Raw genomic sequence first — 115,343 nt, 5'->3', positions numbered from 1 at the left:
ACCTGCGGCAACAGACACGAATTTATCCCACGGCTCGGCGTGGATCCCTCGTGTGGTCCCCACCGAATCGTTAAACGATATGTTGTTCTGCACTGGCCCGAAATCAGTAAGACCAGCGGCAATCATCTTTTCGCGTTGCCAATTTTCTTTGAACCAACCACGCGAGTCGCCGTGTACCGGCAGTTCCCAGATTGTCAATCCAGGTATTGGCGTTGAATTTGCCGACAGTGCTTTGCCATACTCTGTCACCGACAAACACCCATCACTTCATTGCCCTAGCCGTGCATAAAATTGCTCGGTGACACCTTTAGCAGGGAGCCACCAATCGCGGTTTTTACGATACCAATCGATCGTAGACTCTAGCCCATGAGTGAAATTGTGATACTTTGGCGACCAGCCTAATTCATTGCGCAATTTAGATGAATCAATCGCGTAACGCAGGTCGTGACCGGCCCGGTCGGCTACGTGATCATATGCGTCGACAGGTTGGTCCATCAACGCAAGAACTAGCTCAACTACCGACTTGTTCTCCTTTTCCCCATCGGCGCCTATCAAGTAGGTCTCACCGAGCTTACCCTTTTCCAGGATGGCCAGGACAGCCGAGGAATGGTCATCGGCGTGGATCCAGTCTCGGATATTTTTGCCTTCCCCATAGAGCTTCGGACGGATCCCAAGGAGCACATTCGTGATCTGGCGCGGTATGAACTTCTCAACATGCTGATAAGGCCCGTAATTATTCGAGCAGTTGGAGATAGTCGCTGCTAATCCGAATGAACGTACCCACGCTCGTACCAGCAGATCACTACCAGCCTTAGTTGACGAGTACGGTGATGAAGGGTTGTAGGGTGTCGTCTCGGTAAACCGTTCGGGCTCATCGAACTCCAAGTCCCCATACACCTCGTCCGTCGAAATATGATGGAAACGCGAGCCGTACTTGCGCGCGGCCTCCAGCAAAGTGAATGTTCCAACTAAGTTGGTGTGCAAGAAGGGCCTCGGGTCACTCAAGGAGTTATCGTTGTGAGATTCGGCTGCATAGTGGACGATAGCGTCTGCATTTCGAGCCAGATCGTCGACTAGTGCCGAATCAGTTATGTCACCGTGCTCGAATCGAAACCGCCGTTCCGGCAGATTTTGCAACGACATTAGATTTCCGGCGTAAGTCAACTTATCTAAGACGACGACCTCATAGTCGGTGTTTTCAATTACATAGCGAACGAAATTAGATCCGATGAAGCCCGCGCCGCCGGTCACCAGCAGTCGCGCCATTAGACACCCCTCTCCAGCAATTCCAGCAGGTAAGCTCCGTACCCGGACTTCTTCAGCGTGACGGCACGTTTGCGCAATTCATCATCGCTTAGCAGGCGTTGCTCCCACGCAGCTTCCTCAGGCACGCCAATCTTCAAACCAGTGCGCCGCTCCATTGTTCGGACATATTCAGCGGCATCCGTCATCTGGTCGAATGTGCCCGTGTCCAACCAAGCGGTGCCGCGCGGCAAAACCTGCACCTGCAAACGTCCTTGCTCCAGGTAAGTACGATTCACGTCCGTAATCTCATACTCCCCACGCGCACTCGGCTTCAAACCTCGGGCGATTTCAATTACATTGTTGTCGTAAAAGTAAACGCCCGGAATAGCGTAATTGCTCCGCGGCTTTTCCGGCTTTTCCTCGAGTGACAATGCTGTTCCTTCGCTGTCGAACTCGACAACGCCATAGGCCGTCGGTTCAGCAACCCAATATGCGAAAATGGCCGCGCCATCGACATCCGAGAACTTGGCGAGCTGTCGCCCCATGCCTGGCCCGTAAATCAGATTATCGCCCAGGATAAGAGCGACTCGATCGGTGCCGATAAAGTCCGCTCCGATGGTGAAAGCTTGCGCAAGGCCATCGGGCGAGGGCTGGACAGCGAAGGTGATGTTGATTCCGAACTGCGAACCGTCACCTAGGAGTCGCTCGAACGCTTCGAGATCGTGCGGAGTCGTTATCACCAACACGTCTCGAATGCCCGCCAGTATCAGTGTCGATAGCGGATAATAAATCATCGGTTTGTCGTACACCGGTATGAGTTGCTTGGACACGCCCATGGTGATGGGGTGTAGACGCGTACCGGCCCCCCCGGCCAAAATTATTCCCCGCACTGCCACATATTCGCATAAACCGTCGCCCGCTGCACCGCGCCGTCCCCGAGTTGGGCATGCGCGAAGACGTTGACCAACATCACGAACGGGGGGTGAGACACTCTGGCCACCAGCGCGGTCCTGTGCTTGGCAACCAGGAAGGATTTCCCGCGGCCACAGACATCTCAGCCGGTCTACTCTGCCGCTGGTGGCGTCTGGGGGCGGTGTTTCTTTGAACAACTTGTTTGGTTGGTGTCGAGCGGGCATCGGGACTGCGAGGTATCGCGGAACTGGCACGCGGCGAGGCCGCAGACGCGCTGGCGCTGGCGCTGGCGCTGACCACGTCACCATCCGCGCCGAGTCGACACCAACGAGCACTCGGTTGTCGCGGTCACTGAAGTGATTGGCCGCTGTTCGAGCCCGTTAAAAGTTGGCTTGCATCTACCTCTGCGCTTTCCTGACGATATTTCGACACGGTTCTATGACGAGAGCAGTATCAGGCTTTGCACCAACCTGATTTGCGGTTCTTGCGACCGTCGCGGTCAGCGCCGCACCGGCGCTCACCTATGCGCACCGTCTGGGGCCGTGGCCGGGCCCGCCAGTGCCAGCCACATCGGATTCATGCCTATGCTGACCACCCACGGCAGGCCCATTCCGCCCGTCGACAGGATCGAGGCCGGGCACTTTGGGGGGCGATCTCATCGCCGTGACGACGACCTGTGAGCGATCGGCGGGTTGGTCGAGCGCCAGACGCGGATGCTGCGCCTCGCGCTGACTCCGGTTCGTTGCGGTCCGCCTTAGTGGCTTGCATGCACGATCTTTAACCGGCGCTGACGCGGTCATTACATTGAAAGGAGAACCGAGATAGCGATCCACCTCGCCACCGCTGACAGACGCGACGCACCAGTCTATTGCTGCAACTCCGGATCACCGTGGCAACGCGGCAGCGATGAGAACACGAAGAGCTGCGCCGTGACTACTTCCAAAGGGCGTCACCTCGCCAATTATTCGCTGAGGCACTGCCAACCACATTCCTCGCTGATCGTGCGTGGGGACGACTATTGTGCCGGCGTTCGCGGCGAGCATGCGCACCGACGAATGGCGACTGCACCATTCGAACTGTGCTCTGCACCCGGATCGCCTTGCTACTTTTCGCCCAGCGAATATTAGGCGCGCCCCCGCATCTCACACCCCTTGCGAGCCGCCCAGTCCCAGGCCCTCGCAACCACCAAGAAACAATAGGCCGGGGTGCTTTATGTGCTGGCCCACCCGCCACATAACCGGGCATCCCAGCTGTGTTCCTAGACGATCTCAACACGGGCCCGGCCGCAACGCATCCGCCGCCGTTAACAGCCGCAGCGCATCCGCCGCCGTGAACATTTGTCGAGCAATTAAACCGGCTGCAGTCCCATCGTCATCTACGCGCCAGGTACGCGGCGACGGCGCCGGCAGGTTGCGAATCCCGTGACTCACCAGCGATGGCGACAGAGACGAATCCCGCGGCGGGAATCCAATCGCGAGCGTGCACGCTGACACCGCGCACAGCTGGCTTGCGCACCCAACCTAAACGGGGCGTGTCGCATCACGCACCTACACGAGCAAACCGGTGCCGCGATAGACATCCATCCCGCCTAAGGTTCGGTCGGGGCCTGGCGCCTCCGTCGCTTGCCCGAGCTGTGAGTCCCGATCGAACCAAATTTCGTCATTGGCTCTTCGGACGTAGCTTTGCTGATAGGCGTTTGCGGAGCCTCTAATTCACGAGGGGAAGACGATTTAGCGGTGTACTCGCCATAATACCCATAGCTGTAGCTATATGCACCGCTACCTCGGGTGGGCGTCATCGTAAAGACTGCACCGAGCAATGGAGCGCCGACGCTCTCCAGACTTCCCACAGCGTGCGACAGGTGCTCACGTTTGGTGTGGCCGTATCGAGCCATGATCAGCACGCCATCGGCGCCCGCAGCTAAAATCGCAGCGTCAGTAATTGCAAGCAATGGGGTGGAGTCGACGATTACGTAGTCGTACTTCGCCCGTAATTCATTTAGCAACTTCCTAGCCGACTGCGACCCCAGCAATTCACTCGGGTTGGGCGGGATAGCCCCGGACGTAAGAACTGTTAGCCCTGGAAACCTTGTCTGTTGCAGCGCGTCGTCGAGCGATACCGCTCCACTTAGAACCGTGCTGAACCCGACTGTACCAACCAGGTCAAGATATCTATGCAGCGACGGACGTCGAAGATCGCCGTCGACAAGAACCACGGTTTTCTCGGTTTCGGCCAGCGACAGCGCTGTATTTATAGCTGTCGTCGACTTGCCTTCGCTAGGCATGGAGCTCGTGACCAAGATCACCCGCGGTGGGTTATCGACTGCGAGGAATTGTAAGTTCGTGCGAAGCTTTCGAAACGCCTCAGCAATCCCAGTTGTTTCCTTATCAAACGCTATAGACGCCTGTTTGCGCCGTTCTTTGTCCAGAGGAATGGTACCTACCAACCCCGTTTTTGTTATTGTCTCCAGCTGCTCCGTCGTCTTGACCGTGTTGTCAAGCAAATCACGGAGCAATGCTAAGCCTACTCCTAAAACGATCCCAAGAGCGAAACCAATCGCAATATTCCGGGCCGGCCGCGGGACTACTGGGCTACTTGGAATCGATGCCCTCTGCTCAACTACTACGCGCGAATCCGGTAACGTTCCGTCGTCGGGTGTCTCTAACTCCCGGACCATTACAACGAACTCATCCGACATCGTATTAGCGATATCCCGCGCCTTGATAGGCGAAGCATCAAGTACGTCAACGTTGATGAGGACCGTGTCGCGCTTAACCGTTGCTCTTACGCGCTCTTGTAGTTCACCTGCGCTCATATCCAGTTGAAGCTTATCGATAGTTCGCTGCGCAATAGTCTGACCTGTGAGCAATTCGGCGTACGAAACCACTCGCTCTTGGGAAAATCGATTGCCCTGGTAAGTCTCAGCTAGCGAGGAGCCCGTAGTCGTTGACACAAAAAGTCGAGTCGAAGCTTGGTACAACGGCGTCGTAAGAAGAGTTACCGCCACCGCCCCTAAGACCGCAACGAACGTTGCAACCACGATGGTGACCCACCGAGAACGTAGCAGTCTAATGAAGTCTTGTAAGTTCAACGTAAACCCTTCACCGCTGTTTTCCTGACTTCGAATACCAACTCTCGGCTTTGAAGCTGATCGGACGACATCGCGGTTTCGAGCCTGACTAAAAACCAGAGAATGTTCGCCACAAAGCTACACCCCATATCGGCGCCCCAGTGACAACTGGTGCCGCACCTCCAGTAACCACCGCACCCTAGAGCCGAGCGAAAGAAATATTCTCCTCCTACGCATTTAGCTCACCCCGCGCATTCGGGCACCATTACTTTAGGAACAACAGTCTCCACTAGAGGTTGCGTGGGCACACGCGGCGCCCCCGGCACCGTCGGCTCGGAGAGCTGGAACATGATGTCGGCCGTCTGCCCTGGCGTGATGATGACCTGCACCTCAAAAACGGGATGCCCCCGTTCGGTATTCAAAATCGCCGGCACTCGCTCACCATTGAGGATCGCGCTGGATAATTCCGACCCCTTGGTGCCAATGAGACGTACCGATATGACGTTCGTTCCGGCCGGAAGCTGAAGCCCCAAGTCCGGAGATAGCCCGGCAGCGCCTGCCACATAATCGGGCAATGGCTCACTGGGGACGGCGTTCGTCAACTGCACCGTCACAGTAGACGCGCGCGTATCCCCTTGACATTTATCAGCAGCATACTCAATCTGCGTCTTTAGGTAGTAGTCAAGCTTGTTGCCGCCCAAGTTGTTGAGCACCACCGCGGCAAAAGGTGCCGGATCGTCGGGTAGTACGTGGGCGAGGGGCGTCTCTTCGAGGAGCTTCTGATCCTCAGGCACAGCACTCCAGACGGCGATGCGGCGTTCGCCGACAGCCTTCCCGAGCGCATCCAGTAGCTGCCGAGGCGAGCCGACCTGCCCGGTCATCTTCGTAACTACAGCGCTGGCGATGTCCTGCAGATACTGTTTGCGTGCTACTTGGTCGGTCGGGAATCGAAGGTAGGCCGTCGATTCTGTGAGCTCTACAACATTGCTCTTTGAGACCACCTCGCCGTCGGGCATTGTCACCGGTCCTACAGCCCCAAGGATGTAGCTCAACGCAACCGGGTCGATGGCGATGACGCCGTCCACTTCCATTCCTGTCTGCTCAGCCCACATGCCCTTCCATATCTGAGCGGTATAGGGGAAGTGCGGACTGTAATTGCTGTTGCGGAAGTCGGTGAACGGTTGCAGGTACCCATACTGCAAGTCGAATTCCTCGCCGAGTTCAATGGGCGCCACTGCGTCCTCAAGGGTGCTATTTGGTGCCAGGGTGTCGACGCTCGCCACACCATTGTCGAAGCGGAGTATTCCGTATCCGCCAAGAAGCCCACCTGTACCCCGAACCTCTGCATTGGTTTGAAAGGCCATGAAGTACGTCCGCGGCCCGTCGGCGCCCATCATCGACGGAGCAAGGCGCGCGGCGAGAGCGACGTTGTTGATTACCGATGTAATACCGGATATCTGCCCTTGAAGCTCAGACCGCGCGTCGCTCATGAGTGATACATAGCGGGGATCGCTTATTGCGGCGGCCTCATTGTTGAGTCGCGTGGCGTTGGTGGACAGCTCGCTCAGTTGAGGCTCTTGGCTCCGGAGGAGGCTGACATCCACCCGACCGTCTCGGTACAGCCGTTCAGGAGAGATGGTGAGGCCCACATCGGCCGCCGGCCGTAGCACGTCGGCGGCGAGCCCATAAACGACCTCAGTGACCTGCTGACCGGTCTTGAACGGACTGCCCACCCACGGCAGCCCGGCGACTATGTTCCACGCCAACGAGTGAGTGGCGTCGCGGGCTGCCTCCGCGCGGCCAAGCGCATCGCTCGCCGCATCGGACGCTGCTGCCGTATCCCCTTCGAGCAGTGCATCTTTCGCCAGCTGAGCGCTTGTTCGGGCTTGTTCGAGATTCGACTTGGCCTGAAAGGCGCCTACCGCGACCCAGGCCCCCAACCCGAGGAGGATAAAGACGAAGACTGTCGAACCAATGATGACACCGCGACGACCGGCGAACCACCGACGATCCTCGTCGTAACGCCCTTCACTGTCGTCACCATTGTCGGTGTCTGCATCCTGATCAGATCGGCGCCGCGGGAAAAATTGCACTCAACGTTTCCTGTACATAGTTAAAGCCTGCACGTCTACGGTACGACGTGCAGGCTTTAGCTCCTCGAATGTGATGGCGTGTGTCCGGCTTAGGTCGTGCAGGTGCCTGTCGTGACGGCACCGTACGAACCGGCGACGATCGAGGTCGAGCGACCGCCGAAGCACGCCGACACGTTGACCTGACCGTAGCGCGCCAGTTGCGCGTTCAGCTGGTTGATGCGCCGCTGGTAGAACGAGGCAAACGGCGAATCGGGGTTGGCCTCAAGCTTCGACTGGTAGTTGAGGATCGTGAATCGGGTGAAGTACGTGGAGGTCCGAGTCACGACACCGGTGAACTGCACCGAAAACACACCGAAGAGGCCATTGGGCTGCTGGGCCAAATCACCGATCACATGGCTCACAGGCGCCGCCGGGATATCCACGGCCGGAGCAGCATTCGCGGCAACTGGAACGAAAGCGGCGCCGGCGGCAACCACAGCCGCGGCGGCGGCTACCTGAAATTTGGTCGCGATGGCATTCATGATGTTCCCCCCATAAAGGTTCGAGATCCCTTGTTTGTTGCTGGAAGCATCGCAGACACCCCCCACCCTGTCAACCGGAACGGGAAAGCCCGTAATAGTTGTGCCGCAATCGTCCATAAGTCGTTCACCTGCAGGTCGACACACCCAGCAAATCTTGACGCCAGGCGCGACACGCCGTTGTAACGCGCCCACTAGCGCAGCTTCGGCGCCTTTGCCCAGCGTCGCGCACTCTTTGCGGCGTCAAAAACTCGTCGCACCGTTTGACAACGGGTGTTGTCCGACACTAATTGCTCATTTTGAGCAACGCCGACCCCGCCCTTGGGCGATCTCGTGACCTGACAAAGTCCCAGGTTGCGGTGGCATCGTGCACACCCGAATTTGCGCGATGACGTCCGCGTGTCACCGCTAGACCCCTCAGCGGCGGAGATTCCTAAGGGACTAATAAGGGCCACCTGCGACACGGCCAACCCGCGCCGTTAGCATCAGGACTTATGACCAGCGTGACTGAGCCTGCCGCCGAGCACGAGATCGACATCCACACCACCGCCGGGAAACTGGCCGACCTGCGCAAGCGCGCGGAAGAGGCGCTGCATCCGGTCGGCGAAGCGGCCGTGGAGAAGGTGCACGCCAAGGGCAAGCTGACCGCCCGCGAACGCATCCTGGCCCTGCTCGACGACGACTCGTTCGTCGAGCTCGACGCGCTGGCCAAGCACCGCTCCAAGAATTTCGGCCTGGAGAACAACCGCCCCACCGGCGACGGTGTGGTGACCGGCTACGGCACCATCGACGGCCGCGACGTCTGCATCTTCAGCCAGGACGCGACCGTGTTCGGCGGCAGCCTCGGCGAGGTCTACGGCGAGAAGATCGTCAAGGTCCAAGAACTGGCCATCAAGACCGGCCGCCCCCTGATCGGCATCAACGACGGCGCCGGGGCCCGCATCCAGGAAGGCGTGGTCTCCCTCGGCCTCTACAGCCGCATCTTCCACAACAACATCAAGGCCTCCGGCGTCATCCCGCAGATCTCACTGATCATGGGCGCCGCCGCGGGCGGGCACGTCTACTCCCCCGCCCTGACCGACTTCGTCATCATGGTCGATCAGACCAGCCAGATGTTCATCACCGGACCCGACGTCATCAAGACCGTCACCGGCGAAGACGTCACGATGGAAGAACTCGGCGGCGCCCACACCCACATGTCGAAGTCCGGCACCGTGCACTACGTCGCCTCCGGCGAGCAGGACGCCCTGGACTACGTCCGCGATCTCTTGTCCTACCTGCCGCCCAACAACTACGCCGAGCCGCCGCGCTACCCGGCGCCGCACCCCGGCCCCATCGAGGAGAACCTCACCGAGGAAGACCTCGAGCTCGACACGTTGATCCCGGACTCCCCGAACCAGCCGTACGACATGCACGAGGTCATCACCCGCATCCTCGACGACGACGAGTTCCTCGAAGTCCAGGCAGGTTACGCGCAGAACATCATCGTCGGATTCGGGCGCATCGACGGCCGCCCCGTCGGCATCGTGGCCAACCAGCCCACCCAGTTCGCCGGCTGCCTCGACATCGACGCCTCCGAGAAGGCCGCCCGGTTCGTGCGCACCTGCGACTGCTTCAACATCCCCATCGTCATGCTCGTCGACGTGCCCGGCTTCCTGCCCGGCACCGGCCAGGAATACAACGGCATCATCCGCCGGGGCGCCAAGCTGCTCTACGCCTACGGTGAGGCCACCGTCGCCAAGGTCACCGTCATCACCCGCAAGGCCTACGGCGGCGCGTACTGCGTCATGGGGTCCAAGGACATGGGCTGCGACGTCAACGTCGCCTGGCCCACCGCCCAGATCGCCGTCATGGGCGCCTCGGGCGCCGTCGGGTTCGTCTACCGCAACCAGCTCAAGGAAGCGGCCAAGAACGGCGAGGACGTCGACGCACTGCGCCTGCAGCTGCAGCAGACCTATGAGGACACTCTGGTGAACCCCTATGTCGCTGCCGAACGCGGCTACGTCGACGCGGTCATTCCGCCCTCGCACACGCGCGGCTACATCGGCACGGCGCTGCGACTGCTGGAACGCAAGGTCGTCCAGACCCCACCCAAGAAGCACGGCAACATCCCGCTCTGACCCCGGTCCGGAACTGCTTCTCAGACAAGGACGTTCAGCCATGAACCATGACGCCGACATCGTCGAGGTCTCCGACCCGCGGGACATGACGATCGACAACCCGCCGGCACCGGACCCGCACTTCCAGATCGTCAAAGGCCAACCCAGCCTGGAAGAAATCGCCGCGCTGGTGACGGTCCTGGCCGGCGCCGGTGGCGGCGCCGCAGGCGAACCCGGCCCCCAGGAACTCAACCCGTGGGGTCATCCGATCGACAAACTGCGCTACGACTTCACCAGCTGGCAGCGCACCACCCTGCTCGAACGCATGCACATGCGGCGATGAGCGCTCGCGCGAAGAGCAGAAAGCCCAGGTGACACGCTTCGTCCTGGGGTCCGCCTCACAGGGTCGGCTTCGTGTTCTGCGCCAGGCGGGCGTCGAGCCGACGGTGATCGTCTCCGAGGTCGATGAAGACGGTCTCATCGCCTCGCTGGACCCGGAGCTGCCACCGGAGGCCGTCGTGGCCAAGCTCGCCAACGCCAAGGCGCTCAGCGTCGCCGCGCAGCTGCCGGAGGACTTGGCCGCGGATTGTCTTGTGCTCGGCTGCGATTCGATGCTGTTTCTCGACGACACTCTGCGCGGAAAACCGGGATCGGTAGACGAAGCACGTCGGCAGTGGGCGGCAATGGCCGGTGCGACCGGATATCTGCTGACCGGGCATGCCCTGCTGCGGCTCACCGGCGGCGTCATCACGCATACGGAGGGCGACACCGGCAGCACGGCAGTGCATTTCGGCAACCCGTCGGAACGGGAGCTGACCCGCTACCTCGACAGCGGTGAACCCATCGGTGTTGCCGGCGCGTTCACACTCGACGGGCTGGGTGGGTGGTTCATCGACCGCATCGAGGGCGACCCGTCAAACGTGATCGGCGTGAGCCTGCCCCTCGTGTACCGACTGGTGCGCCGCACCGGCCTATCCATCACGGATCTCTGGCAGCTGTAAGCGACGTCGGGACTGGGACTAGCAGCCGGTGGACGGCCTACTGAGCGCCATGGTGACCGTGCGCGGCTTCCCGGGGGTGATCTTCACGGTGCTGTCAGCTGACGGTGACTGTCCGCAGACGAGCCAGTTCGTGTAGTTGTAGACCACCTGGTTGTAGTCCCGGTCGTAGATATTGAACTTGACGTTGTCGGCTCCCGCCGCTTCGATCACGGCATCGACCGCGTTCTGCAAGACCTCTTCTTTGAGCGCGGGCATCGTCCAGCTCGTTGCCGCGGTTTCCTCCGCCGACGCCACAGGTGCGGTGAGCCCGACCACTGCCCCGACGGCCGCCCCCACGAGCGCGACATTCCGCCCCTGCCTCACAAACCCCTTGAGCTCCATGCTGAGAACCCTAGTGGGGGCACGGCGACAACCACCAGCCCTTCGATAACGATTTGCTCACGGGCTTTGCCCGAGGTGCTACGTCCCGCAGTTGTCCGCGCCCGGACGCTCCACCAGCAGGGTCACCGACTTCGTCTTCTGAGCCGACAGCGCAGCACCCGCCTTCGGCGACTCTCCGCAGACCACCCAGTCCTCCAGGTTGAACACCGACTCGTGGTTCGGCGCCTGCGCCTTGAAGGTCAGCGGCATGTTGTCGACCACGCCCTCAACGTCGGCCTCGGCGGTGAAGAGGATCTCGTCCTTCAGGTCCGGCATCACCCACATCGCGTTGGGCTCCTTGTACTGGATCAAGCCGTCATCGGCATGCGCCCACGCCGGCCCGGCCCCCGCAACGCTGCCCGCCAGCACTCCGCACGCAGCGGTCGCCACCACAATGTTCTTCACAGCCCACTCCTCAAACATGATCAATATTCCGCAGACATCAGATGGTGCGTCTTTGCTGGACCATCTCCGTGCGTTTCCTGATCAGCGTAAGTGCGCCACTACGGTCTAGCTCCGCCCCGCAGCACATCAACAGGATTGCTGCAGCAACCGCGCAGTCTGACCTGCACGTTGCCGAGAGCGTCATAACTCGCGGTTATCAAGTGACGTAGACCACCTTTCGGTTGCCATTTGCGCCCGGCGCGAGACAATAGCGAAGGCTAACGCGATCGTCTATTTGCATCGTCAAACGCACGCCGGGGGGCATGAACACATGGTTACAAAGGTCGATCAATGGCGCGAGTCGTCGCAACGTCGACGTCGACGAGCTGAACGAGCAAACTACCGCCTGGATATCCAGGGATTGCGGATGGTCGCGATTCTGGCGGTGCTGGCACACCATCTGGTCGGCTGGCCGCGGGGCGGCTTCATCGGCATCGACATCTTCTTCGTCGTTGCTGGGTTCTTCGTCACCGATAATTTGCTGCGCACCGCGGGAGACACGGGCACGCCCTCACTAGGCAACTTCTACCGGGACCGGCTGCGCCGGATCATTCCCGTCGCCGTCGTCGTCCTGCTCCTCACCTTTGCCGCGTCCCGGTACGTACTGCCGTCCGCCGCCGCCCACGACACCGGAATCGACGCGCTGTTCGCGCTGTTCTTCGTCGCCAATTGGCACTTCGCTGTCAGCGGCGCCGACCCGTCTGCCGCAATCGATACCGCGTCCCCGCTGCTGCACTACTGGCCGCTGTCGGTCGAAGAACAATTCCTGGTCGTCTGGCCGCTGCTGATCCTCGGCATCACGCTGATCGCGGTCCGCGGCGCGTGGAGTCACACCCGCTGGGTGGCCAACACCGCCGCGATCCTGGGTGTCATCGTCGCCGCCTCATTGGCCTGGGCCACCTACGAGACGATCGTGGCGCCGCACTGGGCGTACTTCAGCACGCTCACCCGGGTCTGGGAATTCGGTGTCGGCGCGCTGCTGGCCACCGCGGTGGGACTGCTCGCCCGCCTGCCCAACCCGCTACGGCCGATCCTCTCCTGGGCCGGCCTCGCCGCGATCGCGGCCGGCCTCGTCCTCATCGACGGCGCCGCCGGCTACCCGGCGCCCTGGGCGCTGCTCCCGGTGGCCGGCGCCGCCCTGGTCATCGCCGCCGGCGTCGGACGCGAACCGGACCTGCAGTTTTTTCTGCGCAACCCGGTCAGCACCTACCTCGGCGACCTCTCCTACTCGCTGTACCTGGTGCACTGGCCCGTGATCGTGCTGCTCGCGGCCGTGATGGACACCAACGTCTACTACTACGGGAGCGTGCTCACGCTGACGTTCGGGCTGGCCATCGCGGCCCATCACTTCATCGAGAACCCGCTGCGCTACGCCAGTCGCGGCGCGATCATGCAGGCGCGCCAGGACATGAAGCACGGCCTCTTCCATGTCCAGCTGTCCACCAAGATCGCCGGCGTCGCGACCCTGGTTCTGCTCACCGCGTGCGTGATCAGCTACGCCATGAGCCCCCAGGCGATCGTCGGCTCCTGACCCGCGCACGTTTGACGGTGCCGAAAGTGGGGCAACAAGGTGCCCATGACACGCGCGAAAGTTCTTCTGCTGGCCGCTGTTTCCTCGATCGCTGTGCTCAGCGGCTGCTCCCAGGTGGCCGAGGTGACCAACGAAGGCGGAGACACCACCTGCGGCGACTTCGCGGGCTTCGACGAGAAGAAGCAGAACGAGACCATCACGAAGATGCTCACCGACGAGGGCAAGAACGAGCCGGCCAACGCCGAGCTGACCGGCACCCGCCTGTCGATCACCACCTACTGCCAGGTGGCGGGCAACCAGGACACCCAGATCAAGCAGGCCCCGCACCTCTGACCGGGCCTGCCCCCACGCAGAACTGGACACGCTTGCGCCCAGACCCGCAGGCGTGGCCCCGGTAGGCTCGCCCATGTGCCGCTACCTGCCGATCCCAGCCCTGCCCTGCAGTCCTACGCTCACCCCGAGCGCCTGGTCACCTCCGACTGGCTGTCCGGCAACCTCGGACGTCCCGGCCTGGCCATCGTCGAATCCGACGAGGACGTGCTGCTCTACGACACCGGGCACATCCCCGGTGCGGTGAAGATCGACTGGCACACCGACCTCAACGATCCGAACGTGCGCGACTACATCACCGGCGAGCAGTTCGCCGACCTGATGAACCGCAAGGGCATCTCGCGCGACGACACCGTCGTCATCTACGGCGACAAGAGCAACTGGTGGGCGGCCTACGCCCTGTGGGTGTTCACGCTGTTCGGCCACCCCGACGTCCGGCTGCTCGACGGCGGCCGCACGCTGTGGATCTCCGACGGCCGCGACACCACCCTGGATGTGCCGTCCAAACAGACCACCGGCTACCCCGTCGTCGAGCGCAACGACGCACCGATCCGCGCGTTCAAGGACGACGTCCTCGACGTTTTGGGCACCCAGCCGCTGATCGATGTCCGCTCACCGCAGGAGTACACCGGCGAGCGCACGCACATGCCCGACTACCCCGAAGAGGGCGCACTGCGCGGCGGCCACATTCCCACCGCGGTCTCGATCCCGTGGGGCAAGGCGGCCAACGACAGCGGTCGCTTCCGCAGCCGCGCCGAGCTCGACGAGCTCTACGGCTTCCTCACCCAGGACGACCCAGACCCCAAAACGGTGGTGTACTGCCGCATCGGCGAGCGTTCCAGCCACACCTGGTTCGTGCTGACGCACCTGCTGGGGATGTCGAACGTGCGCAACTACGACGGGTCCTGGACCGAGTGGGGTAACGCCGTGCGCGTCCCCGTCGCGGTCGGTGACGAACCCGGTCAGGCCCCGGCCAAGTCATGAGCATGCCGGCCGCCCTGGCCGAGGTGGTGTCAGACTTCAAAGACGTTGAGGGACAGGACAAACTGGCCCTGCTGCTGGAGTTCGCCGACGAACTTCCGCCGCTGCCCGCCGAACTCGAAGAGGCGGCGATGGAGCCGGTGCCCGAATGCCAGTCGCCGCTGTTCCTCCACGTCGACGCCGCGGACCGCGAGCACGTGCGGCTGTTTTTCAGCGCCCCCGCCGAAGCGCCGACCACGCGCGGCTTCGCGGCAATCCTGGCGACCGGACTGGACAAGCAGTCGGCCGAGACCATCCTTGCCGTGCCCGACGACTTCTACACCGACCTCGGGCTGGCCAAGTTGATCAGCCCCCTGCGGCTGCGGGGCATGTCGGCGATGCTGTCGCGGATCAAGAACCGGCTGAAATAGCTCGCACGCCGCGCTCCGTCGGCGTTTTCAACACGCCCCCTGTGCGGAAGGGCATCATCGGTAGAAGGACGGCGACCGGGGGACGTCGCGTCCACGACGTCGCATCGACGGCGATGCTCAACCGAACAGCGGTGGTTCCAGGTGGCGACTCAGCTCTCGTTCGTGGACGGACTACGCCACTGGTGGCAGCAGTCCGACCACTACGACTGGTTCGCCGACTATCTGCAGGCGCGAGGGCTGCAGACGATGGCCAGGATGGTCACCGCGACGGCGGCCCTGACACTGGCGGCGGTCTGCGTGACGGTCATGCTCAGCGCCGCTGGACCGTCAGGCTCACTGAACAGAGCCCTCGGCTGGGCGTCGATCGCCTTGATGGCGGGGTGCGCCGCGGCGCGCTTCGCCGTATGGCCCACCAAACGCCAATCGGTGATCCTGATTCTGACACTCAACCTGGCCATCGCCGTCTTCTGCCAGGTGCAGACGACCCCGCTGATCGGCGTGGTCGGCGCCACCGCGTTCGCGCTGACGGGGGTGTCGATCGCGTGCTTCCACAGCGCGAAGTACATGCTCTACAACGTCGTGGTCGCGTGCTACATCGGCGTGGCACAGAGCCTGCACGACCTGGCGGACGCCGATCCCGCCCTGATCCTCGCCGCGCTCGGCCTGGTGCTTCTCGTCAACATCAGCGTCCCGTTCGGCGTCCAGTCACTGGTCCACGCCCTCGGCGGGGACGTCGTGCAATCCGACCGCGACCCTCTCACCGGGCTGCTGCACCGCCGCGCGTTGTTCCAGCAGATCGAGGCGATGCTGCGGTCGAACCGCGGCGCGCGATATCTGGCCATGACCACGGTCGACCTGGACGGCTTCAAGGCGCTCAACGACACCTACGGGCACAGCGCAGGCGACGAGGCCCTGCTGGCCGTGGCCAAGGCACTCGTCACCACGGTGCAGGACCAGGCCCTGGTCGGCCGCGTCGGCGGTGACGAGTTCCTGGTGGCCGAGCTCGCGGACACACCCGAGGCGTCGGACCTACCCGCCCAGCTCCGCGAAATGATCGCCGAGCTGCCCTACGCCGTCACCGCGAGCGTCGGCACCGCCGTCGGGACCATCCGAGCAGTGCCCCTGGAGCATTCCTACGAACTGGTGGTGACCCTCGTCCGGCTCTCCGACCGAGCCATGTACGTGGCGAAACGCAAGGGCGGGAACCAGATTCGGCACACCGTCATCGACTTCGCCGAGTCGCCCACGTAGCCCTGCACAGACCCCCCGCGCGACGCGACGACACCGGCGGGCCGGTAACGTTTGGCGCCTCTCGGCGATAGTCCCGTTAGCTGCGAAGGCCTGGCGCGGCGGGCACTGCCTGTTAGTGTCGAGTGCATCCAGGTGATCAACAGCATTCCTACAGGGAGTGTTCAGGGAGGGTGAGGGAATGTCGAAGACCACTGGGGGTCGCAGTCGCGCACGCAAGCTCGTCGCAGGGGCGGCCCTGGTCGCCGCTCCGGCCGCACTGCTCGCATTCTCCAGCGCCACCGCATCCGCCGATGATCTCCGTCCCGACCGCACCGTCACCAGCCGTCAGGGCACCGTGTCCGGTGACGCCACGTTCGGCGAGGTCCGCGGCGCCGACGACTACCTGCACGCCCAGGGCGAGATCCGCGGTTCGCAGCGGGCAGTGCCCGACCGGCTGCGCGGCACCCGGGCCGCTCCGTTCCTGCCGCGCTGGTCGGGTGGCCCCGGCATCGGCGGCTGGTGATCTGACCCGGCTCGCGCCGGTCAGACATGACTCCGGGCGTGGGCGATCGCGTCGTCGAGCGAATCGACGAGATGGTTCTCGTGCCGTAATGCCTCGATGACTCCCATGCCGGCCAGCAATTTTCGGTGCTCGGGCTGAACTCCCTTGACGATGACCGTGATTCCGCGCGATTCGAGTTCCTCGACGATCTCCGCCAGCGTGTGGGCACCGGTGGCGTCGAGCATCCCCAACTGCGACAGCCGGATGATGACCACCGACACCCCCGGATGCCGGGCGTCGGTGATGGTGCTCGACATGCGTTCTGCCGCACCGAAGAACATGGCACCGTCGAGGCGTAAGAGAGCGATCTTCTCGTCACCGGGCTGAGCTGGCCCGGTCAATTCCTCTCGCGTGACGCTGCTGCGGCGCGCGACCGTGCGCAGCGCGAACACCGCCGCGACCACGGTGCCGATCTCGACCGCCTCGATGAGGTCGAACGCCACGGTGACGACGGCGGTCAGCACGAAGATCGCCGCGTCGGATCGCGTCGAGGTCATGATCCTGACGACGACGGGTGTCGACACCATCCGCACCGACGTCGCCATCAATACTGCCGCCAGCGCCGCCAGCGGAATCGCCGCGACGGGGCCACCGGCCACGTAGACCACCGCCAGCAGCACCAGCGAGTGCACGATCGCCGACATCCGGGTGCGGGCACCCGCACGCACGTTGACCGCCGTGCGCGCGATCGCACCTGTGGCGGGCATCCCGCCGAACATTCCGGAGGCCACCGAGGCCAGCCCCTGGCCGACGAGCTCACGGTTCGGGTCGTAAGGCCCGGTCGGCGACATCGTCGCGGCCACCCGCGCCGACAGCAGTGACTCGATGGCCGCCAACGCGGCGACCGCCAGGGCCGCGCCGAACAGCGCCCGCGCCGTCGCCAGGTCGACGCCGGGCAGCACCGGTGCGGGCAGGTGCGACGGCAGTGCCCCGATCTGGGCGACGGGCAGACCCACGGCGACGGCGAGCACGGTCGCCACGATCACCGCCGTCAGCGACTCGGGAATCGCCCGGTGCAATCGCGGCAGCCCGATCATCAACACCATCACTACGGCGACGACAATCAGCGCCGGCCGGGCCGTCGACCACTGCGCGCCGGCGAGCGCGCCCACCGCGGCGACCAGGGGCCGCTCCCCCTGCGGCGCCGTCTGGCCGAGGGCGGCGGGCACCTGCTGGAGGAAGATGATGGCGGCAATCCCGAGGGTGAAGCCCTCGATGACCGGCCACGGAATGAAGGTGACCGCCCGGCCCAGGCCGGTGACGCCCGCCGCCACGACGAGAAGGCCAGCGGCGACGGTCACCACCGCCAGGCTGGAGAAGCCGTACTGGGCCACGATCGGTGCCAACACCACCGCCATGGCGCCCGTCGGCCCGGAGACCTGCACGTGCGATCCGCCGAACACCGCGGCCACCAGACCGGCGATCACAGCCGTGATCAACCCTGCCGCGGCGCCGGCCCCGGAACTGATGCCGAACGCCAGCGCCAGCGGCAACGCCACCACCCCGACCGTGACCCCGGCCAGCACATCACGCCGCCAGGACCGGGGCAGCTCGGCATAGTCGGACCGGCGCGGCAACAACAGCCGCAGGTTGCGCAGCGCCTCGACGGTCACGTGGACGACGCCACCGGCGGCAACGACGCCAGCGCGGAGAGCTGATCCTGGCGCGCGGTCAGGGTGTCGGCCAGGAACGCGCGCGCGATCACCAGCAACTCCGAGATCTTGGGATGGGCAAGCTGGTAGTACACCGCATTGCCGGCTCGCTCCGAGCTGACGACGTAGTGCCGCTTCAGCACAGCGAGATGCTGTGACAGCACCGTGGGCTCGAGGTCGGTCTGCGCCAGGATGTCGCTGACCGAGGTGGCCTGCCCGCTGACCGACAGGATCTCCAGCACGCGGATCCGCGCGGGGTGGGCGAGCGCCTTGAACAGGTTGGCCTTGATCTCATACAGCGGCCGCTCGTCACCGGCCAGAAAACCGTGCACCACCGCCCGACCCTTCACTTGATGGATTGAGTAAATGCTCAATCCAGGGTAACGCCTGCGCTCACCACCACCCAATCGCATCGGAGAGCTGGCGCCCGAGTTCGCCGGCCAACGTCCGCACGTAGCTCGCCGTCAGGTGATGACCGTCGTGGTAGACCAACACGTTTCCCTCGACCGCCCGGCAGTACGCCGGCCCGCACACGGCGTCGCTGAGATCGAGCGGCACGATGCCCGGATACCGGTCCAGGTAGTCCATGGTCGGGTTGTAGTCGGCCAAAGCCTCCGACCGCGGCAGCCCGCACGCCTCGGCGTCGCCGCCCTCGGCCAGACAGTCGACCGGCGAGAACATCATCCCGTCGCGGTACATCCACGGAGTGTCGCGCACACCGATGACAGGAATCCCGTTGTCCGCGAACACATCCCAGATACCCAGGTAGCTGTCGGGGACGAAGTCGCCGGGGCTGTCGGTGCGCGGCCGGGTGGTGGTGATGAACACGTAGTCGGGCCGGTCGTCGAGCAGGCTCGCCAACGTGGCATCGGTCCAGTCCCGGCACCCCGGATACGGGTCGTTGGACACACTCACCCGCGGCAGCTCGTCGGTGGTCAACGGGCAGCCCATCTTCAGGTACGTGACCACCTTGAAACCGTGCTGGCGCCCGAGCACGTTCAGCGCGGTGATCCAATGCTCGGAATGGGATCCGCCGACCAGGGCGATGGTCCGCTGCGCGCGCAGGTCCCCGTAGTCGCACTTCCGCACGCTGGCGTTGCCGAAGTCGCTGATGCAGCCGTCGACGATGGTGGCGGGGATGTCTTCGGAGGCCTCCAGCACCGTCGGACGGAACGGCAGCTTGGCCACCTTGCGCTGCTCGATCAACGCCCGCGCACCCGGATAGTCGATCGGCGAGAGGTTGCGCAGTTCGGCGCCGTTGGCCCGCACCGCGGTGACGTGCTGGCGCCAGCCGACAGAACCGGCGGCGACCACCACGGCCAGCAGCACCACCGTGGCGCCCAGCGCCAGTGCCGGCAGGCGGCTGGGGCCCGCGCCCGGCACCGGGGCGTACCGCAGCGGACGCTCGATCCACCGCATGGTGGCGTAGGCCAGCGCCGCCGACACCGCGATGAGGACCAGCCCGTCGGAGAGCCCGGCGTGATCGCCGTCGGTGTAGGCCAGCCAGAAGATCACCAGTGGCCAATGCCAGAGGTACCAGGCGTAGGCCAGCGCACCGAGCGTCGCGAACGGTGCCGTCGCCAGCACCCGGTTCGGCCAGGGCAACGACGCGCCGGCACCGGCGCAGATGAGCAGGATCGTCGCCGCCACCGGGAGCAGTGCCAACGGCCCGGGGAATTCGCGAGCCCCGTCGACGAACGCACCCACCGACACGAGCACGGCCAGCCCGACCACCGCCGCCACGCCTCGCCACCGGCGGCGCCACGACAGCCCGCCGCCGACCACCGCCGCCACCGCGACCCCCGCCAGCGGTTCCCACGCCCGGGCGACGCTGTCGTAGTAGGCGCCGGCCTGGTCCGCGGTGTGCGCATCGACGGCGTAGACGAAGGAGCCGACCGCCGCGGCCAGCACCACGGCCAGGACCGCCGCACGCCGCGCCCGCCGAGGCACCACGAGACCGATCAGCCACACGACGAGAAGCAGCGCCACCAGGAACTGGCCCTGCACCGACATCAACCACAGGTGCTGCAGCGGGGACACCGCCTCGCCCGCGCGGGCGTACTCCCCCGCCGACTGGGCCAGCTGCCAGTTCTGCAGATAGCCCAGGCTCGACAGTGCATGATCGGCGAACGTCTCCCAGCGGGTGCGCGGCTGGATGAGCAACGTCAGCGCAGCACACGCCGCCAACACGACCACCAGGGCGGGCAGCAGCCGCCGTCCCAGCCGGGCCAGCTCCGCCGCCGGTCTGATCGCCGCGCCGTCGTCGCCCGACAGCCGCAGCAGCCTGGCGCCGAAGACGAACCCGGACAACACCAGGACGACGTCGACGCCGCCCGAGACCCGGCCGAACCACACGTGGAAGACGACGACGAGCGCGACCGAGATGCCCAGGAGACCGCGCAGATCGTGGCGGGACCGCGGTGGTGCGACCGTCGCGACCGGCGCGAGCGAGTGTTTGGCCTGCATCGGTGAAGTACCGCACCTCTCAGTTCGCCGTTGCGCGAGCAGCTTATCGGCCGCGCCGGCGCGAGCTCACAGGGCGATACGTGCGGCGCTGGTGCGGGCGTCTCCCGTCTCGGCGTCGAAGAAGTACGTACGCTCGGGCGGCAACTCCAGGCCGATCCGGTGCCCGGGCTCCAGGTCGGTTCCCGCGGGTGCGTGCACGATCACGCGTGCCGGCGACTCGCCGGGCACGTCGACCTGCGCGGTCACCAGAACGTGGCTGCCCAGCGGCTCCACGAAGTCGACCCGGGCCGCCAGCATGCCGTCGGCGTGCGCGCTGTGCAGCACCAGATGTTCCGGGCGCACACCTACGGTCACCGGACCGTCGACGGTCTGAACCTCGGTCACCGGTGCCCCACCGACGTGCAGTACTCCGGACACCACATCGGCGCCGATCAGGTTCATCGGCGGGCTGCCCATGAACGCGGCGACGAACGTGTTGGCGGGCCGGTTGTAGACGTCGTCGGTGGACCCGATCTGCTGCACCTCGCCGCCGGCCATCACACACAGCCGGTCCCCCAGCGTCATGGCCTCCACCTGATCGTGCGTGACGTAGATGGACGTCACCGGAAGCTCTCGATGCAGCCGCTTGAGGTCACCCCTCACCTGGTTGCGCAGCTTGGCGTCCAGGTTCGACAGCGGTTCGTCGAGCAGGAACGCCTGCGGCTTGCGAACCAGCGCGCGACCCATCGCCACCCGCTGGCGTTGCCCGCCGGACAGCTGACCCGGTTTGCGATCCAGCAGCTCGCCGATCTGCAGCAGCTCGGCCGTCTCCCGGACCCGGCGTTCGATCTCCGCGCGCGGCGTGCGGCGCTGCTTGAGCCCGTACGCGAGGTTCCGGTACACCGTCATGTGCGGGTACAACGCGTAGTTCTGGAACACCATCGCAATGTCACGCTGCCCCGGCCCCAGCCCGGTGACCGACTTTCCGCCGATGAGGATCTCACCCGAGGTGGGTTTGTCGAGCCCGGCCAGCAGCCGCAGCGCGGTGCTCTTGCCGCAGCCCGACGGTCCCACCAGGATCAGGAACTCCCCGTCGGCCACGGTCAGGTTCAGGCGGTTGAGCGCCGTCAACTCGCTGCCGTAACTGCGCGTGACGTCCCGAAACTCGACTTCTGCCAAGACCTTTGCCTCCTCAGCCCTTGATTCCGGTGCTGGCCACCGACTGCACGAAATACCGTTGCGCCCCGACGAACACCAGCAGCATCGGCAGCAGGCTCATCACGTTGGCCGCCATCAGCACCGGCCAGTTCACCCGGTGGGCGCCCTGGAAATAGCTCAGCCCCAACGGAATCGTCATCTGATCCTGTGAGGTGATGACGATCAGGGGCCACAGGAAGTCGTTCCACGACGTCAGCACGGTCAGCGCCGCCAGCGTCGACATCGCGGGCAGCGACAGCGGCAGCACGATCTTGAACAGCACACCGAGGCGCGACGTCCCGTCCACCCGGGCGGCCTCCTCGAGCTCCACCGGCACCGTCTGGAAGAACTGGCGCAGGAAGAAGATGCCGAACGCCGTCGCCAGGTTGGGCAGCATCAACGCACCGATGTGGTTGATGCCCAGGCCTTCCCACACGTTGTCGCCGAACCACTTGACGATCAGGAACACCGGGATCATCGTCACCTGGAACGGCACCATCAACGTCGCCATCAACGTCACGAACAGCGCGCCGCGACCGAGGAACCGGATACGGGCGAACGCATAGCCGGCCAGGCTGCACACCACCAGGTTGCTCACCAGCACGACCGCCGTCACCAGCACGCTGTTGAGGAAGAAGTGGCCGAACGGTGCGGCCGCCCACGCCTCGGAGTAGTTCTCGAACCGGGGGTTGGCCGGGAACAGCACCGGCGGAAAGCGGTTGGCCTCACCTTCGGTTTCCAGTGAGGTGATCAGCATCCACAGCAGCGGCACCACGAGGATGAACGTCATCGGGATGAGCACCAGGTGCCACGGGCTGAAGGGCAGCCGAACCCGGGGCGCGGTCATGCGTTGTGCACGTATCTGCGGGCCAGCCGGAACTGGACGCCGGTGATGATCAGGATGACCACGAACAGCGCGTACGCCATGGCCGCGGCGTAGCCGGCGTCGAAGTGCACGAAGGCCTGATCCCACAGGTAGTAGACGATCACCGTGGTGGCGCGCAGAGGCCCGCCGCGGGTGGTTACATACACCTCGTCGAACAGCTGCAGCGCGTTGATCGTGAGCCACACCAGCAGGAACAGGTTGGCCGGGCCCAGCAGCGGCACCGTGATGGTGCGGAACCGGGTGAACGGGCGCGCCCCGTCGATGGCGGCCGCCTCGTGCAGCTCAGCCGGGACCCCTTGCAGCGCAGCCAGATAGACGATGACCGAGAATCCGGTCCAGCCCCAGATCGTCATCGCCACGATCACATACAGGGCCTGCGACGGCGACGCCAAAAACGGCTGCGACGGCACCCCGACCGCGTTCAGCGCCGCGTTGATCAGCCCGTAATCCCGGTCGGTGAGCCACAGGAAGATGATGCCCTGGGAGATCGTCGACACCGCCATCGTGATGTAGGCGGCGGTCCGGTACACCGAGATGAACCGGACCGACCGGTTCATCGCCGAGGCGATCAGCAGCCCCACCACCATGGCGCCGGGCACGAACAGCGCGGTGTAGATGATGGTGTGCTTGATCGCCTCGACGAACACCGGGTCTTCGGCCATCTTGCGGTAGTTGTCCAGCCCCACCCACGGCGTCTCCGGGCTGAGCAGGTCGGACTGCTGGAACGACAGCTGCAGCGACATCAGCACCGGCAGCAGCCCGAAGATGCCGATCAGCACGGCAGCGGGACTGATCAGCGTCCATCCCGTCACGTTCTCGGAACGACCGACGCGCCCCAGCCTGTCCAGCATCCGCCTACTTTCCCGTCCCGTCCGGCTACTTCTCGGCCAGCGCGGCGTCGGCCGCCTTGGCGGCGGTGTCCAGCGCCGCGGCCGGCTGCTCCTTGCCGAGCATCACCGCCACGATGGCCTGCCCCAGCGCCTCGGAGATGTCGGGGTACTGCTCGACGGTGGGCCGAACCTTCTCCACGTTATTCAGGTTCTCCACGAAAACCCCGGTGCCGGGCACATTCTCGTTCAGCGTGTCCAGCACGGACTGATCCTTGCCCACCGACTCGCGGATCGGCAGGTCGCCGGTACCCAGCGAGAACGCCTTGACCTGCTCGGGCGCCGAGAGCCACTTGACGAACTCGATGGCCGCCTGCTTCTTGGCGTCACCGTTGTCGAAGGTGACCCAGTTGTCCGGGCCCGCGATGGTCTGGTGGCCACCACTGGAACCGGCGAACGTCGGCATCACCTGAACGTCGTAGTCGATGTCGGACAGCTGGCTCAGATCCCACGGACCGGTCACGAGCATCCCGATCTTGCCGCTGTTCATCAGCTTGGGGCCGTTCTCGTTGGTGGTGTCCAGGTACAGCGACTTATCGGTGACCGCCATCTGCTGCAGCACCGTCAGCGCCTTGACCCCGGCCTCGGAGTTGAACACCGCGCGCTCGTTGTCGGGCGAGAGGATGTCACCGCCGGCCTCCCACAGCATCGGCACGTAGTGCCACACGGTGTCCTCGCTGCCGTCGGCGGGGATGAGGAATCCGTACTGTCCCGTGTCCGGATTGGTCAGTTTGGCTGCGGCGGAACGGAAGTCGTCCCACGTCCAGTCCGGGCTGGGCGGCGCGATGCCGGCGTCGGCGAACAGCTTCTTGTTGTAGACGATCGCGAGGTTGTCCACCAGCGCGGGCACGCCGACGATCTTGTCGCCGACCGTGGCGGCCTCGCGCTCGGCCGGGTAGAAGTCGTCCCACTGCCAGTCCGGCTTGGAGACCTCGTCGGCCATGTCGACGACCTGCGGGATCTGGGCGATGTTCGGCGACCACGACCCGAACATGTAGGCCACGTCGGGGGCGCTGCCGCCGCGCACTGCGGTCAGAACCTTCTGCAGCACAAGGTCGTTGCTGGAGTACAGCTCGTTGACCTTGACGTCGGGATTCTCCTTGTTGTACTGCTCGATGAGGCTTTTGAACACCTCCCCCTCGGTGTCCTGGTAGCCGTGCCACACCGCGATCTCGACGGGGCCCGACGACGATCCGCCACCCCCGCACGCGGTGAGCGCGAAGGCCAGCACAGCAAGCAATGCGATACAGAGCCGATGTCGAATCACAGTGGGCACTCCTTAGTTGGCGACAGGTGGGGTGAAGAGGGTTTCACGCAGTTCGTCGGGCAGCAGGTCGCCGTGGGCGGCGGTGAGCTCGTCGCACAGTTCCCAGATGCGGTCGACGCTCAAGGAGGCGGCGGTGTTGGGGTCCACCATCGCCGCGGCCCGCACCAGCCGGGGATCGCCCTCGACGGCGGCGCGCACGGTCAGATCCACCGGCCCCAGGAAGCTGCGGTTGAGCGCGGCGCACTGCGCCGGCAGGTCGCCGACCTTCATCGGGTGGGCGCCAAGAGAGTCGAGCAGCGTCGGCACCTCGACCGCCACCCCGTCGGGCAGGTTCGCGATCAGCCCGTCGTTGACGATGTTCGCCGAGATGACCCGCGGCGTCCCGGTCTCCAGGGAATGGATGACCTGCGGGGCGTACTCGGTGGATCCGGTGTCGATGGGCAACGTCTCGGTGTCGGTCAGTTCGGCACGCACCCGCTGATATTCGGCCATGTTGGCCTCGCTGATCGAGACGTACTCGCCGACGTTGATGCGCAGGCGCTCGATCTCGCGGGGGTCGTGCAGGTACCACGGGACGTACTCGCTGGAGTGCTCGCTGGTCTCGGTCGGGTAGTACCCGAGCCGCCGGTACATATCGACACGCACCCGCCGGCGCAGTTCCGGATCGGCGGCGATGCGCTGGTCCAGCAGCGGGTACAGGCTCTGGCCGTCGCGCTCCCACCGCAGCACCCACGCCTGATGGTTGACGCCCGCCGACCAGTAGGACACCTGGTCGAACGGCACGTCGACGAGTTCGCACAAGCCGACCATCGTCCAGTAGACGGAATGGCACAGGCCCAGCACCTTCAACCGCGGCGCGACGCGGTGCAGGTAGGTGACATTCATCGCCATCGGGTTGGTGTAGTTGAGCAGCCAGGCGTCCGGGCAGAGCTCTTCCATGTCGCGCGCGATGCCGGCCAGCACCGGGAAAGTCCTGAGCCCGCGGAAGATTCCGCCCACCCCGATGGTGTCGGCGATGGTCTGGTTCAGCCCGTACTTCGCCGGGATCTCGAAGTCGCGCAGCGTGGCCTCGTGCATGCCGACCTGGATCACGTTGATCACGTAGTCGGCACCGTCGAGCGCGCGGCGACGATCGGTGGTCGACACGACCTCGGGCGACGCGCCCGCCGTCCGCGCGGTGGCGCGCACGATCGCCTCCGCGGTCTGGAGACGCTCGTCGTCGATGTCGTGGAGGACGACCCGCACCGAGCCGAGTTCGGGGAACGACAGGATGTCGCCGAGGAGTTCGCGGGTGAATTCGACGCTGCCCGCTCCGATGATGACGATGGTGGGCTTCACGCGCGGCTCCTGGAGTGGGGGTTGCCAATGGCCGGGTCCAGCACGGCCGCGGTAGGCGCTTCACCGCGCTTCTCGTCGCTGTAGACCATCAGCGTCGAGCCCACCAGGGCCAACACGATGCCGATGCCACCGTAGGGGCTGGGCAGGGTCTGGTAGGCGATGAGCGAGACGACGATGGTGAGCGCGGGAGCGAGCGCGTTGGTGGTGGGTGCCACGATGGTGGCCTTGCCGCGACTGAGCGCCATCACCAGGAAGAGGGCGCCCACCGCGTTGAGCAGCTGGGTGCCCGCTGTCAATACCGGGGCCTGCCAGGGGAAGTCGAGGGGCAGGCCGCCCATCTGGAAGATCGCGACCGGGATCAGGATGAGCGCGCTGATGGCCATGTAGCCGAACGTGGTGGCCTCGTTGACGCCGATGGTGGCGGTCTTGCGCATGAAGTACGCCTGCACGCCCCAGGCGATGCAGATCAGGATGGCCAGTGGCAGCCACGGTCCGGTCGAGACGTCGGCGTCGCCACCGGTGATGCTGAAGAGCACGATCGCGGCCAGTGCGCAGACCACGCCGACGACGGCCAGCATGCTGATGCGTTCGCGCAGCAGGACCATCGCCATGATCACGGTGATGGCGGGCGAGATCGAGACGATCGGGAAGATCAGGTACGCCGGGCCCATGGTGAGCGCCTGGAACAGCAGGAGTTGGCCGCCCGCGCCGGTGAGCCCGATCACCAGACCGTAGATCGCGGCAGCGGGTCGGCGGTCGAACCGCTGGCCGCGCAGGATGACCGCGGCCGGGATGATCATCGTCAATGCCCAGATGCAGTAGATCATCTCGTCGGGGTAGCCGTACCAGGTGGCGGGCAGCGCGGAGAACGCGCCCCAGACTCCCCAGAACACGATCAGCAGTGCGGCGTAGAAGATCCAGCTGCGGGTCTGCACGCCCGTAGCGTTGTTCGGTGTACCTGTCATGACGTCACCTTTTCGATCATGTTGTGCCGACGGCGAGTTGGCGGAGGGATTCGGCGGACAGTGGATGGCCGCTGTGCTTGGCGGCGTAGAGCGCCGCGCCCAGCGCCGGGTCGAGCAGGGGGGTGCGCAGGTCGTACTTGTGCGGCCGCGCGTCCAGTGCGGTCACGAACAGCGGCAGGAACGTCTCGTCGGAGAACATGCCACCCGAATAGGACACCGGGATCACCTCGTCATCGGTGAATCCGATGATTTTTCCGGTGGTTTCGACCAGTTCGACGAGTTCGCCCGCCGCGGCCGACAGGATCCGTGCGGCCGCCTCATCGTCGGCGCGGGCCGCCTCGCAGACCGTGGTGGCCAGGGCCGCGATGGAGGTGCGGTTGCCCGCCCACTTGTCGATCACGAGGCTGACCAGATCCAGATCGCCGGTCAGCTGCAACCGATCCTTGAGCAGCCGGTACAGCGGTCCGCGCTCGGACCGGCCGTCGCTCATCCGGCTGAACGCGTTGAGCCCCTGGGCGGCAACCCAATACGCTGATCCCTCGTCGCCGAACAACTCGCCCCATCCGCCGACGCGGCGGCCGACACCGCGGCGCTCGCCATAGGTCATCGACCCAGTTCCGCTGATGACGTTGATGCCGTCCTCACCGGCCAGCGAGCCGGCCCAGCCGCACACCATGTCGTTGTCGCAGCTGTAGCGGTCGTGCCCCAGCACGTGCGCCCCGACGGCGTCGAGGCGGGGGATGTCCTCGGCGGCCTCACCGTAGCCGGGCAACCCGAAGAACACCGCGTCGATCGCGGAGGTGTCGATGCCCGCCTGGGTGCAGATGTCGTCGATGCCCTGGGCGAGAACGCGTTCGACGACGTCGAACCCTTCGTTGAAGTAGTAGGAGGTGGCGGTGGTGGCGCGGGCGATGACCGTGCCCGCATCGTCGATGAGCGCGAAGGCTGTCTTCGAGCCGCCGCCGTCGACGCCGAGATATCGGGCCATGCTCACTCACCCCGCCAGGGGTGGATGGTGACACCCTTGACCACGCGACTGACTTCGCCGGACGGGAACGGATTGTCCGGTGTCTTACCGTGTTCGAGCGAGGTGAACAGCGCCAGGTACTGCGCGAACACCAGGTAGGCCGGGGCCACCACGGCGTCGGGCAGGCTGTCCAGCCCGGGGAGCACGATCGCCGGTCCGAGCTCTTCCGGGATCGGCACGGCGCTGAGCACCGTGACGGCGTCCTCCCCGAGCTGCGCACGGATTTCGGCGATGATGTCGAGGTCGTAGCGTCGGGTGTAGGGGTCGGTCGAGACGTACACCAGCACCAGGGTGTCCGCGTCGAGCACCGATTTCGGGCCGTGGCGGAATCCCAGCGGCGAGTCGAAGTACGTAACCACCTCTCCCGCAGTCAGTTCCAGCAGTTTGAGTGCGGACTCCTGTGCGAGTCCGGCGAGCGGCCCGGCGCCGAGATAGACGAAGCGCTTCTTGGCGGTCTGCGCCAGCGCGCGGATGTCGGACTGGAGCCCGATCACATGCTCGGCGGCGTGCGCCAGCGCCTCGCCGTCCGCCGCGCCGGCCGGACCCAGAAGCATCAGGGCGGACAACAACATCGACGTCAGACTCGAGGTCATCGCGAAGCCTGAGTCGTTGGTCCGCTCGGGCATGTAGACGACCAGCGACCGCTCCCGGTCCCGGTGCGCGCGGCCCAGCTGACCGTCCTGGTCGCAGGTGAGGATCAGGTGCCAGACGTCGTCGACGAGCTCGTCGGCCAGCGCCGTCGCGGCCAGGCTCTCGGGGCTGTTACCCGACCGGCCGAACGACACCAGCAGCGTCGGCGTGCCCGGCTCGAGATGGTCGAGCGGGTTGGCCACGATGCTGGTGGTGGCCACCGCGTCGACGCGGCGCCCGAGGTGGCGCCGCAACGCCGGCGCCGCGATGTCCCCGGCGAACGCCGAACTGCCTGCGCCGGTGAGGATGACCCGTAGATCGGTTCGGCCGGTGACGTCACGCAGGAACGCGGTGGCCTCTGCGTCCGATCGGCCCGCCACCTCACGCCAGGCTCCGGGTTGCTGACCGATCTCGAGAATGGTTGCGCCGCCGTCTTCTTGAGCGGGCACGCTGTGCACGGTCGACGGTGAGCTGGTCATCGGGTACCTCCGGAGATCATGGTGTGCGCGTGGGCATCGGAGACGCGGCACGCGTCGGCGTAGGGCCGTAGGGCGTCGCGGACTCGGTCGATGACGAGGGCCTGGGCATCGACGCCGAGTTCGCCGGCCCGGATGCGCTCATACTGCAGCGGCAGGAATTGACTGATCAGCGGCAGCGGGATGCCGACGCGATCGAGGTTGGCCAGCAACGTCTGCCGCGCGGCGTCGACCTCGCCGTCGGCCCAGTAGTACCGCAGCCGGTCGCTGAAGCTGTACCGGCGCGACGTGCGCTGCGCCACCGGGTCGCCCTCGTAGTAGTCCTGCCAGTACCGCGGTTCGGCCAGCATCCGGCGTTCGAGCGTCTCGATCAGTGTCGACCGCGCGGTGCGGGGCACGACTTCGATCTCGATCATCGCGAGCGCGAACAACGCCTCCCGCATCGCGAACGTCAGACCGGGGCCGACTTTCAGTACGGCCCAATGGTCTTCGACGAGCTCACGCAGTTGAGCGGGCCGCTGGTAGTCCGTCGAGTGGGCCTCGAAGACGAGGTTGTCCTCGTCGTCGAGGACGTGCCGCAGCTGCGCGGTGGCGGCGTGCTCGTAGTCGATGACCTGGACGTGGTCGAATTCCACGCCGGGCTGCACCACCAACGCCATCACCCGGGGCCAGACGTGCCCGAGTCCAGCGTCTGCGAATGCCGTCCGGTGCGCGGCGATCGTCGCCCTGGCCCGCTCCGGGGGCGTCGGGGTGAGCCGGTCCAGCGTCTCGTGCGCGCCGCCCGGGACGGGCACCTCGGTTCCGATGACGTACACCGGCCGGTCGGACCCGGCGCGACCCGCCGCGTCCTCGGCCACCCGCAACAGCCGCGCGCTGCGGGAGGCGACGACGTCGTCGGGCAGCACCGCGGGGTCATCGGCACAGGACATGCTGCAGTCCAGGTGGATCTTGGTGTATCCCGCCTCGACATAGGCGGCGATCAGCACCTCGGCGTGCGCCATGGCGACGTCGGCGGATTCGCGTTGCCATCGGTTGGGGCCCAGGTGGTCACCGCCGAGGACGACGCGCTCGCGGGCGAAACCGCACCGGTCGGCGATGCCGAGCACCAGGTCCCGGAACTCGGCGGGCCGCAGCCCGGTGTACCCACCGAACTGGTCCACCTGATTGGAGGTGGCCTCGATCAGGACGTAGCCGCCGTCGGCGGCGGCCTGCACGATGGCCGCCTCCAGGACGGTGGGGTGCGCCGAGCACACGGAGTAGATGCCGACGGACTCGCCGGACTTGTGCCGTCCGATCGTGTCGGCAAGCCAGTCGATGCGGTGCAGTGTGTCCGTCATCGCCGCTCACGCTCCCCAGCGCCGACCGGAGCGGCCGATGAGGCGACCGCCGCGCACAGCGCTGCCACGCTGTCGGCGATGGCCTGCCGCGCCCCGACGAGGTACTTGCGCGGGTCGGACACGGCCGGGTCCTCGAGCACCGGCCGGATGGCGCCGGTGTAGGCGAGATTGAGGGCGGTGCCCACATTGACCTTGCGGATTCCCGCCAGCACGGCGGCCCGCAGCTGATCGTCGGGCACCCCGGACGATCCGTGCAGGACAAGCGGAACCGGCACGTTCTCTGCGAGCTCCCGGATCAGCTCCAGGTCGAGCCGGGCGTCGCGGGTGGTCATCGCGTGCGAGCTGCCGACGGCCACGGCCAACCCGTCGACCCCGGTCTCGGCGGTGAACGCGGCCGCCTCGTCGGGTCGCGTCCGGGCGCCGGCCACGTGCGCCCCGACGGGTCCGTGCTCCTTGCCACCGATCTCGCCGAGTTCGGCCTCCATCCACAGCCCGGCTGCGTGCCCGCGCTCGGTGAATGCCCGGGTCTGCGCCACGTTGTCCGCGTAGGGCAGGTGCGCGGCGTCGATCATGATCGAGCTGATGCCCAGGTCTGCGGCGGTGGCGATGGCGTCGTCGAGCAGGGCGAGGTCCTGCACGTGATCCAGATGCACGGCCAGCATCGCGCTCGACTGCGTGGCGATCTGCGCGCAGGCCGCGGCCAGTGGCGCCAACCGGCCGCCGTGGAAGCGCACCGTGTTCTCACTGATCTGAATCAGAACGGCCGCTCCGGCCCGCTCGGCACCCTCGGCGATGCCCTCGGCGTGCTCGAGGGTGATGGCGTTGAAGGCAAGGGCCGCAGTGTCGTTCGCCGCGGCGGCGGCCACGATGTCGGCGGTGGCGATCAAGGGCATGAGGTAGCCCGTCGCGAGGAGCCGGTTGTGTGGAACATCACCCCAGCATGAGAAGCTCGCTCAAAGCACGCAATGCGAAGCGGCCAAACGATCAGGAAAACTGATCGCATCCGGTGAGCGAGGAGTTTCAGCGATGTCGACAAAGCGCACCGACCGGATGCGCAACGTCCTGTCCCTGCTTCGTGACCGCGAGGAGGTCACGTCCGCCGCGCTGTGCGCGGAACTGCGCGTGTCCGCGGCGACGTTGCGTCGCGACCTTGCCGAACTCGAGGAGCAGGGGCTGCTGCTGCGCACCCACGGCGGCGCCCGTGCCCTGGACCCCAGCGGCAGCGAGATCCCGGTGCGCCTGCGCGACCACCGGATGACCGCCATCAAACGCCGCATCGCCCAGCACGCCGCCGCGCTTGTGCCCAGCGGTCCGCAGGCGGTGGCGCTCACCGGCGGAGTCACCACCGGCGAGGTGGCCAGGGCGCTCAAAGGGCGGCCGAACATCACGATCGTGACGAACTCGCTCACCATCGCGGCCGACTGCGCTGTCGACGCCCACATGAAGGTCATCGCGACCGGCGGTCTGGTGCGGGCGAATTCGCTGGAGGCGGTCGGCCCCATGTCCGAGCACGCGTTCCAGGTGATCACCGTCGGCACCGCCGTACTCGGCGCCGACGGCATGTCCGCCGAGGTCGGTGTGACCACGTTCGACGAGGCCGAGGCCCGCACGGCCATCGCGATGGCCACCAACGCCCAGCAGGTGGTCGTCGCCGTCGACGGTTCCAAGATCGGCAAGGTCACCCTTGCCAAGATGGTTGCGCTGTCGCAGATCGATCACCTCGTCACCGACTCCACCGCCGACGATCAGCAGCTTCACCGCATCGCCGCGGCGGGCGTGCACGTCCACGTCGTCGACGTGGGCGAAGACTGACTCCCAGGGTTACCGGCGGGTAAGGGACCGGCTCGCCGAGACTCCGAGTAGGCCCCTTAAACTTCCCGGGATACATTCTTAAAAACGTTCTTAGAGAAACATGCCATCAGGAGGCGCAGTGGCCAGTCACGCCAGCTCGAAGATCTCCAAGGTGCTTGTCGCCAACCGTGGAGAGATCGCAGTCCGGGTGATCCGGGCAGCCAAGGACGCCGGGCTGCAGAGCGTGGCCGTCTACGCCGAGCCCGACGCCGACGCACCGCACGTTCGTCTGGCCGACGAGGCCTTCGCCCTGGGCGGTCAGACCTCAGCCGAGTCATACCTGGTGTTCGAGAAGTTGCTCGACGCGGCCGCCAAGTCCGGCGCCAACGCCATCCACCCCGGCTACGGCTTCTTGAGTGAGAACGCCGACTTCGCCCAGGCCGTCATCGACGCCGGGCTGATCTGGATCGGGCCCAGCCCGCAGTCGATCCGCGACCTCGGCGACAAGGTCACCGCGCGCCACATCGCCGCGCGCGCCGACGCGCCGCTGGTACCCGGCACCCCCGATCCGGTCAAGAACGCCGACGAGGTGGTGGCCTTCGCCGAGGAGTACGGCGTGCCCGTCGCCATCAAGGCCGCCTTCGGCGGTGGCGGCCGCGGCATGAAGGTCGCCCGCACCATCGAGGAGATCCCCGAGCTGTTCGACTCGGCCACCCGCGAGGCCGTGGCCGCCTTCGGCCGCGGTGAGTGCTTCGTCGAGCGCTACCTGGACAAGCCGCGCCACGTCGAGGCCCAGGTCATCGCCGACACCCACGGCAACGTCGTCGTCGCGGGCACCCGCGACTGCTCGCTGCAGCGCCGCTTCCAGAAGCTCGTCGAGGAGGCCCCCGCCCCCTTCCTCACCGACGCGCAGCGCAAAGAGATCCACGAGTCGGCCAAGCGCATCTGCAAGGAAGCCGGCTACTACGGCGCAGGCACCGTCGAGTACCTCGTCGGCCAGGACGGCCTGATCTCGTTCCTCGAGGTCAACACCCGCCTTCAGGTGGAACACCCCGTCACCGAGGAGACGGCCGGTATCGACCTCGTCCTGCAGCAGTTCAAGATTGCGAACGGCGAAGCGCTGAGCATCACCGAGGACCCGACCCCGCGCGGCCACTCGTTCGAGTTCCGGATCAACGGTGAGGACGCCGGCCGCGGCTTCCTGCCCGCCCCCGGCCCGGTCAGCAAGTTCGAGCCCCCGACCGGTCCGGGCGTGCGCCTGGATTCCGGCGTGGAGACCGGCTCGGTCATCGGCGGCCAGTTCGACTCGATGCTGGCCAAGCTGATCGTCAGCGGCGCCACTCGCGAGGAGGCGCTCGCCCGGTCGCGTCGCGCCCTGGCCGAGTTCAACGTCGAAGGCCTGGCGACGGTCATCCCGTTCCACCGCGCCGTCACCGCCGACCCGGCCTTCATCGGCGACGGCGAGAAGTTCGACGTGCACACCCGCTGGATCGAGACCGAGTGGAACAACACCGTCGAGCCGTTCACCGGCGGTGACCCGATCGAAGAAGAAGACACCATCCCCCGCCAGACCGTGGTGGTCGAGGTCGGCGGCCGCCGCCTCGAGGTCTCGCTGCCCGGTGACCTCGCGCTCGGCAACGGTGGCGCGGCCCCGTCCGGCGCCATCCGCAAGAAGCCCAAGGCGCGCAAGCGTGGCGGTCACGGTGGCGCGGCAGCCTCCGGCGACTCGGTGACGGCACCCATGCAGGGCACCGTCGTCAAGGTCGCCGTCGAAGAGGGCCAGACCGTCGCGGCCGGCGACCTGGTGGTGGTGCTCGAGGCCATGAAGATGGAGAACCCGGTCACCGCGCACAAGGACGGTGTGGTCACCGGCCTGTCGGTCGAGGTGGGCGCTGCCATTACTCAGGGCACTGTGATCGCGGAGCTCAAGAGCGCCGAATAGATGTACATCAACAGCGGGGCGTCATCAGATGATGACGCCCCGCTGTTGGTTTGCTGCTTGTTTTGGCAAAGAGCTGTCCGTACCGAACAGGCGGACTAGCGTTCGGCCCACACCAGAGTGAGCGGTGTGCTGCGCCGCCGGGATGCGGCGACACGAAGACCGAGGGGTGGAACGGCCCCGCTCTCCGCGGCGCGATCCGGCGGAGAGCGGGGCCGAGCCAATCGGCCCGGCATGGCAAGCTGACCAGGTGGAACCCGTTGAGATCAACGCCGGCACCTGGTACCTGCGGGCACTGCGCGCCGATGATCGCGTCGATGACCGGCCCGCCCTGGCCGACCTCGGCGAACATCGCGCAGACTATGTGAGTGCCCTTGCCGCACAGTGGGATTCAGACGCACTGTATTCCTGGGCCGTATGCGAACCGACGACGGGTGAGTTGCTGGCCGAGGTGACTCTCGATCCGGCCACCCGGACGGTCACCACCCGGGCCCGCCCTGGACACGAGCAGGCCGGGCAGACCGGGGCCGACGCCGTCCAGCGGTTCGCGGCAGCAATGCTCGGTTGACGGCTCGCTATCCGTGCACGGCGTTGTCGAACTGCGGGACCGGCTCCGGCAGCCGGCCGCGCTGCCAGTACGACATCAGATCCTGACGTGCATGAACATCCGGGGTGGCGACCATGCTGCCGTCGCTGTAGGTCGTCATCGTCGCGCCGGCAGTGCCCGCCATACCCAGCGTGGCGCCGAAGATGGCGGCGGAGAACAGCGGTGCGGCGATCATGCGCTTGATGCGGGTCATGGCGGAACCTTTCGAAGAAGTTGTGCTCCGTACCGGTGTTCTCCGGTGATGAGACAACTCTCGCGTACCGCGGCCCGCGCGTCTGTCGGGCGATCAGGTGGTGAATCGGTGGAATTGCGTGTCCCCCGATCGGTGGACACCGCGACTTCGGCACATCACCGCTCGTCGATGTCGCGACCGGTGGCCAGATCACCGCACTCCACAGCGACGACGTCGTCGCGGCTCCTGAGGAACGGACCGGCACCGTCGTCTCCGGTGAGCGCGTCCAGCAGCTGCGCCCAGTGCGGACGCGCGATCACCACCGGGTGACCGGGCCGCCCGTCATAGCGTGCGCGCGCCAGTCCCGACTCCGATGCGCGCGCCGCGGCCAGCACCCGGCGCACCACGGCGGCATCGACGTCGGGGGTGTCGACCGTCGTCAGCACCACGAACTCCGCGGCGTCGCCGGCCGCGAGGATGCCGGCGCGCACCGAGGCGCTCACACCGTCGGCCCAGTCGTCGGCCACCACCGCCCGGGCGGGTGCCGGCACCTCCACGACAGCCGCCCCCAGGACGACAACCACGTCACCGCAGCCGCCGTCACGGAGTGCTGTCACGGCGGCGCGCAGCCACCCGCCGCCGTCGGCACGCACTTTCGGCATCCCGAACCGGGAGCCGGACCCCGCCGCCAGCACCACACCGGTCACCGAATTCGCCTGTGCCACAGAGCATTCAACCTTCGTGTCGCTTTTTATTGACGTTGATGTCAACGCCCTGCTGAGGATTTGTTAATAACCGCTGAATTCATTGTCCAAGATCAATATGTGGGCGTAGGGTCGAGCCAGGTTGAGTGAGCAGCCTTCTGGAAACGTCATCGACCCACGAGACCCACATCGGTTGCGTGCAGGCTTTGAGACCTAGGGCCCACCTTGGCGTGAAACCACCGCACGATCTCGCACTCGGCGAATGGAGTCATCCGTGCCTCACGTCCAGGAACCCACAGAGTCTTCGGACCCCGTGTCGTCGAACCCCGTGTCGTCGAACCCCGGGGCCCCCGACCCCGCGCCCGACAGCTTCATCTGTCACACCGCGCGGTTCGACACCAGCTGGCCTCAGCCGGCGACCGCGGTGGTGGCAGGACACGGCGAACTCGACGCCGCGAACGGCAACGCATTCGTCACCTACGCGCTCCGCCACGCAGACCAGACGCAGTGGCTCATCGTCGACCTGTCCCATCTGTCGTTCTTCTCCACCGCCGGTTTCTCGGCGCTGCACACCCTCAACGTGCAATGCGTCGGCGAAGACATCCGGTGGGTGCTGATCCCCAGCAAGGCCGTCAACCGGGTGTTGCGCATCTGCGATCCGGACTCCGCACTACCGATCAGCGCCGATGTGGCCGAAGCGCTGACCGCGGTGCACACGGAGCCACCGCGGCTACTCGAGCTGGTCTCGGAGCCGCGTTAGCGACTTGGCCAGCAGCCGGGACACGTGCATCTGCGAGATGCCGACCCGTTCGGCGATCTGGGTCTGGGTCATCGACTCGAAGAACCGCAGCACCAGCACGGTGCGTTCACGCTCCGGAAGCGCAGACAGCAGGGGCCGCAACGCCTCGCGGTTCTCGATCTGATCGAGGGTCAGGTCGACGTCGCCGAGGGTATCGGCGATGGCCGGCGCGTCTTCGTTGCCGCTGCCACCGCTGTCGATCGACAGCGTGTTGTAGGAGCTGCCGGCGACCAGACCTTCGATCACCTCGTCACGATCCATCTCCAGCTCGGCGGCCAGCTCGCTGGCCGTCGGCGCGCGGCCCAGCCGCTGCGACAGGTCCGCCGTCGCGGCGCCCAGCCGCAGATGAAGCTCCTTGAGCCGGCGCGGCACCTTCACCGACCAGCTGTTGTCGCGGAAATGCCTGCGGACCTCGCCCATGATGGTCGGAACGGCGAAGGACACGAAGTCCGACCCGGCGTTGACGTCGAAGCGGATCACCGCGTTGACCAGGCCCACGCGCGCCACCTGCACCAGGTCGTCGCGCGGCTCGCCACGGCCGTCGAAACGCCGCGCGATGTGGTCGGCCAGCGGAAGGCAGCGTTCGACGATGCGATCACGTTGACGCTGGAACGGTGCCGAGCCTTCCTTGAGTTCGGCCAACTCGCGGAACATCTCGGCAACGTCCGAATACTCAGAGTTCGATCGTTTCGACGAACCCTTGGACGAGGGCCGGGTCACTGCAAGGAACTCGCTCGCCTGGTCGTCATCGATATTCCGAAGACCTCACCATTGCCGGCGGTCACACCGTTGGAGAAGGTGGTGACCTCGTCGGTCAGCGAGCTGAGTACGTGCCAGCTGAAGCTCCCGGGAGCGAGGATGTCGGTGCTGTCGCATGTCGTGGACGCGTGCACCACCAGCGCACCGGGCTGCGGATCGACCACGACCAGCAGGGTCGAATCAGCCACGGCGGACCTGATCAAGCGAGTGCAGGCCTCGTCGACAGCGAGGCGCAGATCGGCGACCGCGTCGAAGTCGAGGTCTTCGAAGGTTCCGATCGCAGCTACCAGCGTGCGCAGCACCGCCAGGTTCTCCAGCGATGCCAGAACCCGCAGTTCGACCGCCTGCGGGCTGTGCCCCGCGTTCCCGTCGCCGCCGATATCGGCCATCTGACCTCCTGAAAATGTCCCCGCGAGATTACCCCAGCTCGATCCGTTGTTACCCACGGGCGCACCGCGCGCTGGCCAGTGCGTCGGTCATCGGCCAGGACGCGCCGACGACGCGCTGGGCAGGGATCGGGACCCCGCCCCCGCTGCCGGCGCGATCCCGGCTCCGCTCGGCGGGGCCGGTGAGGCCGACACCTGCGGGCGGTTGGCGCCGATGAAGCGGAGATGCGGACGTCACAGGGGATTTGTTCATGGTGCGCCAGCAATACCCCGTCGTCGGCATCAGCCAAACCATGTTCGCCACCGGCGCCACAATCGACGTCTGCCACGGCATTCAGTGGAGCAAAGCCGTTGCCTGCGAGGGTCGTTCGCGGCTTCCACGTGACGCTGCGACGCGCGTCACCCGTTTAGGGCGTCGGCGACACGGGAAGCCCGTCGGGGACGCACGACACGGGCGCTAGGTATAGCCCGACCATCCACGACCGGAAGGCACGATATGACCGAGAAGAACAGCGGACCCGAAGAAGGCATCAAGGGCGTCGTCGAAGACGTGAAGGGCAAGGCCAAGGAGACCATCGGCACCGTCGCGGGACGCGACGACATGGTCGAAGAAGGCAAGGCCCAGCAGGACAAGGCCGAAGCGGAGAGGGACGTCGCGAAGAAGGAAGCCGAGGCCGAGTCGGCCCGGGCAGGCGCCGCCGCCGCGGAGAAGCGTCAGGAAGCCGCGCAGTAGCAGAACGACCTACGACGTCGAGGGCCCAGCCGGGCGACCGGGTGGGCCCTTTGCGTTGTCCAGGTCAGCGCTCCCCTACTCGACGGCCGCTCACGCCTGACGACCCCGCGAGCGACGCAGAGCACGACCTCTGAGTACACCTTTGCGCTCTTTGTCCCTGCTCTTGTCGATGGCGCTGGTATCGCGCAGCGGGAGTTGCAGATCGTCCTCGGCCTCGATCCCGGCCTGCAACTGGCGGCCTCGTTCGAGTTCTGCGTCGATCTCCGCGCCGAACAACAGCGCCAGGTTGGTGATCCACAGCCACAGCAGAAACACGATCACCCCGGCGAGCGCGCCGAACGTCTTGTTGTAGCTACCGAAATTGCTGACGTACAACCCGAACAGCAACGAGGCGCAGATCCACACCACGATCGCGAGCCCGGCTCCGACACTGATCCAGCGAAACTTGGGCTGTTTGACGTTCGGGCCGATGTAGTACAGCATCGCCACGCCCAATGCGACGAGCACCACGAGCACCGGCCAGCGCGCGACGTTCCACACCGCAAGTCCAGTCGCACCGACACCCAGGTAACCGCCGACGGCTTCGGCCACCGGCCCGCTGACCGCGAGAATCAGTGCGACAGCAGCCGCGACGACCAAGCCGACCAAGGTCAGCAGGAGTTGCTGAAGTCGCAACTTCCAGCCGGGACGACCCTCGTCCACCTCGTAGACGCGGTTCATCGCACGCCCGAACGCGCCGACGAATCCCGACGCCGACCACAACGCTCCGAGAATGCCCGTCACGAGCGCGAAGCCGGCCGAGGGCGCGGTGACGAGCTGTTCGATGGGCTGCCGAAGGACCTCGACCGCAGCACCTGGACTGACATCGTCGATGATCTGCAGGATCGCATCCGCGGTGCGTGGCCCCTGACCGAGTACACCGAGCAGCGACATCACCACCACCAACGCCGGGAACAGCGACAGCACCGCGTAGTACGTCAGCGCCGCCGCCAGATCCGTGCATTGGTCCCGGCTGAACTCACTGGCGGTGCGGCGCAGGACGTAGAAGATCGACGGCCGGGTGAGATCCGTCGGAGAGTCGGGTTTGCGGGAGTCGTCGGGCTCCGGCGGATTGACCGGCTCGTCGAACGACTCATCCTCGACCGGCTCGCTGCCGGATGCCTCCCGTCTCTGCGCCGGGGAGTCCGGGGTGGCACGCGGGCGACCCAAGGGGGCCAGTGCGCCAGTCGCGACGCCGGCGGCGAACGCGCCGACCAGCGCCGCGGGACGACGTTTCCTCGACTCGCGCGGAAGCGAAACCGCATGGCTTGGTAACGAATTGCGTACTGGGGACGGCATTGGCGGGAGATGCCCGCCTCACGCCGAACGAAACTCCGAACAGGCGCCGAGCCGCAATGTGCAGCAGCGTCGAGTCACCGCTGCGTCAGGCGGCCGGCTCCTGCAGCGCGGCTTCCAGGGTGGGACGCACGTCGATGATGTCGCTCAAGCCGATGAGCTCCATGGGCCTGCTGGTGGCGGGTCCGTCGGCGACCACCACGAAACGCACGGTCGACGCGCGTTCGTCGTGGGTGGCGATCAGGACGCTCATCCCGCAGGACGCCAGGAAGTCGACCAGGGTGAGATCGACGATCAACAAGGTGGGCTGTTTGGCGAGTGCTTCGGCGATCTCGCGTTCCAGTTCGGGTGCGGTGAGCATGTCGATGACGCCGACACAGCGGATGATGACCGTGCTGTCCTGCCAGTCTGCACTGAGGTGACACGGGGAAGGATTTGTGGATCTGTCCATTACAGAAGACATGATGACTCCGTCGATCGCTGAGCGATGGGCGCTGCGTCTCGCGGGCTTAGTTCTGAACCTGGCAAGCAATTGCGCGTTGCACTCTCCAACCTATCGCGTTTGTCCGTCGCGCGCACATCCTTGGCGAACGTTCGTTCACCGATTCACCACGTGAGCCGACCGTCGGGCGCGCCGGTTCCGACGCGACCCTGGCAGCGTTGTTCAGGACGCGCGCCGAGCTCGTCAGCTGTTCGGACGCTGCCTGGTGGCGCCAGGATGCTCTGTGTACCAACGCTCTTCGAGTCGGCGCACGCGGTGGTGCTCGACCACCAGCCAGGCTCCCCCGATGATGAAACCGGCGAGTGCGAGAGCGCCGAGCGCGACGCCGACGTCGTGGTGGGAGGTGGCGAACGCCGACAGCGCAGCGACGAAACTGACCAGCGACAGTCCGATCACCACGAGCCCCGGCATGATCTTGTTGTCCGTCATCGATTCGCCCGCGTGCGGACGGGTGGTGCGCACGTGATCGACGGGATCCCTGGGACCTTTCATGGGTAGCTCCTTCGAACTACCTTCAGTGTGCGCCTATACCGGCAGCGAAGGAAGAGTGGCGACGACGCTGACCACCATCAGTGCCAGCAGCACCGACCCGGCGCCGAACCACGCCGCGTGGTCGCGCTGGGCCCGCATGCCGCGGGTCAGCGACCACACCCCGCCGGCCAACAGGATCGCCGGAGCGCCGAGCGACAGCATGGCCTGCTGGGGCGCCCCGCACCCGGCCGCGTTCGCGATCGATCCGGTACAGGTTCCCACCCAGGTGGACGCGAGGACATAGAAGACGAGGGCGGCCACCGCGAATCCCACCCCGGTCCGCACCGCGTCACGCATACCGCCGACGTCGAGGGCGGTGTCTCGCCGTATCTCGCGGGCGTGGTGGGACAGGTCCGTCATCGGGGCGTCTCCGGTGTCGCAGCAATTGGTTTGCGGGGAGTTCCCACGGTCACGCTTTGATAAACGCGAATGTCGGGGGCGCCACCTACGATGCGGGCCGTGACAACGCTCAGGTGGAAGCTCTACGTTGCACTCGGGCTGGCAGCCGCGGCAACGGCGTACGCGGCCGGGGCCCACCCGGTGGCGGCGGCGCTGACGGGGTTGCTGGTGCCCGCCGCCGCGCTCGCTGCACCGCGGTTCGTGCGGGGCGTGATCGTCGGTGCGGCCACCCCGAGCGTCCGCGAGCAGGCGACGGTGATGTCGGGAACCGAGTTCGAGGACTATGTCGCCCGCATCGCACGGAGCTGCGGCGTGCCCGTCATCATGACCGCCATCACCGGAGACTGGGGTGTGGACCTCATCATCGGCCACCGACCGCACCGGCTGGCCGTACAGTGCAAGCGGCTGTCACGGCCCGTCGGCGCGAGCGCCGTGCAGGAGGTGGTCGCCGGCGCACCCATGCAGGACTGCACTCAGACGATGGTCGTCACCAATCACGAATTCACGCCTGCGGCACGCAAACTCGCCGAGTTGCACGGCTGTGAGCTGGTCGGCGGCGCGGACCTGCCGCGGTTGCGCTCGACCATCCGCCGGCTTACCCGACCGACCGGTCCGACATCTTCCTGAGCACCGCGCGCACGGCGTCGACGGCGCTGTCGATCTCCTCGTGGGACACGGTCAGAGCCGGCCGGAATCGCACGCTGTCCGGGCCGCAGCCCAACATGATCACGCCGCACTCCCACAGCGCGGCCAGCAGTTGGTCGCGCGCGTCGGTGCTGGGCATGCTGAAGGCGCACATCAGTCCGCGGCCGCGAACCTCGCGCACCCACCCGGGGAACTCGGCGGCAAGCGTGTCGAGATGGCACCGCAGGTAGTGGCCGGCATCAGCCGCGCGCCCGAACAGCCCGTCCACCTCGATCACCTCGAGGATCCGCCGGGACCGGACCATGTCGACCAGGTTGCCGCCCCAGGTGGAGTTGATTCGCGAGCTGACCGTGAACACGTTGTCGGCGAGCTCGTCGACCCGGCCGCCGGCCATCAGCCCGCACACCTGGGTCTTCTTGCCGAACGCGACGACATCCGGCCGGACCCCCAATTGCTGGTAGGCCCAGGCGGTTCCGGTGATACCGCAGCCGGTCTGCACCTCGTCGAAGATCAGCAGCGCGTCGAACTCGTCACACATCGAGCGCATGGCCGCGAAGAACTGCGGGCGGAAGTGCCGGTCGCCGCCCTCGCCCTGGATCGGCTCGGCGATGAAGCACGCGATGTCGTGCGGGTTGGCCTCGAAGGCGGCACGGGCCTGGCGCAGCGACTCGGCTTCCAGGGCATCCATGTCGTCGTGTGCGCGCACGTAGGGCGCGTCGATGCGCGGCCAATCGAACTTCGGGAACCGTGCCACCTTGTTCGGGTCGGTGTTGGTCAGCGACATGGTGTATCCGCTGCGCCCGTGGAAGGCGCCGGTGAGGTGCAGGACCTTCGTGCCCAGCTGCGGGTCGCGCCCGCTTGCCTCGTTGAGCCGGCTCTTCCAGTCGAAGGCGACCTTCAACGCGTTCTCCACGGCCAGCGCGCCACCGTCGACGAAGAACAGGTGCGGCAGCGCGGGATCGCCGAGGACGCGGGCGAACGTCTCGACGAAGCGGGCCATCGGCACGCTGTAGACATCGGAGTTGCTCGGCTTGTTGAGCGCGGCAACGGCGAGCTCGGCACGGAATTCGGCGTCGTCGGCCAGGCCGGGATGGTTCATGCCCAGCGCCGAGGAGGCGAAGAACGTGAACATGTCGAGGTATCCGCGGCCGGTGCGCGCGTCGACGAGATAGGACCCGCGCGACCGCTCGATGTCGAGCACCAGGTCCAGCCCGTCGGCCAGGATGCTGCGCGCGAGCACCGACCGCACATCAGCGGGCGCCAGCGCCCCGGGGGTGACAGGGCGCATTTCCGGAATCACTGCGGTCATGACACCGAGCTTAACGGACTTTTTACTGCTGAGCGAGCTGTACTAGGAACTATTCCGGTATGTATCGTCTCTCGCTGTAAAATTTATGTAGAATTATCGTGCTTCGTGTCTTTACGTCGGCTGCGGTGCGGATCTTCTGCAGCAGGCTTTCCAAAGCCCGCGCCGACTCGACATGGACCAGCAGGACGTAGTTGTCATCACCGGCCACGGAGTAGCACGCCTCGATTTCGGGGACGTGTTCCAACCGCGCGGGTGCATCATCAGGTTGAGAAGGATCGAGAGGAGTGATGGCGACGAACGCCGACAGCATGCTGCCCACGGCCTCTGGGTCGATCTTGGCCGTGTATCCGCTGACCACGCCGCGCGACTCCAACCGCCGTACCCGCGACTGCACCGCCGACACCGACAGCCCGGCCGCGGCCGCCAGATGCGCCAGCGTGGCTCGGCCGTCGGCCACCAGCTCACGCGCCAGCACGCGATCGATCTCGTCAAGCGGCGCGTGCGGCTGTGGTTCGGCGGGATCCTTCATGGCCGCACTGTATCGGAGGGCCGCTGGGAGGTGCTCCGTTGATCACTGAAACGTTGATCACTGAAACCTGGCAACTGCGGGCACAATTCGCCGACGACGGGGACGGCACCGCCTACCGCCGCGTGTGGCCGGCCGCCCGTATCGGTCACCACATTCACGACCCCCATGACCTCTACCAGAAAGCCGCATCTTCATGACCACCGTTCTGACCTCTCCACTGCCCACCTCGGACGCGCTGCGAGCGCGCGTCCGGGATGCACTGGCCGCCGTCGGTGCGTCCGTCCCGCTCGGCGAGCCCGGCGACGACGGGCTGCCGGCCAGCACGCCGATCACCGGTGACGTGTTGTTCAGCGTGCCCGAGTCGTCGGCCGCCCAGACTGACGAGGCGATAGCTGCTGCAGCTGAAGCCTTTTCGACGTGGCGGGTGACACCGGCGCCGGTGCGCGGCGCGCTGGTCGCCCGGCTGGGTCAGTTGCTCGTCGAGCACAAGACCGCGCTCGCGTCCCTGGTGACCATCGAGGCGGGCAAGATCAACTCCGAGGCCCTCGGTGAGGTGCAGGAGATGATCGACATCTGCGAGTTCGCGGTCGGACTGTCGCGGCAGCTGTACGGCCGCACCATCGCCTCGGAGCGGCCCGGGCACCGGTTGATGGAGACCTGGCACCCGCTCGGTGTCGTGGGCGTCATCACCGCGTTCAACTTCCCGGTCGCGGTATGGGCCTGGAACACCGCGGTGGCGCTGGTGTGCGGCGACACCGTGGTGTGGAAGCCCTCGGAGCTGACGCCGCTGACGGCGGTGGCATGCCAGGCGCTGATGGAGCGGGCGTGCACCGACGTGGGCGCGCCGGCCGAGGTGACCCGGCTGGTACTCGGCGAGCGCGAGATCGGCGAGAAGCTGGTGGACGATCCGCGGGTGGCCCTGGTGTCGGCGACCGGATCGGTGCGGATGGGCCGCGAGGTCGGGCCGCGGGTGGCGCAGCGGTTCGGGCGCGCCCTGTTGGAGCTCGGCGGCAACAACGCCGCCGTGGTGACCCCGGCGGCCGATCTCGACCTGGCGGTCCGCGGCATCGTGTTCTCGGCGGCAGGCACCGCCGGTCAGCGATGCACCACGCTGCGGCGACTGATCGTGCATTCGTCGGTGGCCGACGAGCTGGTGTCCCGGATCGTGGCGGCCTACCAGCAGTTGCCGGTGGGCGATCCGTTCGCCGACGGCACACTGGTGGGCCCGCTGATCCACACGGCGTCGTATCGGGACATGGTGGGTGCGCTGCAGAAGGCTGCCGCCGAGGGCGGCGAGGTGATCGGTGGCGAGCGGGTCGACGTCGGCACGGACTTCGAAGAAGGTGCGTTCTATGTGACGCCCGCGGTGGTCCGGATGCCGCGACAGTCGGAGGTGGTGCACCAGGAGACATTCGCCCCGATCCTCTACGTGATGACCTACGAGACCTTGGACGAGGCGATCGCTATGAACAATGCAGTGCCGCAGGGTCTTTCGTCGGCCATCTTCACCCTCGACGTTCGGGAGGCGGAGCGCTTCCTGGCCGCCGACGGCTCGGACTGCGGTATCGCCAACGTCAACATCGGCACGTCGGGCGCCGAGATCGGCGGCGCGTTCGGCGGCGAGAAGGAGACCGGCGGCGGCCGCGAGTCCGGGTCGGACTCCTGGAAGGCCTACATGCGCCGGGCCACCAACACGGTCAACTATTCGTCCGAGCTGCCCCTGGCCCAGGGCGTCCACTTCGGCTGACCCTTGCACCGCGAGCGTGCGTGTCTGCAGCCGACACGCCGCCTTTGGGACCGACTTTGCGCACGCTCGCGGCACACTCTGGGCATGGACCTTCAGGGCAAGACAGGGATCGTGACGGGCGGCGCGTCGGGGATCGGTGCGGCGATCGCCGCCGAGTTGGCAGCCAACGGCGTCAGCGTCGTCGTCGGCGACCTGGACGAGTCGGGTGCCCATGCCACTGCGTCATCGATCCGTGACGCCGGCGGTGCGGCCGTCGCGCTGCGCGCCGACGCGTCCGACGGCGCCGACATCGAGGCCCTGATCACGCTGGCCGGCCGTGAATTCACGCCGGTGGACATCTATGTCGCCAATGCCGGCATCATCGGAAAGCCCGGTCTGGGAACGGAGTCGGACTGGGATGTGATCCTTGATGTCAATCTGCGAGCCCATATCCGGGCCTCCCGGCTACTCGTGCCGCACTGGACATCACGCGGATCGGGGTACTTCGTCTCTGTGGCGTCGGCGGCCGGGCTGCTGACCCAGCTGGGCGCGGCGGGCTATGCGGTGAGCAAGCACGCCGCGGTGGGCTTCGCCGAATGGCTGGCGATCACCTACGGCGACGACGGCATCGGCGTCAGCTGCGTGTGCCCCCTGGGGGTGGAAACGCCGCTGCTGCAGGCGGTCCGCAGCACCGAGGACCCCGACGCGCGCCTCGGTGCGTCGTCGATCGAGCAGTCGGCGGGGGTGATCAGCGCGGCCGACGTGGCAGCGGTGACGGTCGACGCGATCCGAGCCGACCGTTTCCTGGTGTTGCCGCACGCCGAACTGCTGGAGATGTATCGGCACAAGGGCGGTGACTACGACCGCTGGATCGCCGGGATGCGCCGCTATCAGCGGACGCTGCGGGCGCTCTGACGCGGCGGCCGCCAACGCCCTACTCGGACGGCGACGCCGCCAGACTGCGGCCGACGCCGCGGGCCGTCTCGGCGGACAAATGGGCCACCGAGACGTCGCGGGCGGTCGAGAAGATCATCATCGCGGTGCCCCGCAACAGCCCGATGATCACCACCGCTGCGTTACGCGGATCCACCTCGCCTCCGATGGAGCCGTCACTGATGCCGTCCCTGATGTGCTGGGCCAGGAAGTCGCGAAACCAGGCATCGCGCTCGGCGAACAGCGAGGCGAGCGGCGGTTCGGCACCGGCTGACTCCGCCCACAGCTTCAGGAACGCCTCCGAGCGGGGCGATCGGTCGTGCATTCCGCTGAGGTAGGCCTCGATGAACTGCGTCAGGCGGCCCAACCCCGTCGGCGCATCGGTGGGCACGTCGAACTGCTGCGTGTACTTGATGAGCTCCTCGAGCAGTCGCGCCTTGCTGCCGAAGTGATGGTTGACGATGCCGCGGCTGTAGCCGGCGGCCTCACCGACGGCAGCCAGGGACACCGCACGCGACCCGTGGGCGGCCACCAGGTGCGTCGCGGCATCGAGCACGCGGGCTCGGGTCTCGGCGCGACGTTCGGCCTGGGTACGCCGGACCGCCCGCGCCTCAGTCATGCCCGTCATTGTCGCTCAGCACCACTTGTCGGTGGCCTCGATTATGTTGCGTGTCGTACAGCAAGTTAATTGAAAGGAAGTTCCATGCCAGGTCTCGATCCCGCCGATCTCACCCACTTCGTCGCCGCCGACCCCGACGGTCCGGTGGTGATGTTGAACCTGCTGAGGTTCGTGCCCGGTGGCGCGGCGAAGTACATGCAGTACATCGAACGGTTCAGCAGCTCGGGCATCAGCGAGCGCTACGGAGTGACGATCGTGTACGGCGGCAACGGGCACACGTCACTGGTCGCGGCCGAGGGAGGCGACTGGGACATGGTGGCGTTGGTGAGCTACCCGAGCCGGCGGCACTTCGTCGACATGGTCAACGATCCGGACTATCAGCAGTTCGAGCACCTGAGGGCCGAGTCAGTCGCGACCGCCGTCCTGCAGCCCACCACCCCGGCCCTGTGAGCGTGGTCGGGTGAAGGCCGCGCTGAAACCGTCGAAAGGGGCGCTTCTGGCCGGTGCGTAACAGGGCCGAAGGTACTCAGCGTCGGCGCAGCGTGAGCTGGAAGTCCTTGGGCATCAGGGTCAGTCGCTGCGCTACCTGCAGGCGGTAGCCGGGGTCGGCGATCAGCTCGTAACGGCGCAGCAGAAGCGCGAGCAGCAAGACCGCCTCGTGCAACGCGAATTGCCGTCCGATGCACGACCTGGGCCCGGTTCCGAAGGGTTTGTACAGCCCGGGCGGACGGGCCTTGACCCGTTCGGGCGTGAACCGATCGGGATCGAAGGCGTCGGGATCGTCACCCCACCTCGGATCGCGGTGCAGCCCCATGGTCAACGCCAGAACCCAGTCACCGGTGCGCATGGGGTGGGCCCCGGCCAGCACGGTGTCCGCGCGGGCGGCGCGGTAGTACCCGGGAACAGTCGGCTGCAGCCGCAACGCCTCGTCGAAGACCCTTCGTACGTAACGAAGTTTGGCGATCATCTCGAAATCGGGACCCCGGTCCTCACCCCACACCTCGGCCACCTCGGCGCGCACCTTGTCCGCGATCTCGGGATGCTGGGACAGATAGTAGAGCGCGAAGGACAAAGCACCCGAGGTGGTTTCATGACCGGCCACCAGGAAGTTGATCAGCTGGTAGCGGATGTTGGCCGGCTCCAGATCTGACATCAGCATCATCTCAAGGAGGTCATCGTGCCGCCCGAGTCCCTGCGTCACCCGTTCGGCGATGATGTCGTCGGCGATCGCGTGCATCTGCGCGCCGTGATGACGCACCGTGCGTTCGACCCGACGCGCGAAATATTTGGGCAAGAACGTCTCTCGGAGCACACCGAGTGAATCCGAACCTTTGAGTCCCGCGACCATGTGCTCGACGAACGGATGCACGCGCTCCGACTCGAAGCACCCGAACGGGTAACCGGCCGCACAGCGGCCGATCGTTTCGAGCGTCACCCTGGTCGCGTCGGCCGAGACGTCCACCGCCTCCCCCGTGCCCGCCCGCTCGTCCCACCGCGCGAGGAGCTGGTCTGCCACGTCGAACATGATCGAGTGGTAGCGCCGCATCGCCTGCCGACTGAACGCCGGCATCAACACATCGTGGGCCTTCTGCCAGTTGGGCTCGTCGTTGTAGGCCGTGAACAATCCGTCGCCACCCAGTATCCGGAGTGCGTCGATGTCAGGTCCGACGTGCTTGCAGAAGCGGTTCTCGTCGCTCAACTCGACCACCGCATCAGGCCCCGCGGCAACGACGTACTGCGCTCCCAGGAAACGAAACTCGAAGATCGGGCCGAGGCTCGAGGACGGTTGCGTCAGAATGTCCGCGCTGAATCCGAACACGTCGCCCAGAATCGGCACCCGCCGCGGCGGATGAGGGAGCTCCGGGAACGACCGTCGGTGATCGACGATGGCCATGGACCCAGCCTCCGCCGCTGTTATACATGTGTCAAGTAGGATCCACTCATGGCGGAAGCACGGCGAAGACTCTCACCCGAGGACCGGCGCAACGAGCTGCTCGCCCTCGGCGCCCAGGTGTTCGGAGAACGGCCCTACGACGAGGTTCGCATCGACGAGATCGCCGAGCGGGCCGGCGTCTCCCGGGCCCTGATGTACCACTACTTCCCCGACAAGCGGGCGTTCTTTGCCGCCGTCGTGCGCGCGGAGGGTGAGCGCCTGTTCGAGGCGACCAACACCCCGCCGCAGCCCGGGCTCTCGCTGTTCGGTCAGGTCCGCAGCGGTGTGCTGGCCTACCTGCAGTACGACGAGGAGCACCCGCACGGCGCGTGGGCGGCCTACATGGGGATGGGACGGTCGGATCCTGTGCTCCGTGGCATAGAGGACATCGACAACGACCGTCAGGCCAACCGCCTCATCGACCGCATCGTGGAGGCGGTCGGGGACATCGATCCGGCGGTGTTGCGAAATCTGCGGGCCACCGTCTACGGCTGGTTGGCGTTCACGTTCGAGATGTGCCGCCAGCGCCTCATCGAGTCACTCGACGCCGACTTCATCGCCGACCTGTGCGCCCATGGCCTGATGGACTCGGTGGCACGGGTGCCGGGGATCCCCGCGGCGCTCGCGGACGCGGTGGCTCCCGAGCACCGCTGACCGCCGATCAGCCGCGGCGGCAGCGGGTACGGAAGTCGACCAGGGGCTGGCGGATGCCGCGCAACTCCGCCGCCGTCTGCGGGTTGGCCTCCATGTAGGCCTTCACCGCTGACTCCTTCTCTTCCCGCGTCATGTCTTCCAGCGACGTGAAGAAGTCGTTGACCGGCGGATGGGTGAACAGGTACGCCGACGTCGCAGCGGCGACCCCGGTGGCCACACCGGCCAGATCGGCTGCCGTGCAATTGGGTAGCGGCTGGGCCTGCGCGGGGACGGCGACGGCGACGAGGACGCCACCGGCGCCCAGAGCTGCGGCGAACACGCGCCGCGCGGTGAGTGAACGCACACCGCGATCGTAGGCCGACCTCAGCCGCAGCGGTTCCGAAAATCGGTCATGGGTTGCCGGATTCCCTGAAGTTCTGCACGCACTTGCGGATTGGCGGTCATGAACGTCTCGAGCGCCGCTCTGCGGTCCTCCGGCGAGCGACCCTTCAACGTCGAGAAGAAATCGTTGACCGGCGGATGGGTGTACAGGTAGGCCGTGGTCGCCGCCATGACGCCGGTCATCACCCCCGACATGTCCGCAGAGGTGCAGTTCGGCGGCGGCTGGGCAGCAGCAGGGACCGCGGTCCCCAGCGCGACCGCGCACGCACTGAGTACAGCGGCGAGCATGCTGCGCACGGGAATCGACATGTCCTTCTCCTCGGTCAGGTTGCTCATCGTCCTCGCCCGCCGCCACGGCCGCCGCCCCCACCGAAGCCACCGCCTCCGCCGGGCCGGCCCGGATTCCCGAGATCAGGAGCTCCCGGGCGACCGAAATCGGGGCCGCCCGGTCCCGGATCGACATCGATTCCGAGATTGACACTCCAGTAGTCGTCACAGTCGTACCAATTGATGTCGCAGGGGTACGGGACATAGGGCCCGGACGATCCGACGGGCCCGGTTCCGGTGTTCGACCCGCGAGAGGTGCCCTGGGAACACAGCGTCGTGGCTCCCGCGCTGGTGCAGTCCGCCGCGGCGGTCGGTGCGACAGTCAGCCCGGCGCATACCGCCGCGGGTGCCAGCAGTAGGTAGAGCAAGCGCATGAGCACTCCTACGGCGTTGGTCGACACGCGACCGCGCAGTCCGCGGGCGACTAACCCGACCGTAGGTCGCGTCACGGCGTCGGAACATCCCCCACAACGGGTGAAATCAGCGAAGTGGAGCACATGTGCGCACCGCGGCAGTAGTGTCCGATCTGCCTGGGGTCACGATCGTTGGGCTGTCCCTAGCAGCCACGCCAGCGGCATGACCCCAGGTCTCAAACATCACCAGTGCCGACCCTGCGGACCGGGACTGCCGCCACGCCCTGGCGCCGTCCCCGGGGCGCGGGGCCGCATCGTGTTTTCGATGAAAAATTCTTCTGGGCAATGGAATTCCTCGGCGCCACAGGCTCTCGGCATTCCCCCAGTTCGGGGGACGACAGGCCCCCGATACCCGCCTTAGCATCCGACCAACGGCGAATCGGAGGCTGGCCATGCCACTGCAGCAAACCTGGGCGACACCGGCGGCGAAGGCACTCCCACCCGAGGGTTACTTCGAACTGGAACGCGGCCGCTACGGACCCACGTATCCGCGCACCCCGGCCTGCTACGGCTTCTCCATCATCGCCAAGGTCAAAGAGGGTCGCGAAGAAGCAGTGCGGGCCTACGGCAAGCAGATCGAAGACACCATCGCCGCCAGTCCCGACGCGTTGGCCCCGCTCAAGTTGCACTATCTGCGGTGGAATCTCTTCGACGTCGGGTCTGGCCTGCACTTCCAGTACATGGGCATCTTCGACACCGACTTCGACAAGTACACCGAAGACGCCATCAGACTCTTCAGCGCCACCGGGATCACCACCGTCTTCACCAATCTCGAAGGCTTTCCGGAAGATTGGAAGACCAACCCGGAGGCGTTCATCACGTTCGTGCGCGAGCACCAGCGCCCGAGCTTCCTCGAGTACGGCGAGTATCCGTACGTCACCGCCGACGAAATCAAGAAGGCACTGCGGTGCAAGGCCGCGTTCTCCGACATGCTCGATCAGATGCAGTGATGAGCGCTTGCGCGAAGAACCGGCTGCAGTGATGAGCGCTTGCGCGAAGAACCGGCTGCAGTGATGAGCGCTTGCGCGAAGAACCGACTCAAGTGACTCTCCAGCTCGACGATATCCAGCACATCCTGCTCACCCGCACGCCCGCGATGACCGGGCGGTACGAGTTTCTGGCGTTCGACCGTCCCGCGGGCGGGCGGGCCTGGTTGACCGAGCTTCTCGGCAGCGTGCAGTCGGCGGCCGACGCTCACGCGACCATGGATGCGTCGAGACGCTGGGTCACATTGGCGTTCACCTGGACCGGCCTCCGCGCTCTCGGTGTACCCGAGGCGGCGCTGGCCACCTTCCCCAGCGCATTTCAGGAAGGCATGGCGGGCCGTGCCGACATCCTCGGCGACACAGGAACCCACGCGCCCGAGCACTGGGTCGGCGGACTGGCCGGCGACATCCATGCGATCGCCATCCTGTTCGCCCGGGACGACGACGAACACCGTCGTTGCGTCGGCGAGCACGACAGGCTCGTGGCGCGGTGTGACGGCGTGCGCACTGTCTCGTTCCTCGATCTCAACGCCAACCCGCCGTTCAATTACGCCCACGACCACTTCGGATTTCGCGACAGGTTGTCCCAGCCGGCCATCAAAGGGTCGGGTGAGGACCCGACGCCCGGCTCAGGCGCGGCCCTGGAACCGGGCGAGTTCATCCTGGGCTACCCCGATGAGGACGGCCCGCCGACCCACCTCCCTGAGCCGGCGGTGTTGTCACGCAACGGGAGCTACCTGGCGTACCGAAGGCTGCAGGAGCACGTCGGGGCGTTCCGCGCCTACCTGTCGGAGAACGCCGCGACCCCGGCGGAACAGGAGCTGCTGGCGGCCAAGTTCATGGGCCGCTGGCGCAGCGGGGCGCCACTGGTTCTTGCACCGGGGTCCGACGATCCGGAACTCGGCGCTGACCCGTTGCGCAACAACGACTTCAACTACAAAGAGATGGACCCGTTCGGCTATGCGTGCCCGCTGGGTGCACATGCCCGCCGTCTCAATCCACGCGACACTGCGCACAACATGAACCGGCGAAGAATGATCCGCCGTGGCGCCACCTACGGGCCGGCGCTGCCGGACGGGGCACCCGAGGACGGGGTGGATCGCGGTATCGCCGCATTCATCATCTGCGCAGACCTGGTGCGGCAGTTCGAGTTCGCGCAGAACGTGTGGATCAACGACAAGACGTTCCACGAACTCGGCAACGAACATGACCCGATCTGCGGGGCTCAGGACGGCACGCTCGACTTCACCGTTCCCAAGCGCCCCATACGCAAGGTCCACAAAGGAATCCCGGCATTCACCACGCTTCGCGGCGGTGCGTACTTCTTCCTTCCCGGCCTGAGCGCCCTGCAGTACCTCGCCTCCCTCGGCAATTGAGGAGCGCCGATGCCCATCCAGCAGGCCCGCACCTACAACCAGAGTCACCTTCCCAGGATCCGTGACGGACGGCGACGCGTCAGCATCTACTGGACGTGGAGTTATCCCTGCGAGGCACAACGAGATCCGGCGGCTATGAGCAACCGGTTCTCGACCATCACCGAGGTGCGCAACGTCGCCTACCCCGCGTACGAGACCCCGGACTACGACGCGACCCGGTTCCTGCAGGGTATCGCCGGCACCCTCGAACTCTTCCACCGCTCCACGCTGGACTTCCAGGACCTCGTCGGGGAGCTCACCGGTCATCCGGTGGCGGTGTTCCAGCACGTCGATCAAGCCGGCTACCAGCAGCCGATCGACGACCGAATCCTGGCCGACACCGACACGTTGATGGTTTTCGGGCTCGATCACCTGACCTGCGGTCTGGAGGCCACCCGCGACGAGGTCGAGGCGATCCGCGAATGGCTGCGCACCCCGGGCACCTGCCTGCTGCTCGCCCCGCACCACGACGTCGGATTCACCGAGGACCTCGCCCAACGCCAGCTCGAATACGAGCACCACGGTGACCGACTGGTGCCCCGGCAGCAACGCTTCACCCGGTACACCCGGTCCCTGATGCGCGCACTGGGTGTGCCTGTGCACAACATCTGGGGGCTACGGCCGGCCGTGGTGGATGGAACTCGAGAACCTGTCGCACTGAGCAGCTTTCGAGACTTCGACGAGCTCGGACTGCTGAACGACGTCGTGAACTTGAGCTTCCACCAGCATCTGCCTCATTACGAACTGACCGCACCGGAGGGCGCTTCCCTGCGTGTGCTCGGCCGTCAACTGGTGGATCCGCGTCGTCCGCACCCGTTCACCGCCGCCGGCAACGCCGAATTCAATGCGGTGATCTGGATGCCGGCGTCCGGGGACCGGGCCGGCGATATCGTCCTGATCGACTCCACGCATTTCACAACGCTGTTCGGTGCCACCGCCAGTCTGCGAAACCTCTGGCGGAACGTGGCGACGATGCCGTTGTGCTGACCGGAACTCATTCCGAGATGAGGCCGACCCGCTTCGCCTCGGCGACGGCCTCCGCGCGCGAGGAGACCCCCAACTTTCGGTAGATCGACGTCGCCTGGCTCTTTGCGGTCTCGCGGCCGATCACCAGTTCCTCGGAGATGGCGAGCAGCGACAGGTGGGTCGCCAGATACGGCAACAACCGCAGTTCGGCTGCCGTCAGCGGCCGCGTACCGCCCACGGCCATCGCCTTGACACGATCGACGCGCTGTATCAGCGCCACGGCATCCGGCTCGCGGTGACACGCGCGTTCTGCTGCGGCGAGATGTCTGCCGAGCAGCACCGGGTCCTCGATGACGGCCGCCGTCCATGCCAGAAGGCCGTGCCCCAGCAGCGCTGTCCGCGCCGACAGATGCCCGAGCTGTTCGAGCAGTATCTCGGTGGTACCCGCCGACTCCCGAGCCGCGGACACGTCGCCGATCCGCGCCGACATCACCGAGTTGGTCGCGTAGACCACGATCATGGGGACGACGTCACACAGGTCGTACTTGTCGACGATGATGCGAGCGGCGTCGCTGCGCTGGACAGCTCCCTCGTCGTCGCCTGCGGCCAGGTCGAGCAGCGCGAGGTGGGCCAGCGCCGCGGCGTGGAAGCCGGGCAGATTCTCGGTGACCGGCAGGGCGGACTCCAGGAGGGACCGTGCGCGGCCTGCCTGGCCACGCATCGCCTCGGCCGAACCTTTCATCACGGTGGCGGCGCCCCACCATGGATTGATGAGATGGTCGCCGGCGGCGCGCACCACGTCGGCATGGCGGACCACCTCGTTCACCCCGCCCGCCCCGATGAGCGAACTGATCAGAGCCACGGCGACCGCCACGGACGGCGTGCCGTCCGACAACGCCTGACCTTGATCGCTGCGCAACGCGAGCACCAACGAACGCTGGATGAGTTCCCCGTCGGCAGTGGTGACGCCGAACCACGCCCGCGCGACGGCGGCGTCGGGGTATTCGGCGAACGTTCTCGCATCGAGCATGTCCAGCCGGCGGCCGAGTACGCCCGCACGACCGTCGAAGCCCAGCCGCACGGCATCCCTGCCCACCAGCGCGGCCGCGCGAGCCCGGTCCCCGGCTTCGATCGCGAGGCGCAGCGACCCGTCTACATCTCCATCGCGTTCCAGCAGATCCGCTGCCCGGCAGGCCAACTCCCGAAATCGCTCAGGCGTGTTCGCACGAAGACGTCCTCGGAGGACATCACCGAACAGGTGGTGGTAGCGGAACCAAAGCCGTTGCTGGTCAAGCGAAACCAGGAACGGGTTACCCGAGACCGCCAGTCGCTCCAGCATGCACGCGGAATCCCGGCGTTCGAGAACCGCGTCCAATTGTTCTGTGGTGAAGCGGTCGAGCACCGCCGACTCGACCAGGAAGGTCGCGGTGTCACGGTCGAGGCGGTCGATGACCTCTTCGACGACGTATTCCACGACGAGATCGTTACGGCCCGTGAGGGACTCAAGGGGGGTGCCGTCCCTCAGCGCCATCGCGGTCAGAATCACCCCCGCCGGCCAGCCCTCACAGAGGTCGATGACGGCTGTGCGTGTCGTGTCGTCGCGGGGTCCGCTGATCAGTTCCAAAGCGGCCACGGCCTCTTCGGCGGAGAACCGAAGGGCGTCGGCGCCGAGTTCGACGACGTTGCCCACGAGCCGGCGCCTTGCCAACACCAGCGGCAGCACGAACCTGCCCAGCAGGACCGGCGTGGTCGTCATCGGTGCCGCATCCAGCAAGGTGTCCAGCGCGCCGACCGCCTCCGGCGCGGAGAGCTTGTGGACGTCGTCGAGAACAAGAATCAGCGGCCCGCACTCGTCGAGCAACTGGGCCACCGCGGGCAGCAGATGGGTCAGGGGCGCGCGACCCGGTCCCGCGAGGTAGCGCAGTAGATCGCCGTCGACGCCGCGGAGCTGCACCACTGCCGTCGCGACGTGCAGAAGCAGGTGCACAGGGTCGTTGTCGAGGTGATCGATGCGGACCCACGCGAACGGGCGGTCGTCGTCGCAGTCCCATTGGGCGGCGGCCGTGGTCTTGCCGTATCCGGCCGGCGCGGAGATCACGACGAGGTCGCCACCCTCGGCTGCCAACATCCGGCGCAGGAGGTCGGGGCGCGGGACGACGCGGTCGGCGATCCTCGGCCGACCCATCGTGGCGGCCGGAATTGTCGGCCGCCAGTCCCCCGCCACCACGTCAAGATCGTAGGCCCGGTCCGCGGCGCAGATATTCGTTTCGACCATCGCGACAAATACCTGGCCGGCCGCCCCCGCGCGGATTTGTCGGGGTGCGGGGGCACCATGGACAGATGCCCGCGAAGACCGATCCGCTGTCCCGCTTCAGCGCGTTGACGCGCGAGTGGTTCGCGGGCACGTTCGTGCAGCCGACACCGGCGCAGGCCGAGGCCTGGAACGCCATCGCCGACGGGGACAACACGCTGGTCATCGCCCCGACGGGGTCGGGTAAGACCCTTGCAGCGTTCCTGTGGGCGATCGACGGTCTGGCCCGCGCACCCGAGGGCAAGCGGGGTACCCGCGTGCTCTACGTCTCCCCGCTCAAGGCGTTGGCCGTCGACGTCGAGCGCAACCTGCGCACCCCGCTGACGGGTATCTCGCGCATTGCCGAGCGCACCGGCCAGCCCGCGCCGGCGATCAGCGTCGGCGTGCGGTCGGGCGACACCACCGCGAGCAAGCGCCGAGAGCTCATCGCCAAACCGCCCGACATTCTGATCACCACCCCCGAATCGCTCTTTCTGATGCTGACGTCGGCGGCACGTGAAACCCTCGCCGACGTCGAGACGGTGATCGTCGACGAGGTCCACGCCGTCGCGGGAACAAAGCGCGGCGCGCACCTGGCGGTGTCGCTGGAGCGGCTCGACGCGATGCTGGACAAGCCCGCGCAGCGAATCGGCCTGTCGGCCACGGTGCGTCCGCCCGAGGAGGTGGCACGGTTCCTGTCCGGCGCCGCGCCCACCACCATCGTCGCGCCGCCCGCGGCCAAGACGTTCGATCTGAGCGTGCAGGTGCCCGTGCCTGACATGGCCAACATGGAAGGCAACTCGATCTGGCCCGACGTCGAGGAACGCATCGTCGACCTGATCGAGGCGCACAACTCGTCGATCGTGTTCACCAACTCACGACGGCTGGCCGAGCGGTTGACCGCCCGGCTCAACGAGATTCACGCTGAACGCATGGGAGTGGAGCTCGGCGGACCCAATCCCGGGGTGGCCGGGGGCGCCCCCGCCCATCTCATGGGCAGCGGCCAAACCTACGGCGCTGAGCCACTTCTGGCGCGGGCTCACCACGGTTCGGTCAGCAAGGAGGCCCGCGCCGACGTCGAAGACGCGCTGAAGAGCGGACGCCTGAAAGCGGTGGTCGCGACGTCGAGCCTCGAGCTGGGCATCGACATGGGGTCGGTCGATCTGGTGATCCAGGTCGAGACGCCGCCGTCGGTGGCCAGCGGTCTGCAGCGCGTCGGCCGCGCGGGCCACCAGGTCGGCGAGATCAGCCAGGGGGTGCTGTTCCCCAAGCACCGCACCGACCTGATCGGATGTGCGGTCAGCGTGCAGCGCATGCTGGCCGGACAGATCGAGACCATGCGGGTACCGGCCAATCCCCTCGACGTGCTGGCCCAGCACACGGTGGCGGCCTGCGCGCTGGAGCCGATCAACGCCGAGACCTGGTTCGACGTGGTGCGGCGCAGCGCACCGTTCGCGACGCTGCCGCGCAGCGCCTACGAGGCCACCCTTGATCTGCTGTCCGGCAAGTACCCGTCGACCGAGTTCGCTGAACTGCGGCCGCGCATCGTCTACGACCGCGACACCGGGACGCTGACCTCGCGGCCCGGCGCACAGCGGCTGGCCGTCACCTCCGGCGGCGCGATCCCCGACCGCGGCATGTTCACCGTGTTCCTGGCCTCCAGTGCGGATTCGGAGAAGCCCTCGCGCGTCGGCGAACTCGACGAGGAGATGGTGTACGAGTCGCGCCCCGGTGACGTCATCTCACTCGGCGCGACGAGCTGGCGGATCACCGAGATCACCCATGACCGGGTACTGGTCGTCCCGGCACCCGGTGAGCCCGCGCGGCTGCCGTTCTGGCGTGGCGACGGCGTCGGGCGGCCCGCCGAGTTGGGGGCGGCCATCGGTGCGTTCAACGGTGAGCTGGCCCGCCTGGATCGCGAGAAGTTCGAATTACGCTGTCAGGAAGTCGGTTTCGATGCGTACGCCACCGACAACCTGTGGCAGCTGATCGACGAGCAGCGCACCGCCACCACGGCGGTGCCCTCGGACACCACGCTGGTGGTGGAGCGGTTCCGCGACGAGTTGGGCGACTGGCGCATCATCCTGCACTCGCCCTACGGCCTTCGGGTGCACGGCCCGCTGGCGCTGGCCGTCGGCAAGCGGCTCTACGAGCGGTACGGCATCGACGAGAAGCCGACCGCCTCCGACGACGGCATCATCGTCCGACTCCCCGACACCGACGACACCGCCCCCGGCGCCGACATCTTCGTCTTCGAGCCCGACGAGATCGAACCGCTGGTCACCGCCGAGGTCAGCTCGTCGGCGTTGTTCGCCTCCCGGTTCCGCGAGTGCGCGGCGCGGGCGCTGCTGCTGCCGCGTCGCCACCCCGGCAAGCGCTCACCGCTGTGGCACCAACGGCAGCGGGCGGCGCAGCTGCTCGACGTCGCGCGCAACTATCCCGACTTCCCGATCGTGCTGGAGGCCGTGCGGGAGTGCCTGCAGGACGTCTACGACGTGCCGACGCTGACCGCGCTGATGGGCCGGATCGCGCAGCGCCGGGTGCGGCTCCTGGAGGTCGAGACACCCACACCGTCGCCGTTCGCGGCGTCGCTGCTGTTCGGCTACGTCGGCGCCTTCATGTACGAAGGCGACAGCCCGCTGGCCGAACGTCGGGCTGCGGCACTGGCTCTGGACCCGACGCTGCTGGCCGAGCTGCTGGGACGGGTCGAGCTGCGTGAGCTTCTCGACGCCGACGTCATCGCCACCACCACACGCCAGTTGCAGCACCTGACGGAGGAACGCGCGGTGCGCGACGCCGAGGGTGTGGCGGATCTGCTGCGGCTGCTCGGGCCGCTGACCACCGACGAGATCGCCGAGCGGTGCGTACACACCGAGATCGGCGGCTGGCTGGAAGGTCTGCTGACCGCCAAGCGCGTGCTCACCGTGTCGTTCGCCGGGCAGACGTGGTGGGTGGCCGTCGAGGACATCGGGCGACTGCGCGACGGCGTCGGCGTGGCGGTCCCCGTCGGCGTGCCGATGGCGTTCCTCGAACCCGTCGTCGACCCGCTCGGCGAGTTGCTGTCCCGATACGCCCGTACCCGGGGGCCGTTCACCACCGCCGACGCGGCCACGCGCTTCGGCCTCGGTCTGCGGGTGGCCGCCGATGTGCTGGGCCGGCTCGCCGCCGACGGCAAGCTGGTCCGCGGTGAGTTCACCGACGTGCCGACGGACACTGCCGGGGTCGACCAGTGGTGCGAAGCTGAGGTATTGCGCATTCTGCGCCGACGCTCGCTGGCCGCGCTGCGCGCCCAGATCGAACCGGTCAGCACCGCGGCGTTCGGCCGTTTCCTGCCCGCCTGGCAGATGTTGGGCACCGACGTCACGTCCGGTGTGGACGGTCTGGCCGCGGTGATCGATCAGCTTGCCGGGGTGCCGATGCCGGCGTCGGCGGTCGAACCGCTGGTGTTCGGCCAGCGGGTCCGCGACTACCAGCCCGGCATGCTCGACGAATTGCTGGCCTCGGGAGAGGTGCTGTGGTCGGGCGCCGGGGCACTGTCCTCAGCCGACGGGTGGGTGGCGTTTCATCCCGCCGACACCGCACCCCTGTCGTTGGCGCCGGCAGGCGAGCTCGACCTCACCGACGTCCACCATGCGATCCTGGCAGCACTGGCCGGGGGCGGGGCGTACTTCTTCCGACAGCTGTCGGTCGACGGCGTCTCCGCGGAGTCACTCAAAGAGGCTCTCTGGCAATTGATCTGGGCCGGCCATGTCGGCGGTGACACATTCGCCCCGGTGCGGGCGCTGATCACGGGAACCAAACGCGCGGGTCAGAAGCGCACCGCCACGCCGTCACACCGGCACCGTCGCGCGCCGCGGCTGAGCCGCTACAGCCTGAGCTCGTCGAGTCTCGGCGCGCACCGCGACTCCGATCCCACCGTGGCCGGGCGATGGTCGGCGCTGCCGACCGCCGAGGTGGACACCACGGTGCGGGCGCACTACCAAGCCGATCAGCTGCTGGCCCGGCACGGCGTACTGACCAAGGGGGCGGTGGCCACCGAGAACATTCCCGGCGGCTTCGCCTCGATGTACAAGGTGCTGACCACCATGGAGGACGCGGGCCGCTGCCAGCGTGGCTATTTCGTGGAATCGCTGGGCGGGGCCCAGTTCGCGACGGCGAGCACCGTCGACAGGCTCCGCAGCCACGCCGACAGCATCGACGACAAGAAACAAACCCTGCACGCCATCGCGCTGGCGGCGACCGACCCCGCCAACCCGTTCGGCGCGGCACTGCCGTGGCCCACCCGCGGCGGTGACGGCGACACCGCGCACCGTCCCGGCCGCAAAGCCGGGGCGCTGGTGGTCCTCGTCGACGGCGAGCTGACCTGGTTCGTCGAGCGAGGCGGCCGCTCACTGCTCAGTTTCGCCACCGATCCCGAGACGCACAACGCTGCGGCCGCCGTCCTCGCGGAACTGGTGACGCGGCAACGGGTTCCGGCGTTGTTGGTGGAGCGCATCGACGGAGTTCCGGTGCTGGAGTCGCGAGATTCCCTGATCGCCGAGGCGTTGACGTCGGCCGGCTTCTCCCGGACACCTCGCGGGTTGCGGCTGCGCTGATGCCCGAAGGTGACACCGTCTACCGCGCTGCGGTCAAGCTGCGAGAGGCACTGCAGGGTCGCGAGCTGACCCGCTGCGACGTCCGCGTCCCCCGCTACGCCGCGGTGGATCTCAGCGGTCAGGTGGTCGATGAAGTGCTCAGCCGCGGCAAGCACCTGTTCATCAGGGTGGGACAGGCCAGCATTCATTCGCATCTGAAGATGGACGGGGCGTGGATCATCGGCCGGGTACGGGCGCCGGCGTACAAGATCCGGATCGTGCTGGAGACGGCCGAGTCCCGGGCGTCCGGTGTCGACCTGGGCGTGCTGGAGATCCTGGACCGGGCCACCGACATGGACGCCGTCGCCCATCTGGGGCCGGACCTGCTCGGCGAGGACTGGTCCGCCGAGATCGCCGCGACCAACCTGGTTGCCGATCCCGAACGCCCGCTGGCGGAGACACTGCTGGATCAGCGGGTGATGGCCGGCGTCGGCAACGTCTTCGCCAACGAGCTGTGCTTCGTGTTCGGGCTGCGGCCCGGCACCCCCGTCGGCGAAGTGGCCGACCCGTTGCGGCTGGCCACTCGCACCCAGCAGATGTTGTGGGCCAACCGAACCCGCATCAACCGCACTACCACCGGAAACACCCGGCCCGGCCAGGATGTCTGGGTGTACGGCAGGGCCGGCTCGCCGTGCCGCCGCTGCGGCACGCCCGTCGAGACCGACAAATCGGGCGAACGGGTCACCTACTGGTGCCCCACCTGCCAGCGCTGAAGGTCGCATCACGCACACGAGGTGCACCGCGGTATCAATCGTCCCGCATCGGACCTGCGGGAACTCGGCGCAGGTCCGGAACGACTGAATGACCGTACGCGCGCAGCCGCCGCGACGTCGACGCCGCGGCCGACATACGGGAGGATGCTTGGCATGGACTGCGAGGTCGCGCGTGAGGCGCTCTCGGCGCGGATGGACGGCGAACGTGAGCCGGTGCCGTCAGCGCGCGTCGACGAACATCTCGCCGCCTGCCGGTTGTGCACCGAGTGGTACCGGGTCGCCCGGCAGCAGTCGCGCATGCTGGAGACACTGGCGGGCACCGGTGCCGGAGGTCCGGCCGTCCCCGCCCCTCCGCCACCACACCCGGGTGTGCACGGTGGCTTGCGCTACGCGTTGGGAGCCCTCGGTGTGGTCCAGCTGTGCCTGGCCCTCGTCCAGGCTCTCGGCGTCGACTTCGGACTGGTCTCGACGCATCACGGCGTAGCCGGCGGCACCCATCTGCTCAACGAATCGACGGCCTGGTCTGCAGCGCTGGGCGTGACGTTGATCGCCGCCGCGGTGCGGCCGGTGTTCGCGCCCGGCATCGCATGCGCGGCAGGGATGTACGCGCTCGCGTTGATGTACTACGTGGCGGTCGACTCGATCAACGGGCATGTCACCGCCGCCAGGGTCATCTCGCACCTACCGGTCGTGTTGGGCGCGACGCTGGCTTTCCTGCTCTGGCGACGATCGCGCAAGACACCGCTCGTCGACGGCATCGGCTCGGGAGCAACGGTCCCGTCGGCCGCCCCGCACACTGATTCCCTGAGCGAGCGACGACGCAGAAAACTCGGCGCACCGGACAATTCGGCGGCCTGACCGCCTACAGCATCACCCCGAACATGATCGCCATCCCTGCCGCCATCGCCGCCTGACACAACGTGCCGAAGTGCGCCAGCGTCATCATCGAGCCACCCCTCCGCGTCGCGAAGTACCGGTAGACCCAGAACAGCGCCGCGACCGCGAACCCGACCGTCCAGAACCAGTTCACCGCGGAGATGTAGGCGGGCTCGGACACGACGGGCGAGCCTGCCATGTCCGCCGCCGGCGCCTGGGGACCGCCGCCCCCTCCGTGTCCGGCGTGCCCGGCATGGCCGGCCTGCCCGGCGGCACCGTCGCCGCCGGTATGCGCCACGGAATGCCCGGGCAGAATCGATCCGTTCATTGCCGCATACATCCATGCCATCGCCAGCATCATCACCGCGTGATAGGTGTTGACCAGCCGACCGGCCGCGGTGGTCGCGACCAGCGCGGCCACAGCGACGAACCACGCAGTGGCAGCGAGGAATACCACCATGGGTCCGGTGGTCGGCAGGGCCGCCCCGCGTGGCCATGCCATCACCGCCATCGCCACCGCCATCAGGAGGTGAAGGCCGTGCCCGATCGCCGCCGCCCGGTGATGGCGCACCACGACGAGCGTGATGAGGCATTCGGCGGCACTGACGACGAACAGCAGCGTCACCACCCAGCGCAGAGTGAGGTCTGCGATCATGCCGGGGTGGATGCGTCGATCGAAGGCTTGGTCACGGTCCTATAGTCGGGGCCGCACGGGCGGAAGTTCCCGACTACGACGTTCGGTCGTAGACTTGCGGCGGTCGGTCTCCGACCTGCATTCAGTGAAGGGCCGATATGAGGATTGCGGCACCGGGGCGCGCATGGACTGTCCCGACATTCGCGGCGGCTGCCGTCATCGTCGGCACAGCGGTGGCCGTGTACGGGGCCGAATCCGGACATGCCCGGTTCGACGCCGCCGGCCTGCCCTTCCCCGGGACCGCCACGAACATGGCGGAGTACCTCGGCTACTACGCCGCCACGCTTGCCGCGGCGATGACGGCCGGGCTGGTGGTCTATATCGTCACGACGGCCGTGCCCGACGACGACGGCCGGATCGATGCGCCAACCTACGGGGTGCACCTGTGGGTGGAGCGCGCGGCGATCGCGTGGTTCGTGCTGGCGGCGACGATGGTGGTGGTCGATGCCGCCAATTCGGCAGGCGCTCCGGCCATTCAGGTTGTCACCGAAGGCGCGCTGGGTGATGCGCTGGGCGCATCGGAGTCGGCCCGCGGCTGGTGCGCGGCCGCTGTCGCAGCCGCGATCGTGGCGATCGGATCCCGGTTCACACTGCGCTGGTTCGGGCACTGCCTTCTTCTGCTCCCCTCCTTCATCGGTCTGGTCGCCGTGCCCGTGACGGGCAACGCCGGCGAGGGTCCCGACCACGACTTCGCCACCAGCGCCGTCATCGTGTTCACCGTGGCGATCGCGGTCCTCATCGGCGTCAAGACCGCTGCCGCGATCACCCCGCCGCTGCCCGACCGTCTGCGGAACCGAGTCCAGATGATGTGCGTCGCGGCGGGTTCCGCGGCGGTGATCTACGGGGCAGCCCTTGCCGGCCTGATGGTCAGCGGGACGTCGGTGTGGGCCACCGGGTACGGCCGCCTCGCGGTCGCGACCTGCGCGGTGCTGGCCGTGCTCTGCGCGGTCGACGCAGTTCTCCTGATGACCGGACGCACCGCTCCCGCACCGGTTGTGGTGCTCAGCGCGGTCGCCATGATCGGCATCGTCGGCGGCATCGCTGCGATGGCGGTGCAGCCCGCCACGCGCTTTCTCGTCGAGAGCTTCACGGCGTGGGACGTCTTCCTGGGGTACGAACTCCCGGGGCCGGTGAGCGTCGTGCACCTGGTCACGTACTGGCGATTCGATCCACTGTTCGGGGTGGCCGCCTTGGTGCTGATGCTGGCCTACCTCTTCGGTGTCGCGCGGCTGCGTCGGCGCGGGGACACCTGGCCCGTGGGGCGCACCATCGCCTGGATGATCGGCACCCTGGCGCTGCTCGTCGTGACCAGTTCCGGGGTGCGGGCCTACGGATCGGCGATGTTCAGCGTGCACATGGCCGAACACATGGCGCTCAACATGTTCATCCCGGTGCTGCTCGTGCTCGGCGCACCGGTGACGTTGGCACTGCGGGTGCTGCCGGCCGCCCACGGTGACCAGCCGCCGGGACCGCGCGAGTGGATCCAGTGGTTCGTCCATTCGCCGGTCACCAGGTTTGCCTCGCACCCGGTCACCGCGTTCACCGCATTCGTCGGCTCGCTGTACCTGGTGTACTTCACCCCGCTGTTCGACACACTCGTGCGGTACCACTGGGGTCACGAACTGATGACTCTGCATTTCCTCCTCGTCGGCTACCTCTACTACTGGGGCATCGTCGGCGTGGACCCCGGGCCCAAGCGCCTGCCATTCCTGGGACGGCTGGGCCTGCTGTTCGCGGTCATGCCGTTCCACGCGTTCTTCGGCATTGCGACGATGACGATGACGGACACCCTCGGTGGCACCTTCTACGGGCATCTGGCTCTGCCGTGGATGGCGAACCTCACCGACGACCAGCATCTTGGTGGCGCAATCGCCTGGGGGGCAAGCGAACTGCCGGTGATCATCGTCGTCATCGCACTGGTGGCGCAGTGGGCACGCCAGGACCGCCGAGCCGGGGACCGCCACGACAAGCACTCCGACAGTGGCTACGACGACGATCTCGACGCGTACAACGCCATGCTCAGCGAGCTCGCGCGTACCCGAAAATAGGCGGCCGTCAGCGGCGACCGAACTTCTTGATCCGCAAGCTGTTCGACACCACCAGAAACGACGAGAATGCCATCGCGGCGCCGGCGATCAGCGGGTTGAGCAACCCCGCCATCGCCACCGGAATGGCGGCCACGTTGTAGCCGAATGCCCACACCATGTTCATCCGGATGGTGCGGATCGTCTCGCGGGCCAACCCGAGGGCCAGCGGTACCGCGCTGAGATCGTCACGGACAAGGATGATGTCGGCCGCGCCGATGGCGACGTCGGTGCCGCGGCCGATCGCCAGTCCGAGGTCGGCACGGGCAAGCGCCGGGCCGTCGTTGATGCCGTCACCGACCATCGCCACCACCCGACCCTGCTGGCGCAGCCTGTCGATGACCTCGACCTTTCCTTCGGGAAGCACCTCGGCCACCACCTCGTCGATGCCCACCTGCGCGGCGATCACCTCGGCGGTGCGGGCGTTGTCGCCGGTCACCAGCACAGTCCTCAGGCCCGCTGCGTGCAGCGCGGCCACAGCCGCAGCGGCGGAGTCCTTGACGCCGTCGGCGATGGTCAGTGCGCCGCACACGACGTCGTCCACCGAGACGAAAACCACTGTCTCGCCTCGGGACTCACTCTCTTTACGGGCGATCGCGAGATCTGCCGGCACCACTCGCCCTTTGTCCACCCACGCGGGCCGACCCACCGCGACGTGCACACCGTCGACGGTGCCGCTGACACCGTTGCCGGTGTGAGCGTGAAAGTCGGTGACCGGGCGGTGCTTCCGGTCGCCGAGAGAGCCGACGACCGCCCGCGCGAGGACGTGCTCGGAGCCCGACTCGACCGCCGCGGCCAGCTCGAGGATCTGGTCCTCGTCCTGACCCGCGGCCGCGACCACGGCGGTGACCGCGGCCTGGCCCGTGGTCAGGGTGCCGGTCTTGTCGAAGATCACGGTGTCGATGGCGCGGATCGCTTCCAGCGCCTGATGTCCTTTCAGGAAGATCCCGAGCTGCGCCCCGCGACCCGAGGCCACCATCATGGCCGTCGGTGTCGCCAGGCCCAGTGCACACGGGCAGGCGATCACCACCACCGCGAGCGCGGCCGCCACACCGCGGTGGACGTCACCGGTCGCTGCGATCCACCCGACGGCGGTCAAGACCGCCAGCGTCAGCACGATAGGTACGAACACCGCCGAGATCCGGTCGGCCAGACGCTGTGCATTCGCCTTCTGCGTTTGCGCCTCTTCGACCAGGCGCACCATGCCCGCGAAATGCGTGTCGGCGCCGACCGCCGCGGCTTCCACGATCAGGCGGCCGTCGAGTACCACCGTTCCGCCGATGACGCTGCCGCCGGGAGCCACGTCGGCGGGGCGCGACTCGCCCGTCATCGCGCTCATGTCGACCGCCGCGGAGCCCTCGATCACCAGGCCGTCCGCGGCGATCGTCTGGCCGGGGCGTACGACGAATCGCCTGCCCTCCTTCAGTTCGGTCGCCGGGATCTCCATCTCGGTGTCGTCGTCGAGCAGGATCGACACCGACTTCGCACCGAGTGCGGCCAGTGCCCGCAACGCGCTGCCTGCCTTGGATTTCGCGCGCGCCTCGAAGTAGCGCCCCGCCAGGATGAAGACCGTGACCCCGGCTGCGACCTCGAGGTAGATGGAGTCACTGCCCAGCAGCGCGTCGATCACGCCCTCGGTCTCACCCGACTGCCCGCCCCAGACGGAACCGGAGAACATGGTGGCGAGCGACCACACCGTGGCGGCGGTGACGCCGATCGAGATCAACGTCTCCATGGTGGCCATGCCGTGGCGGGCGTTGCGGACCGCGGCCGCATGGAACGGCCAGGCCGCCCACGTCACGATCGGTGCCGCCAATGCCGTCAACACCCACTGCCACCCGGTGAAGCGGGTGTCGGGCACGACCGCGAACATCACCGACAGGTCGGCCAAGGGGACGAACAGGACCGCTGCGACGGCCAGCCGCACAAGCAGGCTGCGTGCGTAGCGTTCGTCGGGGTCGGCGTCGGACTCCGCAGCACTCTGCCGAGGTTGCGCGGGGTAGCCCGCGGCGGTCACCAACCGGCACAGGTCATCGATGTCGACGCCGAGGGGTGCGTCGACGGTGGCGACTCTGGTGGCGAAATTCACCGACGCATGCACGCCGTCGACCTTGTTGAGCGTCGTCTCGACCCGGGCCGCGCACGAACCGCACGACATCCCGTCCACGTCGAACTGGAAGCGCTGGACGCTGTCTGGGGCGACCGAGACGGTCACGTCAATACCTCACCATTTCCGATGGGACCATCCACCAGATGATTGGTCGGATGCCACCGCCGAAGAGTTCCCGGACGGCATTTCACGGGCCATCTACTACAGTTCTGCGGGTGACATCCGGCGACGAGGACCACGTTACCTCTCTGGCATTGGCCGCCGGCCGAGGTGACGACGCCGCCCTCGATGCCTTCATCAAGGCAACGCAACGCGACGTCTGGCGCTCTGTCGCCTACCTCGGCGACCCGGGCACCGCAGACGACCTCACCCAGGAGACCTACCTGCGTGCCATCGCGTCGCTGCCGCGGTTCACCGGCCGCTCCTCGGCGCGCACCTGGCTGTTGTCCATCGCCCGTCGCGTCGTCGTCGACCAGATCCGGCGCAACCAGGCACGCCCCCGCACCCAGCACACCGTCGATGTCGAGGCACTGCTGGCGAGCCGCCGGTCCGCCGACGGGTTCGAGAATCTGGTGGAGGTCCGGCTCCTGCTCGACGGCCTCGACGACGATCGCAGGCACGCCCTGCTGCTGACCCAGGTGCTGGGCCTGTCCTATGCCGAGGCCGCCGAAGTGTGTGCCTGCCCGGTGGGCACCATTCGGTCTCGCGTGGCGCGTGCCCGTGAGGATCTGATGGCCGCGGTCCACCGCACCGGCCGCACCGACCAGACCGGCTGAACTCGCGGGAACTTCTCGCCGCGGCATCCGACCAAACCCTCGAACGCGCTGCACAGGACGCAGCGCGGCATGAGAGGGCGAGATGGCGACGACGGTGGCATCAACGCGGCGCGGCGATGCCGCGGTATTGCGGCGGATGTGGCGGCTGCACTTCTGGGTGGCGTTGTTCACCGCACCCGTGCTGATCGTGTTGTCGTTGTCGGGCCTGGTCATCCTCTACACCGGGCCGCTCGACTCGCTGCTGAACCGGGACCTGATCCACGTGGGGCAGGGCGCGCAGACCGTTCCGTTGGATCAGCAGATCGCCACCGCCGAGCGCCAAGTCGGTCCCGACTATGTGTTCGACGCCGTGACACCGCCGGCGTCGCCGGATCGCGCCACACGCGTCGACTTCCTGGCCCCGGACGCGACGTCGTATCCGCACGGTGAGAGCAATCTCACCCAGGTCTTCATCGATCCGTACACCGGACGGTATCTGGGCCAGCGTGATGCGCTGTCCGGCCTGATCGGCTTCGCCAACAACGTGCACCGGATGTTCGGCAACGACGGACCGCAGGTCAACCTGCCGTCGCTGGGCCATCTGATCGATGCCCAGGCCTACCCGGATGCCACGATCCCGGTCGGCATCGGCAACCTGTGGATGGAGTTGACCGCCTGCTGGATCCTGGTGCTTCTGGCCAGTGGCATCTATCTGTGGTGGCCCCGCGCCCTCGAGAGTGCCAAACCGCTGTTCACCGTGCGCTGGGGTAGGGGCGGCCGTATCCGGTGGCGCGATGTGCATGCACTGACCGGAGTCGTGGTCGCGGTGATCCTGGTCTGCTACATCCTGTCCGGCCTGACCTGGTCGCGATACTGGGGCGAGAACTGGCGCGCGTTCAGCGCCACGGTCACACCGTCGAGCGAAGTGGAGGCCGCGTCCACGCCGGCCCAGCTCGGCGACTTCGACCGCCTCGGCCGGCGGATCGCGTGGGCCGCCACCGACGAGACCGTCCCGGCATCGGCACCGCCCGACGGGCTGCCCGCAACACTTCCTTTCGCGGACATCGACCGAATCGCCAAGAGCGAGAACATGGTTCCCGGCTACGCGATCATGCCCCCGTCGGACTCGACCGACGGTGACCAGACCACCTACGGCAGCTACGCCGTCGTCAACGCATGGCCGCAGAAGCTGTCGGAGCAGCGCACGCTGTATCTGGATCAGTTCACCGGCGAGACGATCGCCAACGCCACCGCGGAGCAGAGCGGCGCCCTGGGCACTGCGACGAGCTTCGGCATTGCGATGCACATGGGCAATCAGTGGGGGGTGCTGACCCGGATCTCGGCAACGGTGGCGTGCCTGGGTATCTGGATCATGATCGGTACCGGACTGCTGATGTGGTGGAAGCGCCGCCCTGCGGGCAAGTCTGGCGTACCCGGCCCCACCAGCGAGACGACACGGGCCCGGACACCGAGGCGCACCACGCTCGTTGTCACCGCCCTCGCCGTCGTCGCCGGTGTGATCTATCCGGCGTTCGGTGTCTCGTTGCTGGTGGTATTCGCCGTCGACGCACTGCTGGACGCGCGCCGCAAGAACCGCGACGACGGCGCAGGTTCAGCCGAACCAGATCCCCTGCCGATGGATGACGCCGACGGCGACGACGTGCCGGTCGGCGCGCTGCAATAGGACCGATTCAGCCGGACCCGCGCCACGGCGTCTCGGCGGTCACAGGTCAGACGGTGCAGGCGACACCCGCTGCGTCCGTGGCGATCACACATGCGGAGGCATTCGACAGCTTCCAGGTGCCACCCTGGTCGACCCAGTAGATGTCATGGGTCTTGGTACCCCAGATCGGGATGGTGACTGCCAGCTGCGCGTCGAGCCGATCGCCGTTGAGGGCCGGGTTCTGCACCTGCCAGTTCAGCAGGCCGCCATAGGCGTTCAGCCGGTTGGCGATGTTGTCCGCGGTCGGCAGGGCGGCATCCCCGCCTTCCAACTTCGCGGCGCGGTCACCTGCGGGGGCTCCGGTGTTGAGCACCTGCTGCAGTTCGCCCGTCAGCTCACCGGCGCTGGGCACCGGCGGCTGCGCCCAGGCAACGCCCATTCCACTCACGGCTCCCACAGCCATTACCGACACCGACACCGCCGCCAACGCAGCACGCATGAACGCTTCCTTCCATCAAGATGGGCCGACCCTGGCCCACCCCACCATGGCGAGGACGTCGCGACAAGACCTACGTCCGGCGCGCGAAACGGCATTCCCCGCGGTGGATCCCGCGCGGAATGCCGTTACGGCCGGCTCAGAAGGGAAGCGCGAACTTCACGATCTTGCGCACGACGGTCGCGAACTGGTGTGGCAGCGGGCCCTTGTTGTAGGGCACGCCGTAGCGCTCGCAGATCTCCTGCACCTTGGGCGCGATCTCCGCGTGGCGGAAGGCGGGGATGTCGGGGAACAGGTGATGCTCGATCTGGAAGGACAAGTTGCCGGACAGGATGTGGAACAGCTTTCCGCCGGTGAGGTTCGCCGACCCGAGCACCTGGCGGAAGTACCACTGCCCGCGGGTCTCGGCCTTCGTCTCCTCGATGGAGAACTCCTGGACATCCTCGGGGAAGTGCCCGCAGAAGATGATCATGTACGACCACACGTTGCGCATCAGGTTGGCGGTCATGTTGCCCGCGAACACCCACGGCGCGAACGGGCCGGCCAGCAACGGGAACGCCACATAGTCCTTGAGGGTCTGCCGCTTGGTCTTGGCCCAGATGCCGCTGAGGATCTCCTTCTTGTCCGTCAGCGTGATCTCACCGGAGGCGATCTTCTCGCTCTCCAGCTCGTGCAGGGCGACGCCGTACTGGAACAGGACCATCAGCAGGAACGCGTACACCGGGTTGCCCAGGTAGTACGGCCGCCACCTCTGGTCGGAGCTCATCCGCAGGATTCCGTAGCCGATGTCGCGATCCAGCCCGACGATGTTGGTGTACGTGTGGTGCATGTAGTTGTGCGAATGCCGCCACTGATCGGCCGGGCAGGCGGTGTCCCATTCGAAGCCCTGGCTGGAGATCGCCGGGTCGCCCATCCAGTCGTACTGGCCGTGCATGACGTTGTGGCCGATCTCCATGTTGTCGATGATCTTGCTCAGGCCGAGCATGGCCGTGCCCGCGAGCCAGAACGGCGGGAAGATGCCGCCGAAAAGCAATGCCCTGCCCCCGATTTCGAGGCCACGCTGGGCTTTGATCATGTTGCGGATGTATGTGGCGTCGCGTTCGCCGAGGTCGGCGATGACGCTCTCCTTCAGCGCGTCGAGCTCGCGGCCGAACGCATCGGCCTGCTCGGGGGTCAGCGTGACGGTCTTGCCCCCGACCGTCTTGCTGAGGGTCCGCTGCTGTGCGGACGTCGCGGCTTCGGCGGCGTGGGTGGTCTCGGTGGTGGGTTCCAGAATGTCAGTCATGATGTCCTACCTCTCAGTACTGCCGAGATTGCTTACAGTGAAAGCATTTCGGCGGCGGGTTGGGATCTAGAGGGCAATGTCGACGTCGCCGACGGGGGCAGTGACGCAGATCTGTACGTCTTCTTCTTCGGTGGACGACACCGCCCCGGTGACGACGTTGCGCACGACGCCGCTGGTCTTGCGGCGGGTGCAGGAGAAGCAGATGCCCATTCGGCAACCACTCTCGGGAGTCAGGCCGGCGTCCTCGGCCTGAACGAGCAGGGGTCGACCGTCATCGGTGATCTCGACCGCACTGTCGGTGAAAGTGACTTTCCCGCCCGAGGATTCAGCGGTCAGATCGAAGACCGGCGGAACGAAGCTCTCGGACGCGGCATTCGGGAAAATCTCCCGGACCGCGTCGACGAGCGCGGGCGGACCGCAGACGTACACCGCGTCCGGGTTGGCCATCGTGGCGGGCAGATGCCCCGTCCCGAAACGGCCGTCGACGTCCGAGCCTGCGGGCGTGCGCGTGAACCCGCGAATCACCGCGACGTTCGGCATCGCGCGGGCGATCTCGGCGAGCTCGTCGCGGTAGCACGCTTCGTCCTGCGAACGTGCGTAGTGGACGAACGCCACCTCCCCGGTGTGCCGCCGTGCACGCAGGGTGCGCAGCATCGACATGACGGGCGTGATGCCGCTGCCGCCGGAGACGAACAGGATCCGTCCGGCCCCCGCGGCAGGCAGCGTGAAGTCTCCGCCCACCGAGTCCAGGCCGACGATCATGCCGGTGCGCGCGTGCTCGTACAGATAGTTCGAGACGAGCCCGCCGTCGTGCCGGCCGACCGTCAGCTCGATGTAGGGGTCGCCTTGCGCGTTGGCCGGCGAGTACGGCCTCGTGCGGCGGCGCCCGTCGATCTCGACGGACACGTTGATGTGTTGGCCGGCCTTGAAGCCGGCGAATGCCCGGTTGGGCGCCAAGGTCAGCGTGACACTGCGCGGCGTGGTGCGCCGAACCCCGATCACCCGGGCCCGGGCCTGACGCCGCGTCCAGGTGGGGTCGACCAGCTCGGTGTAGCGGTCCACGCCATGCGGACCGGTCAGCAGGTCCAGTAAGGCCGACCGCCGCCCCCGCTTGGTCAAAGTTTCAGTGAACATGTGTACACCGTGCGCGATCGGGACCCAGCACGTCAAGAGATCGCCGCAGGCTGTGGTAGGTTTCACACAGTGAACAGTCGTACGCCTGGCTCACGGTCGGGGCATGTCAGCCGCTCCCGATCGAAGGAACACAGCAAGGGCCCGCGCGAGACCCAGTCACGCGAGGAGCGCAAGGAAGCCACCCGCCGCGCGATCGTCGCCGCCGCCCTGCACCTTCTCGCCGAGCGAAGCTTCAGTGGACTGAGCCTTCGCGAAGTGACCCGCGAAGCCGGCATCGTTCCCGCCGCGTTCTACCGGCACTTCGACTCGATGGAGGCACTCGGCCTCGTTCTGATCGACGAATCGTTTCGCGCCCTTCGCGACATGCTGCGCGGTGCGCGCGCGGGCAAACTGGACCCCAATCGCGTCATCGAGTCCTCGGTGGACATCCTCGTCGACGGCGTCCAAGAGCGACGCGAACACTGGCGGTTCATCGGACGCGAACGCTCCAGCGGTGTCAGCGTGCTGCGGTACGCGATCCGCACGGAGATCCGCCTGATCACCTCGGAACTGGCCATCGACCTGGCCCGCTTCCCGGGATTGAACACCTGGAGCAGCGAGGACCTCAACATCCTGGCGAGCGTGTTCGTCAACTCCATGATCGTGATCGCCGAATCACTGGAAGACACCACCGATCCGGCGGCGATCGCCGAGATCAAGCGCGTCGCGATCAAGCAGCTGCGGATGATCACCATCGGCGTGGCGGGGTGGCGCAGCAGTTAACGTGACGGGCATGCCGTCCGTCCTCGAAGTGACTCAGCCCCGACCCGAGCTCGCCGTCCTCACCCTCAACCGGCCGGAGACGCTCAACGCGTTGTCCTACGAACTGGTCGAGGCGCTGCACGCCGCACTCGATGACCTCGCGGCGGACAACACCGTGCGCGCGGTGGTGCTGACGGGTGCGGGCCGCGGCTTCTGCTCCGGGCTCGACCTGAGCGCTCCCAGCCCCACCGAGGCGGGCGGCGGCACCGAGTTTCCGCGCTCGGGGATGCGGTGGCAGGAGCGAATTGCCGATCTCACCGCGAAGATCCACCGATTGCGCCAGCCGGTGATCGCCGCCGTCAACGGCGTCGCGTACGGCGGTGGACTCGGGATCGCCGCCGCCTGCGACATCAGGGTCGCGTCACCGTCGGCGCGGTTCTGCACGCAATTCATCAAGCTCGGGCTCGGCGGCTGCGACATCGGCGTCAGCTACACACTGCCCCGAATCGTCGGCGCGGGAGCAGCGTTCGACCTGATCTTGACAGCGCGCGCGGTGGACGCCGACGAGGCACTGCGGCTCGGACTGGTGTCGAGGGTCGCCGATCCGGTTGTCGACGTGGCCCTCGCGATCGCGGAAACCCTCTGCGGGTACGGCAAATTCGGTGTCGAGTCGACCAAGCAGGTGCTGTGGGCCAACCTGGACGCATCCAGCCTGGATGCCGCGCTGCACCTGGAGAACCGCAGTCAGATCCTGGCATCGACCAGTGGCGAGATGCGCGAAGCGGCGTCGAAGGTGCTGCGCAAGAACTAGCCCAGTGCGACACCGAGCTCGTCTGCAAACACCCGGATCATGTGCTGGACGCCTATCTCGTTGCGGCCGATCAGCATATGGTCGTGCTGGCCGTGGCGCACCCCCTCCCCACACTGCGGCAACATGACGAAGTCCTCGTCACGGACGGCCGAATGCACTTGCCGATAGATGTCGTCGTAGAACGCGCGCTGCGCGTCGTCGGCCGCGGGGTAGCGCGCCATCCAGCTGTGCCTCACCGAGCAACGGGTCGGACCCCCGGCAGGCAGGATGTCGATGATCTCCACGCCCACCGGACTGTTGGCCAAGATCAGATTCGGATAGACCCAGTAGATGACACCCATCCGGAGGATGGGATCCCAGTCCTCGGACGGGCTGCCGTTGAGATCAGCGATGTTGTTGAACGGAAACCCGATCCTGTGGTGACGACCCCACTCGTCGTAGACGTGGGTGTTGGCGACGGTGTTCTGACCGATCACGCTCTGACCGTGGACGAACGGAAAGTGATACCCCTCGGCGAACGCCTCCAGCGCACCCTTCCAACTGGTAGCGGACTCGAACTCGCGATGGTCGTGATAGCCGTAGGCGCTGTAGTTCCACTGGTCGAGCTCGTCCGCGAAGTCACCGAGATGAGTGTCGAGATCGATGTTTTCGCCGGCCGTCAGTACCGCCCAGACGAACCCGAAGCGTTCCTCGTTCGGTAGTTCCACCAGCCCGTACGCGTCGGGGTCCATGCCGACGAAGCCTGCCTTGCCCGGTATGCGCACCAACTTGCCCGCGGTGTCGTAATTCCATGCGTGGTAGGGACATACGAAGCGGCGCGAGTTTCCGCTCCCGCAGGCAGGCATGGCACCGCGGTGGCGGCAGTAGTTGAGGAAGACGTGAGCGTGGCCGTCGGCGTCACGGGTGACCAACAGCGAATCACCGAGCACTGACCGCACCACATAGTCGTGGCTGTGCGGGATCTGGCTGCTCGGCACGACCGCCATCGGGGTGCGTCGCAGGATCGCGGACTCCTCGATCTCGGCGATCTTCGGGTCGCGGTAGTAGTGCAGCGGCACCCGCAGCACCGATTCCGCCATGTCGGTGGTGTTGTCGTTCACCAGGGCCAGACCGCGTTCGGTCAACGTCCGACCGAGCGGAGTCCGCGCAGTGGTGACAGGATCGGTCGCCATGACACTGACCATACACAGATGAGGGTACGTATGGTCAAGAGTAGAAATGCGCGGCGTGACCTACTGGACTGAAATCCCGGCAGAGATCAGCGCGGGGTGCCGCCACCGTCGGCGATGATCACCTGACCGGTGATGTAACTTCCGGCGTCCGAGGTCAACAGCAGTGCGGCGCCGACCATTTCGTCGGCCGTCGCCAATCTCCCCATCAGCGTGCCGCTGACCATCCCGTCGATGGCCTCCTGTGGGTTCTTGCGCATCATGTCGGTGTCCACCGGTCCGGGGGCCAACGCGTTGACGCGGATGCCATCGCGCACGAATTCGGCCGCCATGGAACGGGTGAACGACATCATCGCGGCCTTCATCGATGCATAGATCGACAGCATCGGCGCGAAGATGAACGCGCCCACCGACACCATGTTCAGCACCGCCGCGTGCGGACTGGCCTTCAGGTGCGGCAGCGCCTCCTGCGCCAGCAACACCGGTCCACGCAGGTTGACCTCGAACGACTTCGTCAACGCGTCGACCGTCATGTGCCCGAACGGCTGAGCCAACGGGTTGGCGGCGTTGTTGACCAGCACGTCGAGGCCGCCGAATTCGGCGACGGTGCGCTCGACGAGCGCACCGAGGTCCTCGACCTCACCGAGGTGGGTGGGCACTCCGATGGCCTGTCCACCCAAGTCGCGTAGGTGCTGCGCCGTCTCCTCGCAGGCATCGGGCTTGCGGCTGGCGACCACGACCCGCGCCCCGGCCAGCACGTAGCCTTCGGCCAGCGCAAGACCGATCCCGCGGGTTCCGCCCGTGACAATGACGGTCCGGTCCGTCATGTCGAACAGCCGGTCGAAGGCCGAGCGATCCATCTAGATGCAACCGCTGACGCTGATCCGCCGACCCACGTCGGCGCAGACCGCCACGTTGGGCGCCGGGACGTACACCGGCGGCGGGGGCGGCGGGGGCGGGGGCGGCGGAGGCGCACCCGGTGGCGGCGGCGGTGGCGGGGGCGGGGGCGGCGGTGGCGGGTACTCCAGCACGTCATTGAGTTCAGACATCGGATCCGAACACCCGGTGACGTCGACGTGCACGCCTCCCACGGACCCGCACACCACAGCGTGGCCGACGGGCGCAGGGAGCGCGGCGGGGCCGACTGCCGCACCCACGAACACCGCCGCGACGAGCCAGCTTCTACGCAAGGCCACTCCTTCAGTCCTCAGCGGCCATTGCCGCCGACATCATGCTGATTGTGGCAGCCAACGCGCCGTCACGCGGTTCAACCCGCTCAATCGTCACGGCGGCGCCACGCCGCACGACGCCGGGGGTCACGACCTCGGCGTACGAGCCGGCGCAGGCGAACTGGCCCAGGGTGCCGATCCGGCGGCTGCCGATCCCCGCGATGGCCTTGAGCACGCCGGCGTCGCGAGGCAATCCCGGTTGCGCGACCGTGGTCATCACACAGCGCGGGGTGGGGCCCACGACGTGGATGACGGCCTCATCACCCAAGTGCAGGTCGCATCCGAACCACTCGTCCTCCTCGTCGGGCGTCTCGGGTCCCGCGTCGATGATCATGTTGGGCCGCATACGGCGCGGATCCCAGTCACCGCCGGGATATTCGCCCGCGAGGCGGTTGAGCGTGCTGGACGCGAGGATGTGCAGCGCCGCGAGGTCGAGCATCGTGCCGGGGGCCGCCATGCCGACCGGAATCTGCAGCAGGTGCTCGTCGGCGTTCGAGGACAGCGCTGCCGCGAACTCGTCGGGCATCACCCCGTCGATGCCCGGGTCGAGCTCGTCGAACGCCAGCCCCTCGTCCACCGTGGTGATGAGCCGGACGTCACGGCCCAGGAGAGCACTGACGCGGCGAGCGAGCTCCGTATCGTCGTCGCGGACCACGGAGCCGTCGGGAAACGTCACCTCGATCGGCGGTATGGCTTCTCCCGGCGCCGGGTCGGTGAGGAATCGGGCGGTACACCCGAGCAGTTCCCCGAAGCGTTTCGGGTGTTTGGCACTGACCAGCCGGCCCGTCTCGGTGTCGAAGAACCCGTAGGCGCGATCGGCGATCACGCCCGCCGGCCCCAGGACGATCTCCTCGACTTCCTCGCCCTGCATGGACTTGACGGGGTAACGCCAGAGTCTTCCGACCCGTGTCTCGGTCATCGCTTGATAGTGGGCTGCGGGCCTGCACAGGTCAATGGCCGCCGTCGCCTGATCGCCGCGCACACTTTGCCGGAGTTGCGTGATCGTGTCGCGTTTCCGTGCGTTGCCACAGCATGTGGGGCATGCGGTGGCATACAGCTGTATTGGCCGTTTCGTAGCCAATCCTCCAGCCCGTTCGCAAAGAAGCGCCGGGCGCACGTTCGCGAGGATTCACCTAGTCAGGGCATGGATTGACTCTTACGCCGAATACTTCAGCGAACTCTTCCGTGGTGAAGTAGATTGCTGTCTCGTGCGGCGCGATAAGCGTCGTACCGGCACGGCGGTCACACTGCCGTTGCGATGCACGTCCGGTGTGCGCTCAGATCGCGATCATGCGCGATCGCCGAGGGGAGTCGCGATCTGAGCACACACAGTTCGTCAGGACAGCGTTCGGTTGCTGGTGAACCGCCGGCGAACTCCCGACAGCGGGTCGACGAACTCAAGTGTGTGCGCAAGCAGCCGCAGCGGTGTGGAGAAATCGCCTGCCTCGACGTCGACAATCCTGGGGTACAACGGGTCCCCGGTGATCGGAACACCCAGCGACGCCATGTGAACCCTCAGCTGGTGCGTGCGCCCGGTGCGAGGTGTCAGCCGATAACACCCGGGGCCCACCTCGATCAGCGTCTCGGCGTTCGGTGCTCCGGGCTCCTCGGTCGCTTGTAAGCTCCCCCGCCGCTTGATGATTCGACTACGCACGGTCACCGGGAACTCATGGTCGCTGTCGCACGACGACTGCGCCAGGTACAGCTTGGACACCGCGCCGCGGGCGAACATCGTCTGGTAGGCACCTCGAACCTCCCGGCGAGTGGTGAACATCAGGACGCCGGCGGTCAGTCGGTCCAGGCGGTGCGCCGGGCTCAGCTCCGGCAACTCCAGGTCGCGACGCAACCGCACCAGTGCGGTCTGGGCGACGTGGCTACCGCGCGGCATCGTCGCCAGGAAGTGCGGCTTGTCGACGACGACGATGTCGTCGTCGCGGTGAAGTACCGGGATGTCGAACGGTACCGTCACCTCGTCGGGCAGGTCTCGGTAGAGGTAGACCAGCGAATGTGGTTGCAGCACAGTGGCTGCGGTGACCACGCTGCCATCGGCGGCCACCACCTCGCCGTTGAGCACCTTCGCCGCGGCCTCGTCGCCGAAACGGTCCGCCAACTCGACGAGCACCGAACCGCCCCGCAATCGCACCCGTGCCGGCCCCAGCCCGTCCCGTACCGGAAGCGGCACGCGCGGCCTCATGTGAGAGGCACCGGCTCAAGTATCTCCGCGCGTGCCTCCGGCGCTGCGGCGCGCAGCGCATCGGCAGATTCGTCGTCGGCCTGCGACTGCGACAGCACCTCGGCCTCGACCCGGGCCAGGTAGGTCGCGACCTCGCGGTCGACGTCGTCAGGACCCCAACCCAGAATGGGGGCAACGACTTCGGCAACCTCGCGGGCACAGTCGACACCGCGGTGCGGGTACTCGATGGAGATCCGCATGCGCCGCGCAAGGATGTCTTCGAGGTGCAGAGCCCCCTCGGCCGCCACCGCGTACGCCGCCTCGACCTTGAGGTACACCGGCGCGTCGGTGATCGGCGTCAACAGGTCGGGCCGGCCCTCGGCCATCGCCAGCACCTCGCCGATCAGTGACCCGTACCGGTCCAGCAGGTGCCGCACCCGGTACGGGTGCAGTCCGTAATAGGCACCCACGCTTTGCGTTTGGTTGACCATCGCGAAGTAGCCGTCGGCTCCCATCAGCGGCACCTTCTCGGTGATCGACTTCGCCACTCGGGTCGGCACGAACTCGGCCGCCGCGTCGATGGCGTCCTCACCCATCACCCGATAGGTGGTGTACTTGCCGCCCGCGATCGCGACCAGGCCCGGCGCGGGCACCGCAACCGCGTGTTCCCGCGACAGCTTCGAGGTCTCCTCGCTCTCCCCCGCCAGCAGCGGCCGCAGCCCGGCGTACACCCCGTCGATGTCGTCGTGGGTCAGCGGCGTGGCCAGCACCTTGTTGACCTGGCCGAGGATGTAGTCGATGTCGGCCTTGGTGGCCGCCGGGTGCGCAAGGTCGAGATTCCAGTCGGTGTCGGTGGTGCCGATGATCCAATGGGTGCCCCACGGGATGACGAACAGCACCGACTTCTCGGTGCGCAGGATGATGGCGACCTCGCTGACCACACGGTCGCGGGGCACCACGATGTGCACACCCTTGGACGCGCGCACCCGAAAACGGCCGCGCTCCTTGGACAGTGCCTGGATCTCGTCGGTCCACACGCCGGTGGCGTTGACGACCACGTGGCCGCGCACGTCGGTCACCGCGCCGTTCTCCGAGTCGCGCACCTGGACCCCGGTGACCCGGTCGCCCTCCCGCAGCAGCGCCACCACCTGCGTCGAGCTTCGGACGACCGCGCCGTAGTGGGCGGCGGTGCGTGCGACGGTCATCGTGTGGCGAGCGTCGTCGACGACGGTGTCGTAGTAGCGGATCCCGCCGATCAGCGAGCTCCGCTTCAGGCCGGGCGAGAGCCGCAACGCCCCGGATCGGGTCAAATGCTTTTGCGCCGGAACGGATTTCGAACCGCCCAGCTGGTCGTAGAGGAAGATGCCCGCGGCCACGTAGGGCCGCTCCCACCACCGGTTGGTGAGCGGGAACAGAAAAGGCAACGGCTTGACCAGATGCGGCGCCAGGGTGGTCAGCGACAGCTCGCGCTCGTGCAGGGCCTCACGCACGAGTCCGAACTCCAGCTGTTCGAGGTAGCGCAGGCCGCCGTGGAACATCTTGCTGCTGCGGCTGGACGTCCCGGACGCGAAATCGCGGGCCTCCACGAGCGCGACCTTCAAGCCGCGGGTGGCGGCGTCCAGCGCGGCGCCGGCGCCCACCACGCCTCCGCCGACCACGACGACGTCGAACTGCTCGCTGCCGAGGCGCTCCCAGGCGCGGGCGCGTTGCTCGGGGCCCAGGAACGTCTGTCCGTTGCCCGGAGCGGGGATCGGGTCACTCACGTAGACCGACTCCTCGTTACTCGTCAGTAGGTTGTCGCTCCCAGGTTACGTGTCAGTCGAGGTCGTCGTGTGCCATCAGTCGGCGGGCCGCCTCCACGATCGACCCCGACAGCGAGGGATACACCGACAGTGTCTGCGCCAGGTCGGTCACCGAGATCCGGTTCTGCACCGCCAGCGCGATCGGCAGGATCAACTCCGACGCGATGGGTGCGACCACCACGCCGCCGATCACCACGCCCGTGGCCGGCCGACAGAAGATCTTCACGAAACCATGCCTGAGCAGGGACATCTTCGCCCTGGCGTTGGTACTCAGGGGCAGCATCAGCGTCCGGGCGGGCACGCTTCCGTCGTCGATCGCGCTCTGCGGGATGCCGACCGCAGCGATCTCCGGCCGGGTGAACGTGGCCGACGCGACGGTCCGCAGCCGGATCGGCGACACCCCCTCACCCAGCGCGTGGTACATCGCGATACGGCCCTGCATGGCCGCCACGGACGCCAGCGGCAGCAGCCCGGTGCAGTCCCCGGCGGCATATACACCGGCCGCTGGGGTGCGCGACACCCTGTCGACGGGGATGTAGCCCCCCGGGTTGAGCTCCACACCGACACGGTCGAGGCCCAGACCTGCGGTGTTGGGCACCGACCCGACCGTCATCAGGGCATGGCTGCCCTCGACGACACGGCCGTCGGCGATCTTGACCGTCACCCCCGTCTCGGTGCGGGTGACCGATTCGGCTCGGGCATTCTTGACCAGCGTCACACCGCGTTCGTTGAACACCTGCTCCAGCGCCGCGGCCGCATCGGAGTCCTCGTGCGGGAGGATCTGGTCGCGGCTGGCGACCACCGTGACCGTCACCCCGAGCTCGGTGTAGGCGTTGCAGAACTCGGCTCCGGTGACACCCGAACCGACGATGATCAGGTGGCTGGGCAGTTCGGTGAGCTCGTAGAGCTGGCGCCAGGTCAGGATCCGCTCGCCGTCGGGCTCCGCGTTGGGCAGCACCCGCGGGCGGGCCCCGGTGGCGACCAGCACGACGTCGGCTTTCAGCACCCCGACCTTGCCGTCCGTGGTGGTGACTTTCACGCGGTGGTGCGCCATCCCGGAGACGTCGTCGACGAACTCGCCGCGGCCCCCGATGATGGTCACGCCCTGGCCCAGCAGTGCGCTGCCGATGTCCGCCGACTGCGACGCAGCCAGCGTCTTGGCGCGGTTGTTGATCTGCGGCAGCGAGATCTTCGCGGCGTCGATGTCGATGTCGAAGCCCATGCCGCCGGCCCGGCGCAGCTCGGTGCGGACGCCGGTGGACGCGATCAGCGTTTTCGACGGCACGCAGTCATAGAGCACGCATGCGCCGCCCAAGCCGTCCGAGTCGACAATCGTCACCTGGACGGCGTCGCGCCCCCGCGCGGCCGCCACCAATGCCGCTTCGTACCCTGCAGGCCCTCCGCCGATGATCACGATGCGCGTTGCCACGGGTTTCAACCCTAGGGCACCGAGGTGACGATGGCGCTCAGATGCGGTACCTACCGGATGGCAGCCGTCTCAACACAATGCGTTTAAGCTTCTCGCGTGCCGATCTACGCCGCCTACGGATCGAATATGCATCCCGAGCAGATGCAGGAGCGGGCCCCCCATTCCCCCATGGCGGGAACGGGCTGGCTGCACGGGTGGCGCCTGACGTTCGGCGGCGCGGACATCTTCTGGGAAGGCGCGCTGGCCACCATCGTGGAGGACCCGTCGTCGAGCGTGTTCGTGGTGCTCTACGACATGACCAAGGAGGACGAGGAGAACCTCGACCGCTGGGAGGGCTCCGAGCTCGGCTTCCACAAGAAGATCCGCTGCCGCGTGCACCGCACGTCCTCGGACACCACCACCGATCCCGTGCTGGCGTGGCTGTACGTGCTGGACGCGTGGGAGGGCGGCATTCCGTCGGCTCGGTATCTCGGCGTGATGGCCGACGCAGCCGAGATCGCGGGCGCCCCAGCAGAATACGTGCACGATCTGCGTACCCGGCCATCGGGGAACGTCGGCCCGGGCTCGTAACTCTTGCCCCGCGAGCGCGCGTGTCTGCACGCCGACACGCCGGCATTTCTGGCACCAGACGCGCGCTCACGCCGCCCGAGCGTGCTCTAACCGCCAGCCGATCCGTCCGACCATCTCCCGGGCGCGATACCGCACGTCCCCGAACACGATCGGGATGACCGTCCAGTCGATGTCGCTGAGCGCGTTGTAACGTCGTCGATCCCTCAGCATCTGGTTCGACTCCCCGTGCCAGTCCATCCCGTCGTACTCGGCGGCGACCTTTGACTCCGGCCACGCGAAATCCAACCGCCGCAGCTCACCGTTGCCGTCGACGACCTCGTACTGCGGCTCCGGTACCGGCAGCCCGCCATCGAGCATCGCCAGCCGAGCCTCGCTCTCCATCGGCGACTCGGCACGGGCGTCCGCCAGCGGCAACAGGTTGCGGACCGCGACGATGCCGCGGCGTCCCTTCTGCTCCAACGCGGCGCGCCACAGGTCCGGGCGACTGCATGTCCCGCTGCGCAGGGCAGCGTCGAGCGTCGCCAGGGAGCGACCGCGCCGCAGGCTGCGCGCCACCTCGATAGCCGTCCACGCGGGCGACGTGGCGCGGCGACCGTCGACCACCACCAGCGGCGCGCCGTCCCGCCGGTGCACCACCAGCCCGTCCGCGTCGCGTAGCGCGCACCCGGGCGGGTTGAGGACGTGGAGGTCGCGCGCCGCCTCGGTGTCGAAACCGTGGAACGCCGCGGCGGTACCGAGGCAGACCGCGACGCGTCTACCGGTCGACAAGTCCAGGCCACGCAGCCGAAGGTCGTCGGTTGGTTTGCCTGAGCAGTAGATCCCCTGCCACATGCGTTCCAGCACACCGGTGTTCACCGCCAATTCGAACTGGCGACGGGTGAGATGCTGGAGGATCTGACCGCTGGCGGCCACGCCGTGCTGGACGCTGAGCAGCTGTGCGAGTTGGCGATTCATGACGCCGATGCTCGGGCGTCAGCGGCCTGCCAACCAGAGTGCCTACCGCGATCTGGGGATCAAATGGCGTTTGTGTACAACTCGACGGGCGCGAGCGCGCGCGAAATGCCAGAAATCGCGGCGTGTCACTGTGCAGACACGCGCCCTCGCGATGCGGGCGCAGGGGGCCACGGCGACGGCCTCGGGCGTGGACGGACGCGCTGGGGCCACCAGAACCACGGGCCCAGCAGCGCCGCGATCGACGGCGTCATGAACGAGCGGATCACCAGGGTGTCGAAGATCAGCCCCATACCGATGGTCGTGCCCACCTGACCCATGATGGTCAGGTCGCTGACCGCCATCGTCATCATCGTCAGCGCGAACACCATTCCCGCGGCGGTCACGACGGAACCACTGCCACCCATCGTCCGGATCAGGCCGGTGCCGATACCGGCGTGCACCTCTTCCTTGAGCCGCGAGACCACCAGCAGGTTGTAGTCCGCGCCGACCGCCAGCAGGATGATCACCGCCATCGGCAGCACCATCCAGTGCAGTTCGATACCCACCAGGTGCTGCCAGACGAGCACCGAGAGACCGAACGAGGCGCCCAGGGACAGCACCACGGTGCCGACGATCACCGCCGCAGCCACCACGGCCCGCGTCAGGATCAGCATGATGATGAAAATCAGCCCGATGGCGGCGATTCCGGCGATCAACAGGTCGTACTGCGTGCCGTCGGCCATGTCCTTGAACGTCGCGGCGGTACCGCCGAGGTAGATCGTCGAACCCTCCAGCGGGGTGCCCTTGATGGCTTCTTTGGCCGCCGTCTTGAGCGCGTCGATCTTCTTGATGCCGTCAGGGCTGAGCGGATCTCCTTCGTGCGCGATGATGAACCGCACTGCATGCCCGTTGGGTGAGATGAATTGGTCTATGCCGCTTTGGAAATCAGCGTTGTCGAACGCCTCGGGCGGCAGATAGAACGTGTCTGCGTTCATGGCGTCGTTGAACGCGTCACCCATATCCGTTGCGTCGACGTTCATCTCGGCCGCCGCATCGAGCTGACCGCCTTGGGTCTGCTGCATCGTCAGCATCATGTCGCGCTGCGACTTCATGGACTCGATCTGCGACGGCATCAGCTCCACCAGCTGCGGCATCAGCGCCGACAGACGCTCCAGTTCCGGCACCAGGTCCTGCACGCTGTCGGTCAGCATGTTGGTGCCGTCGATCAGGTCGAAGATGGACCGCATCGACCAGCAGACCGGGATGTTGTAGCAGTGCGGTTCCCAGTAGAGATAGTTCCGGATCGGCCGCAGGAAGTCGTCGAGATCGGCAATGTGGTCTCGCAATTGGGTGATGTCCGCGGTCATCGTCTTCGTCTTGGCCACCATGGTGGTGGTGATCTCGGACATCTGCCCCATAAGGGACATCATCTTTTCCATCGTGTTGATGGTGTCCTGCAGCGCGGCGGCCTGGACGGACATGTCGTCCATCCGATCCATCATGTATTTCTCGTGAAGCTTCTGCGTACCACCCTGCCTGCTCATCATGTACGGGATGGTCGTGCCGTCGATCGGTGTGCCGTCGGGCCGGGTGATGGTCTGCACGCGGCCGATCCCCTCGACGGCGAACAGGGCCTTGGCGATCTTGTCGATGACGATGAAGTCGGCGGAGTTGCGGAGGTCCCGATCGGTTTCGACCATCAGCATCTCGGGGTTGAGCCGCGCCGGCGAGAAGTGCCGCTCGGCGGCGGCGTAGCCGACGTTGGAGTCGATGTCGGCGGGCAGGTAATTGCGGTCGTTGTAGCTGGTCTGATAGCCGGGCAACGCGAGCAGGCCGATCAGTGACACCGCGACACTCGCCACAAGAATGGCGCCGGGCCAGCGCACGGTGGCGGCCCCGATCTTGCGCCAGCCGCGAACGCGCATGGCGCGCTTGGGCTCCAGTAACCCGAACCGGCTCGCGACGGTGATGACCGCGGGCCCGAAGGTCATGGCGACGCAGATCAGCACCAGCATGCCCAGCGCCAGGGGGACACCCAGCGTCTGGAAGTACGGCAGCCGGGTGAAGCTCAGACAGAACGTCGCGCCGGCGATGGTCAGCCCGGAACCGACGATGACGTGCGCGGTGCCGCCGAACATCGTGTGGTACGCCGATTCCGGCGTCTCGCCTTTGCCCCTGGCCTCCTGATACCGGCCGACGAGGAAGATGGCGTAGTCGACCGCGATCGCGATGGCGAGGGTGACCAACAGACTGGTCGCGAAGGTGGAGAGCCCGATGATGTCGTGATAGCCGAGGAACGCCACCGCACCGCGCACCGTCATCAAGCTCAAGCCGACCATGACCAGGATCAGCAGCGTGGTGACGATGGAGCGGAAGAACAGCACCAGCATGACGGTGATGACCAGGAACGTCAGCGCCTCGACCATCCGGAGGCTCTCGGTTCCGGCGGTCTCCTGTTCGGCGGCGAGCACCGAGGCCCCGGTGACGTAGGCCTTGACCCCGGCAGGCGGCTGGCTGTCGGCCACCAACTTCTGGACGGCGGCCACCGATTCGTTGGCCAGCGCCTCGCCCTGGTTGCCTGCGAGGTTGACCTGGAAGTACATGGATAGGCCGTCGCCGCTCTGGGCGCCCGCGGCCGTCAGTGGGTCGCTCCAGAGGTCCTGGACGTGCTCGACGTGGGTGGGGTCCGCCTCGAGCGCGGCGATCAGGTCGGAGTAGTAGCGGCGGGCGTCGTCGCCGAGGGGTTGATCGCCTTCCAGCACGATCATCGCCGAGCTGCTGGACTCGTACTCCTCGAAGGCCTTGCCGATGCGTTCCATCGAGATGACGGCCGGTGCCTCGTCGGGGCTCATGGACACCGATCGCGCCTTGCCCACCGCCTCCAGCTGCGGAACCGCGATGTTGAGGAACGCCGCGAGTGCGACCCAGATCAGGATGATCGGCAGCGATGCGCGGCGGATGAAGCGCGCGATGCCGTAGAAATGCGGCCGATCGTGCCGGTTCGGCGTGCTCATGCGGACTTCACCGGGAGCTCCTCTGACGGCTCAAATCGAAAGTCTCTACGGCACAGCCGTATTCGAGGGAACTGAAGTTATTAGTAGAGCTACACTAACCGCTCGGCTAACTTCAGACAAGCCGCCCGGCTAACTAGTGGTCTGCGTCCCCATCGAACGCCCGAGTGATCTGGGATACAGTGCCGCCGACCGGGGACGAGGGGAAACGATGGCCAGACCAGTCGCCACGCGTGGATACGCGCGCGAGCGCGTGCTGGAAGCCGCCCTCGACCTGTTCGCCGGCCACGGCGTCAGCGGCACCTCACTCCAGATGATCGCCGACCGCCTCGGCGTGACCAAGGCCGCCGTCTACTACCAGTTCCACTCCAAGGACGACATCGCGCTGGCCGTGGTGAAACCGGTGTTCGACGACATCGAGCACCTGTTGCGAATCACCGAGACGTTGCCGACGCCCGCGGCACGGCGCGGTGTGTCGATGAGCGGCATGGTGGAGCTGATCATCCGCCACCGCCGGGTCTCCAGCGTCTTCTACGGCGACCCGACCGTGCATCGTCTGCTCGAAGGACACGACGAGTACCGCCGCATCGGCGACAGGCTCGCCGACGTGCTGCTCGGCCCCAATCCCGACACCGCCACGCGGGTCGCGATCTCGATGCTCAGCGCCGGCATCCACGGCTGCGTGACAGACCCGATGATCGACGACCTCGACGACGCCGATCTGCTGGCGACGCTGTTGGACCTGACCAAGACTTTCCTCGAGGTCTGCGTGCACGACTGACTCTGCGGCGGCAGATGACACGAGCGGCCGCGAGGGCCGCGAGGGCTAGGACTCCTGCGCGGCCTGGTCGATCAGGTTGACCAGCAGCCGCACGCCCACACCCAGGGCACGTTCGTCGAGGTCGAATGTCGGCTGGTGCAGGTCCAGCTGCGGCCCGCGACCGCTCCACACCCCCAGCCGGGCCATCGCGCCGGGCACCTCCTCGAGGTACCAGGAGAAGTCCTCCCCGCCCCCGGACTGTTCGGTGTCGGCGAGCACGTCGGGGCCGATCGCTTCGATCGCGTGGGTCAGGATTCGCGTGGAGACCTCTTCGTTGACCACCGGCGGCACCCCGCGGCGATACTGCACGACGTACTCGATGCCGAGCGGCGCCAGCAGTGATGCCACCGCTTCCTGCACCACATCTTCAAGTGTCAGCCAGGTCTCGCGGCTGGCCGTCCTGATGGTGCCTGCCATGGTGCCGGTCTGCGGGATCGCGTTGGCCGCGACGCCGGCGTGGACCGCGCCCCACACCATCACCGTGCTGTGGCGAGGATCGATACGCCGCGACAGCACCCCGGGCACCCCGGTGATCAGCGTGCCCAGCCCGTAGACCAGGTCCCCGGTCAGGTGCGGGCGCGACGTGTGCCCGCCCGGGGAGTGCAGCGTCACCTCGATGTGGTCGGCCGCCGACGTGATCGGTCCGGCCTTCACCGCCACCCGACCCACGGCCAGGTGAGGGTCGCAGTGCACCGCGTAGATGCGTGACACCCCGGTCAGCGCTCCCGCGGCGATCGCGTCGATCGCACCGCCGGGCATCAATTCCTCGGCCGCCTGGAAGATCAACCGCACACCGACAGGCAACGCGGGTTCGGACGCCATCGCCAGCGCCGCGCCCAACAGCACCGCGGTGTGCGCGTCGTGGCCGCACGCGTGCGCCACGTTGGGCACGTCCGAGGAGAACGGCAGGCCCGTGCGCTCGGCCATCGGCAGCGCGTCCATGTCCGCGCGCAACGCCACCCGAGGGCCGTCGTCGGGACCGAAATCACACGTCAGGCCGGTCCCCCCCGGCAACACCTTGGGGTTGAGCCCGGCGTCGGCGAGCTGCGACGCGACGAACTGCGTCGTTCCGAACTCCTGGCGCCCGAGTTCGGGATGCTGATGAATGTGCCTGCGCCACCCGACGAGATCGTCATAGTGCTCGCTGAGCCACCGCGCGGCGGCATGCGACAACACGCTCACGATGCCCGCCTTTCCTGCTGTTCCAGCACCCTGCTCCGCTCGACGTCCGACTCGGCCAGCGCCACCACGGTCCTGGCGAGCATGATCGCACCCTCGACCACCGCCGTGTCCGCGCTGGCGTTGACTGCAGCGGCCGCGAACGCCGGCTGATGGATGGACGCGCCCCCGGCATCGATGCCGACGATCGGATGGATGCCGGGCATCACCTGGGTGACGTTACCCATATCCGTACTACCCAGCGGCAGTGAGGCTTCCACGTCGGCCGGTACGGGCGAGCGGCCGACGCGCACCATTTCGGCGCGCAGCACCTCCGCAAGCCACGGATCGGGGGCCAACTCCGCATACGCCGGCGCCGGTTCGGACACGTCGTGCTCGCATCCGGTGGCGACCGCCCCTGCGGCGAAGCAGCCCGCCATCCGAGACTCCAACTCCCGCAACGATTCCGAATTCGTTGCCCGCATCGTGTATCGCAACTCCGCGAGACCCGGGATGATATTGGACGCCTGGCCGCCGTTGGTGACGATGCCGTGCACCATCTGGCCCGGCGCCAATTGCTGGCGCAGCAGCCCGATGCTGACCTGCGCGACGGTGACGGCATCGGCGGCGTTGATCCCGAGGTACGGCGCGACGGCGGCGTGCGATTCGCGGCCGGTGTAGCGGATCGTCACTTCCGACAGCGCGAGCGACCGCGCCGCGGCGATGTCGATGGGGCCCGGGTGCAACATCACCGACGCCGCGATGTCGTCGAACACGCCCGCGTCGAGCATCAGCGCTTTACCGCCCCCGGCCTCCTCGGCGGGCGTGCCGAGCAGTACGACCGTCAGCCCGAGTTGCTCGGCCACCTCGGCGAGTGCCAGCGCCGTGCCCACCGCGGAGGCGGCGATGATGTTGTGTCCGCACGCGTGCCCGATGCCCGGCAGCGCGTCGTATTCGGCGCAGATCCCGATCACCAGCGGGCCGCTGCCGAACACGGCACGAAACGCGGTGTCCAGGCCGGCGGGTGCCTGCGTGAGCTCGAACCCGCGCTCGGCGACCAGGGCCGACGTCTTGGCGCAGCTGCGGTGCTCGGCGAACGCGAGTTCCGGCTCGGCGTGGATCGAGTGCGACAGCGCGACCAGGTCGCCGCGGCGACCGAGCACGGCGTCCTCGACGCACGTCGACGCGGCGGCTAAGGGCATGCGGGCAAGTATCTCACTGCGCAAAGCCCCACTAAGCTGCCGCCTGTGGAGGATCCGGCAGTAGCGGCCCAGGCGGCGGCGAATGCGCTCAGCGAACGCACCGGCGTCGACGCGCATGACGTCGCCGTCGTCCTCGGTTCCGGGTGGGCGCCCGCCGCGGCGCAACTGGGTGAGCCGTCGGCCGCCGTCCTGATGGCCGAGCTGCCCGGCTTCACCCCTCCGAGCGCCCAGGGGCACGGCGGTCAGGTGCTGTCGTTGCGGATCGGCGGGCACCGCGTCCTGGTGCTGCTGGGCCGGACCCACGCCTACGAGGGCCATGACCTGCGCCACGTGGTGCATCCGGTGCGGACGGCGTGCGCGGCCGGGGTGCGCACGGTCGTGCTGACAAACGCGGCAGGCGGGCTGCGGCCGGACTTCACCGTCGGCCAGCCGGTGCTGATCAGCGACCACCTCAACCTCACGGCACGGTCGCCCCTGGTGGGGGCGCAGTTCGTCGACCTCGTGGACGCGTATTCGCCGCGGTTGCGCGGCATCGCGCGCGAGATCGATCCCGGGTTGCCGGAGGGCGTCTACGCGGGACTGCCCGGTCCGCACTATGAGACGCCTGCCGAGATCCGCATGCTGCGGACGCTGGGCGCCGACCTCGTCGGGATGTCGACGGTGCACGAGACGATCGCCGCCCGGGCCGCCGGCGCCGAGGTTCTCGGGGTGTCGTTGGTGACGAACCTGGCGGCCGGGATGACCGGTGAGCCGCTGAGTCACGACGAGGTGCTCGAGGCGGGCCGTCAGTCGGCGACGCGGATGGGTTCCCTGCTCTCCGCGGTGATCTCCCGGCTCTGACCGGGATCCTTGCTCAGTTTGCGGCTCGCCCACACCACGCCGCGGGCCATCAGCGGCGCGGCGAACAGCATCAGCAGAATCCGCACGACCTGCGCGGCGATGACGAACGTGACGTTGGATCCGGTCTCGACCGCGGTGGCCAGCACGGCGTACACACCGCCGGGGCTGGTCGCCAGATATCCCTCGAGGGGGGTCAGGCCGGCGACGCGCGCCAACACGATGCCCAGTCCCGCCGTCGCGACACCGATGAACACGATCAACGCCACCGCGGCGGGCAGCAGCCGACCGACGCTGCGCAGCGAGTCACGGGTGAATGCCAGCCCGGCCTGCCAGCCGATCAGCAGGTAGCCGGCCTGCACCAGCACCATCGGCACCGACAAGCCGAACGAGTATCCGCTGACCTCGAGTGCGACCGTCAACGCCAGCGGTCCCAGCAGCCCGGCGCCGGGCAACCGGATCAACCGGCCGCCGATCGAGCCGACCACGACCAGGCCGACCATCATGGCGACACTCAGATACCAAGGTGCTGAGGTTGTTTCGGTGACGGCGGCGACATCGTGGGACCGGTCCGCGTGATAGATCACCGTGACGACGATCGGCATCGACGCGGTGACCAGCGCCACCCGTAGGTATTGCACGACGGCGACGACGCGATCGTCGCCGCCGAGTTCGCGGGCGATGGCCACCAGCCCCGATGCCCCGCCTGCCACCAGCGCCAGCGAACCGGTCAGCGGCGTCACGTCACGGCGCAACCCGAGCAACGCTCCGGCGAGCACGCTGAGCAGCAGCGTCCCGACGGCAACAGCGGCGACGATCGGCCAGTCGCCACCGAGCTGCGACAGTGCGTCGTGCTGCACCATTGTGCCGATGTAGACGCCGAGCACGCCCTGGGCGGCCAGCCCCATCTTGCGGGGCACCCGCTCGGGGCCCGCCGAGGTGAGGGCCAGCACGATGCCGACGGCCAGCGCGGCGAACAGCGCGGCCGACGGCACGCCGACCAGCGTCAGCGGAACAGTTACCGCGACACTGGCCGCGAGGAGGAGCATCCACCTGAGTATCTGTCGCCACCATGTCATCGTGATGGCAAGTATGCTCTTGGTAAATCAAGATCTCAACAAGGGGAATTCTCGATGCGGTGCGTCAATTACCAAGGAGTGACTTACTAATGTCGACCGCGGCAACGTCCACCTTCACTGCAGCCACCGAGCTGCGGGAATCGATGATGGCCGTGACCCGGCAACTGCGCAGACATCGGCCGGACAACGGCTTGACGCTGAGTCAGATGCAACTGCTCGGCGAGGTCAGCCGGGCGGGTGTCACGACGCCGGCCGAGCTCGGCGTGCGCCTGCAGGTGAAGGTCCAGTCGCTGACGGACTCATTCAACGAACTGGAGGCCCGTGCGCTGATCGTCCGCCGTCCCGACGCGCACGACCGGCGCCGCCAGCTGGTGCAGATGACCGACGACGGCACCACGCTGCTGGAAGCCGACCGCGCCGAGCGGGACGCGTGGCTGCACCGGACGATGCGCGAGAGCCTGTCCGCGCTGGAGTTCGACCTGCTGATGCTGGTGGCACCGATCCTGCGCAAGGTCGCAGAGGCGGACACAGGCACACTGTCGGAGTGATCTCCACTCGCGAGTTGCACGCGGCGGTACAGGAGTGGATCGCCCACGATCCGGATCCGGGCGCGGGCACGGAGTTGGCGGCCTGCACCGACGACGAGCTCGCCGACCGGTTCTCCCGACCGCTGACGTTCGGCACCGCCGGCCTGCGCGGGCCGCTGCGCGCGGGACCCAACGGGATGAACCTGGCGGTCGTCCTGCGCGCGACGTGGGCGGTGGCGAAGGTGCTGCGCGACCGTGAACTCGGCGGTGCACCTGTCGTGGTCGGCTACGACGCCAGGCACCGCTCCGCCGAGTTCGGCCGGGCCGCCGCGGAAGTGTTTGCCGCCCAGGGCTTCTCGGTGACATTGATGTTCACGGCCGTGCCGACCCCCGCGGTGGCGTTCGCCGTCAGGAGCATGGGCGCCGCTGCCGGGGTGCAGATCACCGCATCGCACAACCCGCCCTCCGACAACGGCTACAAGGTCTACGTCGCCGGCGGCCTGCAGATCATCTCCCCCACCGACCGCGACATCGAAAGCGCCATCGCGGCAGCGCCCCCCGCCGACGAGATCCCTCGTTCTCCGGTCACCCCTGCCGGCGCCGCGCAGCTGCGCGCCTACCTCGAGCGCGCCGCCTCGGTGCGCCGCACCACCGGTGCGGTGCGGATCGCCCTGACGCCGATGCACGGCGTCGGCGGTGAATTCGCCCTCGACGCACTGGCATTGGCCGGCTTCGGCGACGTCGGTGTGGTGGACCGCCAGTTCGCGCCCGATCCGGACTTCCCCACCGTCGCGTTCCCCAACCCCGAGGAACCCGGCGCGAGCGACCAACTGCTGGCACTCGCGGCTGACATGGACGCCGACATCGCGGTCGCCCTCGACCCCGACGCCGACCGCTGTGCGATCGGGGTCCCGACACCGGACGGCTGGCGAATGCTCAGCGGCGACGAAACCGGCTGGCTGCTCGGCGATTACGTGCTCTCCCACACCGATTCAGGGGCTGCGGTAGTGGCCAGCACCGTGGTCTCGTCGCGGATGTTGGCGCGCATCGCCGCCGCGCACGGGGCCCGGCACGTCGAGACATTGACCGGGTTCAAGTGGCTGGCGCGCGCCGATGAGCAGATCCCCGACGGAACCCTCGTCTATGCCTACGAGGAGGCGATCGGGCACTGCGTGGACCCGGCCGCCGTGCGCGACAAGGACGGCATCAGCGCCGCGGTACTGGCATGCGATCTGGTGGTCGCGCTCCGGCAGGACGGCCGCACCGTGCTCGACGCCCTCGACGCTCTGGCTCGCCGTCACGGCGTGCATACCACCGCCGCCGTCACCCGTCGCGTCGACTCCGCGGAGGCCGCCGCCGCCATGATGGCGCAACTGCGTGCCGCCCCACCCGACGACCTCGCCGGGTTCGCCGTCGCGGTGACCGACCTCTTACCCGCAACCGATGCCCTGATCCTCACCGGGGGCGATGACGACTGCTCGGTGCGGGTGGTGACGCGGCCGTCGGGCACAGAGCCGAAACTGAAGTCCTACATCGAGATTCGCTGCACTGGAGAACTGTCCACCGCCCGCGCGCGGGCCGCTGCGGAGCAGGACGCGGTGGCCGCCGCAGTTCGGGGGTGGGATCAGCGGGGGCCGAACTGACGGTCGCCGGCGTCGCCGAGTCCCGGCACGATGTAGGCGATGTCGTTGAGACCGGAGTCGATGGTCGCGGTGATCAAACGCAGTTCCGGTGCCATCTGCTCCAGTGCCGCAAGCCCTTCCGGGGCGACGACCACGCAGATCACGGTGACGTCGACGGCGTTGCGGGCGTAGAGCAGCTCGAGGGTGTGGATCATGGAGCCGCCGGTGGCGAGCATCGGGTCGAGCACGATGACGGGTTGCCGACTCAGATCGTCGGGCAGCGATTCCAGATACGGCGTGGGTTGATGCGTCTCCTCGTTGCGGGCCACCCCCACGAAGCCGACCTTCGCTTCCGGGATCAGCGCGTGGGCCTGGTCGACCATGCCGAGACCGGCCCGCAGCACCGGCACGAGCAGCGGCGGCGCGGCCAGCCGGGTGCCGGCGGTGGACGTCAGCGGGGTGCGCACCTCGATGACGTCCACCGGCAGCTCGCGGGTGGCCTCGTACACGAGCATCAGGGTGAGGTCGCGCAGCGCCGCGCGGAACCCGGCATTGTCGGTGCGCTCATCGCGCAGCGTGGTCAGCCGCGCTGCGGCCAGTGGGTGGTCGACAACGCGCACATCCATAGCTGCTGACCTTAGTGGGAACCGTCGGGCGGTTCTCGGCGTCATATCCATATGTCCGTCCGCCTGTCCGTCGACACCGGTCTGCTCCGTGACTACGGTGCCGCCTGCGCCGCCCACGCGTCCGACCTTGATGCCGCCGTCGATCGGCTGACTGCGCTCGGGCCCGCGCCCCTGTTCGGTCCGGTCGGAGCGCGCTTCGTCGCGTCATTGATCCGGGCCGCCGAGACCGAGGCCGGTACGCTCGCGCGGCTACGCAGCTCGGTCGCGGCGGGCACCACTGCGGCGCTCGGGTCGGCGGCGGAGTACGACGGGACCGACGACCGCGCCGCCTCGCGAATCACCGGCATTCGCTGATGCCGAGTGCGACGGTGGCGGCACTGGCGGCGCCGATCCGCCGGGTGCAGGCTCTGGTGGGGCCGGGGTGGACGGCCGACGCCGACGGTGATCCGGCGGCGACGCTGGCCGGCGTGCGCGACATGCTCGCCGACGTGGCGAGTGCGGCTGGCCGGGCCTGGCAGTACACCGGGGCGGAGTGGACGGGCGCCGGCGCGGACGCCGCCTCGGACTTCGCGGCGGCGACAGCCTCGGCCATCGACGCCGCCGCCGACCGTGCCGGTGGGCTGGGAGCGGCGGCCGAGACGGCAGCGGGAGCCGTGGCCCGCGCGCACCGGCGCCTGCAGGACATTGTCGAGGAGTTCGAAGCCAAGGCCGGCGCGCTGGAGCCCCACCTGGACTCGCCGGGGGTGGCACGGGAGCTGTTGGCCGCGGCCCGGGACGCGCTGGCCCGGGCGATCGCGATCGTCGAGGGATTGCAGGCCGAGTTGGACGCGCAGGCGGCCGCTCTCCCCGGCCCGGCCTTGTCAGCCCCCGCCGCGACGGCACCCGCTGGATACACCCCGGGCGCAGGCGTCCCCGCACTCGGTGGAGCTCCCGGATGGTCGGGCGGGTCCCCGATGGGCGGATTCGGGTCGCCCGACGCCGGAGCGGCTCAGCTCGCCGCCTTCACGCGTCCCGACGGAACAGAGACCCCGGACGCGGCATCGTTCGGGGAAGGGGTGGCGGTGCGTCTTCCGGACGGGACCGTCGTGATGGCGCCGAATGCGGTGGCCGCCAGCGCCGTCCGGCACGCACTGACCCAGCTGGGAGTGCCCTACCAGTGGGGCGGCACCACGCCGGGCGTCGGTCTGGACTGCAGCGGGCTCACGCAGTGGGCGTATCGCGAAGCAGGACTTGACCTTCCGCGGTTGGCGCAAGAGCAGGACATCGGCGCCGCGGTGTCCGCGGGCTCGCTGTCACCCGGCGACCTCGCCGTGTGGGACGGCCACGTCGCGATGGTCGTCGGCAACGGCGTGATGGTCGAGGCGGGCGATCCCGTCAAACTCTCCCCGATCCGGACCGCCAACGCGGGGCAGGGTTTCCAGGGATTCTGGCGCCCCACAGCCTGATCCCGCCTGATCACACCGGCAGAGCTCAGATTCCCCTCAGGGAACTCTTGGCCGGCGAAACTACGGTCACCCCCTGGGGAGGAGGTGCGACCGGTGCCCTATCAGGTGAAGGTCTACGGGTTCGTGGCGGTGGCGGTGGCGATCATGGCTGCCGGCATCCTTCTCACCTGGGCCTATATGGAGGTTGAACACCAGGAGGAACGCAATCGCCTGATGGAATGCATCCGGCACCAGACGCTGACGGATGGGGTCCTGCCCGCTCAGATGGTGATCGACGCGAACATTCAGTACTGCGACGGCGACGAGACATGGCTGTTCGAGGTCCCGGTGGCCTCGACTGCGGCGGCGGAGAGGTGATACTCGGCTCAGTTACGCACCGGCATCCACCGCCCCGCCAGATCGGAAATCCACGCCTCGGCGGCGATCGGATCCGCGGGCGGGCTGGCGACGAGAACCAATTCGTCGATTCCGGCGTCGCCGAGCCGGGCCGCATCGCCGGGGACCGGGTCCTGCAGCGCCACCGCCAACCGGAGGTCCGCCGGATCGCGGCCCACCTCCCGACACAGCGCCCGCAACCTGGACGCCCGGAACGCCGCCTCCTCGACGTCGGCGAGGTTGAACCCGTACCACCCGTCACCCCACTCGGCGACACGACGCAACGCCGCGTCGGAGTTGCCACCGAGCACGACCGGGATGGACCGGCGGTGTGGCTTCGGGTTGACCCGCACCCGGTCGAACGACACGAACTCCCCGTCATAGGACGCGACGTCGTCGCGCCACAGGGCCCGCATCGCAGCGACGTACTCCGCCATCCGGCGTCCGCGTCCCTCGAACGGCACCCCGAGGGCGTCGTACTCCTCCCGGGACCATCCGATGCCGACCCCCAGCGACAGCCGGCCACCGGTCATCCGGTCCAGCGACGCCGCCTGCTTGGCGGCGATCACCGGATTGTGTTCGGGCAGCAGCAACACACCGGTCGCCAGCTCTATCCGGTTGGTCGCCGCGGCGGCAAAGCTCAGGGTGATCAACGGGTCCAGCCAGTCCGCGTCAGCCGAGATCGCGATGCGGCCGTCGGGGCTGTACGGGTAGGGCGACACCGGATCGTCGACCATCACGACATGCTCACCGGCCCACAACGTCGCGAAACCCGACCGCTCGGCGGCAGCCGCCACAGCATCGATCACGGTGCGCTGCGCACCAGCTCCGATGCCGAGTCCGTGCAAGCCGAGGGAGATCACTCGGCGATCATGGCAGGCCTGACAAACACGAGAAGCGACGAACGGGTTGCGGTACGGCAACGGTGCCCGACCCCTGCACCAACCGCAGCCATGCCTCTCAGCACGCCAAGCCTCGGTGGTTAGGCTGTGCCGCATGGCTGCTGACATCGTGCCCATCGGGCTGAAGCTGACGAAGGGCGACGTCTACACGCTGTGGGCGCCGCGCTGGCGCGCCGACGGCGACGAGTGGGAGGCCTTCCTCGGCAAGGACGAGGACCTCTATGTGCTCGAATCGGTCGCTGACCTGGCTGCGTTCGTCCGCACCAACCACGACAACGACCTGGTCGATCACCCGGCATGGGGCAAGTTGACCGAGGCCAATGCCCATCGGCTCACACCGACCGAGGAGCACACCCACGACCTGGTGGTGCTGGAGGAGCTGCTGTCGCAGAAGCCGACGCAGGAGAACGTGGACGCGCTGCACGGGGCGCTGGCCGTGGTGTCGTCGATCGGATCGGTCTGCGAGCTGCCCGCGGTCACCAAGTTCTTCAACGGAAACCCGATGCTCGGGACCGTCGGCGGCGGCGCCGAGGCGTTCGCCGGTCGCGCGGGCCGCAAGCGCTGGGCCGAGATCGAGAAGGTCATCGCACGAGGCTGGGACAAGGTCATCGAGGCCCTCGACGAGATCATCACCATTCCTGAGGTCGATGCGGCGGCCGCGGCGAAGGCCCAGGCCGAGCTGGACGAGGACGCCCCCGAGTTCGATGACGACGACCTCGTGATCGACGACGTCGTCGACACCCCGGAGGAGGCCGACGAGCTTGCCGCCGAAGCCGAGACCAAGGTGCTCGGCAGCGACAAGGACTTCTGGGCGCGGGTGGGCATCGACCCCGTCCGGATCATGAGCAGCGGCGGCACCTACTTCACGTTGCGCTGCTACCTCGAGGACCGGCCGATCTTCCTCGGCCGCAACGGACGCATCAGTGTTTTCCCGTCCGAGCGTGCGCTGGCCCGCTACCTGGCCGACGAGCACGACCACGACCTGTCCGATCTCGCCACCTACGACGACATCCGCACGGCGGCCACCGACGGCTCGCTGCGTGTCGAGGTCGACGACGACAACGTCTACGTGCTGACCGACATCGTCGACGACCTTGCCGAGGGCCCCGAAGCCGTGGACCACGACCAGCTGGAGCTGGCGGTCGAACTGATCCGCGACATCGGCGACTACTCCGAGGACACCAGCGTGGCCGCCAAGCTGGAACCGGGAACCGCGCTGGGCAGCGTGATCGCCCACGTGCTCGACCCCGCGTCGGTCAAGCGCCCGAACGGGCCGTACGCCGAGGCGGTCACCCAGTGGGAGTCGCTGGAGAGGCTCGTCGAGTCGCGCCTGCGTTCTGAATAGACGGGTCGCTGCGCGAGCGCGCGTGTCTGCACGGCGCCACGCCGGATTTGGGCGTACGTCGGCGCGCACTCGTCCGCCGCGAGCGCGCGTTGAATGCCAGAGATTGCGGCGCGCCGCTGTGCAGACACGCGCGCTCGCGGGGCAAGGTTCCCGAGATCCCTAGCCGACCAGCACGGCGTAGCGGGGCTTGATCACCTCGTCGATGATGGCCAGGCGCTCGTCGAAAGCGATGAACGCCGACTTCATCGCATTGATGGTGAACCGCTCGAGATCGCTCCATCCGTAGCCGAACGCGTCGACCAGCCGTTGCATCTCCAGGCTCATCGTGGTGTCGCTCATCAGCCGGTTGTCGGTGTTAACCGTCACCCGGAAGCGCAGCCGCGCCAGCCGGTCGAACGGATGCTCGGCGATGCTCGCCACCGCCCCGGTCTGCACGTTGGAGCTGGGGCACATCTCGAACGGGATTCGCTTGTCCCGCAACAGCGACGCCAACCTGCCGAGCTTCGGGCCGCCGTCGGCATCCATGTCGATGTCGTCGACGATACGCACGCCGTGACCCAGCCGGTCGGCGCCGCAGAACGCGATCGCCTCGTGGATCGACGGCAGTCCGAATGCCTCCCCGGCGTGAATGGTGAAGCGCGCGTTGTTGCTTCGCATGTACTCGAACGCGTCGAGGTGCCGCGACGGCGGGTAGCCCGCTTCGGCACCGGCGATGTCGAATCCCACGACGCCCTTGTCCCGGAACCGGATCGCCAGCTCGGCGATCTCCCTCGACCTCGCCGCGTGGCGCATCGCGGTCACCAGGCAGCGAACCGTGATGGCCCGCCCGTCGGCGCTGGCAGCCTTCTCGCCGTCGGCGAACCCGGCGAGCACCGAGTCGACCACGGCGTCCAGCGACAGACCACCGTCGATGTGGAGTTCGGGCGCGAAGCGGATCTCGGCGTAGACGACGTTGTCCTGGGCCAGATCCTCGACGCATTCGCGCGCGACGCGGTGCAGCGCGTCGGGAGTCTGCATGACCCCGACCGTGTGGGCGAACGGCTCCAGGTAGCGCACCAGCGACCCGCTGTGCGCCGCGGTACGGAAGAACGTCGCCAGGCCCTCGACGTCGGTGGCGGGCAGCTCGTCGTAGCCGTACTGCCCGGCCAGCTCCAGCACCGTCGCAGGCCGCAGACCGCCGTCGAGGTGGTCATGCAGCAGCGCCTTGGGCGCCCGCCGGATGTTGTCGAGGGTCAACGGTGTCGTCACGAGTCACTCCTTACGTGAGGCGATCGATGATCAGCGGTCGCGTCGCCGGCGCCCGGTCTCCGACACTCCAGGCACCGTCGAGCTCGGACACCGCGGGCGCGAGGCGCTCGACGGTGTCGGTGTAGAGGGTGAACAACGGCTCACCCGCGGCCACCGGCTCACCCGGCCGGCGGTGGATACGCAGTCCGGCGCCGAACTGCACCTGCTCGCCCGGTACCGAGCGGCCCGCTCCGAGCCGCCATACCGCCAGTCCCACCGCCATCGCGTCGATGTCCCCCATCGTGCCACCGTGAGGGGCGCTGACGGTCTCGGAATACGCGCCCAACGGCAGTGAGTCCGCAGACAAGGCCGCGACATCGCCGCCCTGCGCGGCCACCAGGTCGCGGAACCGGTCCATCGCCGTCCCGTCGCGAAGCGTCTGCGCGGGGTCGACCCCGTCCAGGCCGGCGGCGTCGCACATCTCGCGCGCCAGCGCCAGCGTCAGCTCCACGACGTCCTCGGGGCCGCCGCCGGCGAGCACCTCCAAGGATTCGACCACCTCGACGGCGTTGCCTACGGTGCGTCCCAGCGGAGTGTGCATGTCGGTGAGCAATGCCCGGGTGCGCACGCCGTGCTCGGTGCCGAGATCGACCATCGTGCGGGCCAGCTCCCGAGACTCGGCCTCGGTGTCGAGGAACGCCCCGGAGCCGACCTTCGAGTCCAGCACCAGAGCGTGGGTGCCCTCGGCGATCTTCTTGCTCATCACCGAGCTGGCGATCAGCGGCAGCGATTCCGTGGTGGCGGTGACGTCGCGCAGCGCATAGATCTTGCGGTCGGCAGGCGCGAGTTCCCCGGCCGCGAAGATCGCCGCGCCCAGATCGCACAGTTGTTGCCGGATCTGGGCTTTGGGGATCTCGGCGGTGAATCCGGGGATGGACTCCAATTTGTCCAGAGTGCCGCCGGTGTGGCCCAGCCCGCGACCGGCCGCCTGCGGCACCGCACCGCCGCACGCCATCACAACGGGCACCAGCGGGATGGTGATCTTGTCCCCGACCCCGCCGGTCGAGTGCTTGTCGACCAGCCGCAGCGGCTTGCCCGCGCGACGCAGGTCGGAGAAGTCGAGCCGCTCCCCTGAGGCGATCATTGCGGCTGTCCACCTGGCGATCTCGGCGTTGGACATGCCGCGCAGGAAGATCGCCATCAACAGCGCCGACATCTGCGCGTCGGCGACGCGGCCGTGCGTATAAGCCTCGATCACCCAGTCGATCGCGGCATCGGAAAGCACCCCGCCGTCACGCTTGGTCCGGATGACGGTCGGGGCGTCGAAAGTGAACTCGGTCACGGTGTCTGCCCGCCCGCATTCTCGGTGCGCGCGAGGTCCTCTGGCCCGAACGCGTCGGGAAGCAGCTCCCGCAGTGCCCGCGGGCCCCGCGGATGGTCGATCAGGAGCTCGGGTCCGCCGTGTTCGAGGAGCACCTGGCGGCAGCGCCCGCACGGCATCAGAACCTCGCCGTCGGGGCCCACACACGACAGTGCAACCAGCCGCCCGCCGCCGCCGGAATGTAGGGCGCACACCACTGCACACTCGGCACAGAGACCTAGGCCATATGAGACATTCTCCACATTGCAACCGGTGACGATTCGGTCATCATTCACCAGCGCGGCAGCACCCACCCGGAAGCGCGAATACGGGGCGTAGGCATGGCCGGACACATCAATTGCCTTGCGACGCAACATATCCCAGTCGATTTCTACCGTCACGTCAGGTCACCCGCGCCGAATCTGAATCCATTCCGAACTCCTCCACCCGTGACCCCAAGTCCCGGGTAGGTAGACCTAACTTCGAGGCTCAACAAGGGCATATCGCCACACGCTAGTTCGTTCAGCAGTACAAAGGGGATTAGAGTCGCCCCGAGGTTTGGGGTCCGGTAATCAGCACCGAATTCCGAGCCTCCACCGATGGCGTTGGAGGGTCACTATGAGTACGGCGATACCAGCCGATACCGATACACCGGCACCACGATCGAAGCCGTCGAGTCGCCGAACGTTCTACCGCGGCGACCCCGGCATGTGGTCATGGGTGCTTCACCGTATCTCGGGTGCGACGATCTTCTTCTTCCTGTTCGTCCACGTGCTCGACACGGCACTGGTCCGGGTAAGCCCGCAGGCCTACAACGAGATCATCGAGACCTACAAGAGCCCCATCATCGGGCTCATGGAGATCGGGCTCGTCGCGGCGGTTCTCTACCACGCACTCAACGGCATCCGGATCATCCTGATCGACTTCTGGTCGGAGGGTCCGCGCCACCAACGCAAGATGCTCTGGGTGATCGCAGGACTGTTCATCGCCCTGTTCATCGCCTCACTCGGTGTCATCGGCATGCACATGGCGGAGCGGTTCCTATGAGTTCACAGACACGGTCGGAGAACCCCTACGACCACATCAGCGATCGCGGCGGGCCGGCTCCCGTCATGCAGCGCAACTACGACCGACCCGCAGGCCTGGACAACCCGCGCGCGCCGCGGCGCTCCGGCGGCATGCCGAACTTCGAGAAGTACACCTGGCTGTTCATGCGGTTCTCGGGCCTGGTTCTCGTTTTTCTGGCTCTCGGCCACCTGTTCATCATGCTGATGTGGGAAGACGGCGTGTACCGCATCGACTTCAACTACGTCGCCGAGCGGTGGTCCTCGCCGTTCTGGCAGACCTGGGATCTGCTGCTGCTGTGGCTGGCTCAGCTGCACGGCGGCAACGGCATGCGCACCATCATCGCCGACTACACCCGCAAGGACTCCACGAAGTTCTGGCTCAACACTCTGCTGGCGCTGTCGATGGCTTTCACGCTGGTGCTCGGAACCTATGTGCTGCTGACGTTCGACGCGACAATTTCCTGATCGGGAGCTACTGATGATTGTTGAACATCGCTACGACGTCGTCATCGTGGGTGCCGGCGGTGCCGGCATGCGCGCCGCCGTGGAGGCCGGGCCCCGGGTCCGCACCGCGGTGCTGACGAAGCTGTACCCGACCCGGTCGCACACCGGAGCCGCGCAGGGCGGCATGTGCGCCGCCCTGGCCAATGTCGAGGAAGACAACTGGGAATGGCACACCTTCGACACCGTCAAGGGTGGTGACTACCTGGCCGACCAGGACGCCGTGGAGGTCATGGCCAAAGAGGCCATCGACGCGGTGCTCGACCTGGAGAAGATGGGGATGCCGTTCAACCGCACCCCCGAGGGCCGCATCGACCAGCGCCGCTTCGGCGGGCACACCCGCGACCACGGCAAGGCGCCGGTGCGTCGCGCCTGCTACGCCGCCGACCGCACCGGCCACATGATCCTGCAGACCCTGTACCAGAACTGCGTCAAGCACGACGTCGAGTTCTTCAACGAGTACTACGCGCTCGACATCGCCATGACCGACACCCCGTCGGGCCCGGTGGCCACCGGCGTCATCGCCTACGAACTCGCGACCGGAGACATCCACGTCTTCCACGCCAAGGCGATCGTGTTCGCCACCGGCGGCTCCGGCCGCATGTACAAGACCACGTCCAACGCGCACACGCTGACCGGCGACGGCCTCGGGATCATCTTCCGCAAGGGACTCCCCCTGGAGGACATGGAGTTTCACCAGTTCCATCCGACCGGCCTGGCCGGCCTCGGGATCCTCATCTCCGAAGCGGTGCGCGGCGAAGGTGGCCGCCTGCTCAACGGCGACGGCGAGCGGTTCATGGAGCGGTATGCGCCCACGATCGTCGACCTCGCGCCGCGCGACATCGTCGCCCGCTCGATGGTGCTGGAAGTGCTCGAAGGCCGCGGCGCGGGGCCCAACAAGGACTACGTCTACATCGACGTGCGCCACCTCGGCGCCGACGTCCTGGAAGCCAAGCTCCCCGACATCACCGAGTTCGCCCGCACCTATCTGGGGGTGGATCCGGTCAAGGAGCTCGTGCCCGTCTACCCGACGTGCCACTACGTTATGGGCGGCATCCCCACGACCATCAACGGCCAGGTGTTGTCGGACAACACCACCGTCGTCCCCGGCCTCTACGCCGCGGGTGAGTGCGCCTGCGTCTCGGTGCACGGCGCCAACCGGCTGGGCACCAACTCGCTGCTGGACATCAACGTCTTCGGCCGTCGCGCCGGCATCGCCGCCGCGAACTACGCACTGGGACATGACTTCGTCGACATGCCGGACAATCCCGCCGACATGGTGTCCGGCTGGGTCGGAGACATTCTCTCCGAGCACGGCAACGAGCGCGTCGCCGACATCCGGGGTGCGTTGCAGCAGTCGATGGACAACAACGCCGCGGTGTTCCGCACCGAGGAGACGCTGAAGCAGGCGCTCACCGATATCCACAAGCTCAAGGAGCGTTACGGCCGTATCACGGTGCAAGACAAGGGAAAGCGTTACAACAGCGATCTATTGGAGGCCATCGAGCTCGGCTTCCTGCTGGAGCTGGCCGAGGTCACCGTGGCGGGCGCATTGAACCGCAAGGAATCTCGCGGCGGACACGCCCGGGAGGACTACCCCAACCGCGACGACACCAACTACATGCGCCACACCATGGCCTACAAGGAGGGCACAGACCTGCTCTCCGACATCCGGTTGGACTATAAGCCGGTAGTCCAGACGCGGTACGAGCCGATGGAACGGAAGTACTGAGATGACCGCAATCGCCGAGCCCGAGACCAAGGACCCCGAGCTGCCTCCCGTTCCCGAGGGCGCAGTGATGGTGACGCTGAAGATCGCGCGCTTCAACCCGGACGACCCGGATGCCGCGGGGTGGCAGAGCTTCCGCGTGCCGTGTCTGCCGTCGGACCGCCTGCTCAACCTGCTGCACTACGTGAAGTGGTACATCGACGGGACGCTGACGTTCCGCCGGTCCTGCGCCCACGGCGTGTGCGGCTCGGATGCGATGCGGATCAACGGCGTCAACCGGCTGGCCTGCAAGGTGCTGATGCGCGACATGCTGCCGAAGAACGCCTCCAAGCAGCTCACCATCACGATCGAGCCGATCCGCGGCCTGCCCGTGGAGAAGGACCTGGTCGTCGACATGGAGCCGTTCTTCGACGCGTTCCGCGCGATCAAGCCGTACCTGATCACGTCCGGCAATCAGCCGACGCGCGAACGGATTCAGAGCCAGACCGACCGCGCCCGCTACGACGACACCACCAAGTGCATCCTGTGCGCCTGCTGCACCACCAGCTGCCCGGTGTACTGGACCGAGGGTTCGTACTTCGGACCCGCGGCGATCGTCAACGCCCACCGGTTCATCTTCGATTCGCGCGACGAGGGCGCCGCCGAGCGTCTGGACATCCTCAACGACAAGGACGGTGTGTGGCGCTGCCGCACGACGTTCAACTGCACCGAGTCCTGCCCGCGTGGCATCCAGGTGACCAAGGCCATCCAAGAGGTCAAGCGCGCGTTGATGTTCGCCCGCTAGCTTTTCCGCGTGTCGATACTGTCCTGGCGACCCGCCGCCGACGTCCTCGCGCGTCTCTTCGCCCGGTTCGTCGACCCCGCGCCACGTCCGGCCGTGCGGTTTCCGGACGTCGACGGCGACGTCAGCACCGACGTCGTCGCCACCCGGCACGGGCCTGCGCCGGTGACGATCTATCGGCCGCCCGCGACACCCGAGCCTCCCGCGGTGTACGTCAACGTCCACGGTGGCGGCTTCGTCGTCGGCCACCCCGACCAGGACGATCCGTGGTGCCGGTATCTCGCGGCACACGCGGGCGTGGTCGTCGTCAACGTCGACTACGTGCTCGCGCCCGCACACCGGTTCCCCGCCGCGGCCGAACAACTGCTCGACGTCCTGCGATGGGCAGCCGACCCGGACCGGGACTGGGACGGTACCCGGCTGTGCGTCGGCGGCCAGAGCGCGGGCGGCAATCTGTCGGCCGCGGTCAGCCGGATGGCGCTGGAAGACGGCGACCCCGAGATCGCGCTGCAGGTGCTGCACTATGCGCCGCTGGATCTGGTGACGCCGACCGCGCAGAAAACCTCGCCGCTGGGCGGCCGCGCCATCCTCACACCGTGGATGGGCGAGGTGTTCGACACGGCCTACATCCCGTCCCACGACCACCGGACGCACCGGCTCGCCTCGCCGGCGTGGGGATCCAACGCCGACGGGATCGCCGGCATTGCGCCGGCCGTGGTCATCACCACCGAGTACGACCGGCTCAAGGACGAGGGCGTGCGCTACGCGGCGAAGCTGGAGGCTGCGGGGTCGCTGGTTCGACATCACGACGTCGCGGGTGTCGACCACGGCTACAACATCATGAGCGACGACGTCGCGGTGACCCGTCGGATGTATGACCTCATCGTCGCCGACGTGCGCGAGGCGACGACGCCCCGATCCTGACGGTTGGCGTCAGGTGGCCGGGTGACGATCGGGCGACACCGGCGAGTCCTCGTCCTGGGCGGTCTCGTCCGCGTCAGCGTCCTCCTTGTCGGAGGCATCGTCGTCGTCCTCGGGTGGCGGATCCTCACCCGCCCGCTCGGCCACCTGCTCGCCGTAGTACCGGATGATCACCGCCAGCGTCGCCGCGACCGGAACCGCCAGGAACGCACCGATGACGCCGAAAGTGGAGGCGCCCAGCGTCACTGCCAGCAGCACGATCACCGCGTGCAGCTTCATCGACTTGGATTGCAGCCACGGCTGAAGCACGTTGCCCTCGAGCTGCTGCACAGCCAGAATGATCGCGAGCACGATCAGCGCATCGACGGGGCCGTTCGAGACCAGAGCGATCAGCACGGCCAGTCCCCCGGCAACGAACGCACCGACGATCGGCACGAAGCCACCGATGAACGTGATGATGGCCAGCGCGTACGCCAGAGGCACGCCGACGACCACCAGACCGATGCCGATGAGCACCGCATCGACGAGGCTGACCAGCGCCTGGGTGCGGATGAATCCGCCGAGGGTCGCCCACACGCGCTCCAGCACCTCGGCAAGGTGTGGACCAGCCGGGTTGCCGACGGTGCGTCGCAACCACGGGGTGAAGCGGGTCCCGTCCTTGAGCAGGAAGAAGGTCACCACGATCGCGGTGAACAGGGTGACGAGTGCCGACGTCGCAGCCCCCACCCCGGTGAACACGCCGGACGCAATCTGCGCGCTGCTGGAGTTCAGCCGGTCGGTGATCTCCGCGACTGCGGAATTGAGCTGGGCCTCACTGATATTCAGCGGTGGCCCGCCGAGCCAGTCACGCACCTGCACGACACCCGCGGACGCCTGCTGCGCCAGCTCGGTGGACTGCTCGACGATCGCGGGCGCCACCGCGGCGATCACTCCCGCGATCACAGCGACGCCAAGCAGGAGAACCAGCAGCGCGGCTGCCGCCGGGGGAACGCCCTTGCCCAGCAGCCAGCGCACCGGCGGCCACAGCACCGTGCACACGATCAACGCCAGCACCACGGGCAGGACGATCACCCAGGTTTCGCCCACCACCCACGCAAGACCCCAGAGCACCGCGGCCACCGCGACGAGTTGCAGAGACACCACCGCGCTCGACCGCAGGTGTGCGCTGAAGATCGACCCGCGACTGGGAGCATCCAGCGTCTTTTGGTTCACCCGCCCTTTCTACCCATCGGGCGCCGAGTTGAACTCAGAGGCGGCGGGACAGGAAGTCACGCATCAGGGCGGTCACCTCGGCGAGGTCGCTCTCCAGCAGGAAATGGCCGCCATCGAGGAGATGGATCTCGGCGTTCACCGCATCGTCGGCGAATCCCCGCGCGCCATCGGGTCCGAAGAACGGGTCCTTGTCGCCCCACACCGCCAGCACGGGGACGGCGCTGGCGCGCAGGTAGTCGTGCAGTGCCGGGTAGATCTTCGGGTTGCTCGCGTAGTCGAGGAACAGTTTGAGCTGGATGGCGTCGTTCCCCGGACGCGACAGCAGCGCGAAGTCGTGGTTCCAGGTGTCCGGGCTAACAACGCTCTGGTCGCGCACACCGGCGGTGTACTGCGTCTTCGTGGCGTCGTAGCTGAGGAATTCGCGCAGCGCCGCCGCCGTCTCGGGTGTCTGCTCGCGCTGGTAGTTCCACACGACCTGCCAGCCCTCGGGGACGAAGCCGGCGTCGTACCCGTTGCCGTTCTGGGTGATGATCGCGGTGACGGCCTGCGGGTCGCGCAGCGCCAGCCGCCACCCGATCGGCGCACCGTAGTCCTGTACGTACATGGCATAGCGCGTGACACCGAGCTGCTCAAGCAGGCCGGCCACCGAGTCGGCCAGGGCGTCGAAGGTGTAGTCGAACTCCTCGACGGTCGGGGCGTCGGAGTAGCCGAAGCCGAGATAGTCGGGCGCGATGACGTGATACCGATCGGTGAGTTCGGGGATCAGGTTGCGGAACATGAACGAGCTGGTCGGGAACCCGTGGAGCAACACAACGGCCGGAGCGTCGGGATCGCCGGACTCGCGGTAGAAGACCTGGCGCCCGTCGACCGTGGCGTAGCGATGGTGGACAACGCTCATAACTAACTCCTATTCGTTCTTTTACCAGTTAGCCCCATTGAACGCGCGGTTGTGTAACCTGTCAATAGCACTTTGGAGGTTAGTTATGGACGTGTACGCCACGAGCGCGGCCGACGAGGCCTTTCTGCTCGACCTGTTGAACACGACGCCGGTGATCGACGGCATCCCGACGGACGCGCTACCCGACCCGGCGACCGCGGCCACCTGGCTGCGCGCACACAACGTGCCCGCGACCGCCACCGAATGGGCGGCACTCGTCAAGGCGCGTGGCGCCCTGCAGACAGTGGTCCGGGGTGAGGAGTCCGCAGCCACCCTGCAACCGTTCCTCGAGCAGGCACGCCTGGTCCCGACCGCGGGAGACGGCGGCCTGGCGTGGCGCCTCGACGGCGGTCCCGCAGGCGGCGCGGTGCGTGCCGTCGTGGCCTGGGACGGACTGCGCATCACCAGCCCCGGCCGCCTCCGCCCGTGCGCGAACACCGAATGCCACCTGTTCCTGATCGACCGGAGCAAGCCGAACACCGCCCGCTGGTGTTCGATGGCAATCTGCGGCAACAGGATGAAGGCCCGCAGGCACTATCAGCGCACGCGTTCCTGACTGTCACACTCGGGCGGGCTGCGTCGTCTGATCGATATGACCACACGCATCGACCCCGTCTCCCCGCACCGCGCCTCACTGATGACCCGGCTCATGTGGCGCTACGCCAAACGCCGCTTCGGCGAGGTGCCCGAACCGTTCGCGATCTACGCCCACCATCCCGGCCTGATGCTCGCCGGCGCGATGCACGAAGGAATGCTGGAACGCGCGTCCACCGAGTTACCCGCCAGCGTGCGTGAATTGGCCGTGTACTGGGTGGCCCGCCAGATCGGGTGCTCCTGGTGTGTCGATTTCGGCGCGATGCTCATGCGGATGGAGGGGCTGGACATGGTGCGGCTCAAAGACATCGACGACTACGCGACATCGCCCGGGTTCTCCGAGGACGAGCGGGCCGGCATCGCCTACGCCGCGGCCATGACGACGGATCCGCACACCGTCACCGACGAGCAGGTAGCCGACCTGCGTCGCCGGTTCGGAGACAAGGGCGTCATGGAGCTGACCTATCAGATCGGCGTCGAGAACATGCGGGCCCGGATGAACACCGCACTGGGAATCACCGAGCAGGGCTTCAGTTCCGGCGACGCCTGCCGGGTGCCGTGGGCACGGTGACCGAACTCCTCACCTGGTGGCGCCCAGCGCCGGCCGTTGCCCATCGCGCGACAGTTGTTGCACTGGAATGCAACTCAACGGCCACCATGCCCCTTGTACGCCCCGTCGATGGCGGCCGTCACCTGATGGGTCCGGCGACGTGCAGTGTGCCCTGAATGATCGAGTCGGGGACACGGCTCGACCTGCTGGCACCGGGTGCGGTGCGAACGCCACCGCTCGGCCTGTCGTGGCAGTTGCGTCTCGCGGGCGGCTGTGCGGTTGAATCGGTGGGATGACCGAGGAGCAACGCCGCGTCGGCTCAGGTGGGCGGCCACGGGATCCGTCGATCGACCAGCGCGTGCTGTCGGTGACACGTGAACTGCTACTGGAAGTCGGCTGGGACGACCTCAGTGTGCGCATGGTGGCGACGCGGGCGGGCGTGGGCCGCGCGAGCCTGAACCGCCGGTGGGGTTCGAAAGCCGAACTCGTGCTGCACGCGATCCTGGGTGAGACACCCGATCTGTCGCCGTTCTCCGGCACGGACCTCGCCGGCTGGATCGAGTGGGTGGTACGCGGTAGCCATCAGCTCTACAGCAGTGGTCATGTGCGCGAGGCTGTTCCCGGGTTGCTTCTCGCGCTGCGCGAGAACGACGAGATGCGCAAGGCGCTGTGGGCCAACTTCAGCGGTCCGGCCGTGCACTTGTTCACCGCTCACCTCGAGGCAAGGACCGCCGCCGAGCGACGACGAGCCGAGCGCGACGCCAGAGCGGTGCTGGTGATGGCAGCCGGAGCATCGTTGTTCTTGACGACAGTCGCAGTCGAGGACGACTCCGAGGGCTTACGCGAGCGGATCACCGAGCTGTTGTCGGCCGGCGTCGGCGCCATCCCGAAATGACTCCACGATGGCGGCCTGGGGCGGGCTCCAGGTCATCTGGAGATCCCGCAGTGTGGCGGTGTCGTCTGTCGGTGTGGCAGCGGTCAGCAACATCGCGGCCTCATAGCTCAGCCCGTCCGACAACGACACGAATCGCCCGGCGAGATCGGTGAGGCGGCCCGCGGCCAGCAGTGCCTTGACCGGCACCGGGATCCGGCGGATCCGGCGTCCCAGCCCCACTTCGAGTGCGTCGATCATCTCGTCGAATGTCAGCAGAGTGCCTCCGCAGACGTAGCGCCGTGGGCCCCGCCCTGGACGCATGATCCGCTCGTGCACCTCGGCGACGTCGCGCACGTCGATCATCTGCATGCCTCCGCGCACCGAGGGTGCGACGGCGTGCCGCACGATCGGCGCCCAGCCGCGCTCGGTGACTCCCACGGCAGTGCCGAACGGGGCGCCGACCACGCTCGAGGGATAGGTCACGACGACGGGCGCTCCGGCGTCCTGAAGTTCGCGCGCCACCCGGTCTGCGTAGCCCTTCGTCTCGGCGTACGAGCTGCGCCCCTTTGCGGTCGGGGTCTCCGGCGAGATCACCCCGTTCTCCGGTGGGAACAGTGCGCTGTAACTACTCACCGACACGACCGGATCGAGCCCGATGTCGGCGGCCCGGCGCAGAATCGATTCGGTGGCATAGGCGTTGATCTCCCACATCAACCGGACGCGACGTTCGTCGGTGCCGACGACGCCAGCTGCGTGCAAAACGGCATCCACGTCGGTGAGGAGCCTGCCGATGTCTGGCTCGCTCCGGACGTCGCCGGCGAGAACCCGCACCGACCCCACAGCACGAAATCGATCGATGACGCCCGCGGTCTCCTCACCGGGCGGCACCAGCATCTGCACATGGTGTCCCGCCGCCAACAACGCCCGCACCGTATGGGCGCCCACGTATCCCGTGGCCCCCGTGACCGCTATGCGCAGTGTTCCGCCTCCTCAGTAGCCGGGTGCTACATTACGATGCCAATGGCATCGATACAAGCGTTCACGTCTGCACGGCTGGGCCCACTGACGCTGAAGAACCGGTTCATCAAAGCGGCCACCTTCGAGGGCGTGATGCCGCGAGGGCAGGTCAGCGACGGGCTCATCGACTTCCACACCGGGGTGGCGAGCGGCGGAGCAGCCATGACGACCGTCGCCTACTGCGCCATCTCCCCCGGCGGACGCGTGCACCGCGACACCATCGTCCTCGACGGTGACCGCGCCAGGCAGTTGCAGCGGCTGACCGGGGCGGTGCATGACGCAGGCGCCCTGGTGTGCGCGCAGATCGGACATGCCGGACTGGTCGCCAACACCCTGTCGAACCGGGCACCGTCCCTTGCGCCGTCGACGCGGGTCAGCGCACCCGCCATGGGCCTGGTCAGGGGTGCCACCGTCGAGCAGTTGGAGACGGTGGTCGACGACTTCGGCGCCGCGGCCGCCCATGCGGTGGACGCCGGGTTCGATGCGATCGAGATCCACATGGGCCATGGGTATCTACTGAGCTCCTTCTTCAGCCCGAACCTCAACCGGCGCACGGACCGGTACGGAGGTGACACCGTGCGGCGGGCCGAACTGGCCCGCCGGGTGGCCGAGCGCGTCCGGCTGACCGTCGGCCAATCCGTCGCCGTCACAGCCAAATTCAACATGGACGACGGTGTGCGACGCGGCTTCTGGCTGACCGACAGCCTGCCCACCGCCTGTCTGCTGGAGTCCGATGGGCACCTGGACGCACTGCAATTGACCGGCGGCAGTTCACTTCTCAATCCGATGTACTACTTCCGCGGCGACGTTCCGCTCGATGAGTTCATCGCCTCCCAGCCACGCATCGTCGGCCTCGGACTCCGTGTCATCGGGCGACGCCTCTTTCGGACCTACCCCTTCGAGGAGGCCTTCTTCCTCCCCTTGGCGCGGCAATTCCGTGCAGCGCTGTCGATGCCGCTGATTCTGCTGGGCGGCATCAACGGCCTGGACACCGTCGAGGGCGCACTCGGCGAGGGATTCGAGTTCGTAGCGATGGCGCGGGCGCTGCTCCGCGAGCCCGGCCTGGTCGACCGCCTACGGGATGACCAGGCAGGCGAAGGGCTGTGCATCCACTGCATGAAGTGCATGCCGACCGTCTATTCCGGCACTCACTGCGTGCTGCGAAGCGGCTGAGCCGTCGGCTCACGCAACGGCGATCCGGTGAACTTGTCGGGATTGGCGATGTCGTAGATCGCGACCACGAGGCCGTCGTGCACAGTGAGCGCCTGAATTCGCGGCGCGATTGCGGGCCGGTCGTCGGTGGCCCCGGCACCCGCCGAATACAGGCCTAGTTCGCCGTTGACCAGGCCGAGCACGCCGCTGTCGAGCAGCCGCCGATCCCCGTAGCGTTGCACCAGCCCGAGCAGGAAGCGCGCGACCTTGTCGCTGCCGTGAATCACCCGCGCGGCCGTCGGCGCGCGACGGTTCGCGTCCCCGGTGAACGTCACCTCCGGATGAAGCAGCGCGACAACCGCATCCAGGTCGCCAGAGGCCATGGCCGCCAACAGCTTTCCCACCACCTCGGCATGTTCTGCCGCGGGCGGTGGTGCAGCGGCCACGGTCCGCCGCGCCCGTGACGCCAGCTGCCGGGCCGCCTCCGGCGACGACCCGAGCACGTCGGCGATGTCGGTGAACGGCACCGCGAACCCGTCGTGCAGCACGAACGCGACGCGCTGGTCGGGCGTCAGGTTCTCCAGGACCACCATCGCCGCGAACCGCGCGTCCTCCCCGGCCACCACCGACGCCAGCGGATCAGTTCCGTCCACACCCGTCACCACAGGTTCGGGCAGCCACTCCCCCACATAGGTCTCGCGCCGGTGCGCCGCCGACCGCAACCGGTCCAACGCGAGCCGGCTCACCACGGTCGTCAACCACGCCGTGAGATTGTCGACCGCGGTGCTCTGATTCGCCGCCCATCGCAGCCAGGCATCCTGAACAATGTCCTCAGCGTCGACGACTGTGCCGGTGAGTCGATACGCCACGGCCAGCAGGTGGGGCCGCAACTGCTCGAACTCGCCGACGCGCGTGCTCGCGGTCATGGGTCGAGTGTAGAACTGGCGAATATCGCGCTGCCCGCAGACGGAATCCGTTGCCAGGTTTCCTGTATGCAACGTTTTCCGCAGACAGGGCGCGGGAGGACTACCGGAACCGTATATTCCGCTCATGGCAATTACGGAGGAACCATCGCCTCCTTCTGTGGGTAGCAAAGGCCTTCAGTCGGGAGCCCTCGGCCTCGTCGGCAACGTCGTCATCGGCCTGGGCGCCGTCGCGCCCGCCTACAGCCTGGCGGCCACCCTCGGCTATGTCGTGCTGGCCGTCGGCGAGAAAGCACCGTCGATGTTCGTCCTCGCGTTCATCCCGATGCTGCTCGTCGCCTTCGCGTACAAAGAGTTGTCCCAGGACACCCCGGACTGCGGTACCACCTTCACGTGGGCCACCAAGGCGTTCGGGCCGTGGATCGGCTGGATAGGCGGCTGGGGTCTCGCCGTGTCGGCGATCATCGTGCTGGCCAACGTCTCCGAGATCGCCGCCATCTATCTGTACAACTTCCTCGGGCTGACCGAGCTCGCCGAGAGCGTGCCCGCCACAGTCGGCCTCGGGTGCTTCTTCATCATCTCGATGACGCTGGTCTCCGCCCGCGGCATCATCGTCAGCGAGCGGATGCAGAACGTCCTGATCGCCATCCAGTTCGGCGTGCTGATCATCGTCAGCATCATCGCCCTGGTGCGGGTGTTCAGCGGCACCGCCGGCGCCCAGGCCATCACCCCGCAGCTGTCGTGGCTGTGGCCCAGCGGACTCGACGTCTCGTCGATCGCCGCCGCGATCATCCTCTGCATCTTCATCTACTGGGGCTGGGATGCCTGCCTGGCGGTCGGTGAGGAGACCAAGGACCCCGGTAAGACGCCGGGCATCGCGGCGCTCATCACCACCGTCATCCTGGTCTGCACCTATGTGCTGGTGGCCTACGCCGTCCAGTCCTTCTCCGGCTTCAGCGAGGTCGGCATCGGGTTGAACAACCCGAACAACACCGACGACGTCCTCACCGTGCTCGGCAAACCCGTCGCCGGCGCGATCGCCGCCTCGGCACTGCTGCTCACCGTGTCGGTGTCGGCCCTCTCGTCGACACAGACCACGATCCTGCCGACCGCGCGCGGCACACTGTCGATGGCCGTCTACGAGGCCATCCCGAAGCGTTTCGCCAGCGTCCACCCGCGCTACATGACGCCCGCGTTCGGCACCATCGTCATGGGCATCGCGGCGCTGTTCTTCTACCTCGTACTCAAGACATTGTCGGAGAACGCGTTGCTCGACTCGGTGGCCTCGCTGGGGCTGGCGGTCGCGTTCTACTACGGCATCACCGCGTTCGCGTGCGTCTGGTACTTCCGCAAGACGCTGTTCCAGTCAGCACGGAACCTGTTCTTCCGCGGCATCTTCCCGCTCCTCGGCGGCCTGGCGATGTTGGCGGCGTTTGTGATCAGCGCCAAGGACATGATCCAGCCCGACTACGGATACACCGCGTTCGGACCGATCGGCGGAGTGTTCGTGCT

At 67.2% G+C, this 115,343-nt stretch carries 113 protein-coding genes (2 of these 113 cut by a window edge); 50 read left to right on the top strand and 63 right to left on the bottom strand.

The window, feature by feature from the left end; genetic code table 11:
• From EL337_RS06925 to EL337_RS06900, 6 genes are all read right to left on the bottom strand, one after another.
• A protein-coding gene (locus tag EL337_RS06925) for a sugar nucleotide-binding protein (RefSeq protein ID WP_197724190.1) crosses the window boundary here: on the bottom strand, positions 1-249 show its 5' portion. It extends 1,179 nt beyond the left edge of the window; the window shows 249 of its 1,428 coding nt (coding positions 1-249); it begins with the start codon at positions 247-249; its stop codon lies off the left edge, out of view.
• 18 nt (positions 250-267) lie between these two features.
• Positions 268-1,266 carry a dTDP-glucose 4,6-dehydratase gene (gene rfbB / locus EL337_RS06920; RefSeq protein WP_083442911.1) on the bottom strand — a complete coding sequence of 333 codons (999 nt, stop codon included), beginning with the start codon at positions 1,264-1,266 and terminating at the stop codon, positions 268-270.
• Positions 1,266-2,135, bottom strand: coding sequence for a glucose-1-phosphate thymidylyltransferase RfbA (rfbA, locus tag EL337_RS06915; RefSeq protein WP_048630291.1), 870 nt, complete (start codon positions 2,133-2,135; stop codon positions 1,266-1,268). The genes rfbB and rfbA overlap by 1 nt, the downstream gene beginning before the upstream one ends.
• Positions 2,136-3,745: 1,610 nt before the next feature.
• The gene (locus EL337_RS06910; protein WP_083442910.1) at positions 3,746-5,248 is read right to left on the bottom strand and encodes a tyrosine-protein kinase domain-containing protein; all 1,503 of its coding nucleotides are present in this window, start codon (positions 5,246-5,248) and stop codon (positions 3,746-3,748) included.
• A 221-nt stretch (positions 5,249-5,469) separates the two neighbouring features.
• Positions 5,470-7,320: a DUF4012 domain-containing protein gene (locus tag EL337_RS06905; protein WP_083442909.1), complete on the bottom strand. Its 1,851-nt coding sequence runs from the start codon at positions 7,318-7,320 to the stop codon at positions 5,470-5,472.
• A gap of 89 nt (positions 7,321-7,409) precedes the next feature.
• On the bottom strand, positions 7,410-7,841 hold the full coding sequence (locus EL337_RS06900) for a hypothetical protein (protein WP_048630290.1): 432 nt from the start codon (positions 7,839-7,841) through the stop codon (positions 7,410-7,412).
• Between the two features lie 491 nt (positions 7,842-8,332).
• Between EL337_RS06900 and EL337_RS06895 the strand changes: the two genes are divergently transcribed.
• Genes EL337_RS06895 through EL337_RS06885 form a run of 3 tightly spaced genes read left to right on the top strand, consistent with a single transcriptional unit; the run spans position 8,333 to position 10,938 of the window.
• Positions 8,333-9,958, top strand: a complete 1,626-nt coding sequence (locus EL337_RS06895; RefSeq protein WP_048630289.1) for an acyl-CoA carboxylase subunit beta — start codon at positions 8,333-8,335, stop codon at positions 9,956-9,958.
• Between the two features lie 40 nt (positions 9,959-9,998).
• A complete protein-coding gene (locus EL337_RS06890; protein ID WP_048630288.1) occupies positions 9,999-10,280 on the top strand; it encodes an acyl-CoA carboxylase subunit epsilon in 282 nt (93 codons plus the stop codon).
• A 28-nt stretch (positions 10,281-10,308) separates the two neighbouring features.
• A complete protein-coding gene (locus tag EL337_RS06885; protein ID WP_048630287.1) occupies positions 10,309-10,938 on the top strand; it encodes a Maf family protein in 630 nt (209 codons plus the stop codon).
• Positions 10,939-10,956: 18 nt separating this feature from the next.
• Here the strand turns inward: EL337_RS06885 and EL337_RS06880 are convergent, their stop codons facing one another.
• Entirely contained in the window at positions 10,957-11,319 is a 363-nt protein-coding gene (locus EL337_RS06880) for a hypothetical protein (protein ID WP_048630286.1), read from the bottom strand.
• A 78-nt stretch (positions 11,320-11,397) separates the two neighbouring features.
• On the bottom strand, positions 11,398-11,763 hold the full coding sequence (locus tag EL337_RS06875) for a hypothetical protein (RefSeq protein ID WP_232786685.1): 366 nt from the start codon (positions 11,761-11,763) through the stop codon (positions 11,398-11,400).
• Positions 11,764-12,169: 406 nt separating this feature from the next.
• On the opposite strand from EL337_RS06875, the gene EL337_RS06870 reads away from it, so the two are divergent.
• The 6 genes from EL337_RS06870 (at position 12,170) to EL337_RS06845 (ending at position 16,807) form a co-directional block, all read left to right on the top strand.
• Positions 12,170-13,333 (top strand): acyltransferase family protein, encoded by a 1,164-nt coding sequence (locus EL337_RS06870; RefSeq protein ID WP_232786684.1) that lies wholly within the window; start codon positions 12,170-12,172, stop codon positions 13,331-13,333.
• Positions 13,334-13,378: 45 nt separating this feature from the next.
• Positions 13,379-13,666, top strand: coding sequence for a hypothetical protein (locus EL337_RS06865; protein ID WP_048630283.1), 288 nt, complete (start codon positions 13,379-13,381; stop codon positions 13,664-13,666).
• Between the two features lie 75 nt (positions 13,667-13,741).
• Positions 13,742-14,647 carry a sulfurtransferase gene (locus EL337_RS06860; protein ID WP_048630282.1) on the top strand — a complete coding sequence of 302 codons (906 nt, stop codon included), beginning with the start codon at positions 13,742-13,744 and terminating at the stop codon, positions 14,645-14,647.
• Complete coding sequence (locus tag EL337_RS06855) at positions 14,644-15,054, top strand: SufE family protein (RefSeq protein ID WP_048630281.1); 411 nt, start codon at positions 14,644-14,646, stop codon at positions 15,052-15,054. Before EL337_RS06860 ends, EL337_RS06855 begins: the two co-directional genes overlap by 4 nt.
• Before the next feature lie 141 nt (positions 15,055-15,195).
• Entirely contained in the window at positions 15,196-16,305 is a 1,110-nt protein-coding gene (locus EL337_RS06850; protein WP_048630280.1) for a GGDEF domain-containing protein, read from the top strand.
• A 178-nt stretch (positions 16,306-16,483) separates the two neighbouring features.
• Positions 16,484-16,807 carry a hypothetical protein gene (locus EL337_RS06845; protein ID WP_048630279.1) on the top strand — a complete coding sequence of 108 codons (324 nt, stop codon included), beginning with the start codon at positions 16,484-16,486 and terminating at the stop codon, positions 16,805-16,807.
• 20 nt (positions 16,808-16,827) lie between these two features.
• Here EL337_RS06845 and EL337_RS06840 read toward each other — a convergent pair whose 3' ends face one another.
• The 13 genes from EL337_RS06840 to EL337_RS06780 form a co-directional block, all read right to left on the bottom strand.
• Positions 16,828-18,459, bottom strand: a complete 1,632-nt coding sequence (locus EL337_RS06840) for a SulP family inorganic anion transporter (RefSeq protein WP_232786683.1) — start codon at positions 18,457-18,459, stop codon at positions 16,828-16,830.
• Entirely contained in the window at positions 18,456-18,833 is a 378-nt protein-coding gene (locus tag EL337_RS06835; RefSeq protein WP_048630856.1) for an ArsR/SmtB family transcription factor, read from the bottom strand. Before EL337_RS06835 ends, EL337_RS06840 begins: the two co-directional genes overlap by 4 nt.
• Positions 18,834-18,891: 58 nt before the next feature.
• On the bottom strand, positions 18,892-20,964 hold the full coding sequence (locus EL337_RS06830) for an acyltransferase family protein (RefSeq protein ID WP_048630278.1): 2,073 nt from the start codon (positions 20,962-20,964) through the stop codon (positions 18,892-18,894).
• A gap of 66 nt (positions 20,965-21,030) precedes the next feature.
• Positions 21,031-22,122: an ABC transporter ATP-binding protein gene (locus tag EL337_RS06825; RefSeq protein WP_048630277.1), complete on the bottom strand. Its 1,092-nt coding sequence runs from the start codon at positions 22,120-22,122 to the stop codon at positions 21,031-21,033.
• Between the two features lie 13 nt (positions 22,123-22,135).
• Entirely contained in the window at positions 22,136-22,987 is an 852-nt protein-coding gene (locus EL337_RS06820) for a carbohydrate ABC transporter permease (protein WP_109519745.1), read from the bottom strand.
• A complete protein-coding gene (locus EL337_RS06815; RefSeq protein WP_048630276.1) occupies positions 22,984-23,877 on the bottom strand; it encodes a carbohydrate ABC transporter permease in 894 nt (297 codons plus the stop codon). The genes EL337_RS06820 and EL337_RS06815 overlap by 4 nt, the downstream gene beginning before the upstream one ends.
• Positions 23,878-23,902: 25 nt before the next feature.
• Complete coding sequence (locus EL337_RS06810) at positions 23,903-25,180, bottom strand: ABC transporter substrate-binding protein (protein WP_048630854.1); 1,278 nt, start codon at positions 25,178-25,180, stop codon at positions 23,903-23,905.
• Between the two features lie 12 nt (positions 25,181-25,192).
• Entirely contained in the window at positions 25,193-26,518 is a 1,326-nt protein-coding gene (melA, locus tag EL337_RS06805) for an alpha-glucosidase/alpha-galactosidase (RefSeq protein ID WP_048630275.1), read from the bottom strand.
• A complete protein-coding gene (locus EL337_RS06800; RefSeq protein WP_048630274.1) occupies positions 26,515-27,483 on the bottom strand; it encodes a DMT family transporter in 969 nt (322 codons plus the stop codon). Before EL337_RS06800 ends, melA begins: the two co-directional genes overlap by 4 nt.
• Before the next feature lie 16 nt (positions 27,484-27,499).
• Complete coding sequence (locus EL337_RS06795) at positions 27,500-28,471, bottom strand: BadF/BadG/BcrA/BcrD ATPase family protein (RefSeq protein ID WP_048630273.1); 972 nt, start codon at positions 28,469-28,471, stop codon at positions 27,500-27,502.
• Between the two features lie 2 nt (positions 28,472-28,473).
• Complete coding sequence (locus EL337_RS06790; protein WP_048630272.1) at positions 28,474-29,619, bottom strand: SIS domain-containing protein; 1,146 nt, start codon at positions 29,617-29,619, stop codon at positions 28,474-28,476.
• Positions 29,616-30,953 (bottom strand): D-tagatose-bisphosphate aldolase, class II, non-catalytic subunit, encoded by a 1,338-nt coding sequence (locus tag EL337_RS06785; RefSeq protein WP_048630271.1) that lies wholly within the window; start codon positions 30,951-30,953, stop codon positions 29,616-29,618. The genes EL337_RS06790 and EL337_RS06785 overlap by 4 nt, the downstream gene beginning before the upstream one ends.
• Positions 30,950-31,846 (bottom strand): class II fructose-bisphosphate aldolase, encoded by an 897-nt coding sequence (locus EL337_RS06780; RefSeq protein ID WP_048630270.1) that lies wholly within the window; start codon positions 31,844-31,846, stop codon positions 30,950-30,952. The genes EL337_RS06785 and EL337_RS06780 overlap by 4 nt, the downstream gene beginning before the upstream one ends.
• Before the next feature lie 133 nt (positions 31,847-31,979).
• On the opposite strand from EL337_RS06780, the gene EL337_RS06775 reads away from it, so the two are divergent.
• The 3 genes from EL337_RS06775 to EL337_RS06765 all read left to right on the top strand — a co-directional run bounded on the left by EL337_RS06775 (position 31,980) and on the right by EL337_RS06765 (position 35,251).
• On the top strand, positions 31,980-32,765 hold the full coding sequence (locus EL337_RS06775; RefSeq protein ID WP_048630269.1) for a DeoR/GlpR family DNA-binding transcription regulator: 786 nt from the start codon (positions 31,980-31,982) through the stop codon (positions 32,763-32,765).
• Positions 32,766-32,883: 118 nt separating this feature from the next.
• The gene (locus EL337_RS06770; RefSeq protein ID WP_048630268.1) at positions 32,884-34,686 is read left to right on the top strand and encodes an acetyl-CoA carboxylase biotin carboxylase subunit; all 1,803 of its coding nucleotides are present in this window, start codon (positions 32,884-32,886) and stop codon (positions 34,684-34,686) included.
• Between the two features lie 247 nt (positions 34,687-34,933).
• On the top strand, positions 34,934-35,251 hold the full coding sequence (locus EL337_RS06765) for a hypothetical protein (RefSeq protein WP_048630267.1): 318 nt from the start codon (positions 34,934-34,936) through the stop codon (positions 35,249-35,251).
• 7 nt (positions 35,252-35,258) lie between these two features.
• Here EL337_RS06765 and EL337_RS06760 read toward each other — a convergent pair whose 3' ends face one another.
• Both EL337_RS06760 and EL337_RS06755 read right to left on the bottom strand, forming a co-directional pair.
• The gene (locus EL337_RS06760; RefSeq protein WP_048630266.1) at positions 35,259-35,483 is read right to left on the bottom strand and encodes a hypothetical protein; all 225 of its coding nucleotides are present in this window, start codon (positions 35,481-35,483) and stop codon (positions 35,259-35,261) included.
• Positions 35,484-35,638: 155 nt separating this feature from the next.
• Positions 35,639-36,187 carry a nucleotidyltransferase family protein gene (locus EL337_RS06755; RefSeq protein WP_048630265.1) on the bottom strand — a complete coding sequence of 183 codons (549 nt, stop codon included), beginning with the start codon at positions 36,185-36,187 and terminating at the stop codon, positions 35,639-35,641.
• A gap of 307 nt (positions 36,188-36,494) precedes the next feature.
• Between EL337_RS06755 and EL337_RS06750 the strand changes: the two genes are divergently transcribed.
• Positions 36,495-36,926: an STAS domain-containing protein gene (locus EL337_RS06750; protein ID WP_048630853.1), complete on the top strand. Its 432-nt coding sequence runs from the start codon at positions 36,495-36,497 to the stop codon at positions 36,924-36,926.
• Here EL337_RS06750 and EL337_RS06745 read toward each other — a convergent pair.
• A complete protein-coding gene (locus EL337_RS06745) occupies positions 36,897-37,619 on the bottom strand; it encodes an RNA polymerase sigma factor SigF (protein WP_275992856.1) in 723 nt (240 codons plus the stop codon). The two genes, EL337_RS06750 and EL337_RS06745, sit on opposite strands and share 30 nt — an antisense overlap.
• A 62-nt stretch (positions 37,620-37,681) precedes the next feature.
• Positions 37,682-38,113, bottom strand: coding sequence for an ATP-binding protein (locus EL337_RS06740; protein ID WP_048630263.1), 432 nt, complete (start codon positions 38,111-38,113; stop codon positions 37,682-37,684).
• 493 nt (positions 38,114-38,606) lie between these two features.
• Between EL337_RS06740 and mbp1 the strand changes: the two genes are divergently transcribed.
• Positions 38,607-38,843: a microaggregate-binding protein 1 gene (mbp1, locus tag EL337_RS06735; protein WP_048630262.1), complete on the top strand. Its 237-nt coding sequence runs from the start codon at positions 38,607-38,609 to the stop codon at positions 38,841-38,843.
• A 90-nt stretch (positions 38,844-38,933) separates the two neighbouring features.
• On the opposite strand, the gene EL337_RS06730 is transcribed toward mbp1, so the two are convergent.
• From EL337_RS06730 to EL337_RS06715, 4 genes are all read right to left on the bottom strand, one after another.
• Entirely contained in the window at positions 38,934-40,052 is a 1,119-nt protein-coding gene (locus tag EL337_RS06730) for a YihY/virulence factor BrkB family protein (protein WP_306316154.1), read from the bottom strand.
• A 214-nt stretch (positions 40,053-40,266) separates the two neighbouring features.
• The gene (locus EL337_RS06725) at positions 40,267-40,629 is read right to left on the bottom strand and encodes an STAS domain-containing protein (RefSeq protein WP_048630261.1); all 363 of its coding nucleotides are present in this window, start codon (positions 40,627-40,629) and stop codon (positions 40,267-40,269) included.
• Positions 40,630-40,863: 234 nt separating this feature from the next.
• Positions 40,864-41,172, bottom strand: coding sequence for a protein UsfY (usfY, locus tag EL337_RS06720; RefSeq protein WP_048630260.1), 309 nt, complete (start codon positions 41,170-41,172; stop codon positions 40,864-40,866).
• 33 nt (positions 41,173-41,205) lie between these two features.
• Entirely contained in the window at positions 41,206-41,571 is a 366-nt protein-coding gene (locus EL337_RS06715; RefSeq protein ID WP_048630259.1) for a hypothetical protein, read from the bottom strand.
• Positions 41,572-41,661: 90 nt separating this feature from the next.
• On the opposite strand from EL337_RS06715, the gene EL337_RS06710 reads away from it, so the two are divergent.
• Positions 41,662-42,237, top strand: coding sequence for a restriction endonuclease (locus EL337_RS06710; RefSeq protein ID WP_275992857.1), 576 nt, complete (start codon positions 41,662-41,664; stop codon positions 42,235-42,237).
• Here EL337_RS06710 and lat read toward each other — a convergent pair.
• Both lat and EL337_RS06700 read right to left on the bottom strand, forming a co-directional pair.
• A complete protein-coding gene (gene lat / locus EL337_RS06705) occupies positions 42,206-43,564 on the bottom strand; it encodes an L-lysine 6-transaminase (protein WP_048630258.1) in 1,359 nt (452 codons plus the stop codon). The genes EL337_RS06710 and lat overlap by 32 nt on opposite strands.
• A gap of 49 nt (positions 43,565-43,613) precedes the next feature.
• Positions 43,614-44,093: an Lrp/AsnC family transcriptional regulator gene (locus tag EL337_RS06700; protein ID WP_048630257.1), complete on the bottom strand. Its 480-nt coding sequence runs from the start codon at positions 44,091-44,093 to the stop codon at positions 43,614-43,616.
• Positions 44,094-44,131: 38 nt separating this feature from the next.
• Between EL337_RS06700 and EL337_RS28705 the strand changes: the two genes are divergently transcribed.
• From EL337_RS28705 to EL337_RS06690, 3 genes are all read left to right on the top strand, one after another.
• Entirely contained in the window at positions 44,132-44,290 is a 159-nt protein-coding gene (locus tag EL337_RS28705; RefSeq protein WP_157866270.1) for a hypothetical protein, read from the top strand.
• Positions 44,287-45,840, top strand: a complete 1,554-nt coding sequence (amaB, locus tag EL337_RS06695) for an L-piperidine-6-carboxylate dehydrogenase (protein WP_048630256.1) — start codon at positions 44,287-44,289, stop codon at positions 45,838-45,840. The genes EL337_RS28705 and amaB overlap by 4 nt, the downstream gene beginning before the upstream one ends.
• Positions 45,841-45,924: 84 nt before the next feature.
• Positions 45,925-46,734, top strand: a complete 810-nt coding sequence (locus EL337_RS06690; protein WP_048630255.1) for an SDR family oxidoreductase — start codon at positions 45,925-45,927, stop codon at positions 46,732-46,734.
• 19 nt (positions 46,735-46,753) lie between these two features.
• Here the strand turns inward: EL337_RS06690 and EL337_RS06685 are convergent, their stop codons facing one another.
• Positions 46,754-47,371, bottom strand: a complete 618-nt coding sequence (locus EL337_RS06685; protein ID WP_053086801.1) for a TetR/AcrR family transcriptional regulator — start codon at positions 47,369-47,371, stop codon at positions 46,754-46,756.
• Positions 47,372-47,455: 84 nt separating this feature from the next.
• Here EL337_RS06685 and EL337_RS06680 point away from each other — a divergent pair, with 84 nt between their 5' ends.
• Complete coding sequence (locus tag EL337_RS06680; protein WP_048630254.1) at positions 47,456-47,821, top strand: DUF1330 domain-containing protein; 366 nt, start codon at positions 47,456-47,458, stop codon at positions 47,819-47,821.
• Positions 47,822-47,897: 76 nt separating this feature from the next.
• On the opposite strand, the gene EL337_RS06675 is transcribed toward EL337_RS06680, so the two are convergent.
• Entirely contained in the window at positions 47,898-49,265 is a 1,368-nt protein-coding gene (locus tag EL337_RS06675) for a cytochrome P450 (RefSeq protein ID WP_048630253.1), read from the bottom strand.
• 48 nt (positions 49,266-49,313) lie between these two features.
• Here EL337_RS06675 and EL337_RS06670 point away from each other — a divergent pair, with 48 nt between their 5' ends.
• Positions 49,314-49,958 carry a TetR/AcrR family transcriptional regulator gene (locus tag EL337_RS06670; protein ID WP_048630252.1) on the top strand — a complete coding sequence of 215 codons (645 nt, stop codon included), beginning with the start codon at positions 49,314-49,316 and terminating at the stop codon, positions 49,956-49,958.
• A gap of 7 nt (positions 49,959-49,965) precedes the next feature.
• Here EL337_RS06670 and EL337_RS06665 read toward each other — a convergent pair whose 3' ends face one another.
• From EL337_RS06665 to EL337_RS06655, 3 genes are read right to left on the bottom strand one after another with little or no spacing between them, the layout of a single operon-like run.
• On the bottom strand, positions 49,966-50,301 hold the full coding sequence (locus EL337_RS06665; RefSeq protein WP_048630251.1) for a heme-binding protein: 336 nt from the start codon (positions 50,299-50,301) through the stop codon (positions 49,966-49,968).
• Positions 50,302-50,321: 20 nt separating this feature from the next.
• Positions 50,322-50,648 carry a heme-binding protein gene (locus EL337_RS06660; protein WP_048630849.1) on the bottom strand — a complete coding sequence of 109 codons (327 nt, stop codon included), beginning with the start codon at positions 50,646-50,648 and terminating at the stop codon, positions 50,322-50,324.
• 23 nt (positions 50,649-50,671) lie between these two features.
• Positions 50,672-51,040 carry a hypothetical protein gene (locus EL337_RS06655; RefSeq protein ID WP_048630848.1) on the bottom strand — a complete coding sequence of 123 codons (369 nt, stop codon included), beginning with the start codon at positions 51,038-51,040 and terminating at the stop codon, positions 50,672-50,674.
• Positions 51,041-51,471: 431 nt separating this feature from the next.
• Between EL337_RS06655 and EL337_RS06650 the strand changes: the two genes are divergently transcribed.
• The 3 genes from EL337_RS06650 (at position 51,472) to EL337_RS06640 (ending at position 54,467) form a co-directional block, all read left to right on the top strand.
• Positions 51,472-52,029, top strand: coding sequence for a hypothetical protein (locus EL337_RS06650; protein ID WP_048630250.1), 558 nt, complete (start codon positions 51,472-51,474; stop codon positions 52,027-52,029).
• Positions 52,030-52,121: 92 nt separating this feature from the next.
• On the top strand, positions 52,122-53,441 hold the full coding sequence (locus tag EL337_RS06645) for a Dyp-type peroxidase (protein ID WP_048630249.1): 1,320 nt from the start codon (positions 52,122-52,124) through the stop codon (positions 53,439-53,441).
• Between the two features lie 9 nt (positions 53,442-53,450).
• On the top strand, positions 53,451-54,467 hold the full coding sequence (locus EL337_RS06640; RefSeq protein WP_048630248.1) for a hypothetical protein: 1,017 nt from the start codon (positions 53,451-53,453) through the stop codon (positions 54,465-54,467).
• A 7-nt stretch (positions 54,468-54,474) separates the two neighbouring features.
• On the opposite strand, the gene EL337_RS06635 is transcribed toward EL337_RS06640, so the two are convergent.
• Positions 54,475-56,721, bottom strand: coding sequence for a LuxR family transcriptional regulator (locus tag EL337_RS06635; protein ID WP_232786682.1), 2,247 nt, complete (start codon positions 56,719-56,721; stop codon positions 54,475-54,477).
• A 65-nt stretch (positions 56,722-56,786) separates the two neighbouring features.
• Between EL337_RS06635 and EL337_RS06630 the strand changes: the two genes are divergently transcribed.
• The 3 genes from EL337_RS06630 to EL337_RS06620 all read left to right on the top strand — a co-directional run bounded on the left by EL337_RS06630 (position 56,787) and on the right by EL337_RS06620 (position 62,941).
• On the top strand, positions 56,787-61,331 hold the full coding sequence (locus EL337_RS06630) for an ATP-dependent helicase (protein ID WP_048630247.1): 4,545 nt from the start codon (positions 56,787-56,789) through the stop codon (positions 61,329-61,331).
• Positions 61,331-62,083: an endonuclease VIII Nei2 gene (gene nei2 / locus EL337_RS06625; RefSeq protein ID WP_048630246.1), complete on the top strand. Its 753-nt coding sequence runs from the start codon at positions 61,331-61,333 to the stop codon at positions 62,081-62,083. Before EL337_RS06630 ends, nei2 begins: the two co-directional genes overlap by 1 nt.
• A gap of 153 nt (positions 62,084-62,236) precedes the next feature.
• Complete coding sequence (locus tag EL337_RS06620; RefSeq protein WP_053086800.1) at positions 62,237-62,941, top strand: DUF2275 domain-containing protein; 705 nt, start codon at positions 62,237-62,239, stop codon at positions 62,939-62,941.
• 4 nt (positions 62,942-62,945) lie between these two features.
• On the opposite strand, the gene EL337_RS06615 is transcribed toward EL337_RS06620, so the two are convergent.
• Positions 62,946-63,614 carry a DUF5134 domain-containing protein gene (locus EL337_RS06615; RefSeq protein ID WP_048630245.1) on the bottom strand — a complete coding sequence of 223 codons (669 nt, stop codon included), beginning with the start codon at positions 63,612-63,614 and terminating at the stop codon, positions 62,946-62,948.
• 137 nt (positions 63,615-63,751) lie between these two features.
• On the opposite strand from EL337_RS06615, the gene EL337_RS06610 reads away from it, so the two are divergent.
• Positions 63,752-65,701: a cytochrome c oxidase assembly protein gene (locus EL337_RS06610; protein ID WP_048630244.1), complete on the top strand. Its 1,950-nt coding sequence runs from the start codon at positions 63,752-63,754 to the stop codon at positions 65,699-65,701.
• Positions 65,702-65,708: 7 nt separating this feature from the next.
• On the opposite strand, the gene EL337_RS06605 is transcribed toward EL337_RS06610, so the two are convergent.
• Complete coding sequence (locus EL337_RS06605; protein ID WP_048630243.1) at positions 65,709-67,952, bottom strand: heavy metal translocating P-type ATPase; 2,244 nt, start codon at positions 67,950-67,952, stop codon at positions 65,709-65,711.
• Between the two features lie 110 nt (positions 67,953-68,062).
• Between EL337_RS06605 and sigC the strand changes: the two genes are divergently transcribed.
• Together sigC and EL337_RS06595 are read left to right on the top strand one after the other, a co-directional pair.
• Entirely contained in the window at positions 68,063-68,623 is a 561-nt protein-coding gene (gene sigC, locus EL337_RS06600) for an RNA polymerase sigma factor SigC (protein WP_048630242.1), read from the top strand.
• 82 nt (positions 68,624-68,705) lie between these two features.
• On the top strand, positions 68,706-70,286 hold the full coding sequence (locus EL337_RS06595; protein WP_048630241.1) for a PepSY-associated TM helix domain-containing protein: 1,581 nt from the start codon (positions 68,706-68,708) through the stop codon (positions 70,284-70,286).
• Positions 70,287-70,332: 46 nt separating this feature from the next.
• Here EL337_RS06595 and EL337_RS06590 read toward each other — a convergent pair whose 3' ends face one another.
• The 3 genes from EL337_RS06590 to EL337_RS06580 form a co-directional block, all read right to left on the bottom strand.
• Entirely contained in the window at positions 70,333-70,764 is a 432-nt protein-coding gene (locus EL337_RS06590) for an MTB12 C-terminal domain-containing protein (RefSeq protein ID WP_048630240.1), read from the bottom strand.
• A 136-nt stretch (positions 70,765-70,900) separates the two neighbouring features.
• Positions 70,901-72,046: a fatty acid desaturase family protein gene (locus tag EL337_RS06585; RefSeq protein WP_232786681.1), complete on the bottom strand. Its 1,146-nt coding sequence runs from the start codon at positions 72,044-72,046 to the stop codon at positions 70,901-70,903.
• 66 nt (positions 72,047-72,112) lie between these two features.
• Complete coding sequence (locus EL337_RS06580) at positions 72,113-73,180, bottom strand: ferredoxin reductase (RefSeq protein ID WP_048630239.1); 1,068 nt, start codon at positions 73,178-73,180, stop codon at positions 72,113-72,115.
• 69 nt (positions 73,181-73,249) lie between these two features.
• Here EL337_RS06580 and EL337_RS06575 point away from each other — a divergent pair, with 69 nt between their 5' ends.
• Together EL337_RS06575 and EL337_RS06570 are read left to right on the top strand one after the other, a co-directional pair.
• Positions 73,250-73,942 carry a TetR family transcriptional regulator gene (locus EL337_RS06575; RefSeq protein ID WP_048630238.1) on the top strand — a complete coding sequence of 231 codons (693 nt, stop codon included), beginning with the start codon at positions 73,250-73,252 and terminating at the stop codon, positions 73,940-73,942.
• Positions 73,943-73,952: 10 nt separating this feature from the next.
• Positions 73,953-74,732, top strand: coding sequence for an enoyl-CoA hydratase/isomerase family protein (locus tag EL337_RS06570; protein ID WP_048630844.1), 780 nt, complete (start codon positions 73,953-73,955; stop codon positions 74,730-74,732).
• Here the strand turns inward: EL337_RS06570 and EL337_RS06565 are convergent.
• The 7 genes from EL337_RS06565 to EL337_RS06535 form a co-directional block, all read right to left on the bottom strand.
• Complete coding sequence (locus EL337_RS06565) at positions 74,729-75,904, bottom strand: aromatic ring-hydroxylating oxygenase subunit alpha (RefSeq protein WP_048630843.1); 1,176 nt, start codon at positions 75,902-75,904, stop codon at positions 74,729-74,731. The genes EL337_RS06570 and EL337_RS06565 overlap by 4 nt on opposite strands.
• A gap of 86 nt (positions 75,905-75,990) precedes the next feature.
• A complete protein-coding gene (locus EL337_RS06560) occupies positions 75,991-76,761 on the bottom strand; it encodes an SDR family NAD(P)-dependent oxidoreductase (protein WP_048630237.1) in 771 nt (256 codons plus the stop codon).
• A complete protein-coding gene (locus EL337_RS06555; RefSeq protein ID WP_083442964.1) occupies positions 76,762-77,091 on the bottom strand; it encodes an RNA-binding protein in 330 nt (109 codons plus the stop codon). It abuts the gene before it with no gap.
• A gap of 10 nt (positions 77,092-77,101) precedes the next feature.
• A complete protein-coding gene (locus EL337_RS06550) occupies positions 77,102-78,049 on the bottom strand; it encodes an MOSC domain-containing protein (protein WP_048630236.1) in 948 nt (315 codons plus the stop codon).
• Positions 78,050-78,466: 417 nt separating this feature from the next.
• The gene (locus EL337_RS06545) at positions 78,467-79,324 is read right to left on the bottom strand and encodes a pseudouridine synthase (RefSeq protein WP_048630235.1); all 858 of its coding nucleotides are present in this window, start codon (positions 79,322-79,324) and stop codon (positions 78,467-78,469) included.
• Complete coding sequence (locus tag EL337_RS06540) at positions 79,321-81,066, bottom strand: glycerol-3-phosphate dehydrogenase/oxidase (protein ID WP_048630234.1); 1,746 nt, start codon at positions 81,064-81,066, stop codon at positions 79,321-79,323. Before EL337_RS06540 ends, EL337_RS06545 begins: the two co-directional genes overlap by 4 nt.
• Before the next feature lie 52 nt (positions 81,067-81,118).
• Positions 81,119-82,534 carry an NAD(P)H-quinone dehydrogenase gene (locus EL337_RS06535; RefSeq protein ID WP_048630233.1) on the bottom strand — a complete coding sequence of 472 codons (1,416 nt, stop codon included), beginning with the start codon at positions 82,532-82,534 and terminating at the stop codon, positions 81,119-81,121.
• A gap of 96 nt (positions 82,535-82,630) precedes the next feature.
• Between EL337_RS06535 and EL337_RS06530 the strand changes: the two genes are divergently transcribed.
• Positions 82,631-83,104, top strand: a complete 474-nt coding sequence (locus EL337_RS06530; RefSeq protein ID WP_048630232.1) for a gamma-glutamylcyclotransferase family protein — start codon at positions 82,631-82,633, stop codon at positions 83,102-83,104.
• A gap of 66 nt (positions 83,105-83,170) precedes the next feature.
• On the opposite strand, the gene EL337_RS06525 is transcribed toward EL337_RS06530, so the two are convergent.
• Both EL337_RS06525 and EL337_RS06520 read right to left on the bottom strand, forming a co-directional pair.
• A complete protein-coding gene (locus EL337_RS06525; RefSeq protein WP_048630231.1) occupies positions 83,171-84,058 on the bottom strand; it encodes a type IV toxin-antitoxin system AbiEi family antitoxin in 888 nt (295 codons plus the stop codon).
• A gap of 125 nt (positions 84,059-84,183) precedes the next feature.
• Positions 84,184-87,051, bottom strand: coding sequence for an MMPL/RND family transporter (locus EL337_RS06520; protein WP_048630230.1), 2,868 nt, complete (start codon positions 87,049-87,051; stop codon positions 84,184-84,186).
• A gap of 208 nt (positions 87,052-87,259) precedes the next feature.
• On the opposite strand from EL337_RS06520, the gene EL337_RS06515 reads away from it, so the two are divergent.
• Positions 87,260-87,829: a TetR/AcrR family transcriptional regulator gene (locus EL337_RS06515; RefSeq protein WP_048630229.1), complete on the top strand. Its 570-nt coding sequence runs from the start codon at positions 87,260-87,262 to the stop codon at positions 87,827-87,829.
• 45 nt (positions 87,830-87,874) lie between these two features.
• On the opposite strand, the gene EL337_RS06510 is transcribed toward EL337_RS06515, so the two are convergent.
• Positions 87,875-89,050: a M20 family metallopeptidase gene (locus EL337_RS06510; RefSeq protein WP_048630228.1), complete on the bottom strand. Its 1,176-nt coding sequence runs from the start codon at positions 89,048-89,050 to the stop codon at positions 87,875-87,877.
• Entirely contained in the window at positions 89,047-90,228 is a 1,182-nt protein-coding gene (locus EL337_RS06505; protein ID WP_048630227.1) for a M20 family metallopeptidase, read from the bottom strand. Before EL337_RS06505 ends, EL337_RS06510 begins: the two co-directional genes overlap by 4 nt.
• A 45-nt stretch (positions 90,229-90,273) precedes the next feature.
• On the opposite strand from EL337_RS06505, the gene EL337_RS06500 reads away from it, so the two are divergent.
• Positions 90,274-91,068: a purine-nucleoside phosphorylase gene (locus EL337_RS06500; protein ID WP_048630226.1), complete on the top strand. Its 795-nt coding sequence runs from the start codon at positions 90,274-90,276 to the stop codon at positions 91,066-91,068.
• Here EL337_RS06500 and EL337_RS06495 read toward each other — a convergent pair.
• Complete coding sequence (locus EL337_RS06495; protein ID WP_048630225.1) at positions 91,014-92,144, bottom strand: AbrB family protein; 1,131 nt, start codon at positions 92,142-92,144, stop codon at positions 91,014-91,016. The genes EL337_RS06500 and EL337_RS06495 overlap by 55 nt on opposite strands.
• A gap of 89 nt (positions 92,145-92,233) precedes the next feature.
• Here EL337_RS06495 and EL337_RS06490 point away from each other — a divergent pair, with 89 nt between their 5' ends.
• Both EL337_RS06490 and EL337_RS06485 read left to right on the top strand, forming a co-directional pair.
• A complete protein-coding gene (locus tag EL337_RS06490; RefSeq protein ID WP_048630224.1) occupies positions 92,234-92,692 on the top strand; it encodes a MarR family winged helix-turn-helix transcriptional regulator in 459 nt (152 codons plus the stop codon).
• Positions 92,692-94,314 carry a phospho-sugar mutase gene (locus EL337_RS06485; RefSeq protein ID WP_370737121.1) on the top strand — a complete coding sequence of 541 codons (1,623 nt, stop codon included), beginning with the start codon at positions 92,692-92,694 and terminating at the stop codon, positions 94,312-94,314. Before EL337_RS06490 ends, EL337_RS06485 begins: the two co-directional genes overlap by 1 nt.
• Here the strand turns inward: EL337_RS06485 and upp are convergent.
• Entirely contained in the window at positions 94,296-94,919 is a 624-nt protein-coding gene (upp, locus tag EL337_RS06480; protein WP_048630223.1) for a uracil phosphoribosyltransferase, read from the bottom strand. The two genes, EL337_RS06485 and upp, sit on opposite strands and share 19 nt — an antisense overlap.
• Before the next feature lie 51 nt (positions 94,920-94,970).
• Between upp and EL337_RS06475 the strand changes: the two genes are divergently transcribed.
• The 3 genes from EL337_RS06475 (at position 94,971) to EL337_RS06465 (ending at position 96,721) form a co-directional block, all read left to right on the top strand.
• Positions 94,971-95,273, top strand: a complete 303-nt coding sequence (locus EL337_RS06475; protein ID WP_048630222.1) for a type VII secretion target — start codon at positions 94,971-94,973, stop codon at positions 95,271-95,273.
• Entirely contained in the window at positions 95,273-96,364 is a 1,092-nt protein-coding gene (locus EL337_RS06470) for a C40 family peptidase (protein WP_048630221.1), read from the top strand. The genes EL337_RS06475 and EL337_RS06470 overlap by 1 nt, the downstream gene beginning before the upstream one ends.
• A 93-nt stretch (positions 96,365-96,457) precedes the next feature.
• Positions 96,458-96,721 carry a hypothetical protein gene (locus EL337_RS06465; protein ID WP_048630220.1) on the top strand — a complete coding sequence of 88 codons (264 nt, stop codon included), beginning with the start codon at positions 96,458-96,460 and terminating at the stop codon, positions 96,719-96,721.
• Between the two features lie 8 nt (positions 96,722-96,729).
• On the opposite strand, the gene EL337_RS06460 is transcribed toward EL337_RS06465, so the two are convergent.
• The gene (locus EL337_RS06460; RefSeq protein WP_048630841.1) at positions 96,730-97,599 is read right to left on the bottom strand and encodes an LLM class F420-dependent oxidoreductase; all 870 of its coding nucleotides are present in this window, start codon (positions 97,597-97,599) and stop codon (positions 96,730-96,732) included.
• A gap of 136 nt (positions 97,600-97,735) precedes the next feature.
• Between EL337_RS06460 and satS the strand changes: the two genes are divergently transcribed.
• The gene (gene satS / locus EL337_RS06455; RefSeq protein ID WP_048630219.1) at positions 97,736-98,986 is read left to right on the top strand and encodes a protein export chaperone SatS; all 1,251 of its coding nucleotides are present in this window, start codon (positions 97,736-97,738) and stop codon (positions 98,984-98,986) included.
• Positions 98,987-99,145: 159 nt separating this feature from the next.
• Here satS and EL337_RS06450 read toward each other — a convergent pair whose 3' ends face one another.
• Genes EL337_RS06450 through EL337_RS06440 form a run of 3 tightly spaced genes read right to left on the bottom strand, consistent with a single transcriptional unit; the run spans position 99,146 to position 101,974 of the window.
• Complete coding sequence (locus EL337_RS06450; RefSeq protein WP_048630218.1) at positions 99,146-100,234, bottom strand: adenosine deaminase; 1,089 nt, start codon at positions 100,232-100,234, stop codon at positions 99,146-99,148.
• A 10-nt stretch (positions 100,235-100,244) separates the two neighbouring features.
• The gene (locus EL337_RS06445) at positions 100,245-101,555 is read right to left on the bottom strand and encodes a thymidine phosphorylase (protein WP_048630217.1); all 1,311 of its coding nucleotides are present in this window, start codon (positions 101,553-101,555) and stop codon (positions 100,245-100,247) included.
• Positions 101,552-101,974: a cytidine deaminase gene (locus EL337_RS06440; protein ID WP_048630216.1), complete on the bottom strand. Its 423-nt coding sequence runs from the start codon at positions 101,972-101,974 to the stop codon at positions 101,552-101,554. Before EL337_RS06440 ends, EL337_RS06445 begins: the two co-directional genes overlap by 4 nt.
• Before the next feature lie 217 nt (positions 101,975-102,191).
• Here EL337_RS06440 and sdhC point away from each other — a divergent pair, with 217 nt between their 5' ends.
• The 5 genes from sdhC to EL337_RS06415 all read left to right on the top strand — a co-directional run bounded on the left by sdhC (position 102,192) and on the right by EL337_RS06415 (position 106,575).
• Entirely contained in the window at positions 102,192-102,620 is a 429-nt protein-coding gene (sdhC, locus tag EL337_RS06435) for a succinate dehydrogenase, cytochrome b556 subunit (protein WP_083442902.1), read from the top strand.
• Positions 102,621-102,685: 65 nt separating this feature from the next.
• Complete coding sequence (locus EL337_RS06430) at positions 102,686-103,105, top strand: succinate dehydrogenase hydrophobic membrane anchor subunit (RefSeq protein WP_232786712.1); 420 nt, start codon at positions 102,686-102,688, stop codon at positions 103,103-103,105.
• Between the two features lie 13 nt (positions 103,106-103,118).
• Positions 103,119-104,873, top strand: coding sequence for a succinate dehydrogenase flavoprotein subunit (sdhA, locus tag EL337_RS06425; RefSeq protein ID WP_048630213.1), 1,755 nt, complete (start codon positions 103,119-103,121; stop codon positions 104,871-104,873).
• A gap of 1 nt (position 104,874) precedes the next feature.
• Positions 104,875-105,654 (top strand): succinate dehydrogenase iron-sulfur subunit, encoded by a 780-nt coding sequence (locus EL337_RS06420; RefSeq protein ID WP_048630212.1) that lies wholly within the window; start codon positions 104,875-104,877, stop codon positions 105,652-105,654.
• A gap of 93 nt (positions 105,655-105,747) precedes the next feature.
• The gene (locus EL337_RS06415) at positions 105,748-106,575 is read left to right on the top strand and encodes an alpha/beta hydrolase (protein ID WP_048630840.1); all 828 of its coding nucleotides are present in this window, start codon (positions 105,748-105,750) and stop codon (positions 106,573-106,575) included.
• A gap of 9 nt (positions 106,576-106,584) precedes the next feature.
• Here the strand turns inward: EL337_RS06415 and EL337_RS06410 are convergent, their stop codons facing one another.
• On the bottom strand, positions 106,585-107,784 hold the full coding sequence (locus EL337_RS06410) for an AI-2E family transporter (RefSeq protein ID WP_048630211.1): 1,200 nt from the start codon (positions 107,782-107,784) through the stop codon (positions 106,585-106,587).
• Between the two features lie 34 nt (positions 107,785-107,818).
• Positions 107,819-108,682, bottom strand: a complete 864-nt coding sequence (locus EL337_RS06405) for an alpha/beta fold hydrolase (RefSeq protein WP_048630210.1) — start codon at positions 108,680-108,682, stop codon at positions 107,819-107,821.
• Positions 108,683-108,767: 85 nt separating this feature from the next.
• Here EL337_RS06405 and EL337_RS06400 point away from each other — a divergent pair, with 85 nt between their 5' ends.
• From EL337_RS06400 to EL337_RS06390, 3 genes are all read left to right on the top strand, one after another.
• Positions 108,768-109,277 carry a CGNR zinc finger domain-containing protein gene (locus tag EL337_RS06400; protein ID WP_048630209.1) on the top strand — a complete coding sequence of 170 codons (510 nt, stop codon included), beginning with the start codon at positions 108,768-108,770 and terminating at the stop codon, positions 109,275-109,277.
• 36 nt (positions 109,278-109,313) lie between these two features.
• Entirely contained in the window at positions 109,314-109,886 is a 573-nt protein-coding gene (locus EL337_RS06395; RefSeq protein WP_048630208.1) for a carboxymuconolactone decarboxylase family protein, read from the top strand.
• Positions 109,887-110,157: 271 nt separating this feature from the next.
• The gene (locus tag EL337_RS06390; protein WP_048630207.1) at positions 110,158-110,760 is read left to right on the top strand and encodes a helix-turn-helix domain-containing protein; all 603 of its coding nucleotides are present in this window, start codon (positions 110,158-110,160) and stop codon (positions 110,758-110,760) included.
• Here the strand turns inward: EL337_RS06390 and EL337_RS06385 are convergent.
• Positions 110,704-111,717 (bottom strand): NAD-dependent epimerase/dehydratase family protein, encoded by a 1,014-nt coding sequence (locus EL337_RS06385; protein WP_048630206.1) that lies wholly within the window; start codon positions 111,715-111,717, stop codon positions 110,704-110,706. The two genes, EL337_RS06390 and EL337_RS06385, sit on opposite strands and share 57 nt — an antisense overlap.
• A 36-nt stretch (positions 111,718-111,753) precedes the next feature.
• Between EL337_RS06385 and EL337_RS06380 the strand changes: the two genes are divergently transcribed.
• Positions 111,754-112,929, top strand: coding sequence for an NADH:flavin oxidoreductase (locus tag EL337_RS06380; protein WP_370737110.1), 1,176 nt, complete (start codon positions 111,754-111,756; stop codon positions 112,927-112,929).
• Here EL337_RS06380 and EL337_RS06375 read toward each other — a convergent pair.
• Positions 112,905-113,834: a sigma-70 family RNA polymerase sigma factor gene (locus EL337_RS06375; protein WP_048630204.1), complete on the bottom strand. Its 930-nt coding sequence runs from the start codon at positions 113,832-113,834 to the stop codon at positions 112,905-112,907. The genes EL337_RS06380 and EL337_RS06375 overlap by 25 nt on opposite strands.
• 124 nt (positions 113,835-113,958) lie before the next feature.
• On the opposite strand from EL337_RS06375, the gene EL337_RS06370 reads away from it, so the two are divergent.
• Positions 113,959-115,343, top strand: the 5' portion of a protein-coding gene (locus EL337_RS06370) for an APC family permease (protein ID WP_048630203.1). It continues 127 nt past the right edge of the window; 1,385 of the gene's 1,512 nt are visible here — the first part of the coding sequence; its start codon is at positions 113,959-113,961; its stop codon lies beyond the right edge, outside the window.

Source organism: Mycolicibacterium aurum, from assembly GCF_900637195.1.
Taxonomy (GTDB): Bacteria; Actinomycetota; Actinomycetes; order Mycobacteriales; family Mycobacteriaceae; genus Mycobacterium; species Mycobacterium aurum.
The sequence above is the reverse complement of the archived record's forward strand: the minus strand, read 5'-3'. Positions and strand labels throughout refer to the sequence as shown.

Bases quoted from the DNA above. Each gene is read 5' to 3' on its own strand.
- rfbB (WP_083442911.1), bottom strand. From the start codon at position 1,266: ATGGCGCGACTGCTGGTGACCGGCGGCGCGGGCTTCATCGGATCTAAT.
- EL337_RS06900 (WP_048630290.1), bottom strand. From the start codon at position 7,841: ATGAATGCCATCGCGACCAAATTTCAGGTAGCCGCCGCCGCGGCTGTG.
- EL337_RS06895 (WP_048630289.1), top strand. From the start codon at position 8,333: ATGACCAGCGTGACTGAGCCTGCCGCCGAGCACGAGATCGACATCCAC.
- EL337_RS06890 (WP_048630288.1), top strand. From the start codon at position 9,999: ATGAACCATGACGCCGACATCGTCGAGGTCTCCGACCCGCGGGACATG.
- EL337_RS06880 (WP_048630286.1), bottom strand. From the start codon at position 11,319: ATGGAGCTCAAGGGGTTTGTGAGGCAGGGGCGGAATGTCGCGCTCGTG.
- EL337_RS06870 (WP_232786684.1), top strand. From the start codon at position 12,170: ATGGTCGCGATTCTGGCGGTGCTGGCACACCATCTGGTCGGCTGGCCG.
- EL337_RS06865 (WP_048630283.1), top strand. From the start codon at position 13,379: ATGACACGCGCGAAAGTTCTTCTGCTGGCCGCTGTTTCCTCGATCGCT.
- EL337_RS06855 (WP_048630281.1), top strand. From the start codon at position 14,644: ATGAGCATGCCGGCCGCCCTGGCCGAGGTGGTGTCAGACTTCAAAGAC.
- EL337_RS06845 (WP_048630279.1), top strand. From the start codon at position 16,484: ATGTCGAAGACCACTGGGGGTCGCAGTCGCGCACGCAAGCTCGTCGCA.
- EL337_RS06830 (WP_048630278.1), bottom strand. From the start codon at position 20,964: ATGCAGGCCAAACACTCGCTCGCGCCGGTCGCGACGGTCGCACCACCG.
- EL337_RS06820 (WP_109519745.1), bottom strand. From the start codon at position 22,987: ATGACCGCGCCCCGGGTTCGGCTGCCCTTCAGCCCGTGGCACCTGGTG.
- EL337_RS06815 (WP_048630276.1), bottom strand. From the start codon at position 23,877: ATGCTGGACAGGCTGGGGCGCGTCGGTCGTTCCGAGAACGTGACGGGA.
- EL337_RS06800 (WP_048630274.1), bottom strand. From the start codon at position 27,483: ATGACAGGTACACCGAACAACGCTACGGGCGTGCAGACCCGCAGCTGG.
- EL337_RS06795 (WP_048630273.1), bottom strand. From the start codon at position 28,471: ATGGCCCGATATCTCGGCGTCGACGGCGGCGGCTCGAAGACAGCCTTC.
- EL337_RS06790 (WP_048630272.1), bottom strand. From the start codon at position 29,619: ATGACCAGCTCACCGTCGACCGTGCACAGCGTGCCCGCTCAAGAAGAC.
- EL337_RS06785 (WP_048630271.1), bottom strand. From the start codon at position 30,953: ATGACGGACACACTGCACCGCATCGACTGGCTTGCCGACACGATCGGA.
- EL337_RS06780 (WP_048630270.1), bottom strand. From the start codon at position 31,846: ATGCCCTTGATCGCCACCGCCGACATCGTGGCCGCCGCCGCGGCGAAC.
- EL337_RS06775 (WP_048630269.1), top strand. From the start codon at position 31,980: ATGTCGACAAAGCGCACCGACCGGATGCGCAACGTCCTGTCCCTGCTT.
- EL337_RS06760 (WP_048630266.1), bottom strand. From the start codon at position 35,483: ATGACCCGCATCAAGCGCATGATCGCCGCACCGCTGTTCTCCGCCGCC.
- EL337_RS06745 (WP_275992856.1), bottom strand. From the start codon at position 37,619: ATGTTCCGCGAGTTGGCCGAACTCAAGGAAGGCTCGGCACCGTTCCAG.
- EL337_RS06740 (WP_048630263.1), bottom strand. From the start codon at position 38,113: ATGGCCGATATCGGCGGCGACGGGAACGCGGGGCACAGCCCGCAGGCG.
- mbp1 (WP_048630262.1), top strand. From the start codon at position 38,607: ATGACCGAGAAGAACAGCGGACCCGAAGAAGGCATCAAGGGCGTCGTC.
- EL337_RS06725 (WP_048630261.1), bottom strand. From the start codon at position 40,629: ATGGACAGATCCACAAATCCTTCCCCGTGTCACCTCAGTGCAGACTGG.
- usfY (WP_048630260.1), bottom strand. From the start codon at position 41,172: ATGAAAGGTCCCAGGGATCCCGTCGATCACGTGCGCACCACCCGTCCG.
- EL337_RS06715 (WP_048630259.1), bottom strand. From the start codon at position 41,571: ATGACGGACCTGTCCCACCACGCCCGCGAGATACGGCGAGACACCGCC.
- EL337_RS06710 (WP_275992857.1), top strand. From the start codon at position 41,662: ATGCGGGCCGTGACAACGCTCAGGTGGAAGCTCTACGTTGCACTCGGG.
- lat (WP_048630258.1), bottom strand. From the start codon at position 43,564: ATGACCGCAGTGATTCCGGAAATGCGCCCTGTCACCCCCGGGGCGCTG.
- EL337_RS06700 (WP_048630257.1), bottom strand. From the start codon at position 44,093: ATGAAGGATCCCGCCGAACCACAGCCGCACGCGCCGCTTGACGAGATC.
- amaB (WP_048630256.1), top strand. From the start codon at position 44,287: ATGACCACCGTTCTGACCTCTCCACTGCCCACCTCGGACGCGCTGCGA.
- EL337_RS06690 (WP_048630255.1), top strand. From the start codon at position 45,925: ATGGACCTTCAGGGCAAGACAGGGATCGTGACGGGCGGCGCGTCGGGG.
- EL337_RS06685 (WP_053086801.1), bottom strand. From the start codon at position 47,371: ATGACTGAGGCGCGGGCGGTCCGGCGTACCCAGGCCGAACGTCGCGCC.
- EL337_RS06680 (WP_048630254.1), top strand. From the start codon at position 47,456: ATGCCAGGTCTCGATCCCGCCGATCTCACCCACTTCGTCGCCGCCGAC.
- EL337_RS06675 (WP_048630253.1), bottom strand. From the start codon at position 49,265: ATGGCCATCGTCGATCACCGACGGTCGTTCCCGGAGCTCCCTCATCCG.
- EL337_RS06670 (WP_048630252.1), top strand. From the start codon at position 49,314: ATGGCGGAAGCACGGCGAAGACTCTCACCCGAGGACCGGCGCAACGAG.
- EL337_RS06660 (WP_048630849.1), bottom strand. From the start codon at position 50,648: ATGTCGATTCCCGTGCGCAGCATGCTCGCCGCTGTACTCAGTGCGTGC.
- EL337_RS06655 (WP_048630848.1), bottom strand. From the start codon at position 51,040: ATGCGCTTGCTCTACCTACTGCTGGCACCCGCGGCGGTATGCGCCGGG.
- EL337_RS06650 (WP_048630250.1), top strand. From the start codon at position 51,472: ATGCCACTGCAGCAAACCTGGGCGACACCGGCGGCGAAGGCACTCCCA.
- EL337_RS06640 (WP_048630248.1), top strand. From the start codon at position 53,451: ATGCCCATCCAGCAGGCCCGCACCTACAACCAGAGTCACCTTCCCAGG.
- EL337_RS06635 (WP_232786682.1), bottom strand. From the start codon at position 56,721: ATGGTCGAAACGAATATCTGCGCCGCGGACCGGGCCTACGATCTTGAC.
- EL337_RS06630 (WP_048630247.1), top strand. From the start codon at position 56,787: ATGCCCGCGAAGACCGATCCGCTGTCCCGCTTCAGCGCGTTGACGCGC.
- nei2 (WP_048630246.1), top strand. From the start codon at position 61,331: ATGCCCGAAGGTGACACCGTCTACCGCGCTGCGGTCAAGCTGCGAGAG.
- EL337_RS06620 (WP_053086800.1), top strand. From the start codon at position 62,237: ATGGACTGCGAGGTCGCGCGTGAGGCGCTCTCGGCGCGGATGGACGGC.
- EL337_RS06615 (WP_048630245.1), bottom strand. From the start codon at position 63,614: ATGATCGCAGACCTCACTCTGCGCTGGGTGGTGACGCTGCTGTTCGTC.
- EL337_RS06610 (WP_048630244.1), top strand. From the start codon at position 63,752: ATGAGGATTGCGGCACCGGGGCGCGCATGGACTGTCCCGACATTCGCG.
- EL337_RS06595 (WP_048630241.1), top strand. From the start codon at position 68,706: ATGGCGACGACGGTGGCATCAACGCGGCGCGGCGATGCCGCGGTATTG.
- EL337_RS06590 (WP_048630240.1), bottom strand. From the start codon at position 70,764: ATGCGTGCTGCGTTGGCGGCGGTGTCGGTGTCGGTAATGGCTGTGGGA.
- EL337_RS06585 (WP_232786681.1), bottom strand. From the start codon at position 72,046: ATGACTGACATTCTGGAACCCACCACCGAGACCACCCACGCCGCCGAA.
- EL337_RS06580 (WP_048630239.1), bottom strand. From the start codon at position 73,180: ATGTTCACTGAAACTTTGACCAAGCGGGGGCGGCGGTCGGCCTTACTG.
- EL337_RS06570 (WP_048630844.1), top strand. From the start codon at position 73,953: ATGCCGTCCGTCCTCGAAGTGACTCAGCCCCGACCCGAGCTCGCCGTC.
- EL337_RS06565 (WP_048630843.1), bottom strand. From the start codon at position 75,904: ATGGCGACCGATCCTGTCACCACTGCGCGGACTCCGCTCGGTCGGACG.
- EL337_RS06560 (WP_048630237.1), bottom strand. From the start codon at position 76,761: ATGGATCGCTCGGCCTTCGACCGGCTGTTCGACATGACGGACCGGACC.
- EL337_RS06550 (WP_048630236.1), bottom strand. From the start codon at position 78,049: ATGACCGAGACACGGGTCGGAAGACTCTGGCGTTACCCCGTCAAGTCC.
- EL337_RS06545 (WP_048630235.1), bottom strand. From the start codon at position 79,324: ATGAGGCCGCGCGTGCCGCTTCCGGTACGGGACGGGCTGGGGCCGGCA.
- EL337_RS06525 (WP_048630231.1), bottom strand. From the start codon at position 84,058: ATGAATCGCCAACTCGCACAGCTGCTCAGCGTCCAGCACGGCGTGGCC.
- EL337_RS06520 (WP_048630230.1), bottom strand. From the start codon at position 87,051: ATGAGCACGCCGAACCGGCACGATCGGCCGCATTTCTACGGCATCGCG.
- EL337_RS06515 (WP_048630229.1), top strand. From the start codon at position 87,260: ATGGCCAGACCAGTCGCCACGCGTGGATACGCGCGCGAGCGCGTGCTG.
- EL337_RS06505 (WP_048630227.1), bottom strand. From the start codon at position 90,228: ATGCCCTTAGCCGCCGCGTCGACGTGCGTCGAGGACGCCGTGCTCGGT.
- EL337_RS06495 (WP_048630225.1), bottom strand. From the start codon at position 92,144: ATGACATGGTGGCGACAGATACTCAGGTGGATGCTCCTCCTCGCGGCC.
- EL337_RS06490 (WP_048630224.1), top strand. From the start codon at position 92,234: ATGTCGACCGCGGCAACGTCCACCTTCACTGCAGCCACCGAGCTGCGG.
- upp (WP_048630223.1), bottom strand. From the start codon at position 94,919: ATGGATGTGCGCGTTGTCGACCACCCACTGGCCGCAGCGCGGCTGACC.
- EL337_RS06475 (WP_048630222.1), top strand. From the start codon at position 94,971: ATGTCCGTCCGCCTGTCCGTCGACACCGGTCTGCTCCGTGACTACGGT.
- EL337_RS06470 (WP_048630221.1), top strand. From the start codon at position 95,273: ATGCCGAGTGCGACGGTGGCGGCACTGGCGGCGCCGATCCGCCGGGTG.
- satS (WP_048630219.1), top strand. From the start codon at position 97,736: ATGGCTGCTGACATCGTGCCCATCGGGCTGAAGCTGACGAAGGGCGAC.
- sdhC (WP_083442902.1), top strand. From the start codon at position 102,192: ATGAGTACGGCGATACCAGCCGATACCGATACACCGGCACCACGATCG.
- EL337_RS06430 (WP_232786712.1), top strand. From the start codon at position 102,686: ATGCAGCGCAACTACGACCGACCCGCAGGCCTGGACAACCCGCGCGCG.
- sdhA (WP_048630213.1), top strand. From the start codon at position 103,119: ATGATTGTTGAACATCGCTACGACGTCGTCATCGTGGGTGCCGGCGGT.
- EL337_RS06420 (WP_048630212.1), top strand. From the start codon at position 104,875: ATGACCGCAATCGCCGAGCCCGAGACCAAGGACCCCGAGCTGCCTCCC.
- EL337_RS06405 (WP_048630210.1), bottom strand. From the start codon at position 108,682: ATGAGCGTTGTCCACCATCGCTACGCCACGGTCGACGGGCGCCAGGTC.
- EL337_RS06400 (WP_048630209.1), top strand. From the start codon at position 108,768: ATGGACGTGTACGCCACGAGCGCGGCCGACGAGGCCTTTCTGCTCGAC.
- EL337_RS06395 (WP_048630208.1), top strand. From the start codon at position 109,314: ATGACCACACGCATCGACCCCGTCTCCCCGCACCGCGCCTCACTGATG.
- EL337_RS06390 (WP_048630207.1), top strand. From the start codon at position 110,158: ATGACCGAGGAGCAACGCCGCGTCGGCTCAGGTGGGCGGCCACGGGAT.
- EL337_RS06380 (WP_370737110.1), top strand. From the start codon at position 111,754: ATGCCAATGGCATCGATACAAGCGTTCACGTCTGCACGGCTGGGCCCA.
- EL337_RS06375 (WP_048630204.1), bottom strand. From the start codon at position 113,834: ATGACCGCGAGCACGCGCGTCGGCGAGTTCGAGCAGTTGCGGCCCCAC.